The following is a 113635-nucleotide window of genomic DNA, read 5'->3' as shown; positions in this document are numbered from 1 at the left end:
CTTGCTGGTGGGCTCACCCTCCTTGGGGTGAGTCGCTTCGTAGCCCTCGATCTTCTCGAACCAGGGGCTCGCGTTGATCTGCTTGTTCGTGGAGACGGCGCCCCAGTTCCAGGCGTCCACGTAGGACTTCGCGGTGACCGGCTCGCCGTTGTGGAAGGTCCACCCGGACTTGATCTTCACCGTGTAGTTGATCGAGTCCGTGGACTCCACCGACTCCGCCATGGCCGGCACGGGCTGGCCGGTCTTGGAGTCGTACGTGTACAGACCGCGGAACATGAGCTGAAGCGGGTAGAAGCCGCCGTTCTCGTTCGAGTTCGCGGGCTGGAGAGGGTTCTGCGGCTCGGTGCTGTAGGCCGAGTAGTAGCCGGCGGGCAGGCCGTTGTTGCCACCGCCGCCGCCCTTGTCGTCCTTCTTGTCGTCGCTGCTGCTGCCACACGCAGTCGCGGCCAGGCCCAGAACGGCCACACCGACGACCCACTTCACGCGCGTTGTTCCGCGCATGGGTTGCCTCCTCATGGAATCACTACCGAAGTGAAGTGCAACGGGGCCACCCGAGCGGGAAGCATCCGTCACAGCTGCTCGTAGAGTCGGCGCCCCCGAGCGCGTGACCAGGTTCCGAGCACAAGCGGATCCACTATCCGTCACCGATTGGCCGCGACCAATCCCCTGCAGGTTTCAGTTTGATCACGTAAATCCGTGATCAATCTCGAAACCCAGACATATGAGACCAGTAACGAAGCCGTATCAAACGGACACCATGTACCGCTGCCCGGAGCATACAGTCCGATGAACGAACACCCATAAGACGCCCCTACCTCGTCTCACAAAGCGAGAAACGCTACGGAGCGTGACGGCACTCGCCCGGCCGAGGCGGCGCGGACCGACCGGTCACATCGGGTTCAACGCGCGTAGCTGACCTGCAGGAAAGCACGAAAAACGGGATGTCACCAAATCGGTGGCATCCCGTTCTCGGGTGCGGTATGAAGATTCGCCGTCACGGCGACGCGTCGTTACTCCGGGTCGGTCGTGATGCCGGCCTCCAGCGCCGCCTCGATCCGCTCCTCGGGCATCGTCTCCTCCGCCTTGGCGGTCGCCTCCAGCGGACCGGGGAAGTGGCACGCCACCCGGTGGCCCGCGAGCAGCGTGTCGATCCCGATCAGCGGGGGCTCCTCGTTCGCGCACACGTCCTGTGCCTTGGGGCAGCGGGTCCGGAAGCGGCAGCCGGACGGCGGGTTGATCGGACTGGGCATGTCGCCGAAGGCGTGCACCCGTGTCCGGTTTCCGCTCTTGTCCGGGTCCGTCTCCGGCACCGCGGCGAGCAGCGTGTGCGTGTACGGGTGGTGCGGGTTCGCGTACAGCGACGTGCGGTCGGCGATCTCGACGATCTTGCCGAGGTACATCACCGCCACCCGCTGGGAGAAGTGCCGGACCACCGCGAGGTCGTGCGCGATGAACACGAACGCGATGCCCATGTCCCGTTGCAGGCCCTGGAGCAGGTTGACCACCTGCGCCTGGATGGACACGTCGAGCGCGGAGACCGGCTCGTCGGCCACGATCAACCGGGGCTGGAGCGCGAGCGCGCGGGCGATTCCGATCCGCTGCCGCTGGCCGCCGGAGAACTCGTGCGGGAAACGGTTGTAGTGCTCGGGGTTGAGACCGACACGTTCCAACAGCTCCTGCACCCGCTTTTTCCGGCCACCCTCGGGATTGATCCCGTTGACCTCCATCGGCGAACTCACGATCGCGCCGACCGTCTGTCGCGGGTTCAGCGACGAGTACGGGTCCTGGAAGATCATCTGGATCTGGCTGCGGATCGGGGCGATCTGCTTGCGGGTCGCGTGCGTGATGTCGTTGCCGTCGTAGTGGATCGTGCCGCCGGTGGGTTCGAGCAGCCGGCTGATCAGCCGACCGGTGGTGGACTTGCCACACCCGGACTCGCCGACCAGGCCCACGCTCTCCCCCGCCGCGACGGACAGGTCGATCCCGTCCACCGCGCGCACGTTGAGCATCTTGCGACGGACCAGGCCGCCGCCCTTGACGGGGAAGTACTTGACCAGACCCCGTACGTCGAGCAGCGGTTCGCCGGGCGACTTCGGCGCGGGGTCCGGAGCCGGCGCCGGGGTCTCGCTGATCGTCTCGGTCATCGTCGTTCTCCTGCTTTCTGCCGTCGGCCGGGCCTCGGCGATCAACCGAGCAGCGGGCGGACGTCGTCGATGAAGATCCGCTGCTTGTCCTCGGCGCTCAGGTGACAGGCCGACCCGCGCCCCTCGGACAGCGCCAGGACCGGCGGCTCGGTCCGGCACCGCTCGCCGCCCACCACGTCGGCGTAGTCGCACCGCGGATGGAAGGGACAACCCGACGGCGGCGCCAGCAGGCTCGGCGGCGTACCGCGCACCGGCCGCAGCGGAATGTCGACGTCACCGGAGAGATTGGGCATCGAGGACAGCAGCCCCCACGTGTACGGGTGCCGCGGATTCTTCAGCACCTCGCGCACGGTGCCCTTCTCCACACTGCGTCCCGCGTACATCACCAGCACGTCGTGCGCCATCTGGGCGATCACGCCGAGGTCGTGGGTGATGAACAGGATCGCGGTGCCGAACTCGTCCTGGAGGTCGCGGAGCAGATCCAGGATCTGCGCCTGGACCGTCACGTCGAGCGCGGTCGTCGGCTCGTCGGCGATCAGCAGGTCCGGGTCGCACACCAGCGACATCGCGATCATCGCGCGCTGGCGCATGCCGCCGGAGAAGTGGTGCGGGTAGTCGTTCACCCGGGTCTTGGGATTCGGGATGCCGACGCGGTCCAGCATCTCGATCGCCCGCGCGTGCGCGTCGCTGCGATTGGCGCCCAGGTGCCGCCGATAGGACTCGGCGATCTGCTCGCCCACCGTGTAGAACGGCGACAGCGCGGTGAGCGGGTCCTGGAAGATCATCGAGATCCGCCGCCCGCGCAGGTCGCGCAGCTTGCGCTCGGGCATGGTGATCAGTTCGCGGCCGTCGAACCGGATCTCGCCCTCGATCCTCGTCTTCTCCCGGTTGTGCAGCCCCAGGATGGTCAACGAGGACACCGACTTGCCCGAGCCGGACTCGCCGACGATGCCGAGCGTGCGGCCCTTCTCGACGTCGAAGGACAACCCGTCCACGGCCTTGACCACGCCGTCGTCGGTGGAGAAGTGCACCCGCAGATCGCGCACCGACAAGAACGCGTCGGAGCCGTCGGCGCGGGCGGAAGCCCCCGCCTTCCCGGCGGCCTCGGCCTTGCCGGCCGGCTGATCGGCGGTGGTATCGGTACTCGCGGCCATGCCCTGCTCCTCGGCCCCTGCGGCTGGTGGACGGTGACGCTGACTCATCGGACGCCGCCCTCTCACGCGAGCCGGACCCGTGGATCGATGACGGCGTACAACAGGTCCACCACGAGATTCGCGAGCATCGTGAAGCTGGCCGCGATGACCACCACGCCCATCATCATCGGCAGGTCGGAGTCGGTCACCGAGGTGACCGCGAGCATGCCGATGCCGTGCAGACTGAAGGTGCTCTCGGTGATGATCGTGCCGCTCATCAGCACGCCGATGTCCACGCCGAGCACGGTGACGATCGGGCTGAGCGCGCCCCGGAAGGCGTGTTTGATGTACACGCTGCGTCCGGACAGGCCCTTGGCCTTGAGTGTTCGTACGTAGTCCTCGGACAACACGTCCACCATCGTGGATCTGGTGAGGCGGACGTACATGGCCATGTGGATGGTCATCAGACAGATCCACGGCAACAGCAGTCCCGACGCCCATTGGAACGGATCGTCGGTGAACTGGTGATACTGCGGTCGATCCATCCAGCCCAACTGCTGGACGAAGAGATAGATGAACAGGGGCCCGAGCACGTAGATCGGTGCCGAACCGCTGAGCAGCGCAAAGCCCGTGGCGACCTTGTCGGTCTTCTTGCCCCGCCGCATCGCGGCCAGGATGCCCAGGCCGATACCCAGCGTCATGAACAGCACGACCGCGCCGATGGCCAGCGACACCGTGGTCGGGAAGCGGTCCGCCACCGTGTGCGCGACGTTCTGGTTGTTGGCGAACGAGTAGCCCAGACACGGGAAGTTGCAGGTTTTCTCACCGATGTTACGGCCGGCGAAGATCCCGGATATGAAGATCCAATACTGCTCCAGGAGCGGTTTGGTCAGGCCGAGGTTGTGCCGGACCGTCTCGCGCATCTCGGGCGTGCAGTTCTTGCCACACGACAGGCGCACGACCGAGTCCTCGCCGGAGGCGGCGAAGAACAGGTAGAACGTGATGAGGCTGACGACAAGCAGGATCGCCGCTACGCCGAGCAGCCGCCGGACCAGGAATCGAAGCATGAGGCCGGTCTTCCTCCGCGATGTGCCCCCGGCGATCGATCCGGTCGGACCGGTCGGTCCCGGGAGTCGCGTGCGCGACTCCCGGGACCGACCGACCGACGGGCGGATCGACCGCCGACGGGCCTGACGGCTACTTGATGAAGATGTTGTTCAGGTCGATCGCGCCCTTGGAGTTGAGCGCGGCGCCGCCGATCTGCGGGCCGTACACCAGGCGGTGACGCTGGTAGATGTACGGGATGGACGGCACGTCCTGCATGATCTTCTCGTCGAGCTTCATCCACTCGACGGCCTGCGCGTTGGTGTCGGTGATCTTCAGGATGCGGTCGATCTCCGCGTCCACGGCCGGGTTCTTGTACTTGGCGTAGTTCTGGCCGTTGTCGAGCACCTGGCGGCTGTCGTACACCGGGGTGTAGACGGTCGAGCCGGTCGGCCAGTCCGCTCCCCAGCCCGCCCAGTAGAGGTCACACGGCGTGTCGAGCTTGCCGATGACGTCGTAGTACTCCTTGTCGGAGATCTCCTTGCGCTCCATCTGGAAGCCGGCCTTGCCGAGCATGTCCATGATCGGCAGCGCGCGCTCCTGCTGGACCTTGGTCGTGTTGATGCACAGCACGACCTTCTGGCCGACCTTGCCGGCGGCCTCCAGCATCTGCTTGGCCTTGGCCTGGTCGCCGTCCGGCGGCAGACCGTCGAACAGGCTCTTGTACGGCGCGTAGCCCAACTGGGTGGGCGAGGCGATGGTGGTGGAGAAGTCGCCCGCGGTCGGGCCGCCCTCGGCCAGTCGCGCGGACTGGCGCGGGAACGCGATCGCCATCGCCTTGCGGACGTTGACGTCGGTGATCCGCAGGTTGTTGATGTCGAACCGGTTCGCGTACGGGCCGATGCCGTCCGTGACCCGGTTCTTCAGCGCCGGGTCGGTGGCGATCTGCTGGGCGAAGTTGGCGTCGGGACGCTCGTTCAGGGTGAACGCGGCGGCGTCGCTGCCGGCCGCGGCGGTCAGCCGCTGGAACTGCGTCGCGCCCGGGATGCCCATCTCGAACTTGAACTGGTCCACGTACTGGTGGCGCACCGAGTCGCTGGCCGGGTCCCAGTTCGGGTTCTTGTCCAGGATCAGCTGCTTGTCCGGCTCGTGCGTGGTGATCTTGTACGGGCCGCTGGCGAACGGCTTGGTGTCGATCTGCTCCTTGGTGTCCTTCGCCTTGGGCATCGGGGCGGTGGTGCCCATCGCGGCGGCGAAGGGGAAGTCGCCCTGCGGCGCGGTCAGATGGAAGATGATCGTCTTCGCGTCCGGCACCTCGATCTTGTCGTTCGGCAGCTCGGCGCCGTCGTACGGACCGGGGTAGCTCTCCCAGTACTTTTCCGAGCCGGTCAGCCAGCCCTGGATCCAGACCGGGCCCTCGTTCCACGCCTTGTTGAACATGCGCTCGACGCCGTACTTGACGTCGGCGGCCACGATCGGCGTGCCGTCCTCGTACTTCAGGTTGTCCTTGAGCGTGTACTTCCAGGTCTTGCCACCGTCGGTGGTGGTGCCGGTGTCGGTCGCCAGGTCACCGACGAGGGTGGTCTTGTCACCCTCGCGCTTGTAGGTGGTCAGCCGGCGCGAGATCAGCTCGGACACCGTCATCAGGTTGCTGACGTAGGCGCGACCCGGGTCCAGGTGCGAGAAGCCGGTGCGGTTGAGGACGCCGGCCACGCCGCCCTTCTTGGCGCCCGGTACCTCGGCCGCCGGGCCCTTCGAGTCGGCTGCGGTGCCGATCACGACGGACGCCGTCTTGGCGGAGGGTTTCGCCGTGTTGTCCTTCTTGTCTCCGCCGCCGCTGCTGCACGCGGAGGCCGAGGCCGCGAGGGCCCCTACCGCGAACAGCGCGACGAATCGGCGCTTCCCCGTCGATGTCATGTGATCCCCTCATCAAGAAACCGTTCACCGGGCCCAGGTGCCGCGGCGGGTGGGACGTACGCAGGAGCGGTTGCGCAGGCTCCGGGGTCACGACGGGCACGATCGGCCCGCGCGTGGACCCCGGCCGGTCATCGGTTCGACTTGGGGTCGAGCGCGTCGCGTACCGAATCGCCGAGGAGGTTGAAGGCGAGCACGAAGATCACCATCGCGATGGCCGGGAAGGCCAGGTAGGTGACGTCGCTCTGCATGCCTTCGAAACCCTTGTTGATCATCCGACCCCAGTCCGGGGTGGGTTCGGTCATGCCGACTCCGAGGAAGGACAGCGCCGCCTCGGTGGTCACGTATGTCGGCAGGTCGAGCGTGGCGACGATCAGGATCGGGGTCCACAGGTTGGGCAGCAGCTCCTTGAAGATGATCCGCCCGGATCCCGCCCCGCTGACCTTCGCCGCCTCGATGTACTCGCGTTCGCGCATCGACAGGACCTGGCCCCGCAGGATGCGGGCGATCCGGGTCCAGCCGAACAACGACAGCACGATGATCAGGGCCGTCGCCCGCAGCATCGTCGGTGTCGTCTCGCGCTCGCTGACGAACAGCGCGAGCACGATCGGGGTGAACGCGATGAAGAACAACTGCGAGGGCATCGCCAGCAGGGTGTCGATCACCCGGCTGATCACGTAGTCCACCTTGCCGCCGAGGTATCCGGCGGTGATGCCCAGGACGGTGCCGACCACCGTCACGATGATCACCACGACCACGGCCAGCAGCAGCGAGGTACGGATCCCGTACACGAGCTGCATCAGCACGTCCCGGCCGACCGCGGGTTCGATGCCGAACCAGTGTTCGCCCGAGATGCCGCCGTTGGGCGCGATGGGCGCGCCGACCTCGTTGAGCAGGCCCGGGTGGATCTGCCCGTAACGTGTGTACGGGTCCTTTCCGTACAGCTTTTCGATCAATGGCGCAGCGAAAGCGATCAAGAAAAAGAAAATCACGATCGACGCGGATATGACGCCGCTGCGATCCTTGCGGAAACGCCGCCAGGCGAGCTGGCCGGGCGATCGCCCGACCACCTCTTGCGGTGCCGCCGCGACCCCCGCTTCGGAGAGCGGTGAGTCGGGCGTTCCCGGATTCGGGGATCCTCCCGCCTCCGGGACCAGCTGGGGTTGCATGGTCATGACTGCAAATACCCCCGAGTCGCGGTCGAGTGCGACCGGATTCCGTTTGGTTTGGTGGCCGCACGGACTCTCGCAACCCAATTACCGTGTCGTCAAGAGGACAGTCATACTAAACCCGAGAGCGAAAGATATTCGTCATTTATGTTTGTTAGAAGTTTCGCATCTGATCGATTTTTGCTTGAAAATGTTACTCGCATTGGAAACATAACGAATATAACCGGGCAAAGATATCGAGTTGGTCTCAGCATGCGAAAAGCCGGTGACCTGCGGGTTCGACCGCAGGTCACCGGCTCGTTTCGGGTCGCCGAACGGCGCCCTTCGCGTGATCAGCGCTTGGCACGCGAGGCCGAGCGGCCCCGCTCCTTCTGATCGAGGACGACCTTGCGGATGCGCACGGTCTCCGGGGTCACCTCGATGCACTCGTCCTCGCGGCAGAACTCGAGGGCCTGCTCCAGCGACAGCTTGCGCGGCGGGATCAGCTTCTCGGTCTCGTCGGAGGTCGACGAGCGCATGTTCGTGAGCTTCTTCTCCTTGGTGATGTTGACGTCCATGTCGTCGGCGCGCGAGTTCTCGCCGACGATCATGCCCTCGTACACCTCGGTGGTCGGCTCGACGAACATCTGGCCGCGTTCCTGCAGGTTCATCATCGCGAACGGCGTCGCGACACCGGCGCGGTCGGCCACCAGGGAGCCGTTGTTGCGGGTCCGGATCTCGCCGAACCAGGGCTCGTAGCCCTCGTGCACGCTGTGCGCGATGCCGGTGCCGCGGGTGTCCGTGAGGAACTCGGTGCGGAACCCGATCAGACCGCGGGCGGGCACCACGAACTCCATCCGGATCCAGCCGGTGCCGTGGTTGGTCATCGTCTCCATGCGGCCCTTGCGGGACGCCAGGAGCTGGGTGATCGCGCCGAGGTACTCCTCGGGCGAGTCGATGGTCAGCCGCTCCACCGGCTCGTGGATCTTGCCATTGACCTCACGGGTGACCACCTGCGGCTTGCCGACGGTGAGCTCGAAGCCCTCCCGGCGCATGGTCTCCACCAGGATCGCCAGCGCCAGCTCGCCGCGGCCCTGGACCTCCCACGTGTCGGGGCGCTCGGTGGGCAGCACGCGCAGCGACACGTTGCCGACCAGCTCGCGCTCCAGGCGGTCCTTGACCAGGCGGGCGGTGACCTTGTGGCCCTTGCCCCCCTTGCCGACCAGCGGCGAGGTGTTGGTGCCGATGGTCATCGAGATCGCGGGCTCGTCCACCGTGATCAGCGGCAGCGGACGCGGGTCCTCGGGGTCGGCGATGGTGTCGCCGATCATGATGTCCGGGATGCCGGCGATGGCGATGATGTCGCCGGGGCCGGCCTCCTCGGCGGGCTTGCGCTCGAGCTGGTCGGTCATCAGCAGCTCGGTGATCTTCACCCGCTCGATGGTGCCGTCGTGCCGGCACCACGCGGCCTGCTGACCCTTGCGGATGGTGCCCTGGTGCACGCGGCACAGCGCGATGCGGCCGAGGAAGTTGGACGCGTCCAGGTTGGTCACGTGGGCCTGGAGCGGCGCGCCCTCCTCGTACTCCGGGGCGGGGATGGAGTCGAGGATGGCCTGGAAGAACGGCTCCAGGCTGTCGCTGTCGGTCGGCACGGTGCCGTCGGCGGGGCGGACGAGCGTGGCCACACCGTCGCGCGCGCACGCGTAGACGATGGGGAACTCGATCTGCTCCTCGGTGGCGTCCAGGTCCATGAACAGCTCGTAGGTCTCGTCGACGACCTCGGAGATGCGCGAGTCGGGACGGTCGACCTTGTTGATGCACAGGATGACCGGCATCTTCGCCGCGAGCGCCTTGCGGAGCACGAAGCGGGTCTGCGGGAGCGGTCCCTCCGACGCGTCGACGAGCAGCACGACACCGTCCACCATCGACAGGCCGCGCTCCACCTCTCCGCCGAAGTCGGCGTGGCCGGGCGTGTCGATGATGTTGATGGTGACCGTGGGGCCACCGTCCTTGGGGTGATAGGCGACGGCGGTGTTCTTCGCGAGAATGGTGATGCCCTTCTCGCGCTCCAGGTCGTTGGAGTCCATCACCCGGTCGTCCATCTGGTGGTGGGCACTGAACGTGCCCGCCTGCTTCAGCATGGCGTCGACGAGGGTGGTCTTGCCGTGGTCGACGTGGGCGACGATGGCGACGTTGCGGATGTCATGGCGCGTGGGCACGGCTGCGTGTCTCTCGGCTTCGGTCGGGGATGCTACGGACGGCCGGCGACCGCGGGCCTCCTCGGTCGTGCGATGGGCATCGCGCGAACCGGCCTGCCTCCTCGGCGCCAAGGTCAATCGTACGGGGAGTAACGCGCGCCGCTCGGTGCCGGCGCCCGCGAGAAGCCGTTCGGGGGGCGTACAGGGCACAATCCGTAGGTGTGAGCGAGTCTGGCGAGTCCTTCAACGAACGCATCCGCAAGCGGTGGTCCCGGCGGGCCGCGGAACGGCGGGACGGAACCTTTGGGCCCGTTCCGACCGATATGGGGGCGGACGAAACGCCCGCCCCGTCGGATCAGGGCACCCCCGAGGGGCGGGCGCGGGTGCTGTACGAGCGCGCCACCGAGGCCTATCGCGACGGAGATGTCGCCCTGGTCGAACAATTGGCGGATCTGATCCCCGACGGGCCGGAAAGTGAGCCCTATCGCACTTTCGCGCGTGTCCAGTCCCTGGAGGCGCACGCCGACGACGCCGCGGCGGCCGCGGTCGCCCGGGCCTATCTGGACCGGATCGGCCCGAGCCATCCGGCCTGGGACACCGCCCGCGCGCTGTTCGGCGAGGTCATGGTGCAGGCGCTGATCATGGGCACGGTGCCGCTCGCGGACAACCTGGCCGCCGCCGAGGAGGCGCTGCGCAAGCCGGGCGATTCGTACCGGCACCCCTCGGGCGCGACGATCCGCTTCGAGGCCGAGGACGACGAGCCGCTGCTGATGGTGTTGCACGGAAACGCCGCGAAAGCGGTACGCGCCGCCAAACGCCTGGTGGACACCGAAAAGCGGGCATCCCGCGCCGGGCATGCCGACGCATTGTGCACATTCGCGCTGTGTGTATGCGCCGAGGGCGACATCGTCTCCGCCCGGGAGGCGCTGGCCGAGGCGGAGCGTATTCTTCCCGGCCGGCCCCGGATCGCCGCGACCCGCGCCCGGGTGGAATCCAGCCCGGCCGCCACGATGCGCCTCGACGATCGCTGAGTCCACCCGATCGCCGAACTCGGCAATCGGCGGACATCGACAAGATCGTTAAACCTCGAGCGGCCCGCCCGAGCGAAGATCTTTATCGCCCATCCCCCCTGATCACCGGAATTCGATCTTGTTTCCCGAAGATCGAATTCCGGTGATCTTTCCATTCCCGATCACGTTTTCCCGATCTGTGACCGACGAGATCCGCGAAACACTTTCCATCGATTGATCGTTCGCGCCAGACTGCCGACGTTCCCACCTCGGGAATCCATGGCAAGTCCGCAACACCATCCCCATCCCCCGGCCCCCGACGACGTGGCGCCGGAAAAGCAGGAGGTGAGCGCGATCTTGACGACTCGGGCGCACGAGGACCTGGCCCTTGCCCGGCGCAGGCTCGACGAACTGGCACGCGCGGTGCGCACTCTGCGCCGCACTCTCGGCGATACGTACGGCGTCCGTCGGCTCTGCGACGACGTGGAGCGGGCTCGGAGCAGTCTCGGCTTCGTGGGCGAGACGATCGCCGAGGCCGAACCCGTGGTCGTGCCCGTCCCCACGCCGAGCGAAGTGATGTCCGATCTGCCGTACGACCCGGTCATCTTCGCGGACGCGGACGACGAAGGCGTGGGCGGCATGCGACCGCAGCGCCGGACAGGAAGGTGACGTCTTGGCTACAGGGACGACGGGGCCGGCCGGCAGCACCGGCACCAACGCGCCGGGCCGCGCACAAATCCCGGCGCGACATCTGCGCACGGACCGCTGGTGGCTCTCGCCCGCGGTGACCGTGACCATCCTGTCCGCGTTCATCGTCTACTCGACGTGGCGGGCGTTCGCGAACGACGACTACTTCGCCGAGCCGTACGTGTCGCCGTTCTACTCGCCCTGTCTGGCGTCCAAGTGCGACAGCATGCCGATGAGCGCCAACGCGCCGCTGTTCGGCGACTGGTGGGGACTGTCCCCGGCGCTGCTGATCCTGATCTTCCCGCTCGGCTTCCGACTGACCTGCTACTACTACCGCAAGGCGTACTACCGGGGGTTCTGGGCGTCGCCGTCGGCGTGCGCGGTTCCCGAGCCGCGCGGCTCGTACTCGGGCGAGACCCGGTTCCCGCTGATCCTGCAGAACATCCACCGCTATTTCTTCTGGTTCGCGGCGGTGGTGGCGGTGATCCTGACCTGGGACGTGCTGATCGCGTTCCGCGACGAGCACGGCGCCTGGGGGCACATGGGGCTCGGCACGCTGGTGTTGCTCGCGAACGTGCTGCTGATCTGGGCGTACACGCTGTCGTGCCACTCGTGTCGGCACATCGTCGGCGGCAAGCTCAAGCACTTCTCCAAGCACCCCGTGCGCTATCGCCTCTGGGGCTTCGTCAGCCGGCTGAACGGCCGGCACATGGAACTGGCCTGGGCCTCGCTGTTCGGCGTCGCGCTCGCCGACCTGTACGTGTACCTGGTCGCGAGCGGGGCCTTCCACGATCCCCGCTTCTTCTGAGCGATCCCCCCGCACGGTTCTTCGCCCCCGGCACCAACGTCCCAGCCCAGTACAGGAGTGGCACTCGTGTCCGAAGTGGAACGTCATTCGTACGACGTGGTCGTGATCGGCGCGGGCGGCGCCGGATTGCGGGCCGCCATCGAGGCCCGCACGCGCGGCCTGCGCACCGCCGTGGTCTGCAAGTCGCTGTTCGGCAAGGCCCACACGGTGATGGCCGAGGGCGGCATCGCCGCCTCGATGGGCAACGTGAACTCGCAGGACGGCTGGAAGGTGCACTTCCGCGACACCATGCGCGGCGGCAAGTTCCTCAACCACTGGCGGATGGCCGAGCTGCACGCCAAGGAAGCCCCGGACCGCGTCTGGGAGTTGGAGTCCTGGGGTGCGCTGTTCGACCGCACCGCCGACGGCCGGATCAGCCAGCGCAACTTCGGCGGCCACGAGTATCCGCGCCTCGCGCACGTCGGCGACCGCACCGGACTGGAGCTGATCCGCACCCTCCAGCAGCGCATCGTCGCGCTCCAGCAGGAGGACGAACGCGAGTTCGGCGACGCCGAGGCGCGGCTGAAGGTCTTCCAGGAGTGCACGATCACCCGGCTGCTGACCGTGCCCGACGCCGGCTCCGAGGCGGGCAACCGGATCGCCGGCGCGTTCGGTTATTGGCGCGAGTCGGGCCGGTTCACCGTCTTCGACGCGCCGGCGGTGGTGCTGGCCACGGGCGGGATCGGCAAGGGTTTCAAGGTCACCTCGAACTCGTGGGAGTACACGGGCGACGGGCAGGCGCTCGCGTTGCTGGCGGGCGCGCCGTTGATCAACATGGAGTTCGTCCAGTTCCACCCGACGGGGATGGTCTGGCCACCGTCGGTGAAGGGGATCCTGGTCACCGAGTCGGTGCGCGGCGACGGCGGGGTGTTGCTCAACTCCGAGGGCAAACGCTTCATGTTCGACTACGTCCCGGACGTGTTCAAGGAGAAGTACGCCAAGTCCGAGGCCGAGGGCGACCGCTGGTACACCGACCAGGAGAACAACAGGCGTCCGCCCGAGCTGCTGCCCCGGGACGAGGTGGCGCGGGCGATCAACTCCGAGGTCAAGGCCGGTCGGGGCTCGCCGCACGGCGGGGTGTTCCTGACCGTGGTCGGCCGGATGGCCGGCGGCACCGAGGAGATCCGGCGCAAACTGCCGTCGATGTACCACCAGTTCAAGGAACTGGCCGACGTGGACATCACCGCCGAGGCGATGGAGGTGGGTCCGACCTGCCACTACGTGATGGGCGGGATCGCGGTGGACCCGGACACCGCGGCCACCCCGGGCGTGCTCGGCCTGTACGCGGCCGGCGAGGTCGCCGGCGGCATGCACGGGAGCAATCGGCTCGGCGGCAACTCGCTGTCCGATCTGCTGGTGTTCGGCCGCCGGGCGGGCGAACACGCGGCGCGCTACGCCGAGGAGATCGGCGAGGCGCGGCGCGAGGCCCCGCAGGAGCAGCTGGACGCGGCCGAGGCCGAGGCACTGGCACCGTTCGCCGTGGAGAGCGCGGAGAACCCGTACACGGTCCACCAGGAGCTCCAGCAGACCATGAACGACCTGGTCGGCATCATCCGCCGGGAGGGCGAGATGACCGAGGCGCTGACCCGCCTGGACGAGCTCAAGGCGCGGGCGGCCAAGGCGGGCGTGGAGGGCCACCGGCAGTACAACCCGGGCTGGCACCTGGCCCTGGACCTGCGCAACATGCTCCTGGTGTGCGAGTGCGTGGCGCGCTCGGCCCTGGAGCGGCAGGAGAGCCGCGGCGGGCACACCCGCGACGATTTCCCGGCGATGTCCGCCGAGTGGCGTCGGGTGGTGCTGGCGTGCTCGATCGTCGACCCCGACGCGGAAACCCTGTCCGTGCGGCTGACCAGGAGCGAGGCCGTGCCGATGCGCGCCGACCTGCTGGAGCTGTTCGAGCGGGACGAGCTGACGAAGTACCTGACCGACGCGGAGCTTCCCGGGAAGGACGGCTGATGACCCACAAGGCGGACTTCCGCATCTGGCGCGGCGACACCGACGGCGGCGAGCTGCGCGACTTCAAGGTCGAGGTGAACGAGGGCGAGGTGGTCCTCGACATCATCCACCGGCTCCAGGCCACCCAGGCCCCGGACCTCGCGGTGCGGTGGAACTGCAAGGCGGGCAAGTGCGGTTCGTGCAGCGCGGAGATCAACGGCCGGCCGCGGTTGTTGTGTATGACCCGGATGAGCACGTTCGCGCCGGACGAGGTGGTCACGGTCACCCCGATGCGCACGTTCCCGGTGATCCGCGACCTGGTCACCGACGTGTCGTTCAACTATGCGAAGGCCCGGCAGGTGCCCTCGTTCACGCCGCCGGAGGGACTGAAGCCGGGCGAGTACCGGATGCACCAGGTCGACGTGGAGCGCTCGCAGGAGTTCCGCAAGTGCATCGAGTGTTTCCTGTGCCAGAACACCTGCCACGTCATCCGCGACTTCGAGGACAACAAGGCGGCGTTCTCCGGTCCGCGCTTCCTGATGCGCATCGCCGAGTTGGACATGCATCCCCTGGACGTGGCCGACCGGCAAAAGGCCGCGCAGGAGGAGCACGGGCTCGGCCTGTGCAACATCACCAAGTGCTGCACGGACGTGTGTCCGGAGCACATCCACATCACGGACAACGCGCTGATCCCGATGAAGGAACGGGTCGCCGACCGCAAGTACGACCCGCTGGTCTGGCTGGGCAACAAGATCCGCCGGCGGGGGGCCGGGGACTGAGGCGGGACGGGGGCGGCCGGTCGCCGGGGCCACCGCCCCCGGCCCGGTCGGCCCGCCGGCCTCGCCGACCGCCACTACGCGAGCCGACCGGGTCGGCAACGGCACTCGCACCCGGTGTCGTTGTCGCCACACGATCCACGACGTACAATTTCTTGTACCCAATGGAGGAGTCGAGCTCATGAAGACGATGACCTACTCGGAATCCCGCGCTCGCTACGCCGAGGTGCTGAACGCGGTGGTGGACGACCGCGAGGAGATCGTGATCACTCGCGCGGGACACGAACCGGTGGTCATAGTCTCGCTGGAGGACTACGAGTCCCTCAAGGAAACCGCTTACCTGCTGCGCAGCCCCGCGAACGCCCGCCGGCTCCTGGCCTCCATCGAGGAACTGGAAAACGGCGGCGGGACGGTACGGGAGCTGGTGGACCCGGAGTGAAGATCGTCTTCGCCTCCCGAGCCTGGGAGGAATACCTGTGGTGGCAGGTCCAGGACCGCAGGATCCTCAAGCGGATCAACACCCTCGTCGCCGACATCACGCACAACGGCAACGAGGGCATCGGCAAGCCGGAGCCACTCAAGCACGGCTTCCACGGCTACTGGTCACGCCGGATCAATGACGAGCACCGCCTGATTTACAAGGTCACCGACGACTCGGTGCTGATTGCCCAGTGCCGCTACCACTACGAGAACTGAGCGGGCGGCACGAGGCGCCCACCGCGTAGGGGTCGGAGGCTATTCCGGCAAAGGGAGTTCGAACCAGACCGTCTTGCCGTGGCCGGATTTGCGGCTGCCCCAGCGTTCGGCGAGCTGGTTGACCAGTTGCAGGCCCCGGCCGCCCTCGTCGGTGTCGTCGGCCTCGCGCATGCGCGGCAGGGTGGTGCCCGCGTCGGCGACCTCGCACAACAGAGCGCGACCACGCAGCAGGCGCAGCCGGATCGGGCCCGCGCCGTAGCGCAGGGCGTTGGTGACGAGTTCGCTGACCAGCAGCTCGGTGATGTCGACCAGGGCGTCCAGACCCCACTCGGTGAGCGTCTTGCGGCTCAGCTCGCGGGCCCGGGAGACCACGGCGGGTTCGGCCGGCAACCACCACGAGGCGACCGAGTCCTCGGCGAGGGCGTCCAGGCGGGCCACCAGGAGGGCCACGTCGTCGAATCCGGGCTCCTCGTGCACGTCCGCGACGATCCGGTCGGCGGTGCGCTCCAGGGTCCCCGGCGGCCCCGCCAGGGCGTCGCACAGCAGGCCGATGCCGACATCGAGCGAGCGGTCCCGGGTCTCCACCAGGCCGTCGGTGTACAGCACCAGCGTGCTGCCCGACTCGACCGCGAAGTCGCCCTGCTCGAAGCCCAGTCCGCCCACGCCGAGCACGGTGCCCGGAGGGTTGTCGACCACCCTGGGCCGACCCGTCGGCGGCACCAGGATCGGCGGCATGTGGCCCGCGCTGGCGAACTCGCAGGTACGCGCGACGGGGTCGTAGACCACGTAGACACACGTCGCGTAGTGCAGTTCCCCGAGCCCCACCACGATATCGTCCAGATGCCCCAGCACCTCGGCGGGCGGCAGTTCCAGTCCCGCGAGGGTGCGCACGGCGGTACGCAGCTGGCCCATCACCGCCGCCGCGTGCACCCCGTGGCCCATCACGTCGCCGACCACGAGCCCGATCCGGCCGCCGGACAGCGGGATCACGTCGTACCAGTCGCCGCCGACCTCGGTGACCGAGCTGCCCGGCAGGTAGCGGTGCGCGACCGCGATGCCCGGCAGGTCCGGGAGGTTCTGCGGGAGCAGGCTGCGCTGCAGCATCACCGCGGTCTCGCGCTGGTGGTGGTACAGCCGCGCGTTGTCCACCGACACCGCCGCGCGCGAGCCCAGTTCGGTGGCCAGGGTCAGGTCGTCGGGGTCGAAGGCGGGGCGGCCCTCACCGCGCCCGAGCAACAGCGTGCCCAGCACCACGCCCCGGGCGCTGAGCGGAACCACGATCATCGTATGCAGCCCGAGGGCCCGCGCCGCCTCGGCCCGGGTCGGGTCGTGGATCAGCTCGTCGTACATCTCGTCCTGCACGTTGCGCATCAGGTACGAGCCGCCCGTGCGCAGACAGCGGCCGAACGTGGAGTCGGCCGCGTAGACCAACGTGCTGCCCTGGCGCAGCAGTTCGTCGGTGTACCGCCCCGGGCGCGCGCCGCGTGAGGCGACGCGCTGCAGGCGGGCCTTCTCGGCGTGCGCGCCGGGCGGGATCTCCTCGCCCTGCACGATCGCCTCCAGCAGGTCCACCGCGGCCAGGTCGGCGAATCCGGGCACCACCGACGCGGTCAGCTCCTCCGCGATCCGGGGGATGTCGAGGGTGGCGCCGAGCCGGGTGCCGGCCTCGTTCAGCAGCGCGAGCCGCTTGCGCGCGGCGTCGACCTTGACCATCGCGTAGTGCCGCTCGGTCACGTCGATCAGGGAGCAGCTGATGCCCAGGATCCGGCCGCCGGGCGCCTCCAGGCGGTTGTACGACATCGACCACACCGTGCGCGGGCTGCCGTCGACGGGGATCGGGCCGAAGATGCGCGAGTCGACCACGGGCTCGCCGGTCTCCAGGACGCGCTGCTGGATGGTGCGCACCCGCTCGGTGTCCATCCCGGGGCGGACCTCTTCGAGGCGGCGTCCGATATGCGCCTCGACCGGCATGCGGTTGATCGCGGCGAGCGCGTCGTTGACCGCGACGTAGCGCAGGTCGGCGTCGAAGATGCCCACCCCGATCGGCGACTGGTCGAACAGCGCCTCGCGGATCGCGAGGTCGGCCTCGACCTTGTGCACCACCGCCGAGTCCATCGAGGTGATCAGCACGAACCGGTTGCCGTCCAGGTCCTCGGCGAAGGCCGCCCGCGACTCGACCGTGCACAGCGTGCCGTCGCCGCGACGCATCGTGTACAGCCCGGCGAACACGTCGACGCCGGCCACCGCGTCGGTCGTCGCCGCCTGCTGCTCGGGGGTGAACGGCGGATGCACCAGGTCGACCGCGCGGGCGCCGAGGATGTCCTCGCGCCGGTAGCCGAACAGTTGCTCGGCGGCGGCGCTCCACATCACGATCCGGCCCTCGGCGTCGAGCACCCACGTGGCCGACGGGACCAGATCGAACAGGGATCCGGGCGCCGACGAGCGCCGGGCCGGGTCCCCCGGATTCCGGTCGACTTCTCGGCGCTGCTCCATGGACGGCGGATTCCTTTGTCGCTGCTACTCCGGACCGTTTTCCCGATTGATCACCATCTCAAGCCCGGCCCCCGGGCACGGCCACGTCGACCTTATCCAGGCATTGGCAGCGATTCGTCACCTATGACCTGCCTTCCCGTAGCCGACTCGGCCATGACCGCCGCGACCAGGTCCACCGCCGGTCGATCCGCCGCGAGCCAGTCCAGGTCCGCCACCGCGGTCGGGGCGAGCCAGCGCACTTCCGAGTGGTCCTGGAGCGGGCGCGGCTCACCCGAGACCAGATCGGCGAGCCATACGTGCAACACGTACCCTTTCCCGAGCGGCCACGCACCGGGCAACCGGCGCACCGGGCGCACGGTCACGCCCAGCTCCTCGCGGCATTCGCGCACCAGCGCGGCGGTCTCGTCCTCGCCCGGCTCGACCTTGCCGCCGGGGAACTCCCAACCGCCCGCCAACGCGGCGGGCGCGCTGCGGCAGGCGGCCAGCAGGCGTCCCCGGTGGAGGATCGCGGCGCCGACGACGATGCGGGTCCCGGTCATGGCGGACAACTCTACGTGCCGAGCGGGCGCCGCAGCAGGCAACCTTTGTCGGTTCGCGAGCGTCTGTCTTCGGGGGACATGCTTCCCGAACGGACCGGATCCGGACCCGGGTCGCCGAACGAGGTGGGGTGGGCTGTGGCGGGATCCCGGTACCCGGGCCTGCGAGGGGTGGGTCGCGCGCTCGCGGTGTTCGCCGCGGTCGCCGCCGTACTCGCCGTGTTCGCGCTGTCCCGGCTGACCGCGCACGCGAGCGATCCCGCCGCGCGGGCCCGCTCCGCCGCGGTGGACGTCGGCTGCGACGGGCGCGACCGGCAGGGGTGGGTGAGCGTTCCCGTGTCCTTCTCCGGCGAGACCTTTCGGGTCCAGGCGTACCTGCCGCAGAGCTACGACGGCACCGAACCCCGGCCGCTGGTGCTCAACCTGCACGGCAGCAACAGCACCGGCGCGGCGCAGATGGCGATCACCGGGATGGGTGCGTCGGCCGAGCGCCACGGCTTCGTCGTCGCGATCCCCGAGGGCGGGTTGAAGTATCCGGGCAGCGGTCCCGGGCGGGCCTGGAACATCCCCGGCGTGCCGCTGTACGGCGGGCATCCGGCCGCGGCGGGCGGTCGGGACGAGGTCGGCTTCGTGGGCGCCGCGCTGGACGCGCTGGACCGCTCGTTGTGCCTGGACGATCGGCGGGTGTACGCGACCGGGTTCTCCGGCGGTGCGCGGATGACGTCGCTGCTGGGGTGCACGCTCAGTCGGCGGATAGCGGCGATCGCCCCCGTGGCCGGTCTGCGCGCCGACGGCACGGACGGGGCCCGGCCGGCGCCGTGTCGGCCGATCCGGCCCGTCCCCGTGCTGACCTTCCACGGGCTGGCCGACCAGGCGAACCCCTACGACGGCGGGCCCGCCTCGCGCTGGACGTACGCGGTGCCCGAGGCGGCGCGGCGCTGGGCCGGGATCGACGGATGCCCGGGCAAGCCGGTGCGCACGCGCGTGTCCCGGCACGTCGAGCGCACGACGTACGGCGACTGTGCGGGCGGCACGACGGTGGTCCTGTACACCCAGTCCGACGCGGGGCACACCTGGCCGGGCGCGGCCGGCGTCGAGGTGCGCGGCTTCGGGCGGATCAACCAGGAGATCTCGGCGAACGACCTGATGTGGGCCTTCTTCGCCAAGTACTCGTTGTGAGGCGGCCACACGCGGTGAGACGGCGCGAGGCGGTCAGGTGGGGGACTGCGGGCGCAGCCGGTCGAAGCCGCGCATGATCGCCCGATGCGCGGGGCGCTCCACCAGCACCGTGAGCAGCCAGCCGAGGCCGATCGCGACCACGCCGAGCGCCAGGAGTTGGCCCCACGCGCCGACCCCGTGGTCCTGGAGGCGGCGCATCACCACGTAGCCGATCGACTGGTGCACCAGGTAGACCGCGTAGGTGATGCCGGCGGTCCATTCGAGCACGCGGCCGGCCCATCCGGGCAGGAAGCGGTTCCAGTCAGGGCCGAGCGCCGCCAGGCAGATCGCGGCGATGCCGACCGCCAGTCCGACGCTCCAGGACACCTGCCGGGTCTGGCACAGATGCGCGAACGTACAGGTGCCGAGCAGGAGTACCGCGTGTGCGCCGCGCACCCGCCGCCGCGACCACAGGTGCACCACGATGCCCGCCACGAACAGGTGCACGCGGTACAGGCCGAAGCCGTCGTAGAGGGTGCGGAACGCCTCCGATTGCAGGTGCAGCCGGATCGGCAGCAGGAACATCTCGATCAGCAGCACCGTCCACAACGCCCGGGCCGTCGCGTCGCCGTGCACCCGGCGCCAACGCCACAGCGCGAAGATCGCGGTGAACCAGAGGAGCTGTAGCGGAATCGTCCAATAGGCCGCGTCCACATAGGTGTAGGTCTGCGGTTTCCAGTTCCACAACATGGCCAGATTGGCCAGCACGTCGCGCAGGTCCGGCGCGTACCACCCCGGCGGCGCGGCCAACCGCAGGAACAGCGAGGTGCCCAGGACGCCGACCAGGAAGGCGGGCACCATCCGCGCCATCCGGCCGACCCACCAGCGGACCACGTCCCCCCGGCGCAGCGAGTGCGCCGCGAAGTAGCCGGAGACCACCAGGAGCAGGCTCGCGCCGAGCTGGTACGGGAACACGATCGGGCGGGCGACCAGTTCGGGATGCCACTGGCGGGCCAGGTAGGTGCCGTGGAAGAGCAGGACCAGCGATACGAACGCCACCCGCAGCAGATCCCAGCTGACCCGGCGCCGTTTCGCGGGTGCCCGATCGGCCGAGGTGTCGTTTTCGGGCCGTTCCGCTGAGCTGAAGGGCATCCGACGTCTTCCCGTGGACGGCGTGGGCGGGCACGGGTACGGCAGATCTTCGACCGGCCCCGACCAAAGGACCCTATTACGCGCGCTTTGCCGCTCGGACGCCGATGGATCACCGATCAGCGCCCGTACGATGGACCCATGTCGTCAACCAGCCGCGTCCTGCTCGCCGCCCCCCGGGGCTACTGCGCGGGCGTCGACCGAGCCGTCGAGACCGTCGAGAAGGCCCTCGATCTGTACGGTGCGCCGGTGTACGTGCGCAAGCAGATCGTGCACAACAAATACGTCGTCGAGACGCTGGAGAAGCGTGGGGCGATCTTCGTGGAGGAGACGGCGGAGGTGCCCGAGGGCGCCACGGTCGTCTTCTCCGCGCACGGGGTGGCCCCCGTGGTGCACGAGGAGGCGGCGGCCCGCTCGCTGCGCACGATCGACGCCACGTGTCCGCTCGTGACCAAGGTGCACAAGGAGGCCGTGCGCTTCGCCGAGGAGGGCTACGACATCCTCCTGATCGGCCACGAGGGCCACGAGGAGGTGATCGGCACCTCCGGCGAGGCGCCCGACCACATCCACCTGGTGGACGGGCCCGAGGGCGTCGCCAACGTCGAGGTGCGCGACCCGTCGAAGGTGGCCTGGTTGTCCCAGACCACGCTGTCCGTGGACGAGACCGTGGCCACCGTCAAGGAGCTGCGCAAGCGGCTGCCGCTGCTGGTCGACCCGCCCAGCGACGACATCTGCTACGCGACGCAGAACCGCCAGGTCGCGGTGAAGCAGATCGCCGCCGAGTCGGACCTGGTGATCGTGGTCGGCTCGACCAACTCGTCCAACTCGGTGCGGCTGGTCGAGGTCGCGTTGGAGGCGGGTGCGCGCGCGTCGTATCTGGTCGACTACGCGGAGGAGCTGAAGGAGGAGTGGCTGGAGGGGGTCGGCACGGTCGGCGTCACCTCCGGGGCCTCCGTGCCCGAGGTGCTGGTCGACGGCGTGCTGGCCTGGCTCGCCGAGCGCGGCTTCGGCGATGTGCACATCCACCGGTCGGTCGAGGAGCGGTTGCAGTTCGCGTTGCCGCAGGAGTTGCGGCGGGATCTGCGCAACTCCTGAGCGGTGGCGCGTGGGCGCGAGGTGTGGGGCCTGTCCGGGTGCGCTCGGGCGGGCCCTTTTGGGTGGCGGGCTCGGCGGGCGCGCGCGGGCGGGGCGCTCGGGTGCCGGTGCTCAGGTGCGGGCGGTCAGGCGGCGTTTGGCCAGGACCACGGCGGCGGCCAGGGCGGTGCCGCCCCACAGCAGGCCGGCCTTGAAGGACAGCGCGGTGAGCAGGTCCAGGCCGACCCGGGTGAGGTAGCTCTCGTGCGTGTCGCCGCCGAGGAGGGTGCTGACCAGCACGACGGTCACGGCGAAGGCGATCGGCGGCGCGATGATGGCCGCGATCCAGTCCTGCGCGCGTACCTTCCAGGCCACGAACACGGAGCTGATCAGGAACGCGAGGCCGAACACGACGCCGAGGCCGTCGGTCGCCAGGTGGTCGACGAGGCCGCCGAGCAGGGTGCCGCCGAGGCCGAACACGGCCGCGCCCGCGGCGGTGAGGCCGCCGGTGTGGGCCGGTCGGTACGCGCCGGGGGCACCGGGCGGGCGCCGGGACGGGCCGGGACGCGGCTGTGGGCGGGCGGCCCGCTGCGGATGGGCGCGTCGGGGCCGGGCGGCGCGCTCCACCGGCCCGCGCTCGGCCGGCGGTGGGCCCGCGGTGGGTGGGGGCGGTCCGGTCGGCGGTCGACGACGCACCGGCTCACCTCGTCCCGGCGCCGGCACGGGAGACCGCTTCGGTGGGTTCCGGGGCGGGACGGGACGCACTCCCGCTCGGCTGCGCTGTTCCATCCCCACAAGGTATTGCCGCATCACGGTCAAAACCGTCCAAGAACACGAAAAACCTCACCCCGCCCGTGTCGAACCGTGCACCCGGTCGCCGTTTCGTCCTCGATTGTCCGTCCTCGATCGTCGTGAATCATCGTGGATCGTTGTGCCTGTGCCCCCGATCCGGGCGGGCTCACCAGGGAGGACGCTCGCGGGGCGGGAATCGGTGGCGGAATCGGTCGACCAATTCGGCGGACGGGCGAAAATCGGGCGAGTGGCCCGTCACCCCCGGGCGCCGCTCTCCACGAGGTCGACGGCGCGGACCACCTCGTCGGTGCTCAGCACCCGAACCGCGATGCCACGCGGCGCGGCGTACCGGCGCAGGTCCACCGCCAGATACGCCAACGTGTCCTTGTCCAGGAAGTTGATCGTGTGCTGCTTCCGGGAGCCGTCGCGCATCGTGCAGCGCACCACCGCATAGCTGTGGGTATCCGCGGTGCCGACCTTGAGCTTCGCCTCGACCGCGCCGATCTCCTCCCAGCGCAACCCGCGGGTGCGGAACAGGCCGTGGAAGACCAGGCCGTTGGGGCCGATCGACAGCTTCCGGTACTGATAGAGCGCGTAGCCCAGCAGTACGAACAGGGTCAGCCCACCCCACAGCGCGACGCTCCAGAGGGTCGACAGGCCCAGATCGGCCAGGTCGAGCAGGCCGAGCGCGATCGGAACGAACGCGGTGACCAGCAGGACCCGCATGGGTTTGGCCTCCCACAGGACGCCGTCCATGAGCTGCCTGCGGTTGAGGTTGATGTTCGAGGTGCGGCTCATCGATGTCCCCGTCGTCGAGTGTCCGGCGTACGAAACCAGGGATGCTACTGGCCGCGGGCCACCGCCTACACTTCCCGGAGGCGCTTGTATGTCCGCAGCGCGCCACATCGATCGCCGAGAAGCCAGGGAATCCAGTTGTCGCTCACCATCGGAATCGTCGGCCTGCCCAATGTCGGCAAGTCGACCCTCTTCAACGCCCTGACCAAGAACGACGTGCTCGCGGCGAACTATCCCTTCGCGACCATCGAGCCGAACGTGGGCGTGGTGGGCGTACCGGACCCGCGACTGGACAAGCTGGCGGAGATCTTCGGGTCGGCCCGCAAGATCCCGGCCACGGTCGACTTCGTGGACATCGCGGGCATCGTGCGCGGCGCGTCCGAGGGTGAGGGCCTGGGCAACAAGTTCCTCGCCAACATCCGCGAGTCGGACGCGATCTGCCAGGTCATCCGGGTCTTCACCGACCCCGACGTGGTGCACGTCGACGGCAAGATCTCGCCGGCCGACGACAAGGAGATCATCGAGACCGAACTGATCCTGGCCGACCTGCAGACCATCGAGAAGGTGCTCCCGCGCCTGCAGAAGGACTCGCGGCTGCAGAAGGACAAGATCGCCGTCGCCGCCGCCGTGCAGCAGGCCAAGGAGGTCCTGGAGGCCGGCACCACGGTCTTCGCCGCGGGCCTGGACCCCGAGCCGCTGCGCGAGCTGCACCTGCTGACCGCCAAGCCGTTCCTGTACGTCTTCAACGTGGACGAGGAAGAGCTGGTCAACGAGACGCTCAAGGCCGAGCTGCGCGAGCTGGTCGCACCGGCCGAGGCGATCTTCCTCGACGCCAAGATCGAGTCCGAGCTGATCGAGCTGGACGAGGCCGAGGCCCTGGAGCTGCTGCAGAGCCTGGGCCAGGAGGAATCCGGCCTGTCGATCCTGGCCCGCGTCGGTTTCGACACCCTGGGCCTGCAGACCTACCTGACGGCCGGCCCCAAGGAGGCCCGCGCCTGGACGGTCGCCAAGGGCGCCACCGCCCCCGAGGCCGCCGGCGTCATCCACACCGACTTCCAACGCGGCTTCATCAAGGCCGAGGTGATCGGCTTCGCCGACCTGGTCGAAGCCGGCGGCCGCACCGAAGCCCGCACCAAGGGCAAGGCCCGCATGGAGGGCAAGGACTACATCATGCAGGACGGCGACGTAGTCGAATTCCGCTTCAACGTCTGACCACACTTCGCCGCCGCGCGTCGATCGCTTCGCCAAGTTCGCAGGTCAGCGGGCCGGCCTCTGTGGAGGCCGGCCTTTCGCGTGCCCACGAGCCATGAGTGGTACATTATTCGGTACCACTTGATGCTGGGAGTCAGCCGTGTCCATAACTGCGAGCGAGGCCCGTAAGGCGCTCTTTCCGCTGATCAAGAAGGTCAACGACGACCACGAGGCGATCGAGATCGTGTCCAAGCATGGCAACGCCGTGCTCGTATCGGCCGAGGACTATGCGGCGCTACGCGAGGGCTCGTACCTGTTGCGCTCACCGGCGAACGCCCGTCGACTGCTCAAGGCTTACGAGAACGCCCTGGCTCACGTCGATGTGTCGGAGCGAGAACTGCTCGACCCCGAGTCACCGGACACCGGCAAGAGCGCCGAGTGAGGCTCGTCTTCGAGGATCAGGGCTGGGACGACTACACCTCCTGGCTCAGGCACGACCGCAAGATGCTCGCCCGGATCAACAAGCTCATCGAGGACGTCAAGCGGAACCCGTTCACCGGCATCGGCAAGCCCGAGCCACTGAAGTATCACTTGCCCGGGGCCTGGTCACGCCGGATCGACGACGAACACCGCCTCGTCTACCTGGTCACGGACAAGGAGATCGTCGTCCTCGCGGCTCGGTACCACTACTGACCGCTTGGGCGGACGACGTGAGGCGTGGGGCGCGATCGCCGCCCGCCTGGGGCGGCGCAGCAATCGCTCCGACTTCGTCCAGCGCTTCTGGTGGGGCGAGCAGGCCGAGGCCAAGGGCAATGGCAAGCCGGGGCCGAGGCCGGACGCGGGCGAGGAACGACCGCCTCTGGGCCTGCAGAAGATGCTGCAGTTACAGAGCGAACATCTCCAGGGCTATCACCGCTCCCCGTTCACACCGAACGCTCCGGGCGCCCCGGACCCGAATCCCGAAGCCGACGCGGTGGCGCCACTGGGTCGGGAGACCTGGAAGCAGGCCGTCCGGCGCTTCACCCGGGCCCGCGAGCGGGTACAGGCGTTGGCCGCGGAGCGGCAGGCGATCGATCCGGCGGGAAGGTTCGTACTCCGACGAGGTGTACCCCGGTGACGCCGCGGAAGGCGATTTCGCCGCCGAGCGCAAGCGTCGCCTGAACGAGTCGGTCTTCGTCGTCAGTCCGTTCCGCGACGTCGTCCACGGCCTCGGCAAGGTGGTCGGCGGATCTCTCACCGGCAAGCGCTGCGGCACGGTGCACACCACCCAGGGCAAGGAAGCCGACATCGTGATCCTGGTGCTGGGCACCGGCGCCGGCCAAGTGGGATCCCGAAACCGGGCCACCCGAAGGCACAACCTCCTCAAGGTCGCCGTGACCCGCGCCCGTCGACGCCTCATCGTCATCGGCGACCTCGCCGCCTGGTCGCGCCACCGCTCCTTCGAGGACCTGGCCCGATACGAGCTGATCCACAAATGGACCCCGCAGCGCTGAGCGGGTGCCCGGGCGCCGATCGATCCCTTGGGTCGTGGCGGCTGTCGGGCGGTGGGGGTCGGGTGGATAACCTCTGGAGATGGCCCTTTCGACGTCTGTTGATGCGCCGCTGCCTGTGGCTGAGGTTTCTCGGTTGATCGGGGGGTGGATCGATCGGCTTGGGGCGGTGTGGGTCGAGGGGCAGATCACGCAGCTCAGTCGGCGGCCGGGGGCCGGGGTGGTGTTTTTGACGCTGCGGGATGCCGAGCAGGACGTGTCGATTTCGGTGACCTGCTATCGGAAGGTCTTCGACGCCGTCGGGGACATCGTGGCCGAGGGGTCGCGGGTGGTCGTGCACGCGAAGGCGGACTGGTATCGGGCGCGCGGGACGTTGTCGTTGCGGGCGGCGGAGATTCGGCCGGTGGGCATCGGGGAGTTGTTGGCCCGGCTGGAGCAGTTGAAGCGCTCGCTCACCGCGGAGGGGTTGTTCGATCCTCGGCACAAGCGGCCGCTGCCGTTCCTGCCGCACCGGGTCGGGCTGGTCTGCGGGCGGGCCTCGGCGGCCGAGCGGGACGTGTTGGAGAACGCGCGGCGGCGGTGGCCGGCGGTGCGGTTCGCGGTGCGTAACGTGGCGGTGCAGGGGGTCGGCGCGGTGCCGCAGGTGGTGGCGGCGGTCCGCGAGTTGGATGCGGATCCGGATGTGGATCTGATCGTGGTGGCTCGTGGGGGTGGCAGTGTCGAGGATTTGCTGCCGTTCTCCAGCGAGGAATTGGTGCGGGTGGTCTTCGCCTGTACGACGCCGGTGGTGAGTGCGATCGGGCATGAGCCGGACTCGCCGTTGCTGGATCTGGTGGCGGACTTTCGGGCTTCGACGCCCACGGATGCGGCGAAGCGGATCGTGCCGGACATCCGCGAGGAGTTGCACAAGGTGCACCAGGTGCGCGATCGGGGGCGGCTCGCGCTCCGGGCGCGGTTGGATCGGGAGTATCAGGGCCTGCGAGCCGCCCGTTCGCGGCCGGTGCTGGCCGACCCGCACCGGATGGTGGACCTGCGCGCGGAGGAGGTGGCCGCCCTGGTGGAGCGCTCGCGGCGTACCCTGCGGCACCTCCTGGACCGGGCCGAGAGCGACCTCGCGCACACCCGCGCGCGGGTGGTCGCGCTGTCCCCCGCGGCCACCCTGGAGCGCGGCTACGCGGTGCTGCAACGCGCGGACGGCCACGCGGTCCGGGACCCGGCCGAGGTGGCGGCGGGCGAGAAGCTGACCGCGCGGGTGTCCACGGGACGCTTCGACGTGGTCGTGGCGGACGACCCATCGGCGTCGGGCGACTGACGCGGGCTCGCGACATCCGGGCGGCGCTCATCCGATCTCGCTCATCCGAGTCCCGCTCGTTCGGGTGTCGCGGGGCGGTTCGGCTTGGCCCATTCGTAGGACAAGACGTCGTATCTCACCCGATCGGCGGGTGAAGCGGCTTATTTTGCGCATGTGTTGCGTCATCTGCTCGCCGCGTCCGCGTTGTTGCTCACCGGCGTCGCCACATCCTCCGTGGCCGCCGCCGACGACTCGCCCGCGCGGTGGAATCCGTCAGCCGCCGACTCCTACGTCAACTACGTCGCGCCGAGGGACCCGTTGCCGCCCGACGGACCACCCGGCGCGTCCCCCGAGGTCCGCGAACGCGCCCTGGCCGCCGATCGGCGGGCGCGGGAGTACGACCGCAAGTTCGCCGCCGGGAATCCCGTCGCCGCGCGCCGGCTTGCCCGAGCCGAGGCGGTCGCCGCTCGGACCGGGGTCAGTCCTCGAGCCCAGGAGGGGGCGCCGCACCGCGAGGCGCGGCTGCTGACCGTCCTGGTCGAGTTCGACGATCACGCCGACGACGACTTCTCCGGATTCCGCCGGCCCACGAGCGTGGCCGATCCGACCTGTGTGACCGAGCCGCCGGGCACCGTCAAGAACGGTCCCCGGCACAATCTGCTGCCGGATCCGGCGGTCGGCGGCGGGGACAACAACACGCTGTGGGTCGCGGACTTCGGCAAGGATCACTACGACCGGATGCTCTACTCCGATCAGGGCATCACCGAGCGCGTCCGCCCCGACCTGACCGGCCCCGACGGCCGACCGGGCATCGACCTCACCGGCCTGACCATGCGCTCGATGTACCGGGAGATGTCCCACGGCTCCTACTCGATCGGCGGCGAGGCGGCCGGCTGGGTGACCGTCCCGCACTCCGAGGCCTGGTACGCCGCCGGCCACTGCGGCGCGATCCGCCAGGACAACGGCGGCAGCCCGCAGAACCCGCGCGGGGTACGGCAGTTCGTCACCGACGCGGTGGACCAGTTGGCCAAGTCGCAGCCGAGTTTCCCGTGGGCGGACTACGACAAGGAAGACCCGGGCGACGCCGACCACGACGGCAACACCCAGGAGCCGGACGGCGTGGTGGACCACCTGGTCCTGGTCCACGCCGGCAAGGACAAGTCCGCCGGCGGCGGCGCCGAGGGCACCTACGCCATCTGGGCACACGCCTCCACCGTGCTCTTCGGACACCAGGTCCCCGGCAGCAACATCAAGATCGCCAACTACATCGTGCAGCCCGAGGACTCCGGAGTGGGCGTCTTCGCCCACGAATTCGGCCACGACCTCGGACTCCCCGACCTGTACGACAACTTCAGCGGCGGGGACACCGACGTCGACTTCTGGGACCTGATGTCCTCCGGATCGCACGCCGGCCCGCTGTTCCAGACCATGCCCGCGCACATGGGCGCGTGGTCGAAGTACGTGCTGGGCTGGATCGATCCCCCGGTCGTCCCGGTCGGCGGCGCACCCTCCACCGTGCTGCTCGGCGCCGCCGCCGCCCCGCCGCCCGGCACCCGCGACGCGGTCCGGGTGAACCTGCCCGACGAACGTGTCCGGATCGGCACCCCGCACAGCGGCACGCACATGTGGTATTCGGAGCGGGACCAGGAGTGGTCCGACGCCCGCCTCGTCCGCGACCTCACGATCCCCACCGGCGGCCCCGCGACCTTCTCCATGTGGAACGACTACACGATCGAACAGGACTGGGACTTCGGCTTCGTCGAAGCCTCCACCGACAACGGCGCCACCTGGACCCAGCTCGCGGTCAGCGACGAGGCCGGCAACCCGGTGAGCACCCCGCCCGACTATCCCGACCCGAACCACAACCTCGCCGAGCTGCGCAAGACCCACGGCCTGACCGGCACCACCAACGGCTGGCGGCACGACCACGTCGACCTGACCCCGTACGCGGGCCGAAACATCAAGCTGCGCCTGACCTACAACACCGACGCCGCCTTCATGGAGAAGGGCTGGTTCGCCGACGACTTCACGCTCACCGGCGGCGCCGACGGCGGCACGGTGTGGTCCGACGACGTGGAGCAGGGCGACAACGGCTGGACCGCGGCCAGGGGCAGCACCACGGTCACCCGCGGCGCGGGCTGGGGGCAGACCTCGGGCGAGGTCGAGCGCGAGCAGTACTACCTCCTGGAATGGCGCGCGCCCGTCGGCTTCGACCGCGGCCTGAGTCACGCCTACACCGCCGGGCACAGCGACGAACGGGGCGTACAGGTCCGCCGGTTGGGCTACAACGTGCCCGGCATGCTGGTCTGGCTGCGCGATGCCGAATACCAGAACAACGGCGTGAACTTCAATCTGGGCGCACCGCCCAGCTACGGCGCCAAGGGCCAGACCCTGCTGGTGGACGCCCACCCCGACCCGCGCCGCTGGACGGGCGAGGCGGCCGAGCACTACACGGTCAAGCGCAACCCGCGGAAGAACCTGGACAGCCGGGCCCAGTCCGCCGACGCCGCGTTCGGCTTCGCCCCCACCCCGACGTTCGTCGCGTGCCACTCCAACGGCGCGTGGTGCCAGGACTTCGCCGCCCGCGAACCGGTCCGCGCGTTCTCCGACGCGCGCGGCTGGGCGCCGGGCGTGGAGTACGTCGACGGCGCGCCCGTGGACCGTTTCACCGACGGGTCGACCGTGGTGCCCGCGCGCGGGCCGTACAGCACCCGGGTGGTCCTTCCGGACGGCTCGCCCGATCCCGAGCACTACGGCGTGCCGTACCAGGGCTCCGTGCTCGGCAGTGGCGATCCCGGCCCCGCCCTCGCCTACGGCGCCTCGGCCACGCTGGTGAGCCCGGCCGGGCGCGACCCCAACCGTGGCGCCGCCGTACGGGTCACCTCCGCCCGCCCGTGACGCCGACACCCACGAACTAGGCTGGCGCCATGAGCGAGCAGCAGACCGCATCCGTGCCGGAGGACGAGGCGCCGGCCTACGAGCAGGCCCGTGACGAGCTGATCGAGGTCGTGCGCCGCCTGGAGACCGGCGGCATCACCCTGGAGGAGTCGTTGGCCCTGTGGGAGCGCGGCGAGCGGCTCGCCGTGGTCTGCGAGCAGTGGCTCGACGGCGCCCGGGCCCGCCTGGACGCGGCGGTCCGCGCCGAGCGCGCGGGCGCGGGCAACGGCGCGCAGGACGAGCCGGCCGAGCGGAACGGCTGACCCGACACACCAACGGCACGGCAAAAGGGGCGCCCCCACTCGGGAGCGCCCCTTTCGTCCTACGAATCCCACGGATCCACCGGATCCAACGGATCCACCGGACCTACCGGTTCCACCGCCGCGCGACCGTCACGCGCGGAGGAACCTACTTCTGCGCGGGCAGGATCCAGACCACCGCACCGGAGCCGCCCGGAAGCGGGACCACCGGCAGCACGGTCACGCCGTAGCCCTTGTCGAAGCCCGGGTTGCCCGTGCCCAACTCGGAGCCGTGGAACAGCTTGCCGAACGCGTCCTTGTCCGGCGTGCCGTCCGCCTTGGTGACCTTGGTCGTGTACGGCGCCTTCGCCGGGACCACGGCCGAGCCGTAGCGGTCCTTGGGCAGCGCGCGACCCTTGTACATCTCGGTGCCCGGCGCCCAGCCGACCGTGTCGGTGAACAGCGTCACCGGCTTCTGCGCCTCGAACGAGGTGCAGTACTTGGTGCCGGGGATGCAGTCCGTGAACGGCGTGGTCTTGGTGAAGCCGAACGCCGCGTTGGCCGACTGCGACCGGGAGCCGAGGTTGCCGAACACGTTCTTCGACTCGATGCCCGGGGTGTTCGGGTCGGGCTTGGGGAACTGCGCCGCGGCGTCGCCGGAGAAGCGCAGCGGGTCCGGGTGCGAGTCGACGATCAACAGCTCACCCTTCGGACCCCACGAGGGCCCGTTGTTGATGTTGAAGTTGACGCCGTTGTTCTGGTACTCGTTGTCGCGCAACCACACCAGCATGCCCGGCGCGTTGTACGGCACCCGGTTGGTCTTGCCGTTCTCGCCGGCGGTGTACGCGTACTTCAGGCCCTCGTCGAAGCCGGACAGGTTGCGCCACTCCAGCAGGTAGTACTGCTCCCGCTCGAAGGTGCCGTTGGTCCGGCCCCAGCCCTCGCCCTTGGTGATCGCGTTGGTGCCCTTGATCGCGGTCCAGCCGTTGTCGCCCTGCTCCACGTCGTCGGACCACACCGTGGTGCCGCCGTTGGTGAGCGAGAAGTCGTCGGCGAACCAACCCTTCTCCATGAAGGCGGCGTCGGTGTTGTAGTCCAGCCGCAGCTTGATGTTCTGGCCCGCGTACGGGGTCAGGTCGACGTTGTCGTGCCGCCACCCGTTGCTGGAGCCGGTCAGACCACTGGTCTTGCGGAACGTGGCCAGGTTCTTCTGCGGGTCCGGGTAGTCCGCCGGCGTGCTGACCAGCGCGCCCGCCTCGTCCTTGACCGCGAGCTGCTTCCAGGTGGCGCCGTTGTCGGTGGACACCTCGACGAAGCCGAAGTCCCAGTCCTGCTCGATGACGTAGTCGTTCCACATCCAGAACTTCACGTCGGAGCCGGCCGGCACCGCGATGTTGCGCTCGATCCGGACGTCGGACCAGGCCTGGTCCTGACCGGAGTACCACATGCCGTTGCCGCCGTGCGGCTTGCCGACCGCGACCTGCTTGTTCGGCAGGTTGACCCGGATGCCCCGCGAGGTGCCCTTGGGCGTCTTCGCGGCCTGACCAAGGGTGGCGACCTTGGGCCGGTCACCGACCTTGACCAGGTCCGGGGTCAGCCAACCGAGCGCGTACTTGTCCCAGATGCCCATGTGCGCGGGCTGCGACTGGAACAGCGGGCCGGTGTGCGAACCGGCCGACATCAGGTCCCAGAAGTTCAGGTCCGTCTGCCCGCCGCTGAAGTTGTCGTACAGGTCGGGGAGTCCGAGGTCGTGGCCGAATTCGTGGGCGAAGACGCCCACTCCGGAGTCCTCGGGCTGCACGATGTAGTTGGCGATCTTGATGTTGCTGCCGGGGACCTGGTGTCCGAAGAGCACGGTGGAGGCGTGTGCCCAGATGGCGTAGGTGCCCTCGGCGCCGCCGCCGGCGGACTTGTCCTTGCCGGCGTGGACCAGGACCAGGTGGTCCACCACGCCGTCCGGCTCCTGGGTGTTGCCGTCGTGGTCGGCGTCGCCCGGGTCTTCCTTGTCGTAGTCCGCCCACGGGAAACTCGGCTGCGACTTGGCCAACTGGTCCACCGCGTCGATGGCGAGCTGCTGCGCGCCGAGCGGGTTCTGCGGGCTGCCGCTGTTGTCCTGCTGCGCGTTGCCGCAGGCGCCCGCGCCATACCAGGCCTCGGAGTGCGGCACCTTGATCCAGGAGGTGGCCTCGCCGGAGACGGAGTACTTTCCGGCCGACATCTCCTCGTACATGTTGCGCATGGTCTGGCCCGCGAGGCTGATGCCCGGCTTGCCGTCCGGCCCCTTGAGGTCGGTGCGCATGCGCTCGGTGATGCCCTCCTTGGAGTAGAGCATCTTGTTGTAGTGGGCCTGGTCGAAGTCCGGCACCCACTGCGTGTTGTTGTCGTTCGGGTTCAGCGCCGGGTTGGGCAGCCGGTTGTGCAGCGGCCCGTTCTTCACCGTGCCGGGGGGCTCGGTGACACAGGTCGGGTCCGACACGCTGGTCGGGCGCTTGTACCCGGAGAAGTCGTCGTTGGCCTGGTCGTTGAACTCGACCAGGACGGTGAGCAGCTTCGCGTTCTGCGTGGCGTCGGCGGGCTTGCCGCTGCGCTCGGCCTTGATCTCGGCCGGGCTCTTGCCCGTGCGACCCGCCTCGGCCTCGAGCTCCTTGAGCTGGGCGGCGGCGCGCGGGTTGCCGTCCGAATTCTTGCGCTTGGTCGCGGCGTTGCGCTCGTTCTGCGCCTTGAGCGCCGCCGCCTTGGCCGGATCGTCCGGCAGCGCGCTGGTGTCGATCGCCGCATCGACGGAGTTGACGTAGTGGTCCTCGGGGCCCGGGTTCCACACCGCCTTTGTGGTGTCCACGCGCGTAGGCGTGGCGGATGTCGAGGGCGCGGTCGTGGCCGCGAGGCCGGTGATCGCCAGCGCGGACACGGACAGCAGTGCCACGCGGCGCTTCACCCGCCGGACGCCTTGGGGCGGCGTCGCACCCCTCCCGGGTATCAATGGACTCAACGTGCTCCCCTTTCCGACCGGGGGGCCATCCCCCGGACGCAAAGCGACGCCGCGCGGGATCTGATCAAGCGCACACGGCGTCGGGCCGGCTCGGAAAGCCCGGCGGACCTGTGCCGGCAACCATCGGGTCACGACGGTGCCGACGCATGTTCGACCGGGCTTCCGGACCCTAGGGGCGGGAGCAACGAACGGGGCAGGGGAGGACGTTGGGTCTTTACAAAACCTTTACAAGCACCTGCGCAACATGTGCACTGGGCCGCCCGAATCGCCCCGATACGTCGGACGGATCTCGCGTATTTCGACTCAGGCGGCGGCCGGACGCAGGGATGCGGCGAGAACGGTCAAATCCTCGAAAGTCGCGTTGCCCGTGACCATCGTGGTGACGCCGTCGCGCACCCGGACCAGCGAGCGGTACTTGGGGCCGTCGTACGCCTTCCACTGCTCGCCGGCCACGTCCCGATCGCCGATCGGTTGGCCGCGCTTGCCCTTGTCCCGGACCAGTTCGTCGCTGAAGCCGTTGCTCTGCTCCACCGCGGCGTACTTCTCGGCGGGGTTGATGAACCCGATGTGCCACTTGGTCTGGTTGCGGTCGAGGCCCTGGTAGTCCACCGAGGTCGCCCGCCAGCGCTCGTCCAGGCCCTGCGGGGCGAGCAGCGGGTACGGGGCCACCCGGGCCGCCTGTCGGAACGACGTCTCGTAGGCGACCCGCCGCACGGGATCGCTCTCGTTGTGCGGAGCCACCAGGAACAGCGCACCGACCACAAGGCCGCACGCGCCCAGGGAAAGAACCATGTCTCGAACGGTCTCGCGACCCGACTTCCTCGCCACCCGAACATGGTCGCATTGCCCGCCGGCCGGTTCCGCACGGCCTACCCGCACCGATAACACCGCCCACCGATAACATCGGGGCAATCCCGTTGGAACCAGTCCGGACCCGGGCCGCGCGATCGCCGTGCCACCCGCACCCGATGGCGCACACGGCTCCGGGGGATCAGGGCACCCCTCGTGGTCACGGACCGGTTCCCCTACAGGAAGGCCCGCCGCATGACGGACCAATCTGTACCCCCGCAACTCGAAGTCGCTCCGGAAGCTCCGGACCGCAACCTCGCGCTGGAACTCGTCCGGGTCACCGAGGCCGCCGCGATGGCGGCCGGCCGGTGGGTCGGTCGGGGCGACAAGAACGGCGCGGACGGCGCCGCGGTGAAGGCGATGCGCAGCCTGATCCACACCGTGTCGATGAACGGCGTGGTGGTGATCGGCGAGGGCGAGAAGGACGACGCCCCGATGTTGTTCAACGGCGAGCGCGTCGGCGACGGCCACGGGCCCGAATGCGACGTCGCGGTCGACCCCGTGGACGGCACCACGCTGACCGCGAAGGGGATGAACAACGCGGTCGCGGTGATGGCGGTGTCCGAGCGCGGCAGCATGTACGACCCCTCGGCCGTGTTCTACATGGAGAAGCTGGTCACCGGCCCCGAGGCGGCCGACGTGGTGGACCTGACCGCGCCGATCGCGGAGAACATCCGCCGGGTGGCCAAGGCCAAGCACAGCGCCGTCGAGGACGTCACGGTCTGCATCCTGGACCGCCCCCGGCACGACTCGATGGTCAAGGAGATCCGCGAGGCGGGCGCCCGGATCAAGTTCATCACCGACGGCGACGTGGCCGGCGCGATCATGGCGGCCAAGGACGGCACCGGCGTCGACCTGCTGCTCGGCATCGGCGGCACGCCCGAGGGCATCATCGCCGCCGCCGCGATCAAGTGCATGGGCGGTGTGATCCAGGGTCGACTGTGGCCCAAGGACGCTGCGGAGCGGGCGAAGGCGATCGACGCGGGGCACGACCTCTCGCGCGTCCTGCTGACCGACGACCTGGTGCGCGGCGACAACGTCTTCTTCGTCGCCACGGGGATCACGGACGGCGAGCTCCTGCGCGGGGTGCGGTATCGGGCGAGCACGGCGCTGACCTCGTCGCTGGTGATGCGGTCGAAGTCCGGGACGATTCGGCAGATCGACAGCCAGCATCGGCTGGCGAAGCTGCGGGCGTACAGCGCGATCGACTTCGACCACGCGCGATAGGCCTTTGCGGCCGGTGAATTGACCCCGGCCTTCGGCCGAGGGTGGCCTCAAACGCCGGCCGGGCTGGATTTTGGCTCGGTCGGCGTTTGGCGCGGAGGCTTGCGTGATTGCGAGGCCGCGCGATTGCGAGGCCGCGGTCCGGCTTTCGGTCGGGCCTCGCCCCTTGTCCCACTAATAGGTGCGGATTTTGTACCGGTTTGTGGGGATCCTCCTTGAGCGTCGATCGAGGAGGCCACCGGATGAGCGCGCCGCAGCGCAGTCATGGCAGCAGTCCGGCCGGGGTGGAGGCCGCGCCCCGGCTCGGGTTGGTGTTGACCGGGCTGATGCTCGGGATGTTGGTGGCCGCGCTCGATCAGACCATCGTCTCGACCGCGCTGCCGACCATCGTCGGCGACCTCGGCGGGCTCAATCACCTGTCGTGGGTGGTCACCGCGTATCTGCTCGCGTCGACCGTGAGCACGCCGCTGTGGGGCAAGCTGGGCGACCTGTTCGGGCGCAAGAAGCTCTACCAGGCGTCGATCGTGATCTTCCTGATCGGCTCGGTGCTGTGCGGCATCGCCCAGGGCATGACCGAGTTGATCGCCTTCCGCGCGATCCAGGGACTCGGCGGCGGCGGGCTGATGGTGTTGTCCCAGGCGATCATCGGCGATGTGGTGCCGCCCCGCGAGCGCGGGCGCTACCAGGGCCTGTTCGGCGCGGTGTTCGGGGTGACCTCGGTGGCCGGGCCGCTGCTCGGCGGGTTCTTCGTGGACCACCTCACCTGGCGCTGGGTGTTCTACATCAACCTCCCGATCGGCGCGATCGCCCTCGCGGTGATCGCCGCCGCGCTGCACACCAAGGAGGTGCACACCCGGCCGAGCATCGACTACCTCGGCATCACCCTCCTGGCCGCCGGCACCACCTGCCTGGTCCTGCTCAGCACCTTCGGCGGCACCACGTACCCGTGGGGCTCCGCACAGATCGTCGGACTGGGCGTCGCGGCCGTGGTGTTGCTCGTCGCCTTCGTCGTGGTCGAGCGGCGCGCGGCCGAACCGGTGCTCCCGATGACCCTGTTCCGCAACCGGATCTTCTCGGTGACCGCGGGCATCGGCTTCATCGTCGGCTTCGCGATGATGGGCGGACTGAGCTTCCTGCCGCTGTTCATGCAGGTCGTCAACGGCGCCTCGCCGACCGAGTCGGGCCTGCGGCTGCTGCCGATGATGGGCGGACTCCTGGTCACCTCGATCGTCAGCGGTCGACTGATCAGCCGGACCGGCCGGTACAAGATCTACCCGATCCTGGGCACGGCCGTGATGGCGGTCGGCATGTTCCTGATGTCGCGGATGGACGAGTTCACCACCACCGCCGCCTCCTCGCTGTACATGCTCGTCTTCGGCGTCGGCCTGGGCCTGGTCATGCAGGTCATCGTGCTCGCCGTGCAAAACGCCGTGCCCTACGCCGAACTCGGCGTGGCCACCGCCGGCGCGACCTTCTTCCGCTCCATCGGCGGCTCGTTCGGCGCGGCCATCTTCGGCACCATCTTCAACAACCGCCTGGCGGTCCACCTGCGCGAGGCCGCCGCGCGCGGCGAGGGCCTGCCGCCCGGCACCGCGCCGGGATCCTCGTCCGCGATCAACCCGGCCGAGTTGAACCGGCTGCCGCCCGCGGCCAAGACCGGCTTCATCCACGCGTACGCGCAGTCGCTGCAAACCGTCTTCCTGGCCGCCTCCTGCATCGTGTTGGTCGCGTTCGTGCTGTCGTTCCTGCTCCGCGAGGTGCCGCTGCGCGAGGCCACCCGCGAGACCGAGCAGACCCCGTTGATGTCGCCCACCGCGCGCAGTTCGGTCGACGAGATCGAGCGGGCGATGGCACAGATGGTGCACCGGGAGAACGGCTGGTCGCGCTACGAGCGCATGATCGCCCGCTCGGGCGTGGAGTTGTCGGTGCCGTGCGCGTACGGGATGGTGCAACTCGGCCGGCTCGGGCCGATCTCGATCCCCGACCTCGCCGTCCGCATCCACGAGCCCGAGGCCAGGGTCCGCCGCTACGCCGACGAACTGACCTTCTCCGGGCACATCGAGCGGCTCGGCGAGGGCACGATGGTGCTCACCGCCAAGGGCCACGAAACGCTGGAGGCGCTGGTCGAGGCCCGTCGGCAGATGCTCACCGAGGTGATGGCGGACTGGTCACCCGAACAATCCGAGGAACTGAGCGCGCTGCTGCGCAAGTTGGCCCGGCTGACGACGGACACCCCGCACGACCACATCGTCGGCGAGGCGGACCGGCACCCGGGGTGACGGCGAGTCAGTGATAGGCGCGCCTGCGACGCACCGCCCCACGCTCGTTCGGCGTCAGGCCGCCGCGTACCCCGACCGGGTTGGTCTCGGCCAGGGCGCTCTCCCGGCATTCCAACAGGACCGAGCAGCGTGCGCAGACGCGTTTGGCGTCCTCCTCGCGGGCGAGCCGGGCGACCACGGGTTCCCCGGGGTAGCCGAGAAAGATCTGCCGGTCCACGCTCGCACACGCGCCGGACGGCGGCGGTGTCCAGGTCGCGCGGGCGCTGCGGATGATGTCGATCCGTTCTGTCACGCTGTGCTCCTCACGTCGGCTGGTGGGCTCGGTGGGTGTCGCCTACCCGACGAATTCCCAGGCATGCGTGCCGGCGTGACAAGGCGACGACAAGTAACCACAAGGAAACGTCAAGGAAACCGAGGGCCCACGGCCCCACTTTCCGACCCGCGGAAACAGCGTCCATGTATTTGGTAGCCATGTACTGTTTTCGCCATGAGCACGACGACCGAAGGGGCGACGCCCGGTTTTCTGGTGTGGCGTCTGTCGATGAAGTGGCGGGTGGCGGTGGACCGGGCCGTCGGGCCGATGGGGCTGACCCACGCGCAATACTCGCTGCTGGCCTCGCTGTACGGCATGGCGCGCTCCGGCCGGCAGCCCAGTCAGCGCGAACTCGCCGACCACACCGGCCTGGAGGCGCTCTACGTCTCGAAGCTGGCGCGCACCCTGGAGGGCTCGGGCCTGATCGAGCGCACCCGCGACGCGGCCGACAGCCGGGCGATACGGCTCTCCCTCACCGAGCACGGGCGTGAGGTCACCGGCCGCGCGATCGGCATCGTCCGAGAGCTGCACGAACGTTTCCTGGCCCCGCTCGGCGGCCCCGGCAGCCCTCGCACCGCGGCCTTCACCGCCGAGTTGGCCGCGCTCCTCCACACCCCGCTCGACCCGGACCCCGCCGAGGGGCCCGGGGCCTGACGGCCGCGGCCCGGGTGCCGAACCCGCTCGACACCCGGGCCGCGACGAAGCCGACCGGACTCACGACCGCCGGTTGATCTGGAACGTCGGCGTGGTGACGTCGGCGAAGAAGTCCTCGCCCTTGTCGTCGACCACGATGAAGGCGGGGAAGTCCTCGACCTCGATCTTCCAGACCGCCTCCATGCCCAGCTCCGGATACTCCAGGACCTCCACCTTCTTGATGCAGTCCTGGGCCAGGCGCGCGGCCGGGCCGCCGATCGAGCCGAGGTAGAAGCCGCCGTACGTCTTGCACGCGTCGGTGACCTGCTTGCTCCGGTTGCCCTTGGCCAGCATCACGAACGAGCCGCCCGCGGCCTGGAACTGCTCCACGTAGGAGTCCATCCGCCCGGCGGTGGTCGGGCCGAACGAGCCCGACGCGTAGCCCTCGGGAGTCTTCGCCGGACCCGCGTAGTAGACCGCGTGGTCGCGCAGGTATTGCGGCATCGGCTTGCCCGCGTCGAGCAGTTCCTTGATCTTGGCGTGCGCGATGTCGCGCGCGACCACGACCGGGCCGGTCAGCGACAGCCGGGTCTTGACCGGGTACTTGGACAGCTCGGCGCGGATCTCGCTCATCGGCCGGTTGAGGTCGATCTGTACGACGGCGTCGTCGAGGTCGTCGTGCGTGGTCTCCGGGAGGTACTTGGCCGGGTCGGTCTCCAACTCCTCCAGGAACACCCCCTCGGCGGTGATCTTGGCCAGCGCCTGCCGGTCGGCCGAGCAGGACACCGCGATCGCCACCGGACACGACGCGCCGTGCCGGGGCAGCCGGATCACCCGCACGTCGTGGCAGAAGTACTTGCCGCCGAACTGCGCGCCGATGCCCATCTGCTGGGTCAGCTTCAGCACCTCGGCCTCGAACTCCACGTCGCGGAAGCCGTGCCCCAGCGGCGAACCCTGACCGGGCAGCGTGTCCAGGTAGCGGGTGGAGGCGTACTTCGCGGTCTTGAGCGCGTGCTCCGCGCTGGTGCCGCCGACCACGATCGCCAGGTGGTACGGCGGGCAGGCGGCGGTGCCGAGCGAGCGGATCTTCTCGTCCAGGAAGCGCAGCATGCTCTGCGGGTTCAGGACCGCCTTGGTCTCCTGGTACAGGTACGACTTGTTGGCGCTGCCGCCGCCCTTGGCCATGAACAGGAACTTGTACGCCTCGCCCGGGGTCGCGTAGAGCTCGATCTGGGCGGGCAGGTTGTTGCCGGTGTTCTTCTCGTCCCACATGGTCAGCGGCGCCATCTGCGAGTAGCGCAGGTTCAGCTCGGTGTAGGCGTTGGCGATGCCGCGCGAGAGGTGCTCCTCGTCCCGGCCGTCGGTGAGCACGTGCTGCCCGCGCTTGCCCATCACGATCGCGGTGCCGGTGTCCTGGCACATCGGCAGCACGCCGCCGGCCGCGATGTTGGCGTTCTTGAGCAGGTCGAGCGCGACGAAGCGGTCGTTGGCCGACGCCTCGGGGTCGTCCAGGATCCGCGCGACCTGGGCCAGGTGCCCGGGGCGCAGCAGGTGCGAGATGTCGCGCATCGCGGTGCGCGCGAGCAGTCGCATCGCCTCGGGATCGACATTGAGGAACCGACGCCCGCCCGCCTCGAACGTGGACACGCCGTCGGCGGTCAGCAGCCGGTAGGGCGTGGCGTCCTCCCCGAGCGGCAGCAGATCCGTGTAGGCGCTGAAGGAGTTCAGAGGGGCGGACATCGTGATCCTCACTGGGGCGGTGACGGGGCCGTCGTCCAGAGTAGAACGCCTCCGGAGCGGTCACGGCTCCGAGGTCGCCCCGGGCGGTGGACCGGCGATCACGACGGGCGCCGAGGAACCGCCCACGCCCGGCTCGGCGACCCGATCGGGAGCCGGCTCACCCTCCTCCGCACGCAGTCCGAGGACCACGCCCACACCGACCAGGAGGGCGCCGGCGAATTGGCCGATCGTGGGTGTACCGGTGCCGAGCACCAGGCCGGACAGCGCGGCCGTCACCGGCACCAGGCCCATGAACAGCCCGGCCCGCTCCGGCTCGACCCGGGCCAGCGCCGAGTACCAGAGCAGGAACGCCCCGGCGGTGAGCGGCAACGCCAGGTAGAGCAGCGCGACCAGCTCGGTGCCCGACGGCGTCCGGATCAGGTCCGCGCCATCGGTGAACACCCCCACCACCGACATCTGCGGAATCGCCATCGCCGTCGCGTACGCCGCGATCCGCCAGGCGCCCAGCCGCGGCAGCAGCGGCACCGCGATCAGCGTGAAGCCCATCTCGCACAGCGCCACCCCACACGCGAACACCAACCCGACCGCCGTCCCGCCGCCCAGCCCCTGCACCACCGCCGCCCCCGCCACCACGAGCACCGCGGCGGCGAACACCGACCGACTCGGCCGGCGCCCGCCGAGCAGCGGCGCGACCAGCACGAGCAGCAGCGGCGTCGCGCCCAGGATGCTGCCCACCGTGGCCGGGTCGGCCCGGTCGAGCGCGGCGAACAGGCACAGGTTGAACACCGTCTGCCCGGACAGCGAGAGCAGCCCGAGCCGGACCAGCTCGCGCCGGGTCGGCCGCAGCAGCGGGATCCGACGCACCCGCAACACCCCGAACAACACGAGCGCGGCCAGCGTGTAGCGGAGCATCTGGCCGCCGGTCACCGGATAGTCGCGCAGCACCGCGGAGACGCCGGCGGCGGCGCCGATCAGCCCCTGCGCGGAGGCCGCGCACAGCAGACCGATCGAGCGGGGGGACATCGAGGAGAACGTCATGTGCCGTAACGTTAGGAAGCCGGTGGAGCCCTCGGCAGAGCCACTTCCACCCCGAAAAACCGGACCACTTCGGGACGGTGCGCCCCACCGTCCTCCCATCCGGGCGGGCGCACGACCCCGGCCGTTCCAGGGCAGGCACCCATGCGCGAACTCCTCGTCCACCTCGACCGATCCGCGGGCCGCCTCGGCGCCCAGGTCCAGTCGGGCCTGCGCGAGGCGATCCGCTCGGGCCGGCTGCCCGCCGGATTCCGGATGCCGTCCACCCGTGCGCTCGCGGAGAGCCTGGACGTCTCCCGGGGCATGGTCGTCGACGCCTACGAGCAGCTGGTCGCCGAGGGCTACCTGGTCTCGCGGCACGGGTCCGGCACCCAGGTCACCGCCGCCTGCACCGCGCCCCAGCCGGCCGCCGCGCCCGATCCCGGCACGGCGGTCCCGATCACCCACGACCTCAAGCCCGGGGTGCCCGACCTGTCCGCGTTCCCGCGCACCGCGTGGCTGGCCGCGACCCGGCACGTGCTGAACACCGCCCCGCACCGGGCGCTCGGCTACCCCGGCCCGTCCGGCGCGGGCGAGTTGCGCGCCGCGCTGGCCGACTACCTGGGCCGGGTCCGCGCCGCCCAGGCCCGGCCCGAGCACATCGTGGTGGTCAACGGCGTCGCCCAGGGCCTGTCCCTGGTCTCCCAGGCGCTGCGCCGACTCGGCCGGGACGTACTCGCGGTGGAAGACCCCTCCAGCGACCGGCAGCGCGGCATCTTCACCACCCACGGCCTGGCCGTCGCCTACGCCCCCACCGACGCCGAGGGACTCGACGTCGCGGCGCTGGCCCGCACCGGCGCCCGGGCGGTGCTGGTCACCCCGGCGCACCAGTACCCCACCGGCGTGGTCCTGTCCCCCCGCCGCCGCGCGGCCCTGGTCGCCTGGGCCCGCGCGCACGACGGATTGATCGTCGAGGACGACTACGACGCCGAGTTCCGCTACGACCGCGACCCGGTCGGCTGCCTCCAGGGCCTGGCGCCGGACCGGGTGGTGCACCTGGGCTCGACCAGCAAGGCACTCGCGCCCGGGATGCGACTGGGCTGGGCCGTACTGCCCGCACCGCTGATCGAGCAGATCCACGATCTGAAGACCAACGCCGACCTCGGCTCGGCCACCCTCCCCCAGCTGACCCTGGTCCGGATGCTGGCCACCGGCGCGTACGAGCGGCACCTGCGGGCGATGCGCGCGCACTACCGCGCCCGCCGCGACGCGGTGGTCGAGGCGCTGGCCGAACACCTGCCGGCCGCCCGGGTGCACGGCGTCGCCGCGGGCATCCACCTCTACGTCGAACTGCCGCCCGGCTCCGACGAGTCGGCCACGGTGCGCCGGGCCGCGGCGCTCGGCGTGCGGGTCGAGCCGATGGCCGACCTGCGCGCGTTCGCGACCGGCCCGCCGGCGGTGATCATCGGTTACGCCGGGTTGTCCCCGGACCGGCTGCGCGAGGCCGTCCGGCTGCTCGCGCGGTCCGTACTCCCGGCGAATGCACCCCCGGGCTAGATTTGACCCGTGGACACCAGCCCAGAGCGTCGATCCCAACCGCCCATACCCGAGTTGCGGGCGTCCGACGCGGACCGCGACCGCTACGTCAACGTATTGCGCGACGCGCTCGCGGAGGGCCGCCTGACCGCCGACGAACACGCCGAACGGGTGGACGCGGCGCTGGCCGCGAGGACGGTGAGCCAGCTCGAACCGCTGATCGCCGACCTGCCGGCCCCGGCCCCGATCGGCTACGAGTCGGCCGCGGCCACGTCGGTGCCGCCGACCCCGGCGCGGTCGAACATGTTCGCGTTCTGGAGCGGTTCCACCCGCAAGGGCCGCTGGCGCGCGGGCGGGAAGCTGAACGCCGTCGCGATCATGGGCGGGGTGGACATCGACCTCACCGACGCGGTGTTCGACGAACCCGAGCTGGTGATCCGGGTGTTCACCATCTGGGGCGGGATCGACATCAAGATCCCGGAGGGCGTCACCGTGCGCGACCACGGGTTCGGCTTCATGGGCAGCTTCGACGTGCACGAGCAGTACACCGACGACCCGCGCGCACCCGTCGTGGTGGTCAAGGGCCTCGCCGTGATGGGCGGCGTCTCGGTGCGGGTCAAGCGGCGCAAGGAACAACGCGAGCGCAAGCGCGAGATGGGCATGGAGCGCATCCGCGAAATGAAGGCGGACCGCTTCCGCGAGATGGAGGCGGACCGCGTCCGCGACCTGCCCCAGGAGACCGACCACCGCCCCGAACTCGACCGGGGCCGCGAACGCGACATGTTCCGCAAGGACGAGCCCGTCCGCCGCGAGGACCCCCTCCGCAAGGACCCCGACCGCGACTGAGCCGCGCCCCGGAACCGACCGCGGCCGCGGCCCCCGTCCCGGCATCCGGACGGGGGCCGCGTGGTGCGTGCGCGCTCAGTACGCGTCGTACAGAATCACCGAGTAGGGCAGAGCCACCGAGGCCCCCGCCGTCCACGTCTGCGCCGGCGACGCGCCCACCGGCTGCTGGGTGACCGCGCCGTTGCCCGCCGGTGCGGTCACCGCCAGGCCAAAGACCCGGCTGATCAGGCGGCCGGCCGCGTCCGTGTCGAAGCGCAGGTTGTTCAGGTACGCCCCGTGCGCGTCGTCACACCGCCAGATGCCCAGGCCCGCGCCCGCCGCCGTGGCGCCGCGGTTGTCCAGGCAGTACGCCGGGTCCTTCAGGCTGTGCACCTGGCCGGTGGCCGGGTTGCGCCACCACTTCTGGTTGGTGTTGCCGGTGCAGTCCCAGGCGAGTACGGCCCGCCCGGACGACATCGTGCCGCCGTCCACGTCCAGGCACTTGGCGCCGGAGACGAGTTCGGCGAACCGTACCGGCGCGGCGGGCTCCTTCACCCATCGCTGCCCCGCCGAGCCGTCACACCCGGCGAGCACCAGCTTCGCGCCGAGCGTCGCGTCGGCCGCCGGCGCCGCCACGCACAGGGTCTGTGTGTCGGCCGGCCGCAGGGTGCCCGCGACCTCGACGAAGCGCTGGTTGGTACCGCCGTTGCAGTTCCACAACACCAGCGCGGTGCCCGAGGCGCGCCCACCGCCGAGCGGATCCACACACCGGTCCTCGCTGAGTTCGGTGTGCAGCGACTGGTTCGTGGCGTCGTACCGGAAGCCCTGGTTGCGCCCGCCGTGGCAGGGCCACAGGTCCACCGGGGTCTGGTTGCGCGAGGAGAAGCCGTACGCGTCGGCGCACAACCCGGTTCCCTCGTTGCGCAGTTGCCGGAAGTCGGCACTGAGCACACCCTGATACAGCTTGGCCTGTCCGGTGCTTGCCGAGTCCGCGCAGCCGGCCTGGTTCCAGCCCGAGGTGTACAGCTGGGTCAGGCAGGACGCGAACGCCAGGTGGCCGCGCGCGTTGGGGTGGAAGCTCTGCCGGGTCGTGTTCGGGTCGAACACGTTCGGGTTGGCGAACCACAGGCCGCGCGCCCACGTGTTGTCGGTACAGACTTCGTGGCCGTGGAACAGCCGCGAGTTGTCCAGGTAGGTGACACCGGTGTTCGCCGCGGCCTGGCGCTCGGCCCGCTCGAAGATCGGCACCGCCTCGTTGCGCCCCCACGCCGCGTCGCGCAGATAGCCCACGCAGCCGCCGGCGTACCAGCCGGGGAAGTCGGGGTTGTCCTCCACGTCCGGCGCGATCGGCGACGGGTAGCCCATCAACACGAGTTTGTAGTCGCCGCTCGCGTAGCCCGCGTCGGCCATGACGGTCTTCAGATCGCGCACGGTCTGCTCGACCTTGGGCCGCATCGCGTCCGCGCGCGCCTGCCAGCCGGGCTGGTACGTGCCGTAGCACTCGCCCTGGAAGAACACCCGCCTGGTCACACAGTCGGTCATGGTCGGGCCGAACTGGATGTCGTCGTTGGCCCCGGCAACCAGCAGGATCAGCTGTACGCGGGTATTGCGCGCCTTGATCGCCAGGCTGTCCGACTGCACCAACTCGTCGGCGTACTGCTTGCTGCCGCCGATCCTGATGTTGACCGTGGACGCCCCGGAGCAGGCCACGTTGTAGGTCAGGTCGGTCGGGATCCCGGTCTTGTGGATCGCCGCCTCGGGCGACCGGTGGCACCAGTTGTCCGGGCCGTCGGTGCCGGGTTCGTACACGCCGACGCCCTCGCCGGCGATCTCGCTGTCGCCGAGCGAGATCAGCGACGTCTTGCGCTCGGTGATCGGCTTGATCCCGGTACTCCCGTAGAGCGCCTGGGCCTCGGTCTGCCGGATCGCCTCCAGTTGGGGGGACAGTGCGGTGGCCGCGGCCGGGGCCGCACCGGCCGACCCGGTCGTGGTCAGGCCGCCGGTGAGACCCATCAGGGTCGCCATCAGCGCCACCGGCAACACCTTGCCGCGCACCCGTCCCAGCGTCCGCACCCGCTCGAATCTGGACATGCACCCTCGCCTTCGTGGCATGGAAGGAACACGCACGAGCCGCCCAAAGGGGACTTGGGCACAGTGGAGCGAGAGCAAGCTACCGGTGGGTACACCGGAAGAGAAGTGACTTGCGGCACAAAGGGTCGGCCGGCACCCGACCGAACCGCCGGGCCGCGTGCGCGGGGCGGGGCCGGTCCGGACGGTTGCCCTATCGTGGAGGAGCCGGGGGATCGGCCGCCCACACGCACCCGACAGGTGGTTCCCATCAGTACTCGCACGCCGACGTTGTCGCAGCTCAGGGCCTTCGCCGCGGTGGCCGACTACCTGCACTTCCGGGACGCGGCGGCGGCGGTGGGCACCAGTCAGCCCGCGCTGTCCGGGGCGATCGCCGCCCTGGAGGACGCCCTGGGCACCCAGCTGGTGGAGCGCACCACGCGGCGGGTCCTGCTCACCCCGGCCGGCGAGCGGGTCGCGCGGCACACCCGCCGCGTGCTCGACGCGCTCGCCGACCTGGTGGACGAGGCCGAATCGGCCCGGCGCCCGTTCACCGGGCCGCTGCACCTGGGGGTGATCCCGACGGTGGCGCCGTATGTGCTGCCGGCGCTGCTGCGACTGGCCCGGGAGGAGTACCCGGACCTCCAGCTCTACGTTCACGAGGAGCAGACCGGCTCGCTGATGGACGGCCTCACCGGCGGCCGGCTGGACCTGCTCCTGCTCGCGCTGCCCTCCCCCGGGCTCGGCGGGGTCGAGGAGATCCCGCTGTACGAGGAGGACTTCACCCTGATCGTGCCCGAGGGCCACGAGCTGGCGGGCCGCCGGAACCTTCCCCGCGACGCGCTGCGCGGCCTCGACGTACTGCTCCTGGACGAGGGCCACTGCCTGCGCGACCAGGCGCTGGACGTGTGCCGCGAGGTCGGCGCGTCCGAGGCGGGCGCGACCCGTGCGGCGAGCCTGCCCACCCTGGTCCAGCTGGTCGCCGGCGGCCTGGGCGTGACCCTGCTCCCGCAGACCGCGATCGACGTGGAGACCCGCCCCGGCTCACAACTGGCGGTGTCCCGCTTCGCCGCGCCCGCCCCGTACCGACGCATCGGCCTGGTGATGCGCTCCAGCACGGGGCGAGGCGCGGAGTTCGCCGACTTGGCGGTCGCGCTGCGGCGCGCGGTGGGCGATCTGCCGGTGCGGGTGGTGCGGTGAGGGCCGGCGCCGGGTCGTGACGGCGCCGTTCGGATCGGCCCTCAGCGGCCGATCCGGTTGTCCCGCCAGAAGTCGACCAGTTCCAGGAACGTCGGGTCGGTGACCACCTTGGCCAGTTGTTCGTTGCCGACCGCCGGCGCCGTGTTGGTCTTCACGTCGGCGAACAGCGCGAGCATGACGTCGGCCCCGCGGTAGCTGAACGCGGCCATCGGCACGGGCGGGCTCATCACCGTGCCCGCGCGCGCCGCGGGCCGGCTCGTGATCGAGATCGCCGTGCCGTCGGGCAGCTTGGCGTCGGTGCAGGAGACCTCCGTGGTCTTGCTCTGACGCAACACGGCCGTCTCGGCGCACGTCCCGTTCACCGACGAGGGCGGCGCCGCCCCGCCTGCGTCGGCCCCGCCGGCCGGGGTGGGCGCGATGCTCGCGGGGCCGCCGCCGGACACATCGACGCGGAACGTGATGTCGTACGTCTTGTCGCCCGACACCAGTCGATAGCTCTGCGCGCCGTTGTCCGGAATCCGCATCTCCCCCACGTCGGGCGGCAGCAGTCTGGTCAGCACGTCGGCGGCCTTCTGCTTGAACGCGTACCGGAGTTCGGTCTGCTCCCTGGTCAGTGGCGACTTCGGCCCGGACCCGCCCGTCTCCTCGACGTGCACCGTCGGATAGGCCTTGGTCGGCACGGCGAGCGGCTGGCCCGTCGGCCAGTTCGCCGGGGCCAACGGCAGTTCCCCGCCGCTTCGCGAGGCGCCCGCCCCGGTGGTGTCCTTCCCGGCCGGCGGCCCGAGTAGCAGGGTCGGCGCGGCGACGGCCGCCACCGCGCCGACCACCACCGCGCTCAGCACCGCCCGCGAACGCACCCGGCGGCGGCGCCCGTCCCGGATCGCGTCGGCCACCAGGTCCGGCAGCGGGGGCAGTTCGACCGTGGCCCGGTCCATCACCATGCGCAGATCCCGACCCGCGTGCTCTTCGTACCCGTCGTCGTGCATGACACCGCCTCAGCTTTCCGTCGCGTACAGGTGGAGGTCTCCGAGTTCGGCCCGGAGCTTGGCCATCGAACGGGCGCACTGGCTCTTCACGTTGCCGGTGCTACAGCACAGAAGGGTGGCGACGTTCTCCACGCTCAGGTCCTCCCAGTAGCGCAGGATGACCATCACGCGCGGCTTGGGCGGCAGCGTCGCCAGCGCGGCGAGCAGGGTCAGCCGCAGGTCCGGGTGCCGCGCGGACGGCGGTCCCGCGGACCGGAGTTCATGCGCCGCGTACTCGCGTCGGCGACCGCGCTGCTCGCTCAGGAACGTGCGGCTGAGCACGGTCTTCGCGTACGCGTCCAGGTTCTCCGCCCGGCTCGCCCGCTTCCAGTGCTGGAACAGCTTGGCCAGCGTGGTCTGGGCCAAGTCCTGCGCCCGATCCGCGTCGCCGCACAGCAGGTACGCGGTGCGGTAGAGCTGATGTTGGCGCGCCCGCGCGTACTCCTCGAAATCTCGCCGTCCGGCTGTCGGCATCTCGGCCCCCTTCGGTTCACCCCGTTCAGAGCGGCCGAGGGGCGAAAGGGTTGCACCGGAGGACGAACCGATCCGCACACGCGTCGGGCCCGACCGAAGTCGGGCCCGGAAACGGAGACTTGCCGAGGCGGCGGTCAGGCGATGCGGGCGTTGTCCGCCCAGTCGTCGGGGAGTTGCGGCAGCGGCCAGGCCGGGTCGGGACGCCAGTTCTCCCATCCCTGGTCGAACGGCGCGCCCCACGCCTCGATCGCCGCGACGGCGGCCCGGCCCTCGGCCTCGATCGCCTCGACCTGGCGATCGGTGAGCCGGCCCGCCTCGCGGGAGGCGGCGAGTTCGTCCTCGTCCTTGTACTCCCAGCGGCGATCCGGGGTGACCCACACGTCCAACACGTGGTCCTCGGTGTCCACGCCGCCCGCCCAACGGGTGCGCGGGCGTTCGAGGTTGACGTACCAGCCGGAGAACCGCCAGCCGGGCTGCCAGAACAGCCAGACCGACCACGGCTCGCCCGGCCGGGCCAGCATCAACACACCCGTCCCGTGCCACTCGACGACCGAGGGGATCCGGCCGAGCCTGAATCTGCGTTCGATCGGCGCGGTCCGGATGTCCGATCCGTCCGGCAACATCGGCTTGACCCGTGAGGTGCCGCCGGCGAGCCAGACCGCGAGTTGGTCAGGGTCGTCGCGAACCACGGTCACCGGCCGACAGTCCAGGACCTGGCCGCCGCGCAGATAACGCCAGAGCACCTGGTCGCCGGAAGACCAGGTGCCGGCCGCGGAACGGGGATCCTCGAAGTGCTCGTGCATGCGCAGGATGTTAGACATGAGCTTGGTGTACCCAGCGCCCGTGACACCTGACCGTGAGTCATATTACGGGTGGGTCATCATGCGAAGAACATCCGGGTACGGGCGCCACCCCATGGCCGCCGCCACCGCCCCGCTCCCGAAGCCGCCAAATCAGCCCTCCACCACCCGCAATTCGTCATCGGACTCCCGGCAGGCCGCCGTCTATGCCGGGTGGGTCAATGCCCGCTACCCCGAGACGGTCCCGACCTTCATACGCGCCGCCCACGGCCTGGCGGACACCCTCAACCGGCACTTCGACACCGTCCTGATGGGGCTCGGCACCTACGGCCCCGGCCTGCGAGCAGGCTTCCCCAGCCCCTACGCCCACCTGCGCCAGTACGTCGTGTCCAGCACCCTCACCTCGACCCCCGACCCGGCGGTCACTGTGGTCGAGGACGACCCGCTCGCCGGGGTCCGCGACCTCAAGCAGCAGGACTGCCTGGACATCTGGCTCTGCGGCGGCGGCCTCCTCGCCGGCACCCTGCTGCCGGAAATCGACCCGTGGTCGCCGGATCCGGAATCCCGGCATTCAACGGAAAGTTCACCCCGACTCCCTTCACATCAACCACCCGCACCACCTTCCCCAACGACGTCACAATCACCACCTTCACCCGCCGCTGACGGCCAACACCGCGCATCAATCACCCGCCCGCGTCCGAACCCGCCGGTACAACCGAGGCGGCGGCAGCCGCAGCACCACCAACGCCGGCAGCCGACATGTGAACTCGCCCCCATCCGCCTCACGCAGATACACCCGGCGTCCACTCACCTCCACGAGCCCTCCTTCCCGCCCGCTCCGCCCATCCCGACACCAGGCACCCCGGTACCGCTCGACAAACCCGGCGGCCCGGTTGGCCTCCTCCCCGGTGACCCACCCGGCCGCCCGTCGACCCGGTCCCACCTCCCGAGCCACCACCACAAGCCGCCTTGGCCCCCGATCGAGTGGCACGGACGAACCAAGCCGCACGAAGGCGCCCGAGGACCCGAACACCCGCCAAGCCCTCTGCCTCTCAGGTGACTTGGCCTCACTCCCATCCGCCTTCGGAATCGGCAACCGCATAACCTCATCCGGCACCCGCTCAAGTGCCCGGCCATCGGCCCACCTGCCGCGAACCTCACCGCGATCTTCTGTCATCGTGGATTCGCTTCCTTCCCTCAGGGCGCACACGGCGTTGAACGGCTGTCGAAGTGACCAGCGCCGCCTACGGCCGCCCCGTGTCTGATGGATGCAAAGCGCAATCACCCTCGTAGCGACGCGCGATCGTGAGCGCGAACCAGACGTCTTTGCCGGTTGCGTGGAGCGCGAATCCGTTGGTCGAAGAGTGCGCTTCCACGAGCAACAGCCCGCGTCCGCCTTCGGCGTCGAGGGAGGGATCGGCGCAACGCAGAGGCGGCGCCGAACACTTGTCCCCGACTGCAACGAATAGTTGATCCACGATCCGCAGCCACCAGACCCGCACCCGAGTCACCCCGCCGGCGTGTCGGACCGCGTTTCCGTGCAGTTCGACGAGACACAACCGAAGCTTGAAAGCGGTGTCGTTGTCGCCTCCGACGAAGCCCACGACGGCATCCACGATCTCCCGCACCAACTCGCCATCGATTTGCCTGGTCAGGCAAGCGATCAACGTCGCATCGGATCCGAGTTCGATATCCGAGTCGAGCAGGGCATCCGAAAGTCCGGGAACCGCCGCCGATGAGGCCATACGTCGCTCCAAACGGGAGGAGGTACAGCCGACCGGGAATTTGGGCGATATGCCCTGTGGTGCGTAGGTGGCTGCCGTTCGTGACGATAGATGGCGCGCACTAGTGCGCGCCACTGGATCTCGCGAGTTCACTCGATGGCCGGAGAGATCGTGAAAGGCTGCGCTGGCAGCCATGTCGTGAGGGACAATGCCGGCGCAAACCAGGACCTGGGGGTAACCATGGCTGTCCAGCCGAGTCATGCACGACGTCGGCTCGGCATCGAGTTGCGACGGCTGCGTACCGAGGCCACCTTGACGGTGGATCAGGTCGTGCAGCGCCTCGAATGGAGCCGGACCAAACTGATCCGTATCGAGTCGGCGAAGGTTTCGCTCACGCGCCACGACCTGCTGAAGATCTGCCACTTGTACGGTGCCGACGAAGGGGAAGTCCGGCGTGTCGAGGGATGGTTGGAGGAGACGAACAGCTTCAGGTGGTGGCAGGCCTACAACCACGTGATGACGCCCACGCTCGAAGAGTTCGTCGCGCTGGAGTCCCAGGCGGCCAGGATTCACACGGTGGCTGGGGGTGTTCTCCCGGGCCTCCTGCAATCGCGCGAGTATGCCCGTTCGGTGTTCGACGCCGGACCCTACGTACCCGACCCGGATGTCGCCGATGCTCTCGTCGAACTTCGTGTCCGGCGTCAGAAAATCCTCGACGACGAACGTGTCGAGGTGGTGGCCACGGTCGGGGCGGGGCTGTTGCACGCGCAACTCGGCGGCCCCGACGTCCTGCGCGAACAGCTGCGACACCTGATCGCTGTCATGGATCGGCCGAACGTCGAGATTGGGGTAATTCCGTTCAGTGCTCGGCGCGCGGTTGTGACCAGCGGAATCGTCCTGTTCGATTTCCCCGAAGGTATCGACCCGAGCGTTGTGTACACCGAGTATGAAGCCGGAATGGAAGCGAAGGACTCGGACCTCGACGTCCGCCGGTTCCGGCGCCTCTTGGACCACCTGCGAAACAGCGCGTTGTCACCCGAGGACACGAGAAAATACATCGCTACGAGGTTGGAAGATCTGTGAACGCTCAACAGTCAACGGCGACATGGCGTACGTCCACCCACTCGGGAGGTTCCGCCAGCAGCGACTGCGTAGAGGTCGCGCCACTGGCTTTCGCAGCCGCCGGGGTCCGGGACACCAAGAGTCGTGAACGCGGTCACATCACGATCACCGCCACGGCTTGGACCGCCTTCCTATCGGCCACCAGGTAACCCGAATCGCTCCTGCCGACCGGTGGGGGAAGTGTTCGCCGTCCGAACCGCTCGGCCTTCTGGCGGCCTCCTGTGGGCGCCATGCTGGTGCAGGGATGGTGTGTATTCCGTCCGAGCCCGGTGAGGGAATCGAGAAACTGAGATGTCCATGGCAAACGCCGGTGTCATCGCAGTCGGCTGGCGGAAGTCCGCCCACAGCGGCGGCGCAGAGAAGTCCTGCGTCGAGAGCGTGCTCATCGACCGGCACGTGGGCGTGCGGAACTCCAGGATTCCGGTCGGGCCGGCCCACCTGTTCTCGCCCGGCGCCTGGGCTTCGCTCGTGGACGCCGTCAAGAAGCCCGCTCCGCACGAAGGGCCCACCCGCCGGGGGCCCTTCGTCATTCCTGCTCAAGGTCGCGGATCGGCTTGATGCAACTCGCGGACCACAGAAGCCCGCTTGTGACATGGTGTCCATAAATGCAGACTTTCCGTAAGCATGTGTCGATCGCGGAGAGTCGGTCAACGCATCCGAATACGCGACGGCGCCTGTAGGCGCGCGGCAACCGAAGCGGTGCCCGCTCGCAACGGGCTGACGGCGAAGTAGTCGGTACCAGGCCTATCTCATTGGAGGGCATGTCACCCATGACAGTCACCGTGGAGAGTCCGGCCGTGGGTACGGCAACGCCGCTTACTGCCATCGCGCTGGAGATCACAGGGTCATGCCAGCTCGCGTGCACGCACTGCTTCGCGGAGTCGGGTCCGCAGGGTACTCACGGCGCGATGACGGTCTGCGACTGGCAGCGCGTGATCGCGGATGCGGCGGCCTTGGGGGCACGAGAGGTACAACTGATCGGCGGCGAGCCGACCGCCCACCCGGCCTGGATCGAATTGGTCGACCATGCATTGAGCCTTGAGCTGGAAGTCGAGGTCTACAGCAACTTGTTCCACGTCAAAAGCAGTTGGTGGGGCACTCTTACCCGCAACGGCGTGAAACTGGCGACCAATTACTACAGCGACTGCGCTGCGGAGCACGACCGCATCACCACCCGTCCGGGCAGTTACGAACGCACTCGAGCGAACCTCGTCGAGGCCGTACGACGCGGTATCCCACTACGTGTCGGCATCGTACGGGTGCTCGATGGTCAGCGTGTGGTCGCGGCGCGCCGGGAACTCGAGACGCTCGGAGTCACGAGAATCCGCGTGGACCGGACTCGACGCATCGGGCGCGCCACGCTGCCTACAGGCAGCAAGGATCCAACGGAGCTGTGCGGACGTTGCGGACATGGACAAGCGGCCGTGCTGCCCTCCGGCGAGGTGACGCCCTGCGTCATGTCGCGATGGTTGACGACGGGGAATGTCCACACCGGTGACTTGCGCACGATCTTGGGTGGCGCGGCGTGGGCCGAGGCAATGTGCGTTATTCCGGCTCGTGCGGGCGACGACCCGTGTGACCCTGATTGCAAGCCCGCGTCGGACGGCGGTGACTGCTCGCCCGCGGAACGGAATGCGTGCGACCCGAAGTACGACGAGTGAGGCTGCTCATGGACTGGAAGCCCTACGCCGAACGACTCGCGGTCGAAGTGACCCCACCTACGTCCCGTTGGCGGTCCGCACTCACGTACACCCCAAGGCACCTCTTTGTACCCACATGGTGGGAACGGACAAAAGACCATACCTGGCGACTGCGCGACGGACAGGTCGATGAGGAGGCGTGGCTGCGTGTGGCCTACTCGAATACGTCTCTTGTTACGCGGGTCGGGCCGAGGCATGCCGATGACGCGTGCCTCGGGGAACGGGCGACCGGGGTGCCCACCTCGTCGAGCACGATGCCGGGGCTGGTCGTGCGGATGTTGCGGCATGGGTTGCTCTACGACGGGGCCGATCTCGCGTTGATCGGCACGGGGACGGGGGCCAGTACCGCCCTCGCGGCGCACAGGCTCGGCGACGCGCGCGTGACGTCCTTCGACGTCGACCCCTACCTGACCGAGGCGGCCAAGGCGCGGCTCGCCTCGATCGGCTCGGCGCCCCGTGTGATCACCTGCGATGCGACGGGGCCGCTGCCCGGGGACTTCGACCGCATCGTGTCCATGGTCGCCTTGGGCAACCTGGCCGGCCCGCTTGCCGCGCTGCGTCCCGGAGGCCGTCTCGTGACGACCCTCCGGCGCATGCAAGTGATCGTCACGGCCGACAAAGACGCCGACGGTACGGCGCGGGGGGTGGTCGAGTGGGACCGCGCCGGGTTCATGGGCACTCGCACCGGCGCCGACTACGAGCCCGGGGCGGGCAAGCTTTTCGCGGATGTCCGTGACCGTGAGGGCGAGCAGGTCACGCAGGGGCGTTACCCGGTGCTCGACGTCACCGAGGCGTGGGCGTTGCGCTCCATGCTCGAACTCGCCGTGCCGGGCGTCGAGGCCCATTACGAGGAGCGAGGCGAGCAGCGCACGGCCTGGCTCGTGCACGTCGACGGCTCCTGGGCGCGCGCCTCGGCGACGTGGATCGACCCACCCACGGTGCACCAGGGCGGCCCGCGCCGGCTGTGGACCACGTTGGAGCGCATCCGACACCGCCTGAATGCCGAGGGAGAGCTGCCGCTCTACGGCAGCCGCGTGCACATCACCCCCGACGGCGTCTGCCATTTCACCCGTGGGAAGTGGACTGCGGCGTACGGCTGATCGGGCCGGGGTCGGCGAACGCGGTCCATGGGGTCCTACGTGCTCACCTGGATCAGGGCGTGGGTGCCGGTGGTGCGCCAAGGGGTCGTGCCTGCTTCGAGGGTGGTCAGGGTCGGCGTGGTGAGGCCGATCACCACGTCGGACTTGAGGGTGCGCAGCGCGGCCACCGGGCTCGGGAAGTGGGTGACGCGGTCGGTGAAGGCGGTGGTGGGGGGCCAGTGGTGGTCGCCCACCAGACGGCGGTAGTTGAGGTCGCCCTTGAGGATCGTCAGCGTCGCCGTCGACAGGTCCCGGCGCAGGTCGTCGGGCATCGCCTCATACGGCGAGGGGGCGCAGAAGAACGGGTGGGCGCCCACCCCCAGCCGGCCCGCGGACAACGCCGACCACAGCCGGGCGCCGACGGCGGCGGCCCGCCCCGGCGCGGCACGCAGCCGGTCCAGCGCGGCCAGGAAGTCGGCCGTGACGGCGTCCGAGACGAAGTACGGGTACGGCTTGAGGTGGAGCACGGCCCGCGCGGCCCGGCCCGCGTGCAACAGGTGGTCGAGCAGGACCAGATCCGGGATCAATTCGCGCCCGGCGTTGTCCGCGATCAGGTGCACCTCGGCCGCGCCGCCGACCGGGAGCCGCGACCACAGCCGGGCGCTGTCGTCCGCGACCAGGTGCGAAGCCGCCGGGTCGCCCCCCGACGCGGACATCCGAAAGCCCAGGTCCGCCCGATTGCCCCACAGCGCGCCCCGCAGGAGCGCCTCACCCGACGATGCCCCGACCGCGTCGAGCGCCGCCAACTCCTCGTCCACCACCGCGCCGCGCAACTCGTCCCGCTTGAACGGCCCGAAGGGGTCGACCCCCCGCCACGGACCGGGCTCGAAATAGCCGGTGGCCGCGAGCAGCCGACGGTAGAAGTAGCTCTCCGCCCACAAGAACGGCACCTCGAACCACGAACGCCCCACATGGGCGCCCCACCCACCGGCATCGGGCGCATCCGCCGGCAGCGGAGCGATCACCCCGCCGGAGACCTCGCCGAGCAGGTCGTCCAGCGCCCGCCGGCGCTCCGGCGGCCACGGAAATGCCGCCGACACCCGCCCCAGCAGCGCCGGATGCCGCTCCGCGAGCACCGACCGCGCGAACGACCCCGGCTCGGCACCCGTGACCACCGGAGCCTCGTCGGCGCTCACGACACGATGTCCTTGCGGCCGAAGTGGCGGAACGCCAGGGCCAGGAAGACCACCGCGTACGAGACCGACACCGCCGAGCCCTTGATCATGCCGTCCCACTGCGGGTCGGTCTGGAGGACGTCGACCCACGCGAACTGCCAGTGCGTGGGCAGGTAGTCCCGCCACGACCCGAGCGCCGTCACCGCGTCCACGATGTTGGAGACCACCACCAGGCCGACCGCGCCGCCCACCGCGCCCAGCGGGGCGTCGGTGACCGTGGACAGCCAGAACGCGATGCCCATCACCACCAGTTGCGCCACCACGCCGTACGCGACCACCACCGACATCCGCCCCAGCGCCTCGCCCGTGGGCAGCGACGCCCCCACCGGCAGGTCCAACGGCCCCCATCCGAAGGCGATCGCGCCCGCGATCATCGCCATCAGCGGGAGCAACACCAAGGCCAGCACGCTGTAGCCGAGCGCCACCACGAGCTTGACCCGCAACAACCGGGCACGCGGCACCGGAGCGGCCAGCAGATACCGCAGCGAGGACCAACTCGCCTCACTGGCAACGGTGTCGCCGCAGAACAGCGCGACCGCCACCACCAGCAGGAACCCGGTCGAGACGAACAGGGTGAACGCGGTGAAGTTCAGCGCGCTCCTGGTCGCCACGTCCACCAGCGTCGGCACCGAGTCCGCCGACGGATCACCGCCGATCTTGAACGCGGCGACCAGGATCCACGGCAGCGCGAGCAGCAGCCCGATCATGAACAGCGTGCGCCGGCGCCGGAATTGGCGCACCGTCTCGACCCAGATCGGCAGGGTGTGCCGGGGGCGATAGCCGTGCGCGTGGGCCGCGCCCGGGATCGGGTGCGCGCCCTCCTCGGTCGGCAACTCGGGGAGCGTACGGGTCATCAGGACTCCCCAATCAGCGTCAGGAACGCGTCTTCCAACCGGCGGCGCGCGGTCACCCGGTCCACCGCGACGCCGGCGCCGACGAGTTCGGCCACCAGGGCGGAGGTCCGCGCGCCCGCCAGGTGCACGAGTACGCCGCCCTCCTCGGGCTCCACCGAGCCGACGCCCGGCAGGTCCTTCAGGGTCGCGATCGCCAGGTCCGGTACGGGTGTTCCGATCACCAGCGTGTTGCCGTTGCCGACGATCTCGCCGACCGGACCGGAGGCGATCAGCCGGCCCCGGTGCATCACCACGACGTGCGTACAGGTCTGTTCGACCTCGGCCAGCAGGTGGCTGGAGACCACCACGGTGCGGCCGGTGGCCGCGTAGCCGATCAGCACGTCGCGCATCGCCCGGATCTGCGGCGGGTCGAGCCCGTTGGTCGGCTCGTCCAACACCAGCAGGTCCGGCAGGCCGAGCATGGCCTGGGCGATGGCCAGCCGCTGGCGCATGCCCTGCGAGTAGGTGCGTACGTTCCGGTCCAGCGCCTCGCCGAGCCCGGCGATCTCCAGCGCCTCGTCGAAGTGCGCGTCCTCGTGCGGCCGGCCGGTGGCGCGCCAGTACAGCGACAGGTTCTCCCGCCCGGACAGGTGCGGCAGGAAACCCGGGCCCTCGACGAACGAGCCGAGCCGGGACAACACCGGCGCGCCGGGCCCGACCACCCGGCCGAAGATCCTTATCTCGCCGTCGTCCGGCAGGATCAGGCCCATCAACATCCGCAGCGTGGTGGTCTTGCCCGCGCCGTTGGGGCCGAGCAGACCGAGCACCTGGCCCGCCTCGACCCCGAAGGACAGGTCGTCGACGGCGAGCTTGCCGCCCTTGTACCGCTTGGTCAGGCCGCGGATCTGCAACGGGACGTCGGCCAGGTCCGGATCCGGCGCGGTCGCCGCCGCCCGGCGCCGCCCGGTGAGCAGCAGGGCCGCCGCGGCCACGACCGCGATCAGCGGCAGGCCCCACGTCCACCAGGGGTAGCCGGTCGAGCCCACGTGCAACCCCGGCACCGACGGCAGCGTCAGCGGCCCGGCGAGCGCGACCCGGTAGCTCGCGGGCGTGTTCGGCGACGCGAAGCCCAGGTCGGTCGCGGTCAACACGAGCCGCAGCCGGTGACCCGAGTCCACCTCGCGGTCGATCGCCGGCAGCCGGATCTCCACGTCCCGCCCGCCCTGCGCCCCGCTCACCCGGATCGGCGCGGCCAACTGATGCGGCAGCACGCTCGCCCCACCCGGCGCGATGTCGTACAACTTCGCGAACAACACGATGTCGTCGGCGCCCGAGACCCGCACCCGCGCGGTCGGCGAACCGGTGATGTGCACACTGCGATCGATCCGGTCGCTCTGGAAGAACGCGCTCTGCCCGGGGAGGTCGAAGGCGATCCCACCGAGATCGCCCGCACCGGCGGCCAGCGCGGCCGGCCCACCCGAGCCGGCCAACAGGCCGAGCCCTGGCAGCCCGGACACCGACGTCGGCGCGCCCCCCGGCGGATTGGTCACGGTCTGCTCCGGCCCCGCGAGCGTCACCTCACGCTGCCGGGTCCCGTCCAGGCCCGGGTAGTGGTCGGTGCCGGCGATCCGCAGCCGCTGCTCCCGGGTCGCACTGTCCACCCCGCCGGAGCGGGTCACCCGGAACGACCCGGCGGCGGCCGGCGCACCCGCCTTGGGCGCGGGCCCGCTCGGCTTGAGCCACCGGTCGAACCACCCCGTGACCCGGTCGCGCACCATCGCGCTCTGCGGCCGCCCGCCGTCGTGCCCGCCCGCCGTCCACACCATCTCCACCGGCGCGCCGTTGCGGGCGATCGCCGCCGCGTTGCGGTCCGCCTGGTCGAGCGGGAACAGCGAGTCGTTCTGACCCTGGATCAGCAGCGTCGGCACCGCGATCCGGTCCGCCACCGAGACCGGACTGGCCCGCCGCAGCAGGTCGACCGCCTGCGGCGTGGACTTGCCCGACACCGCCACCTCGCGGTAGATCGCGCAGACCCGGTCGTCGAACCGACCGCATCCGGTCTTCGCGTCTATCGGCGCGAGGCCGCCCAGCGGACTGGTCCCGGAGGAGAAGAACAACCCGGCCCACATCTTCTTGAACACACCCTCGGCCGGCCCGCCGCCCGCCGCGTTCGGCAGCAGCGCGTCGGCGAAGTCGTGCCAGGTGATCTGCGGTGCGATGGCGTCCACGCGCGGGTCGTAGGCGGCGGTCAGCAGCGAGAGCGCGCCGCCGTACGAGGCACCCGCCACGCCCACGCGCGGATCGCCGGGACCGTCCAGGCGCACCTCGGGCCGCGCGGCCAGCCAGTCGATCAGCGCCCGCGCGTCGGCCACCTCGTAGTCGGGCTGGTCCAGCATGATCTGCCCCGCCGAGCCGCCGAAGCCGCGCGCCGAATAGGTCAGCACCACATACCCCGAACGGGCCAGCGCCTCCGCGTCCCGGCGCAACTCGGCCTTGCTGCCGCCGAATCCGTGCGCGAGCAGCACCGCGGGCGCGGGTCCCCGCACGCCGGGCGGTACGAACAGCGTGGTGTCGATGCCGATCCGGGCCGGATCGCCCGGCCCCGCGGCCACATCCACACGCTGTTCGGTGGCGCGTACCGGCGTCGCGGCGTCGTCCCCGACGAGCACGCCGACCCCGAGGACCGCGATCACGACCACCACGAGGGCGAGGACACCGGCCACGACCCGTGACCGACGCGTGGTCAGTCGCGTGCGCACGGCGGCGAAGGGGCGGCCGAATGCCGTCCGGAGGCTCATGCGCAGACCCTACGTGGCAACCACGCAGGTCGGAGACCGGCCCCGATCCCGACGCCCCGCCGCGCCCCCCCCGTCACACGACCGGACGCGCCCGGCGGGTCTGGCCGGGCGTGCGCCACGGGACGTCCGTACAGTCGATCGCGGAGGTAAATCGTGCGTCTTGCCCTTTTCATCACGTGCTTCAACGACACGCTCTTCCCGCAGACCGGCGCGTCCGTGGTCCGGGTACTGCGGCGCCTCGGACACGAGGTGGAGTTCCCGTACGGCCAGGTGTGCTGCGGCCAGATGCACTTCAACTCCGGCTACCGGCGCGACGCCGTACCGCTGGTCCGGTCCTTCGTCGAGGCGTTCGAGGGCTACGACGCGGTGATCGTGCCGTCCGGGTCGTGCACCGCGATGGTGCGCGAGTATCACGCCACGGTGGCCCGCTCGGCCGGTGGCACGCTTCCGGAGGCCGTCGCGCGGGTCGCGCCGAAGGTGTACGAACTCAGCGAGTTCCTGGTCGACGTGCTCGGGGTGACCGACGTGGGCGCCTACTTCCCGCACAGCGTCGCCTACCACCCCACCTGCCACTCGCTGCGCATGTTGCGGGTGGGCGATCGGCCGACCCGGCTGCTGCGCGCGGTGCGCGGGCTGACCCTGGTCGACCTGCCGCGTGCCGACGAATGTTGCGGCTTCGGCGGCACGTTCGCGGTCAAGAACGCGCCGACGTCGGTGGCGATGGGCGGCGACAAGGTGACCGCCGTGCTGGAGTCCGGTGCGCAGGTGTTGTGCGCCGGGGACAACTCGTGCCTGACCCACATCGGCGGACTGATCTCCCGACAACACGCGGGCATCCGGGTACTGCACCTGGCGGACATCCTGGCCCGCACCGACGCGCTGCCGGACGTACCCGTGTACCGGCCGGGCCTGCCCGACGCGTCGGGCCTCGTCGTCGGGCATGCCCCGGGACCGGAGGCGACACGATGACCGCGGCGGTACACAGGGAACCCACCTTCGTCGGCATGCCGCCCTTCCCCGAGGCGGCCGAGGCCGAGCTGGCGAACCCCGTCCAGCGGGCCAATCTGCGCGCCGCCACGCACACCATCCGGGCCAAGCGCGACTCGGTGGTCGCGGAGCTGCCCGACTGGGAGCTGCTGCGCCGGGCCGGCGAGGCGATCAAGGACGACGTGCTGGCCCGGCTGCCCGGCCTCCTGGAACACCTGGAGGCGGCGGTGCGCGCGGCCGGGGGCGTGGTGCACTGGGCCCGGGACGCGGCCGAGGCGAACTCGATCGTGGTCGACATCGCCCGGGCCAAGGGCGTGGACGAGGTGGTCAAGGTCAAGTCCATGGCCACCGAGGAGATCGAGCTGAACAACGCGCTGGCCGCGGCCGGGATCCACGCGTGGGAGACCGACCTCGCGCAGCTGATCGTGCAGCTCGGCGACGACCTGCCGTCGCACATCGTGGTACCCGCGATCCACCGCAACCGCGCGGAGATCCGGGAGATCTTCATCCGCGAGATGGGCCGCGTGGGCCGGCCGGCGCCCGAACGGCTCAGCGACGAGCCGGCCGCGCTCGCCGCCGCCGCGCGGCTGCACCTGCGGCAGAAGTTCCTGCGCGCGAAGGTCGCGGTCTCCGGCGCCAACTTCGCCATCGCCGACACCGGCACGGTGTGCGTGGTCGAGTCGGAGGGCAACGGGCGCATGTGTCTGACCCTGCCCGAGACGCTGATCACCGTCCTGGGCGTGGAGAAGCTGTTGCCCACGTGGGGCGACCTGGAGGTGTTCCTGCAACTGCTCCCGCGCAGCGCCACCGGGGAGCGGATGAACCCCTACACGTCGACGTGGACGGGGGTCACCCCCGGGGACGGGCCGCAGGAGTTCCATCTGATCCTGCTCGACAACGGCCGCTCCGACGTGTTGTCCGACCCGGTGGGCCGCCAGGCGCTGCGCTGTATCCGGTGCGCGGCCTGTCTGAACGTGTGCCCGGTGTACGAGCGCACCGGCGGCCATGCGTACGGGTCGGTGTACCCCGGGCCGATCGGCGCGATCCTGACGCCGCAACTGCGCGGCATCGCCCGGCATCCGGTGGACGCGCAGACCGCGTCGTTGCCGTTCGCGTCGACGCTGTGCGGGGCGTGCTTCGACGCGTGCCCGGTGCGGATCGACATCCCCGAGGTGCTGGTGCATCTTCGTGCACAGGTTGTGGACGGCGGGCGCGGGCCGCACGACCGGGCCGAGGACGCCGGGATGAAGACGCTGCGGTGGACCTTCGAGAAGCCGTGGCGGATCGGCTTCGCCCAACATGTGGCCGGGGTCGGCGCGCACTTCGTGCGCCACGGCGTGATCGGTCGGGTCCCGCTGCCGAAGCGCATCTCCGGGCCGGTCGGCGCGTGGTTCGCCGACCGGGACGCGCCGGCGCCCCCGGCGGAGTCGTTCCGGTCCTGGTACAAGCGCACCGAAGGGGGTCGGGAGCTGTGACGGTGGAGCGCCACGAGGCGGACCGCGAGGCGCGGACGGTGGTCCTGGACCGGCTCCGCGCCGCCCTCGACGACCGGCCCAAGCCGCCCCCGGTACGCCGGACGTATCGGCGCGAGCGCCCGGCGGGCCTCGACCCGGTCGCCCGGTTCGCCGCGCGGCTGGCCGACTACGACGCGACCGTGCTGCGCGTACACGACACCCGGGACCTGCTGCTCGGCGCGAGCGACCTGCTGCGCCAGGCCGGGGTCACCCGACTGGTGGTGCCGCGCGGGAACAAGCTGGCCTGGCTGAGTCGGCTCGGCGCGGAGCTGGTGGTGGACACGCCCGAGCTGAGCCGGGACGAGATCGGCGCGATCGACGCGGTGGTCACCGGGTGCGCGCTCGCCGTCGCCGAGACCGGCACGATCGTCCTGGACACCGGCCTCGACCAGGGCCGCCGGGTGCTCACGCTGCTGCCGGACTACCACCTGTGCGTGGTGCGCGCCGATCAGGTCGTGGGCACCGTGCCGGAGGCGGTGGCCCGGCTCGACCCGCGCCGCCCGCAGACCTGGATCTCCGGCCCGTCGGCGACCAGTGACATCGAACTGGAGCGGGTGGCGGGGGTGCACGGGCCGCGGACGCTGCACGTGTTGCTGATCGGGTAGCCGGTTCGGGACCGCCCGGGACCACTCCCCAGCGCCCGGGCCGCCCCCGATCGTCCGGCCCAGCCCCGACCGCCCGGCGCCGGCCCGCAGGAACAGGCCGGGCCGAGAAGCCGTTGTCGCCAGGGAACGCTTTCTAGGAGGCCACAGCGATGTCCGAGGCAGCAGCGAGCGCGGAGCCCACCGCGGAGCCCACCGCCGGTCCGGGGGCGGACCCGTCCGGCGAGTTCCGCGTCGAGCACGACTCGATGGGCGAGGTCCGGGTGCCGGCCGCCGCCAAGTGGCGGGCGCAGACCCAGCGCGCGGTGGCGAACTTCCCGATCTCCGGGCAGCACCTGGAGCCGGCGCACGTGGAGGCCCTGGCCCGGATCAAGGGCGCGGCGGCCCGGGTGAACGCCGAACTGGGCGTGCTGGACAAGGAGACGGCGGAGGCGATCGAGCAGGCCGCGGTCGAGGTGGTCGGGGGCCGCTGGGCGGACCAGTTCCCAGTGGACGTGTTCCAGACCGGGTCCGGCACCTCGTCGAACATGAACATGAACGAGGTCCTGGCCACGTTGGCGACGGAGCGACTGGGCCGGGACGTACATCCCAACGACCACGTCAACGCGTCCCAGTCGTCCAACGACGTCTTCCCCTCCTCGATCCACATCGCGGCGGCGCTCGCGGTCACCCACCGGCTGATCCCCTCGCTCGACCACCTCGCCTCCTCCCTGGAGTCGAAGGCGACCGAGTTCGCCGACGTGGTCAAGTCCGGCCGCACCCACCTGATGGACGCCACGCCCGTGACCCTGGGGCAGGAGTTCGGCGGCTACGCGGCGCAGGTGCGCTACGGCGTGGAACGACTGCACGCGACGCTGCCGCGCGTGGTCGAACTGCCGCTGGGCGGCACCGCGGTGGGCACCGGGATCAACACCCCGCCCGGCTTCTCGGCCCGGGTGATCGCGGAGATCGCGGCGGCCACCGGGCTGCCGTTCGTCGAGGCGCGCGACCACTTCGAGGCGCAGGGCGCGCGGGACGGACTGGTCGAGTTGTCCGGCCAATTGCGCACCGTCGCGGTCGGCCTGAACAAGATCGTCAACGACCTGCGCTGGATGGGCTCGGGGCCGCGCACGGGTCTGGCCGAGATCCGGCTGCCGGACCTGCAGCCGGGCAGCTCGATCATGCCGGGCAAGGTCAACCCGGTGATCCCGGAGGCGGTCGGCCAAGTCGTCGCGCAGGTGATCGGCAACGACGCGGCGGTGGCCTTCGGCGGCGCGGCGGGCAACTTCGAACTCAACGTGATGTTGCCGGTGATCGCCCGCAACCTGCTCGAATCGATCCGCCTCCTGGCCAATGTCACGCGGGTGCTGGCGGATCGTACGGTGGCCGGCATCGAGGCCGACGTCGAGCGGATGCGCGAATACGCCGAGTCCTCCCCGTCGGTGGTCACGCCGCTGAACCGCTTCCTGGGCTACGAGGAGGCAGCGAAGATCGCCAAGCAGTCGCTGGCCGAACGCAAGACGATCCGCCAGGTGGTCATCGAACGCGGCCACATCGAGGCCGGCCGCCTCACCGAGGCCGAACTCGACACGGCGCTGGACGTGTTGGGGATGACTCGGCCGTAACCAACGGCCCCCATACGGCGCCGGCCCTCACGCGAGCCGCGCGGCCTGGCCCGTGGCGCTCCCCGGCGCCCGAAACGCCCGGCGGTACGCGCCCGGGGTGGTGCCCACCCTGGTGCGGAAGCGGCGGCGGAGGTTGACCGCGGAGGTGAGGCCGACTCGGGTGGCGATGGCCTCGATCGGCAGGTCCGTCTCCTCCAGCAGGGTGCGGGCCGCGGCCACGCGCCGGGACAGGAGCCAGGCGCCGGGGCTGGTGCCGAGGCGGTCGGCGAAGCGCCTGGCCAGCGTGCGGGGCGAGACGCCGAGGCGGGCGGCCAGGTCGTGCACGGTCAGCGGGGTGCCGACGCGCTCGTCGGCCCACGCGAACAGGTCGTCGAGGCCGTCCTCGGGCGCCGGCGCCGGCCGCACCCGGCCGTCCTCGCGATGCGGTGGCAGCACCATGTCCCGCGCGAGGAGGGCGGCGTGCGCGGCCCCGTGGTCGCGCCGGACCAGGTGCAGGCACAGATCGAGGCCCGCGCCCGCGCCGGCGCTGGTGGCGACGTCGCCGTGGTCCACGTACAGCCGGTCCGGCTCCACCCGCACCCGGGGGAACTCCCGGCGCAACTGCTCGGCGCGCGCCCGGTGCGTGGTGGCCGAGCGGCCGTCCAGGAGGCCGGTGCGGGCCAGCGCGAACACCCCCGAGCAGATGCTCACCAGCCGCGCCCCACGCGCGTGCGCTCGCAACAACGCGCGGCGCACGTCGGCGGAGAGCGGCGTCTCCACCGGCAACCACCCCGGGACGATGACGGTGTCGGCGCGGTCGAGCGCCGCCAGGTCCTGCGGCACGTGCATCGTGTATCCGCCGGTGGTCGGCACCGGCCCCGGCGTCTCGGTGCACGTTTCGAACGTGTAGTGCTGCGGCACCCCGGCCCGCTCGGTGCCGAAGACCTCGACCGCGCAGCCGAGTTCGAACGTCGACTGCACCGGCCGCACCAGGGCCACCACACGATGCATGGCACGAACGTACCCCATGGTGTCCGTCCGGACCCTGTCCCGCCGCGGCCCACCCACGGCACCGTGGAGGGCATGCATCCCGAGATCCTCGCCCAGCCGGGCTATGTGTCCGCGTCCGTCGACGAAGCCCCGATCCGCACGCTCTTCCCCGGGGTTCGGTTCCGCCCGTTATGGAAGGCGCCGACCGGTGCGCACGCCGGCGTGCTGGAGATGGACCCGAACTCCGCCTGGCCCCGCCGCGACGTACACGAGCCCGGCCCCGAGGAGGTCTACGTGGTCGCCGGCACCTTCAACGACGGCGCACGCGACTACCCGGCCGGCACCTTCCTGCACGCCCCCGCCGGGTCGTGGCACCTCCCGTCGACCACCACCGGCTGCACGTTGTTCCTCTTCTACCCGGCGGGCTAGCCAGGTCGGGTCGGCCACATTCCGTGACCGACCCGACCCATCCATCCATTCGGTCGCGAGGTGCTCCGATCGCCCACGACCACCCCCGCCCACCCACTCGGCACCCGGGCCGGACACCCTCCGAAATAGGCCGATTCGGCACTCGCGAGAGTGACGCGTATGCTCCTTCCGGCCCCCTCCACCGACCGTCGAACATCCGCGCGCATGGATTGAGCTGGTCGTTCGCCACCTCCCCCGCACTGATAAGTGATCACGATCAATAGATGAAGCGTTGCTTATTTCATCTATCAATTTGGCTGTGACATCGTGATCAACGTACGTCCGACCGGGGTGGTGAACCTGCCTCCCCGGCCCCCCTGCGGAGGAGATCCAGTGCTTACTGTCGGTAACCAGTTCCCCGAGTACGACCTCACCGGCGTCGTGTCGCTGGAGGCGGACAAGGCCTTCGAGCAGATCACCAACAAGTCGTACGACGGCAAGTGGCGCGTCGTGTTCTTCTGGCCCAAGGACTTCACCTTCGTGTGTCCGACCGAGATCGCCGCGTTCGGCCGCCTCAACGAGGACTTCCAGGACCGTGACGCGCAGCTGCTCGGCGTGTCCGTGGACTCCGAGTTCGTGCACCTGGCCTGGCGCAAGGACCACCCGGACCTGACCGACCTGCCGTTCCCGATGTTGTCCGACCTCAAGCGCGAGCTGTCCTCGGCCGCCGGCGTGCTCAACGCCGACGGTGTCGCCGACCGCGCGGTCTTCATCATCGACCCGAACAACGAGATCCAGTTCGTGATGGTCACCGCCGGCTCGGTGGGCCGCAACCCCGACGAGGTCCTGCGGGTCCTCGACGCGCTGCAGACCGATGAGCTGTGCCCGTGCAACTGGCAGAAGGGCGGCGAGACCCTCGACGCCGCCAAGCTGATGGACGCCTGATCCATGGGTCTCGACGTCCTGAAGGCCGCACTGCCCGAATACGCCAAGGACCTCAAGCTCAACCTGGGCTCGGTCGTCGGCAACTCCAAGCTCCAAGAGCAGACGCTCTGGGGCACGGTGCTGGTGTCGGCCATCGCCACGCGCAGCCCGAAGGTGCTCGCCGAGTTGGAGCCCGAGGCCAAGAGCCGGCTGTCCGAGGAGGCGTACAACGCCGCCAAGGCCGCCGCCGCGGTGATGGCGATGAACAACATCTACTACCGGTCGATGCACCTCATCGGCGACCCGGAGTACAGCAACCTGCGGGCCGGGCTGCGGATGAACATCATGGCCAACCCGGGTGCCCCGAAGGCCGACTTCGAACTGTGGTCGCTCGCCGTCTCGGCGATCAACGGCTGCGGTCGGTGCCTGGAGTCGCACGAGCAGGTCCTGCGCAAGGAGAACATGCCGCGCGAGACGATCCAGGAGGCGATCAAGATCGCCGCCGTGATCCACGCGGTCGGCGTGACGCTGGAGTCCGAGCAGGGCTGACCCGCCGGAGTCCGGACCGGGGCCGAGAGCACGCCCCAAGCCCGAACACCCGCGCACAGCACGCGAGAACGACCCGAGAGAGCCCGTCCCCACCCGGGGGCGGGCTCTCCCGCGTCACGCCGCTCATCCCCCCGAGCACCCCTCACCGCCCCGCGCGCGACCACCCCACCGGCCGGGACCGAATCGTCCACCGCACCCGAACCGCCCCGCGCACCCAGGTCGCCCGCCACCACCGGGCCGTCCACCGCAGCCGCGCCGACACCGGCCGCGCACCCGCCCCGATCCCCGCCCTCACGACGCCGCCATCCCCGCCAACGCGACCTCCCGATACAGCCCGACCGCGTCCCGCACGCCCATCCCCCGATAGATCCGGCTCCCGGTCGAGATCGCCGTGCGCAGCACCCGCTGGGTGAACACCGGGTCCAGGTCCGGGTGGAAGTCGCCCGAGCGGATGCCGGCGACCAGCGCCCGGGTCCACGTCTCGGAGACCTTGGCGCGCTGCGCGGCCAGTCGGCACGCGGGCAGCTCGTCGCCGCGCACCTCGTTTATCGCCAGCACCGTCGACACGCCGTGGCACGCGTGCGCCTCCACCGTGTGGCCGATCAGACCGGCCAGTCGCTGGACCGGCTCCGGCCGATCCGCGGCGTCCTTGTCGAAGGCGGTGCGCAGATCGCCGAGGAATTCGCCGAGGAGTTCGCCGAGCAACTGCTCCTTGGAGCCGATGTGATGGGCGAGGCTGCCGACCGGGACACCGGCCAGATCGGCGATCCGGCGCACCGTGGTACCGGCGTACCCGTCCTGTTCGAAGAGCAGGTTGGAGGCGATCCGGATCCGGGTGCGCGCGTCGGTGCGGCGCGGTACCCGGGCCATGCGCCGCTCGGCCTCGACCCGCACGTCGTCGCCGGAGCCGTTGCGGCGCAGCGTGGGCATCGTGTGGCGGGCCGGTCCGAGCAGGGTGCAGATGCGCTGCGACGCGTAGCGTCCGGGCCGGACGATGCCGCGCACGAACAGGTCGACGAGCCGACCGGCGGCGGCGTCGGGGTCGTAGCGCCCGCTCGGCCGATACCACTGGGCCATCCCCCACACCGCCGACTGGAGCATCAGCGACAGCAGTACGGGATGCAGGTCGCGGCGCAGGCTGCCCTCCTCGACGCCGCGCCGCAACACCCGCCCCCACAACGCGGATGCCTCGACGGTGCGATCGGACAGCCACACGAAACTGTCACTCCCGGAGAGCCGACGCGACTCGCCGACGACCACGATCGCCGCGTCGGGGCTGTTGCCGATCACTTCGAGGCTGTCCCGCAGCAACCCGCGCAGGGTCTCGACGGGGGCGTCACCGCGCTCGACGGTGGCGCGCTGCCGGCTCATGATGTCGGCGAAGAAGGAGTCGAGCACCTCGAGCAACATCGCTTCCTTGGACGGGAAGTGGTGGTACAGGCTGCCCGAGAGCATGTCGGCGGACTCGGCGATCTGACGAACCGTCGTGGCGCCGTAGCCGCGCTTGGCGAACAGCGCGCAGGCGTGTCTGATGATCTCCGCGCGTCGATCCGCTCGCGGCTTGATGTGACGCTCCGCACCCGCTCGATCGCTCAACACGAGGCAAGCGTAGTACGCCTGGGATTCCCATGCGGAGTCTCACGTTCCGGTAGTCCCTGCCCGCCCCATCCGCCCCGTCATCGACCACTTCGGCACCCCCGCCGAACTCGTCGGACACCCCCATATCCTTGACTTAGTCATACACCTGGTGCAGGGTGAGATCGGGCTGGTCGGCTCGGGCCGGCAACCCGTCGCCACCGTGGCCCGGCCCCCGGGACCGGCCACTCAGGACTCGCTAGGAGCGACCCATGGGCAATCCCGTCATCGTCGAAGCCGTGCGCACCCCGATCGGCAAGCGCAACGGCCGGCTCGCCGGGCTGCACCCGGTGCAGCTGCTCTCGGCCGTACAGCGCGGGCTGATCGAGCGGGCCGGGATCGACCCCGAGCTGATCGACCAGGTGATCGGCGGCTGCGTCACCCAGGCCGGCGAGCAGTCCGGCGACATCGTCAAGCACGCCTGGCTCTACGCCGGACTGCCGCACCGCACCGGCGGCACCACGATCGACTGCCAGTGCGGATCGGCCCAGCAGTCGGTACACCTGATCGCCGGGCTGATCGCGACCGGCGCCATCGATGCGGGAGTTGCATGCGGCATCGAGTCGATGAGCCGCAACCCGCTCGGCCACACCGCCAAGCCAGGCCAGAAGTCGAAGCCGGAGGACTGGGCGATCGACCTGCCCGACCAGTTCACCGCCGCCGAGCGGATCGCCCGCAACCGGGGCATCACCCGCGCCGACGTGGACGCGCTCGGCGTGCGCTCGCAGGCCAACGCCAAACGTGCCTGGGACGAGGGCCGCTTCACCTCGCAGGTGATCCCGGTCGAGGCCCCGATCCTGGACGCCGAGGGCAACCCCACCGGTGAGACCGCCGTGGTCGACCGCGACCAGGGCCTGCGCGACACCACGATCGAGAGCCTGACCCGGCTCAAGCCCGTCCTGCCCGACGGCATCCACACCGCGGGCAACTCGTCGCAGATCTCCGACGGCGCCGCGGCGCTGCTGATCATGGACGAGGACCGGGCCCGCGCGCTGGGCCTGCGCCCGCGCGCGCGGATCGTCGCGCAGGCGATGGTCGGCGCCGACCCGCACTACCACCTCGACGGCCCGAACGACGCGACCGAGCGGCTGTTCGCCCGCTCGGGGATGACCATGTCCGACATCGACCTGTTCGAGGTCAACGAGGCGTTCGCGTCCGTCGTGCTGTCCTGGGCCCAGGTGCAGAAGGCCGACCTGGACAAGGTCAACGTCAACGGCGGCGCGATCGCGCTCGGCCACCCGGTCGGCTCCACCGGCGGCCGACTGCTGACCACCGCGCTGTACGAACTCGAGCGCACCGACAAGCAGTTCGCGCTGGTGACGATGTGCGCCGGCGGCGCCAACGCGTCGGGCACCATCATCGAACGCATCTGAGACGCCCGCCGCATACGACCGAGCCCCGCGCGCCGAAAGGCGGGCGGGGCTCGGTCGTATGCGGCGGGGCGGGTCGAAAGACCCGCGGGCGGCTCAGTACCAGTTGTGGTTCTGCCAGAACGTCCACGCCTGGCACGGGCTGCCGTAGCGCTCGTTCATGTAGCTCAGGCCCCACTTGATCTGCGTCGCGGGGTTGGTCCGCCAGTCGGCGCCGGCGGAGGCGTACTTGCTCGCGGGCAGCGCCTGCATCAGACCGTACGCGCCGGAGGAGGAGTTGGTGGCGTTGACCCGCCAGCCGCTCTCGCGCTCGACGATGTTGCTGAAGCACGTGTACGAGCTCGCGCTCATCATCGACTTGGCGATCGCCTGGGCGTCGGCGGCGGACGCGGACACCTTCTCCACCGCGCCGCGGTTGTCGGATCGTGCCGCGCGCTCGGCGGCCGCCTTGCGGTCGGCCTCCTTCTGGGCGGCTTCCTTTTCGGCGGCGGCCTTCTCGGCAGCCGCCTTGTCGGCCGCTGCCTTCTCCGCGGCGGCCTTGTCGGCCGCGTCGCGCTCGGCCTTGACCCGGGCGGCCTCTTCGGCCTGCACCCGCTGTGCCTCGTCGTAGGCGGCGGTCTGCGCGTCGGCCTGGTGGGTGATACCGGTGCTCAACTGCTGCGCCGCGGGGGCCGAGGGAACCTCGAGAAGCTTCGTGGTGCTCGCTTCGTCTGCCGTCTGGGCGTCGGCGGACGCGGAAACGCCCGTGCCACTGAATCCGACCACGGCGCCAACGGCCGTGACAGCGGTGGCTGACGCCACGGCTATCCCCCGAACCGAGATCCGGCTCACACACGTTCCTTCCGGCAGGCGTGCACCGCGATCCAAGCGGCGAACGGGTCCAACCTCCGGTCTCCCCCGCCCCCTCGGGGGGCGTTTCGGCCTGCGCGCCTGATCGTTCGCCGGGCGCGTGCCGTGGGTGGCGTACAGCAGGTCATGTGTTGAGTTTTCGGGCCGAGCTGTACGCGGAGGTCTTACAAGTCCAGCAGCCTGCCTCAGCCAAACATCGGGAAGCAAATTTCCCGAGACGTGGCGAACATCACAACTCCGGGAATCGCCAAGCCTTTTCCATTTCGCCGCAGACCGTTTCCACCCGGAATATGCGGACACGTCGAAGCCCCGCCGCCGACGTCTCGAAGCAGTCGAGACGTCGCCGACGGGGCCGGTCGAAGCACTCCCGCGGGGCGTTCACCAGGCATCCGTCAGCCCGGCAGGTCCTCCAGCATCTCGGTCACCAGGGCCGCGATCGGCGAGCGCTCCGATCGGGTCAGCGTCACGTGCGCGAACAGCGGATGCCCCTTCAGCTTCTCCACCACCGCGACCACTCCGTCGTGCCGACCCACCCGCAGGTTGTCCCGCTGGGCGACGTCGTGGGTGAGCACCACCCGCGAATTGCTGCCGATCCGCGACAGCACGGTCAGCAGCACATTGCGCTCCAGGGACTGCGCCTCGTCGACGATCACGAACGCGTCGTGCAGCGAACGCCCGCGGATGTGGGTGAGCGGCAGGACCTCCAACATCCCGCGCGCGACGACCTCCTCGATCACATCCGAGGTGGTCACCGCCGACAACGTGTCGAAGACCGCCTGGGCCCAGGGGCTCATCTTCTCGTTCTCGGTGCCCGGCAGATAGCCGAGTTCCTGACCACCCACCGCGTACAGCGGCCGGAAGACCATCACCTTCCGGTGCTGATTGCGCTCCAGGACCGCCTCCAGGCCCGCGCACATCGCCAGCGCCGACTTGCCGGTGCCGGCCCGGCCGCCCATGGACACGATGCCGATGTCGGGGTCGAGCAACAGATCCAGCGCTATCCGCTGCTCGGCACTGCGCCCGTGCAGACCGAACACGTCGCGATCGCCGCGCACCAGTCGAACCTGCTTGTCGGCGGTGACCCGGCCGAGCGCCTTGCCGCGCTCGGAGACCAGCACGAGACCGGTGTGACAGGGCAGGTCGGCGGCCTGTTCGATGTGTGTGCGGTCGTGCTCGAACAGGGCGTCGATGTCGGCGGAGTCGACCTGGAGTTCGGCCATCCCCGTCCAGCCCGAGGTGTTCACCAGTTCGGCGCGGTACTCCTCCGCGCTCAGCCCCACGGCGGAGGCCTTGACCCGCATCGGGACGTCCTTGGACACCAGCGTCACATCGTGCCCCTCGGCCATGAGGTGCCTGGCCACCGCCAGGATCCGCGAGTCGTTGTCACCCAGCCGGAAGCCGGGCGGCAATACCGTCGCGTCGATGTGATTGAGCTCCACCCGCAGGGTGCCGCCGGACTCGCCGATCGGCACCGGCGCGTCGAGCCGCCCGTACTGCGTACGGAGCTCGTCGAGCATCCGCAGCGCGTGCCGGGCGAAGTAGCCCAGCTCCGGGTGGTGCCGCTTGGCCTCCAACTCGGTGATCACGACGACGGGCAGAACCACCTCGTGCTCGTCGAACTTCAAGAGCGCCGACGGATCGGCAAGGAGCACGCTGGTGTCGAGGACATACGTCCGGTGCTGCGGAGCACGGCGTTGGATCGTGGCCACGGAGTGCCTCGCCCCCTCTCAGGGCACGCGCACCGTGCGCCCTGATCGCTCGGAGTCCGGGCCCCGGCCCGAAGGCCGGGTGCCCGACCCTCCTGTCGCCGTGAACAGTGGAGCTTGAAGTGCACGGAAGGGCCTCCCGGGCAGGTGACGGGGTGTCACCCACATATCGCACCGGCCCACATGATGTGCGCCGGCCCGACGGGGTTATGCCCGGCCGCGGGGGGTCCAACACAAACCGGATGATCACACACCGGTGGAACCCCTGGCTCCGACAAGCCCGGTGACGAGGCGTCAGGCCCCGTAGCGGCGATGGCGGGCGGAGTAGTCGCGCAACGCCCGGAGAAAGTCGACTTTTCGGAAGTCCGGCCAGAAGGCCTCGCAGAAGTAGAACTCCGAATGCGCACTCTGCCACAACAGGAAGCCGGACAACCGCTGTTCACCCGAGGTTCGGATGACCAGGTCCGGATCGGGCTGCCCGCGCGTGTACAGGTGCTCCGCGATGTGCTCGACGTCGAGCACCTCGGCCAACTCCTCGATCGAGGTGCCCTTGCCGGCGTGCTCGACCAGCAGCGAGCGCACCGCGTCGGCGATCTCGTGCCGACCGCCGTAGCCGACCGCGACGTTGACGAAGACGCCGGTCAGGTCGGCGGTCTCGGCCTCGGATCGCTTGAGTACCTCGCGCGTGTGTTCGGGCAGCAGGTCGAGCGCGCCCACCGGGTGCACCCGCCAGCGCCGCGCGGCGGCCAGGTCGGTGACCGCGTTCTCGATGATCACCATCAGGTCGGCCAGCTCGTCGGGCGGCCGGTTGAGGTTGTCGGTGGACAGCAGCCACAGGGTGACCACCTCGACACCGACCTCTTCACACCAGGTGAGCAGCTCGTGGATCTTGTCGGCGCCCTTGCGGTGCCCCTCGGCGACCTGCTCGCCGTACGCCTTCGCCCAACGGCGGTTGCCGTCGAGGATGACGCCGACGTGACGCGGTATCACCGTACGGTCGAGCGACGCCTCGATGCGCTTGCCGTACGCGCCGTATGCGAGGTCCCGCAGGCCCATGTCCACCTGCTCCTCCGTCCGTGATCACCCGCGCCGAAAACCCTACTCCCGTCCGACGCCCGCTCGATCTCACGCGGCGGAGGAGGGGCGTGAAGATGCGGTGAAGGTCGGCCCGCGCACGGCGTGTCGCGCCACGACACGCGCTTCGGGGCCGGCCGGGTCCCGGCCAGGGAAGGAACCGGTCGAAACGCCGAGGGCCCGGCGGGAGGAGATCCCGCCGGGCCCGGAGCGTACCGGTATTTTGACGTCGAGTCAGCTCACCCCTCGGCGTACCGTCCGCTCGATGTCGGCGCGGGGCCGGCTCAGCCGTCGAGTCGCGCGACCAGCTTGTTGTACTCGTCCCACAGGCCCTGCGGGGTGTGGGTGCCGAACTTCTCCAGGTGCTCGGGGACCAGTGCGGCCTCCTGCTTCCAGATCTCCCGGTCCACGCTCAGCAGCAGGTCCAGGTCCGCGTCGCTCAGGTCCAGGCCCTTGAGGTCCAGCGATTCGCGCGTGGGCAGTACGCCGATCGGGGTGTCCACGCCGTCGGCGAGCCCTTCCAGGCGCTCGACGATCCACTTGAGCACCCGGCTGTTCTCGCCGAAGCCCGGCCACACGAACTTGCCGTCCGCGTCCTTGCGGAACCAGTTCACGTAGTAGATCTTCGGCAGCTTGTCGGCCGAGGTCGCCCGGCCGATGTCCAGCCAGTGCGCCATGTAGTCGCCCATGTTGTAGCCGCAGAACGGCAACATCGCGAACGGGTCGCGGCGCAGCTCGCCGACCGTGCCCTCGGCGGCGGCGGTCTTCTCCGAGGCGACGTTCGCGCCGAGGAAGACACCGTGCTGCCAGTCGAAGGACTCGGTCACCAGCGGCACCGCGCTGGCCCGGCGGCCACCGAAGAGGATCGCCGAGATCGGCACGCCCTTCGGGTCCTCCCACTCCGGCGCGATCGTCGGGCACTGGGCGGCCGGGACGGTGAAGCGCGCGTTGGGGTGGGCGGCGGGGGTCTCCGACTCGGGCGTCCAGTCGTTGCCCTTCCAGTCGATCAGGTGGGCCGGCGGCTCCTCCGTCATGCCCTCCCACCAGACGTCGTTGTCGTCGGTGAGCGCGACGTTGGTGAAGACCGAGTTGCCCCACATGGTCTTCATCGCGTTGGCGTTGGTGTGCTCGCCGGTGCCCGGCGCGACCCCGAAGAAGCCCGCCTCGGGGTTGATCGCGTAGAGCCGGCCGTCCTCGCCGAACCGCATCCACGCGATGTCGTCGCCGACGGTCTCCACGGTCCAGCCCGGAATGGTCGGCTGGAGCATCGCGAGGTTGGTCTTGCCACACGCGGAGGGGAAGGCGGCGGCGATGAACTTCGGCTCGGCGCCCGAGGGAGGCGTGAGCTTCAGGATCAGCATGTGCTCGGCCATCCAGCCCTCGTCGCGCGCCATGACCGACGCGATCCGGAGCGCGTAGCACTTCTTGCCGAGCAGGGCGTTGCCGCCGTAGCCCGAGCCGAAGGACCAGATCTCCCGGTCCTCGGGGAAGTGCGTGATGTACTTCTCCGTGTTGCACGGCCACGGCACATCCGCCTCGCCCTCGGCGAGCGGTGCCCCGACGGTGTGCACGGCCTTGACGAACTCGCCGTCGGTACCCAGGTAGTCCAGGACCGCCTGCCCCATGCGGGTCATCGTGCGCATCGACACCGCGACGTAGGCGGAGTCGGTGATCTCGACGCCGTAGGCGGCCAGCGGCGAGCCGACCGGACCCATGCAGAACGGCACCACGTACATCGTGCGACCACGCATCGAACCGGCGAACAGCCCGTCGAGCTTGGTGCGCATCTCGGCCGGGGCTATCCAGTTGTTGGTCGGACCCGCGTCCTCCTCCTTTTCGGAGCAGATGAAGGTCCGGTCCTCGACACGCGCGACGTCCCGAGGGTCGGACGTCGCGTAGTAGCTGTTGGGGCGCTTGTTCTCGTCGAGCTTGCGGAAGGTGCCCTTCTCGACGAGGAGGTCGGCGAGGCGCTGGTACTCCTCTTCCGAACCGTCACACCATTCGATTCGGTCGGGCTGGGTCAGCCGGGCGATCTCGCTCACCCAGTCGAGCAGCTGCCTGTGTTTCGTCGGGACCTCGTTGGCCACGATCGCTCCATTTCGCGCCCGGGACGGCGAGTCCCCGGCGTCGGGTTGAGGGTTGCGGGGATTTTATCCGGTCGGTCGAACACGGAACCGCCCGGGATCGGGCCCCCACCTGGAAGTTGTGCCCCGTCCCGGACCGAAAACCCCAAAGACGTGCGCTTTCGCGCCCCCCCGGGACAAGATCTCCCGTGATGCGTCTCACTACGTACTTGCCGGTAACCTACGTCTGCGTAAGTACACTCGGGCCCATGAGTGTGGACGCGCATGGCTTCACGGCGCCCTTGTCGCCCATCAAACCCAGGCTCCGCGGATGGATCCACGCGGGCACCTTTCCGCTGGCGGTGGCCGCGGGCATAGTCCTGGTCGCGCTGTCCGACGACACCAAATCCCGCGTCGCGTGCGGCGTGTTCGCACTGACCGCGGCGATGCTCTTCGGCACGTCGGGGGTATACCACCGCGGCAACTGGGGGCCGCGCGGCGAGGCGGTGTTGCGACGCCTCGACCACGCCAACATCTTCCTGATCATCGCGGGCACCTACACCCCGTTGACCATCCTATTGTTGGGCAAAAGCGACCAAATACTGCTGTGGGCGGTGTGGATCGGGGCCCTCGCCGGCATCGGATTCCGGGTCTTCTGGATCGGTGCGCCCCGCTGGCTCTACACCCCGATCTATGTCGTGCTCGGCTGGGCGGCGGTGTTCTACCTGCCCGAGTTCATGCGCGAGGGCGGCGTCGCGGTGGTGGTCCTGGTGATCGTCGGCGGCGTGCTCTACAGCCTCGGCGCGGTGGTCTACGGGATCAAGCGGCCCAACCCGTCGCCGCAGTGGTTCGGCTTCCACGAGGTCTTCCACGCCTTCACGCTGCTCGCGTTCGCGAGCCACTTCATCGCCGTCGCGCTGGTCGCGCTGCGCTGACCCGACCCACACTCTTCGGCCCGAAGGCCCGCCGCTCCCACGGGAGTTGCGGGCCTTCGGGCTTTTCCGGATTTTCCCCCGAGCTTGGGCTGCCCTTTGCCGAAAAAAGTGACTGCCACTGACTTTTGAAAGCTACTGTCATAAAGTAGTAGCACTCAATAGGAGGTGGCTGTCATGGACGCGACGACGGGCAAGCCGACCCGCACGACCGAGGCCGAGGGGCCGCCGGACCCCAGGCGATGGTGGGCGTTGGGGGCGCTGGTGATCGGCCTCCTGGTGGTCGGCCTGGACACCACGATCATCAACGTGGCGATGCCGACGATGAGCGATCGATTGGGCGCGAGCACGGGCGATCTCCAGTGGATCGCCGACTCCTACATCGTGGTGTTCGCGGCGCTGATGCTCCCGGCCGGACTGATCGGCGACCGCTACGGCCGGCGGCGCTTCCTGCTGGTCGGGCTCACCGTGTTCGGCGTCGGCTCGGTGGTCGGCGCGCTCGTCGGCTCGGTCGAGGGGGTGATCGCGGCCCGCGCGCTGATGGGCGTCGGTGGCGCGTTCATCATGCCGCTGTCGTTGTCCATCCTGCCCTCGCTCTTCCCCGCCGCCGAGCGTGGCCGGGCGATCTCGATCTGGGCCTCGAGCACGGCGCTGGGCATCCCGCTCGGACCGATCCTGGGCGGGCTGCTCCTGGAGCACTTCTGGTGGGGCTCGGTGTTCCTGATCAACATCCCGATGGTCGGGCTCGCCCTGCTGGTCTGCGGGTTCCTGCTGCCGGTCTCCCGCTCCGCCGACGCGCCCCGGGTGGACGTCGCGGTCACGGTCCTGGTGACCGCCGCGCTGACCACGCTGATCTTCGCGGTGATCCAGGCGCCCGAGTGGGGCTGGGGCGACACGCGGGTGCTCACCCTGTTCGGCGCGGCGGCACTGCTCGCGGCGAGCGTGGCGGTACGCGAGAGCCGGGCCCGGCAGCCGATGATCGACTTCGGGCTCTTCCGCGACCGCAACTTCCTGTGGGCCACGATCTCCGCGCTGGTGCCGTCCTTCGCCATGTCGGGCGTGCTGTTCCTGGTCCCGCAGCGGTTCCAGGGCGTCGACGGAAGCAGTGCGCTGGGCACCGGGCTGCGGCTGTTGCCGCTGCTCGGCGGGCTGTTCGTGACCGCGCCGGCCGGCGACAGGGTCACGCCGCGCTTGGGCTACAAGGTGGTCATCCCCGGCGGGATGTTCCTGCTCGGCTGCGGACTGCTCCTGGGCGCGACCGGCTCGGCCGACGACGGCTACGGGTGGACGGCCTGCTGGCTGGTGTTGACGGGGATGGGCCTGGGGTTGTCCCTGGTGCCCGCGATGGACGCGGTGATGGCGGGCGTCGCGCCGGAGCGGGCCGGGATGGGGTCGGCCCTGGTGCAGACGCTGCGCCAGGTCGCGGGCGCGCTCGGGGTGGCCATCCTGGGCAGCGTGCTCGCGTCGGCCTACGTGGACCGGATCGACACGGGCGGGCGTCCCGGCCCGGTCGCCGACACCGCGCGCGAGTCGATCGGCGGCGCGGCGAAGGTGGCCGGCCACGGCGCCGACCCCGCGCTGCTCGACTCGGCCCGCGACGCGTTCGTGCACGGCATGGACCTGAGCCTGCTGATCTGCGGCGTCACCGCGCTTGTGCTGGCCGCCGCGGTGGCGGTCTTCCTGCCTCGCCGCGCCGCGACGACCCCGGCTCCGACGGACGGCGCGAGTGGACCGGGAGCAGTCGGTGCGGCCGGACCGGGAGAATCGGAGCATGACCGCGAAGGAGTCCTCCATCCCTGACCTGCCCGTCGCCCCCGCGGGGCTGCGCGAGCGCAAGAAGATCAAGACCCGGCGGGCGATCCGCCGCGAGGCCTATCGGCTCTTTCGCGAGCACGGCTACGACGCGACCACCGTGGACCAGATCGCCGAGGCCGCGGAGATCTCGCCGAGCACCTTCTTCCGCTACTTCCCGAGCAAGGAGGACGTCGTGCTCACCGACGAGTACGACCCGATGCTCGTGGAGATCCTGCGCAGCGCCCCCGAGGGCACCAGCCTGATCCGGATCGTGCGCAGCGGCGTGGTGGACGCGCTGCGGCGGATCATGCGCGAGGAGGGCGAGGAGATGATCACCCGGATGTCGCTCGTGGTCGGCGTGCCGGCGCTGCGGCGGCGCAGCTACGAACAGCAGATCGAGACGTGGCGGCTGATGGCCGAGACGTACGCCGCCCGGACCGGACGCTCGGCGCAGGACTTCGACCTCCGGGTGGCCGTCTCCTCGATCAACGCGGCGATGGCGGACGCGATCTTGACCTGGGCGGAGGGCGGCTGCGTCGGGGATCCGGCGGTGCTGGTGGACCGGGCGCTGGGGATCCTGGAGGCGGGGTTGCGGGAGGGGCCGTGACGGGGTCGGGGCGGGCTCGGGCCGGGTGGGCCCGGGCCCGGTGGTCGGGCCCTGGCGGGTGGGTTCAGGCGGGTGGGTTCAGGCTCGGGCGACCGCCTTGGCCAGGACCTGGTCGGCCAGTTGCTCGGGGTCGGTCACCGGCGCGTCGCAGGTGAAGTGCCGGCACACGTACGCCGCCGGCCTGCCGCCCACCGGCGTGCGGTCGCGCAGCAGCGGCACCGGCGGGTCCTCGGCCGGGTCGCCCATCGCGACCACGGCGCCGGGCGCGGTGGTCATCAGCGCGGTCAGGTAGAGCGCCCAGGTCGCGTCGTCGTCGCGCGGGCCGACCACGGCGATCTCGCGCGGGCCGTCCAGCCACGCCTCGGCGACCGCCAGGCCCCAGCCGATCCCGCGCGGCGCCTGGGCCGCCAGCACCCGGACCACGCCGAGCGCGCGTCCGGCGGCCTCGCGGTGTTCGGCCGAGCCCAGATACGCCGCGTAGCCGAGCAGGGCGCCGGCCGCGCCCGTCCAGCCCGAGGGGGTGACCCCGTCGGTGGGGTCCTGCGGTCGGCGGAACAGCTCCTCCGCGTCGTCGGCGGTGTCGTACAGCGCGCCGTCCTCGTCCACGAAGTGGCCCAGGATCACGTCCACGAGCACCCCGGCGAAGGTCAGCCACGCGTCGTCGGCGGTCACCGCGTACAGCGCCAGGAACCCCTCGGCCACGTCCGCGTAGTCCTCCAGGACCCCGGCGTTCGGCCCGGGCAGGCCGTCGCGCGAGGTGCGCACCAGGCGGTCGCCCAGCTCGTCGTCCTCGTCGCCGCCCAGGTGCACCGCGATCAGCAGGTCGGCCGCCGCGAGCGCGGCGTCGAGCAGGTCCGGGCGGGAGAACAGGGTGCCGGCCTCGGCCAGCGCGGCGATGGTGAGCCCGTTCCACGCGGCCACGACCTTGTCGTCGCGCCCCGGCCGCGCCCGCTTCCCGCGCGCGGCCGACAACCTCGCCCGTACGTCGGTCAGGCGTTCGAAGTCCTCGGGGTCGTCAGCCAGTTGCAGCACCGACCGGCCGTGCTCGAAGGTGCCCTCCTCGGTCACCCCGAACACCTCGGCGGCCCACGCGCCGTCCTCGGCGCCCAGCACCTCGACCAGCTCGGCCGGGGTCCACACGTAGAACGCGCCCTCCACGGAGTGGCCCTCGGCGTCCGCGCTGTCCGCGTCCAGCGCGGAGGCGAACGCACCCTCGGGAGTGCGCAGTTCGCGCACCACGAAGTCGGCGGTCTGCAACGCGATCCGGCGGGCGAACTCGCTGCCCGTGGCCCGCCACAGGTGGGTGTAGACCCGGATCAGCTGGGCGTTGTCGTAGAGCATCTTCTCGAAGTGCGGCACCACCCACGCCTCGTCCACCGAGTAGCGCGCGAACCCGCCGCCGAGCTGGTCGTAGAGGCCGCCGCGGGCCATCGCCTCGCAGGTCTCCTGGACGATGCCCAGGGCCGCCTCGGACTCGGTCCTGGCGTGGTGGCGCAGCAGGAATTCGAGCACCATCGACGGCGGGAACTTGGGCGCGTGGCCGAAGCCGCCGTGCGCGGTGTCGTAGTCGTGCGCGAGCAGGGTCAGCGCCGCGTCCAGCTCCTCGGCGGTCGGCGCCGCGCCGTCGGTGTACAACGCGCGGGGGGCGGCCAGGGAGGTGGCGATCTGGGTGCCGGTGCGGCGCACCTCGTCGTTGCGGTCCTTCCAGGCGACCTTGACCGCGTGCAGCAGTTGGCGGAACGAGGGCATGCCCTGGCGGGCCTCGTTCGGGTAGTAGGTGCCGCAGTGGAACGGCTCGCCGTCGGGGGTGGCGAACACGGTCATCGGCCAGCCGCCCTGGCCGCCGTTCAGCGCGACCGTGGCCTCCATGTAGACCGCGTCCACGTCCGGACGTTCCTCGCGGTCGACCTTGATCGCCACGAAGTCGGCGTTGACGATCGCGGCGGTGGCCTCGTCCTCGAAGGACTCGTGGGCCATCACGTGACACCAGTGGCAGGCGCTGTACCCCACGCTGAGCAGGATCGGCACATCCCGCCGACGCGCCTCCGCGAACGCCTCCTCACCCCAAGGCCACCACTCGACGGGATTGTCGGCGTGCTGCAACAGGTAGGGCGACGTGGACCCGACGAGACGATTCGGCATGGCGCCATCCTCGCAGGGCCGCCGCGCGCGGGAGTGCTCAGGCGACGGGCGCGCCGTTGTCTTCCTTCTTCTGCGCCGCGTCGGTCGGCGCCGCGTCGGTCTCGGCGGGCTTGCCGCTCTCGGCGGGCTTGCCGCTCTCGTCGAAGTCCACTCGCTTGAGCCGCGTGTTCATCGACTTCAGCAGCAGCCACGTGGCGACCGCCAGGAACGCGACCACCACGAATCCGAGCAGGCCGGGCGTGACCTTGCTTTCCTCGACCGCGAGCTGGACCGCGAGCGACATGACGAACTACCTCCTGGATCGGAACCCCTCGGTGTCAAGAGTGACATCCGATCGCCGGAACGTATGCACCGAGGGCCCGGAAAGTCGCTCCCGGGCCCTCGCGCGTATCGATCGCCGCCGCCTACCGGCGCACGCCCACCCGCACACCCGCGAACAGGTCGTCCTCGGGCAGGTCGGTGTCCACCAGCGACCGCACCAGCTCGTAGTCCTCGGTCGGCCACACCTCGCGCTGTACCGAGATCGGCACGCGGAACCAGAAGCCGTCCGGGTCCACCTGGGTGGCGTGCGCGATCAACGCCCGGTCCCGGGTCTCGAACCAGTCGGCGCACGGCACACGCGTGGTGATGTCGCGCTCGTCCCGGTCGCCCCAGCGCTCCAGCCATTCGCCGTAGGGGGACTCCAGGCCGCGCTTTTGCATGCCCTCGTGCAGCGCCTCGATCCGCGCCCGGGAGATGCCCTGGTTGTAGTACAGCTTCAGCGGCTGCCACGGCTCGCCGGCGCCCGGGTAGGCGTCCGGGTCGCCCGCGGCGTCGAACGCCACCATGGTGATCTTGTGCGTCTGGATGTGGTCCGGGTGCGGGTAGCCGCCGTTCTCGTCGTACGTGGTGATCACGTGCGGACGGAACTCGCGGATCAGCCGGACCAGCGGCTCGGCCGCCTTGTCCACGTCGAGGAGCGCGAAGCAGCCCTCGGGGAGCGGCGGCAGCGGGTCTCCCTCGGGCAGTCCCGAGTCCTCCCAGCCCAGCCAGGCCTGCTCCACGCCCAGGATCTCGCGGGCCGCGTCCATCTCCTTGCGGCGCACCTCGTGGATGTTCGCCTCGATCTCCGGGTCGCCCTGGAGGGCGGGGTTCAGTACCGAGCCGCGTTCGCCGCCGGTACAGGTCGCGACGAGGACCTCGGCCCCCTCGGCGACATAGCGGGCCATCGTGGCCGCGCCCTTGCTCGACTCGTCGTCGGGGTGCGCGTGCACCGCCATCAGCCTCAGTCGATCGTCACTCACCGGAACGTCGCTCCTCATCCGTGCCCCGTGTCCCAGCCGCCGGGTGAACCGCCGGAACCTGTAGAGGGCCGCTCTTGCACCCGACATATAGTGGCCGATAGATCTCGCCCGGGCGCAAACCCGGGCCCGTCCCGCAGGAGACCCGGTGAGCGCAACGCCCGTCACCCGCTACGGCAAGGGCGCCACCCGAAGCGATCGCAAACTGCGGATCGCGTTCGCGGTCTTCATGGTCGTGCTCGTGGCCGGGACGGTGTGGATCGGCCTCGATGTGGCGAACCCCGGCGTGCGCGGGTCTATTCCGAGCTTTCGGGTGACCTCGGATTCCTCGGTGGAGGCCCGGGTCGAGATCCGCAAGGACGCCGACAAGGAAGCCGTCTGCGTACTGCGCTCGCGCGATCGCGACGGCGCCGAGGTCGGTCGCCGCGAACTGCGGTTCGCCAAGGGCGAGAAGCACATCGAGCGCACCGAGACGTTGCAGACGGCGGGCAAGCCGAACACCGCCGAGCTGGAGAACTGTCACACCGTCGGTTGATTGACGCGGCTCCCGCCGCACCGACCGATGTCCTCCGCCGCGCCCGCGGGCGTCCCGTACCGCAACCGACGGCATCCCCGCCGCACCCGCCGGTGTCGCATGTCACCCGGGCTCGGGTGACTGCCCCGGACGGCGGGAGATTGTTACTCTCGAAGCTTCGTCCCCTCACGACCCGAGGTGTTCACACCGCGGACGGTGAGGGGGCGCTGGTATATGTGACCCCCTCCGCCGCCGGGGCCCGCCCGGGCGGCGCGGGGGTCGCGTGTACCTCTTTCGTACGCATCGTGTATTTCGTACGCACCGTGTACGCACCCCCGTCGCAAACCTACGAGGAGCACCCCGTGACCCAGACCAGCGAAAGCGTCACCTGGCTCACCCAGGAGGCGTACGACCGGCTGAAGGCCGAGCTGGAAGACCTGTCGGGTCCCGGCCGTGCCGAGATCGCCGTGAAGATCGAAGAGGCCCGCCAGGAAGGCGACCTCAAGGAGAACGCGGGCTACCACGCGGCCAAGGAGGAGCAGGGCAAGCAGGAGTTGCGCATTCGCCAGCTCATCGGCCTGCTCCAGAACGCCAAGGTCGGCGAGGCGCCCGCGGACGACGGCGTCGTCGAGCCCGGCATGGTCGTGACCGTCGTCTTCGACGGTGACAAGGACGACCCCACCACCTTCCTGCTCGGCTCGCGCGAGGACGCCGTGACCGACATCGAGGTGTACTCGCCCCAGTCCCCGCTGGGCAAGGCGATCAACGGCAAGACCATCGGCCACCAGGCCACCTTCGCGCTGCCGAACGGCAAGACCACCAGTGTCGAGGTCGTGGACGCCAAGCCCTACCGGGGCTGAGCACCGACGCGACACGGCCCGGCCCCCCGCGCGGGGGGCCGGGCCGGCCGTGTTTTCGAGGGTGTGCGGCGCTCGGCCCCGGGGTCAGGAGACCGCGGACCGGTACTTGCGCACCGCCAGCGTGCGGAACAGCGCGACGATCACCACGGACCACAGCAGCGAGGCCCACACCGGGTGCTGCATCGGCCAGGCGTCGGACTGCACGACGCCCGGCGAGCCGAACAACACGCGCGCGGCCTGCACCGTGGCGCTGAACGGGTTCCAGTCGGCGATGTGTCGCACCCAGGGCGTCATCTGCGACGAGTCCACGAAGGCGTTCGAGATGAACGTGACCGGGAACAGCCAGATGATCCCGCCCGAGGTCGCCGCCTCCGGGGTACGCACCGACAGACCGATCAGCGCGCCGATCCAGGTGAACGCGTAGCCCAGAAGGAGCAGCAGGCCGAAGCCCGCCAGGATGCGCGCGGCGTTGGTCGGCTCGGCCGAGCCGGTCCGCCACCCCACGAGCAGTGCGACGGCCGCGAGGATGACCAGCGTCAGGGCCGTCTGCACGAGGTCGGCGACGGTGCGGCCGGTCAGTACGGCACCACGCGCCATCGGCAACGACCGGAACCGGTCCATCAGCCCCTTCTGCGCGTCGTCCGCGATGCCGGCCGCCGAGCCCGCCGTGGCGAAGGTGACGGTCTGCGCGAAGATGCCCGGCATCAGGAAGTCCTTGTAGACGTCCGGGTCGGTGGTATCGCCGATCTTCATCGAGCCACCGAAGACGTACGTGAACAGCACCACGAACATCACCGGTTGGATGATCCCGAACAGGACCATCTCGGGGATCCGGGTCATCCGGATCAGGTTCCTGCGCGCGATGACCCAGGAATCGGCCACCATGCTCATGCGACGCACCCCTCTCCGAACGCCTTGGTCGGCCCGGCCATCAGCTCTTCACCGCCTTGCCGCGACCGCGCTGCGGACCGGCCTCGTTCTCGTCCGTGTCGGCTTCGCCGTCGGCGTCGTCGGTGTTGCCGTCCTCGGTTTCCAGCGCGTGTCCCGTGAGGGTGATGAACACGTCGTCGAGGGTGGGTCGACGCAGCCCGATGTCGTCGATCTCGATGCCGCGTGCGTCCAGTTCGCGGATGACCTCGGCGAGCAGTTTGGCGCCGCCTATGACCGGGACGGTGATCCGGCGCTGGAGCTTGACCACGCCCAGCTCGCCCTTGCCGAACCCGGCCAGCATCTCGGTGGCTTCGGTCAGTCGTTCCTCGTCGTGCACGACCACCTCGACCCGCTCGCCGCCGACCCTGGCCTTGAGCTCGTCGGCCGTGCCGCGCGCGATCACCTTGCCGTGGTCGACCACCGCGATGTCGTGCGCGAGGTGGTCGGCCTCCTCCAGGTACTGCGTGGTCAGCAGCAGCGTGGTGCCATCGGAGACCAGGTTCTCGATCACCCGCCACAGCGCCATGCGGTTGCGCGGGTCGAGGCCGGTGGTCGGCTCGTCCATGAACATCACCGGCGGGCTGACCACCAGGGCCGCCGCCAGGTCGAGCCTGCGGCGCATCCCGCCGGAGTAGGTCTTGGCGGGCCGATCGCCCGCGTCGGCCAAGTCGAACTGGGCCAGCAACTCGTCGGCGCGACGCTTGGCGTCGCGCCCGCTCAGCTGGTACAACTCGCCGACCATCCGCAGGTTCTCCCGGCCGGTCAGGTATTCGTCCACGGCGGCGAACTGCCCGGACAGACCGATCGAGCGGCGGACCTCGTTGGGGTTCTTGAGCACGTCGTGACCGGCCACCACGGCTCGCCCCGAGTCGGGTTTGAGCAGTGTGGTCAGTACGCGTACGCATGTCGTCTTGCCTGCGCCGTTCGGGCCGAGCAGACCGAGGACGGTGCCGGTGGGCACACTCACGTCCACGCCGTCGAGTGCTCGGACCGAGCCGAAGGTCTTGACGAGACCTTCGGCGACGATCGCTTCCTGCATGTCGGTGGATCACTCCTCGTGCGGGTGGGGCAGGGGGTGGGGCCGCGGTCGGATGGATCGATTCGGATCTCCACCATGCGCCCGGACGCGGTGAGTGTGCGACCGCATTTCACCGGCGGCGCGACTCCGGGTGACCGACCGACGGCGCTCGCGTCATCGGTCGGTCGCATCGATCGCGCCGACCCGGTCCCGGTCCCGCACGGCCGCGTCCTCCGTGGGCGGGCATGGCTCGTGCGTCGAGCCAAGCACATGGCACCGACAATCGACGCGCCCGCACGCCGAGAGGGGGCGCGGGCATGCCTGTTCGGCGGTCGGGGCGTCGTGCCCGGAGGCGGCTTCGGCCCGTCCCTGCCTCGCGGTCAGCTCTTGCTGACCGTATAGCCCGCGCCGTACAGCGCCTCCACCACGGCCGCGCAGTGGCTGCGGCCCTTGGTCTCCAGTTGCAGGTCCACGTCCGCTTCGCCGACGCGCAGCGTGGCGTCGGTGCGTACGTGCGACACCGCCGCGATGTTGGCGTCGGTCTCGGCCAACCGACCGAGCAGGGTGGCCAACGCGCCCGGGCTGTCGGGGATCCGCACGCGCAGTGAGAGGTAGCGGCCGGCCGAGGCCAGGCCGTGCCGCAGTACCCGCAACATCAGCAGTGGGTCCACATTGCCCCCGGACAACACCGCGACCACCGGGCCCTCGATCGGCTCGCCGACCTCGAGCAGCGCCGCCACCGACGCGGCGCCGGCCGGTTCGACCACCAGCTTGGCCCGCTCCATGCACAGCAGCAGCGCCTGGGACAGGGACTCCTCGCCGACGGTCCGGATCGCGTCGGTGTACTCGCGGATCAGCGCGAAGGGCACCTCGCCGGGGCGGCCGACCGCGATCCCGTCGGCCATCGTGCCGAACGAGGGCAGCGACACGGGGGCGCCGGCGGCGAGCGAGGGCGGGTAGGCGGCGGCGGACGCGGCCTGTACGCCGATCACCTTGACATCGGGGCGAAGTGCCTTGACGGCCACAGAGATTCCGGCCAGCAGGCCGCCGCCGCCGGTGCCCACGAGGATGGTCTTGACATCGGGGCACTGCTCCAGGATCTCCAGGCCCACGGTGCCCTGGCCGGCCACCACGTCGCGGTGGTCGAACGGGTGGATGAACACCGCGCCGGTCTCGTCCGCGTGGGCGCGCGCGGCGGCGAGCGCGTGTTCGACGTTGTCCCCGCCGAGGATCACCTCGGCGCCGTAGGAGCGGGTCGCGGCGACCTTGGGCAGCGGCGCGCCGGCCGGCATGAACACGGTGGACGCGACACCGAGGGTACGGGCCGCGAGCGCGACGCCCTGCGCGTGGTTGCCGGCGCTGGCGGCGACCACGCCCCGGGCCCGCTCGGCCTCGGACAGTCCCGCGATCCGCACGTAGGCGCCGCGAATCTTGAACGACCCGGTGCGCTGGAGGTTCTCGCACTTGAGATGGACGGGTGTGCCGACCCGATCGGTCAGCGCCCGACAGGACCGCATCGGCGTCTCGCGGACGACACTTTCCAACATCTTCCGCGCGAGGCGGATGTCATGGAGATTCACCACGTCCGAGGCAGGGCTGCTCATACGCCGAGTGTCGCACCAACCGACCCTGCCCCCGCGCCGGGTGCCGTGTTGCCCGAAGGGCGCGGGGGCCACCTGCGGCCCCCTACTGTTCTGTGCTCCCGAGGCGCCCTCCTTCGGGAAGGCCCGGTCCCGACTCCGCCCGCCGCCGGGCCGATGGCCGGCTCGGTCGACGTGGCTGCCGGTCCGCTCTCGGCCGGCGTGTCCCGCGTCACGATGGCACGGTCATCGCGTGGAGGGCGCGGTCACGACTCCGATGTGGTGCGGCTTTGGCGGCGTTCCATGGAGGCGTTGAATCTGGTGAGGAGGGTGGTGAAGCGTTCGCGGTCGTCCAGGCTCCAGCCTTCGCAGATTTCGGCCATCAGGCGTTGGCGGGCGTTGCGGACCTGGTGGAGGCGGTCGCGGCCCTCGGTGGAGAGTTCGAGGAGGACCGCGCGGCCGTCGTCCGGGTTGGGGACCCGGTCGACCAGGCCCTGTTCGACCAGCGGGGTGACCTGGCGGGTCACCGTGGACGAGTCGATCGTCATCGCCTGCGCGAGGGCCTTGACGCCCATCGGGCCGCCCGCCTCCAACCGGCCGAGCAGCAGATAGGCCGCGCGGTCCATCGAGTTGCGCAGTTCGCCGACGGCGCCGAGGCGGGTCTGCTCGGCGCGCCGCGCGAAGAGGGCCACCTCGTGCTGCAGGCGGTCGTAGAGCGGGTCCGCAGAGCCGGTGGGGTCGATCGGGTCCTGTTCCGGTGTCATCGCCGCTCGTTCGTCGATCCGATGTGATTCTCCGAGGATATTGCGCGGACCGGGATCACCGGGCCCCGACCGGACGATTCCACCCCGCAATGCCGCCGAGGGTTTTACCGTGGCCACAACGGGGTGTTTTGCCGTCGTTGCCGGAGTGCGGGCCCGGTGACGGGGATGCGGTGTCGAGGGGCGATATGTCGCGGCCCGCGACTACCCGGACAGGTGTGGGGCAGCAGCACAGACAGAGCGGCGACGGCACCGAGCCGGGCCCGAGGGCATCCGCTCGGCAGACCTGCGGGAGGCACCGTGCACAAGCGCGACGCTCGCGAGTTCGAGGTTTTCGTCCATACGGTCGGCACGCAGTTGCTGCACGCCGCGGATCTGCTCACCGGTGACCGACAACGCGCGGAACGCCGGGTCGAGCGGGCGCTGGCGCATACCTGTCTGAAGTGGAGCCGACTGCCGAGCCAGGATCCGGTACGCACCGCGTGGCGGGCGCTGATGGCCGGCTACCTGGATCCGTGGCGTCCGGGGCCGCGCGGGCACGACCACGAACTCCCGGACGCGGGCGAGCCGTTCACGACGCTGGACCGGCTCGGCCGGCTGGAGCGGGCCGCGGTGGTGTTGCGGCTTTACGCGCGGTTGGACGAGTACGACGCGGCCGAGGCGATGGGGCTGCCGGTGGAGACGGTGTCCGAGGCGTGGCGGCGCGGGATGGCGCAGGTCCTGGCCGGCGGCGGGCTGGTCCGCGCGGCGCCGGTCGGGGTGCGGGAGGCGACGGATCTCGCCGCGGGCGCGGAGGCGTACCGATGAGCGTGACCGTGTCGCCGCCGGGTGCGGCGGACGCGGAGGAGGTGCCCGAGGCGCCGGAGTTCCCGTATCGGCCGCTGCCGCCGAACCTGGCCCGGCGGGTGCGGCGGCGGGCGGCGCTGCGCAGGATGCGCCACGTGTTCGGCTCGGTCGTAGTGGCCGGCGCGGCGGCCGGCGGCCTGTGGCTGGCCGTCCCGGGCAGCGGCGGCGGGGGCGGCCTGCCGCCGGCGCCGCCGGATCCCACGCCGCTGTGGCCGGTGGACCGGAGCCAGTCGTCGGATCTGCGTACCGACGTCGGCTTCGGCGCTTCGGCGTGGATCGGCGACAGCGGCCCCGAGGGCGAGTCGTCCTGGTGCCTGGGCGGCGCGGCCGAGCCGGACGAGGCGCGGTGTCGCTTCCTGCCCGCCCCGGGGCGGCTGGACACGGCGATCATGCCTTCGGGCCGGTACGCGCCCGCCGGACAGCGGTTGGTGGTCACCGTCCTGATCGGGCGCGGTACGACCGCCCCGGCGCTGCGGGGCGAACTCCACGACGCCGCGGGCAGCCGACGGATGCGTCTGGACCGCCCGGCGGACCTGCCCGGGGTGGCCTACCTGTGGGCCTTCACCGGCGGGACCCCGGTCTCGATCACCGTCTACGACGAGGCGGGCAACCTGGTCGCGGCCTGCGCGGGTTGTACGGACGAGGCGCGATAGGGCCGGTGCCGGCCGGGGGTCGGCGGGGCCGCGAGCGCCGGGTGGGCCGACCGGCCCCCCGGCGCTCGGGACGCGGCAGCGACGCCAGGGACCCGATGCCCGGCGCCCGGCGCCCGGCCCTGGGTATCGCGCCTCAGCCGAGGGCGCGTTCCAGGTCGGCCAGCAGGTCGTCGGCGGATTCGATGCCCACCGACAACCGCACCAGGTCGCCCGGGACCTCCAGCGGCGAGCCCGCCGCCGAGGCGTGCGTCATCCGGCCCGGGTGCTCGATCAGCGACTCGACACCGCCGAGGGACTCGCCCAGGATGAAGAGTTCGGTCCGGTTGCACACCTTGACCGCGGCCTCCTCGCCGCCGTTCACCCGGAACGACACCATGCCGCCGAACGCCTTCATCTGCTTGACCGCGACATCGTGGCCCGGGTGTCCCGGCAGCCCGGGATACATCACCTCGGCCACGCGCGGGTGCCGGGAGAGCAGGTCCACGACCCGCTCCGCGTTGGCGCAGTGCCGGTCCATCCGCACGCCCAGCGTCTTGAGCCCGCGCAGCGTCAGCCACGCGTCGAACGGCGCGGGCACGGCGCCCATCGCGTTCTGGTGGAACGCCAACTCGGCGGCCAGACCGGCGTCCTTGACCACGAGCGCGCCGCCGATCACGTCGGAGTGGCCGCCCATGTACTTCGTCGTGGAGTGCACCACGATGTCCGCGCCCAGGGTCAGCGGCTGCTGGAGGTAGGGCGAGGCGAAGGTGTTGTCGACCACCAACAGCGCGCCCGCGTCGTGCGCGACGGCCGCGAGGGCGGCGATGTCGGCGACGCCGAGCAGCGGGTTGCTCGGCGTCTCGCACCACACGATCCGGGTGACGCCGGGCCGGATGGCGGCCCGTACCGCGTCGAGGTCGCCGGCGTGCGCGGGGGTGTACTCGATCCCCCAGCGCGAGGCCACCTTCGCGAACAGTCGGAAGGTGCCGCCGTAGGCGTCGTCCGGGATCACCGCGTGGTTGCCCGGCGCGCACAGGGCGCGCAGCAGGCAGTCCTCGGCCGCGAGTCCGGAGGCGAAGGTCAGCGCCCTGGTGCCGTCCTCCAGGGCCGCGACGCACTCTTCGAGCGCGGTGCGGGTCGGGTTGCCGGAGCGGCTGTACTCGTAGCCGCCGCGCAGCCCGCCGACGCCGTCCTGCTTGTAGGTGGACACCTGGTAGATCGGCGGAACCACGGCCCCGGTCAGCGGGTCGGGTTCCTGCCCGGCATGGATCGCCAGGGTCTCAAAGCCGTGCGATTGGGTCATGACCGGAAACGTTAGTCGCCCCGACGCGCTCCGGCGCGCATCCGGTCGATCCGACGGACAGGGGCTAGGAGCGCAGCAGGCGGTCGAGCATCAGCCGGGCGGCCTGGGTCGCGCGGGTGCGCACGTCGGCCATGTGCTCGGGGCCGGGGGCGCTGAAGTAGGCGGACATCGCCACGGTGTCCTTCCGCAGGGTCACCACGACGTACGCGTACGGACTGCCGCCCGACTTCAGGTACATCAGGCCCTCCTCGGCGAACACCTCGTCGGCCTCGGCGAAGGTGGGCTGCGGGGCGCCGGGGGTGTCCTTGGCCTGGGTGCCGTCGGTGTAGGTGCGGGTCGGGCAGCGGTCCTTGACCTGTCGCGCGTTCTGGACCTGATCGCGCGCGCCGCGCACGTCCTTGTGCACGATCGCGCTGGTGCTGCCGCTGGAGAGCGTGTTCGGCTGCGCGGCGTCGGCCTGTTGGACCTGGCGCACCCACTGGCCGATGATGCTCGACGGCAGCGGCACGGTCTGCTGCGTACAGTCGGCGGCGTAGTCGGTCCAGGTCTCGCCGGCGAACTCGTAGGTGCTCTGCTTGACGAAGCCGCCGCCCCAGTCCTCGGGGGTCAGCGCCAGCGAGCGGGCGAGCGTCTGCGCCTGCTCGGGGCTGCGGCTCGGCGGCGCGGTGGTGGCGGACGGCCGGGAGGTCGCGGTGGTGGACGCGGTCGTGCCCGGGGTCGCGCCCGGGCCCTTGGCCGCGGGGCTCGCGTCGGTGGACGTCGCGTTCGGGACGACCGCGAACGGCCCGTCGCCGCTGTCGGCGCAACCCGCGAGCAGCAAGGCGCCCAGGAGCGGGCCGATCGCGCGGAGCATCGTTGATCTCGTGCCGGATCCCGCGCGGATCGTGCCGGATCCTGCGCGGATTCTCGTGCCGTTCATCCGATGACTCCCCCGTGAGCGTGAATCGACATGATATTCACCGTGCTCGCGCGAGGTCGGCGCGGTCGCGTCGGGTCAGCGCAGGTACACGGTGGTGCGGGCGACCATCTTGGCCAGCGCGTCGATCGCCTGGTTCTTGGCCGACTCGTAGGTCTTGTCGCCCCGGTCGACGACCGCCGCGGTGAGCACCATCTGGCCCTGCCGAGCCGTCACCCACACGTACTGGAACGGCGCGCCGCCGTGGCCGGAGACCCACTGGGCGCGGGCGACGTGGACCTCGTCGATGCCCTCCACGGTCAGGTCCAGGACCTGGATGCCGTTCAGCTTCTCGTCGCCGCCGAGCACCTGGTTCGGGCAGCGCCGGGCGTCGGCGAGGCCGGTCTGCATGTCGGTACGGGCCGCGAGGGCGGTGGAGTAGACGGTCGCGGAGGACGTGGCGAGCGTCTTGCTGAGGTTGTCCACGCTCGGCTTGCCGTCGGGGATGTACACGTAGCGATCCATGGTCGCGAGCGCCCCCGGGGTGGTGCCCTGGAGCGCCTGCTTGCAGTCGGTGCCGGTGATCACCCGGTCCAGCGCGGTGTGTTCGTAGTTCTGCTCCTGCGGGACGTAGGCGTCACCCCAGTCCTTGGGGACGAGCGCGACGGCGGAGACCACGGTCTTCGCCCGCTCGGTGGTCAGCGTCACATCGGCGCGAGCGGTCGTGGTCGGGCGCGGCGTGGCACTCGTGGCGACCGGCTCCGGCGTGACCGGATCCGGCGAGGGCGGCGGTGGCGGTTCCGGGTTCTGCGTCGAACTCTGGCTCACGGTGGGCGAATCGCTCACCCCGAGGCCGAACGGCCCGCCCTTGGACGACCCACCGGAACACCCCGCCACAAGCACCCCGCTCACGAGCAGGGCCGCCGCCATCCCCACCTTGCGCACCATGAAACGCCCCCGCCTCCCGAAACCCCAGCGTCGAAAACCATTCAAGCGGGTGGCGCGAACTCCCGTGGCACAACTGCGGGGACTGCACGAAACAGCCTTGAATCCTGCGGGAGTTCCCCCGAAGGCGCAACCCGATCACCCGTATCCGCCGCAGCCCGCAACCGCCGACCGCCCTGCGGCGCACCGACGGATGGCGATCGACCGGTTGCGACCCATAAGCGCGTCTTTGTCTGCGGACCCGCGTCGATAGCGGTCCTCGGAGCGGTGAGATGCTTCGATGCCCGACGCAGTCGACTCCACCGCAGGGACTTCATGAGTATTCTCGACAGCACCACGAAGCCGGCGTCGCAGCCGAATCCGAACGTGCGGGCCCCTCGCTCCGGTCCAGGTCGAGGTGCCGGAGTCGACGGTCACTCGCGTTTGGCGGTCCTGGACGGCCTGCGCTTCGTCGCTGCCTTGAGCGTGGTGCTCTTCCACTTCGGCGGTCAGGCCGCGAACACGTCGGAAAAGATCTGGGGGCAGGCGAACGCCGTCATGTTCCCCAGGGCACAGGGCGTCTTCGCCTTCGGCCTGCTCGGCGTCGAGCTGTTCTTCCTGATCAGCGGCTTCGTCATCTGCATGAGCGCCTGGGGGCGCAGTCCGCGCCAATTCTTCGTCTCGCGCGTCGCCCGGCTCTACCCCATGTATTGGGTCGCGGTACTGCTCACATCGGCTGTCCTGGTCTCGGTCACCACCCCGCTGGCTGCTCCGAGTTTCGACACGGTGCTCACCAACCTGACGATGCTCCAAACCCCGCTCGGGGTGTCGAACGTGGACTCCGTTTACTGGTCTCTGTGGCCGGAGTTGGCCTTCTACCTGAGCTTCTCGACCGTCGTGTGGCGCGGCGTCACGTACGGCCGCGTCGTCGTCTTCGGCGGCGTGTGGATCGTGGCCGCAGCGCTCGCCCCCGCGGTCGACAACCAGGCATACACGCTGCTCGTCAATCCCATGTCCGCGCCGTATTTCGTCGCGGGCATGGTGTTCTATCTGATGCACCGATTCCGCCCGACGCCCCTGCTGTGGGGAATCGTCGGCATGTCGTGGCTCCTGGGGTTGCACTACCTCCTGGCCCGAACCGACGGTCGGCTGGACTGGGAAATGTGGTCTCCCCGACAGGCGTCGCTGATCCTGCTCATCACGACGTTCTACCTGCTCATCGCGGCGGTGGCGCTCGGTTGGACGGCCCGGATCCGGTGGCACTGGCTGAGCGTGGCGGGTTCGATCACCTTTCCGCTCTACGTGATCCACTACTCGATCGGGGTCACGATCATCCACGCACTGCGCGATCGGGTCGCGCCGTGGCCGCTCTTCACCGGCGTGGTGGTGGGCATGGTGATCACCGCGTACGTGCTGCACCGAGTCGTCGAGCGGCCGCTCGGCCGATGGATGCGTCGAGCCCTCACCTCGGACTCGTTCACCCTGCGGGAGCCGGCGGGCCGGTAGGCCGACAACCGCTGCGTCTCGCCCCACTTCGCGGCGTTTGACCCCACGCCGGCGTACCGGAACGTCATGAGCGTGGCGGTCGGCTCTTGTTGCCGAGCCGAACGCTGTGTCATATATGTCTAGACCAATTGCTCCTCGGTGGTGATCGGTGGAGAGAGGCGTTGTGGCGCGACGGGTGGCACGGATCGGCTTGGCCGGCTTGGTCGTTGCGCTGGCGGTGAGCGGGTGTTCGGACGACGGGCGGGATACCACGCCGCCGCCGGTGCCGGTCGAGGTGAGCGCGCTCGCGTCGAGTTCGGTGTCGGTGCACGTGATGTGGCGGGCCGATCCGAGCGTGGCGGTGTTCGAGGTGTATCGCGGCGACGCCAAGGTGTTGGACGTCACCGGCGGGCGGCACATGGTGGACGTGGGCGGGCTGACGCCGGGGACCGCGTACACGTTCTCCGTGCGGGCCCGGGACCGGGCCGGGAACGTGTCGGCGGCGAGCCCGCAGGTGCCGGCCACCACGCCGTCCGTGGTCCAGGGCGAGCGCGTGCCGCCGACCGCGCCCGGGAATCTGCGCGGCCAGGCCCGGGGCAAGGACGGGGTGACGCTGACGTGGGAGGCGGCCACGGACGACGTGGGGGTGACCGCGTACGACGTGTGGCAGGCCGGCGTACGCGTGCACAGCGTGGCCGCGGATCGCACCACGGCGGTGGTCACCGGGTTGCGCCCGGGCACCGAGTACGTGTTCACCGTCACCGCGCGCGACGCCGCCGACAACAAGTCGCCGGCGAGCAGCCCCGTCACGGTGGTCACCGAACAGGGCGCCGGCAACGGTCGCAACACCGCGCCGACCGACCTGCGCGCGATCCCCCGCACCGCGGCGGACGGCACCTACGTGGACCTGACCTGGACCCCGCCGGACGTGGACGGGGTGGTCGCGAGCTACGAGGTGTACCTGGACGGGCGGTTCCTGACCACGGTCCAGTGGGGCGCGGCGCCGCCGACCGAGACGGCGCGGTACAGCCTGCCGCTGGGCGATCGGCCGGCGGTGGGACACGTGCTGAAGATCCGGGGGCAGCTGCCCGACGGGACGTGGGGCGAGTTCTCGGCCGACCTGACCGTCACCGACGCGCCGCCCGGCGCCGCGACGCCGGGCGGGCCGTGAGCGCCGGGCGGGCCGGGCATCGGCGCGTGCGGCGCGGCGGGTGCTCGGCTCAGCGGGACTTGGACGCCCGCAGACCGCGACCCGTCCTCGGCGCACCCGTCGGGTTCTCCGGGACGGCCGGCATCGCCGAGCGCGGCGGGCGATTCGCGCGGGTCTTCGCGACCGGGCCGATCTCCCGGGTCAGCCAGCCGCACACGAGGTTGACCGCGTAGTTGAGCTCGGCCTTGTCGAGCGGGCGGCCCTGGGGGATGCCGTGCACTTCCTCCAGGCAGCCGCGGCAGCAGGTGGCCGTGGCATGCTGCGCGACGAACACCGGGTGGCCCCGGTACGGGGTCTGTCGGCCGTCCTTGCTCGGCTTGGCGGGGCCGAGGCGCCGGGCGATCACGTCGTACGCGTACCAGCGCACGCCGGACTCGCCCAGGGTCACGGCGACGGTGCGTTCCCGGCCGGGAAGGTGGAACCGGGAGCGGGAGGGAAGTTTGCCGATCGCGTCCAGGCGGGCATCGAGCGGCTCGGGCCTGGCGCCCTTGGAGGTCTTGGTCGTCATATCGCCTCCAACGGTAACCCGTTTGGCCGGGGCCGGGTGCGCGTCCGGCTCAGGCCAGGTGCTTGTGGAAGATCGTGGTGGAGCGCAGCACACCCGAGGCGTCCGCCGCGTAGGACGGAATGGCGCCCGACTCGATCCAGCCGGCGCGCTTGTACAGCCGCTCCGCGCCGCTGCCGGTCTGGGTGTCCAGGGTGAGCAGACTGCGGCCGGACGCGGCGGCGAACTGCTCCGCGGTGGACAGGAGTTCACGGGCGATGCCGTGGCCTCTGGCGCGTCGGTGCACCAGCAGCTTGGAGATCGCGGCGCGGTGCCGGCTGTTCGGCATGCCGGCGAAGCGGAGCTGGATGGTCCCGGTGACGCCCTCGTGGTCCGAGGTCGCCCACACGATGATCCGGTTGTTGCGTATCTCGGCGGCCTGCGTCGCCCACCACTCGGCGGCCGCGTCGATCGGCAGCGGGGCGAGGAAACCGACCCCGGCCCCGTCGTCCACCGCGTCCACGAGCAGCGCGGCCAGACCGGGGGTGTACGTGACGAGATCGATCGCGGAGAGCCGGACGGGCGTTGTCATACAACCATTCTCCCGCGCCGTTCGATCAGCCCCCGACCAACCCCGCGCCCGATCGCCGGCGGCCGGCGGGGAGGTGTGGTGGGGGGCCTGGGCGGCGCGGGTGGCCGGTGCGGTCAGCGGGCCCGGTCGTACGTCTCCCGGTTGACGAGCACCTCGTCCACGTGCGCCTCGGCCCAGTCCTGGACCGCCCGGTAGGTGTCGATCAGGCTTTCGCCGAGGCGGGTGAGCGTGTATTCGGTGCGCGGCGGGACCTCGGCGAAGACCTCGCGGCGGATCAGCCCGTCGCGTTCGAGGTCGCGCAGGTTGGTGGTGAGCACCTTCGGGGTGATGCCCCGGACCCGAAGGCGCAGCTCGGTGAAGCGCAGCGTGCCGGCGGCCAGGTTGAGGATGATCAGCACGCTCCAGCGCGAGCCGAGGCGGTCCAGGACGTGCCGGCTGCGGCAGTCCGGCGAGTCGGTGAGCAGCCTCGCCGCGAGACCGGCCGCGCCATTGGTATCCACAAGGAAACAATAGCACTTCAAGGTGCTCGATATCCGTCGGTAACAAATGGCTTGAACTGCGGTGTTGGATGGTGTCGTAGCTCTTCCACTTCCCGAGAACACGAGGACTTCATCATGGCCAGGATCGCCCTGTTCGGCGCCAACGGCGGTATCGGTGTGCACATCCTTCGCGAGGCCCTGGGCCGCGGTCACCACGTCACCGCGGTGGTGCGCGATCCGGCCCGACTCGCCGGCGAGGAGCACGAGCGGCTGACGGTCGTCACCGGCGACGCGACCGACCCGGCGTCCGCGGCCTCGGTCGCGGCCGGGCACGACGCGCTGGTGAGCGCGATCGGCGGCGGGTACGTGGACGGCGCCGCGCACGCCGCGCTCGTGGTGACCGCGGCGAAGGCGCTGACCGAGGGGCTGCGCTCGCTCGGCGACGCGGCGCCCTCGCGCGGCCTGTTCGTGGTCGGCGGCGCCGGCTCGCTGCGCACGCCCGGCGGCGACCGGGTGTGGGACGCGCAGGGCATCCCCGAGTTGGCGGTACAGATCATGCGCGGGCAGGGAGCGGCCCTGGACCACTACCGCACGGTGACCGACGTGACCTGGACCTACCTCTCCCCCGCCGCCGACATCGGCCCCGGCGAGCGCACCGGCGCCTACCGCACCGGCCGCGACGACCTGGTCGTGGACGCGGACGGGGTGAGCCGCATCTCGGTCGCCGACTACGCGGTCGCCCTCCTCGACGAGATCGAGACCCCGAAGCACACGGGCGAACGCTTCACGGTGGCGTACTGACCCCACGGCGCGGGCGGGGCCATCGGTCGACCGACGGCCCCGCCGTCCCGAGGCCTGTCCCGAGGCCCGCCCGCCCCCGTGTCAGCCGTTCGGTGGACAGCCGGTGTACGTCGGTCGGTCGTCCTGTCCACCGGCCCCCGACCGGCAGGCTGATGCATGTCAGCGAACGGGCCGTAACGGGCCGAAATCGGGGAGCCGGGAACCATGAGCATCGCCACCATCGCCTTCACGAAGGACACCACCGCCACGGCCCGCACCTCCGCCGCCCCCGCCCCGCTCGTCGAGGCTCCCCGGGGCCTGCCCGCCTGGTACTTCGCGATGGTGGGCGTGTCGGTCGGCGGCTGCGACGTGGCGCAGGGCTACCCGTCGCTGTGGGCGTACCTGATCCCGCTCGTGGTGGTGAACATCGTGGTCTCGTTCACCGTGATGCGGGCGCGGATGAAGTTCTTCAAGGCGATGATGCGCAACAGCCACACCCGGATGCTCGCCCTGGCCCTGGTCGCCATCCGCTTCGGCCTGCGCCTGCTGATCCACCTGGTCGGCTTCGAACTCGCCGCGCAGACCGGCCACCTGGTCGTCGGCGTCGTGATGGGCCTGTTCGCCACGTTCGGCGCGATGATCGACCAGTGGCTGATCATCCGCGCCCTGAACCGCGCGAACACGAAGGCCGCCACGCGGGTCGAGGGCTGACCTCGGTCCCGCTCCAGAAACCGCAACACCGCCAACGCCCGCCGATGATGACTCCGCTCGTCCGGAAATGGTGCGGCTGGGCGAGATCGTCGAGCGTCTGGGGCGCCTGATCGGCGCGGTGGCGGTCGATCCCACGCCGGTACTGGAGCCGGTGCCGGACTGGCCGGCCGAGCGGTTGATCCACACCGTGGGCCTGGCCCCCGCAGAGGTCGCGGCGCTGGAACTGCCGGAAGCCGTGGATCGGTGGACCGAGTTCTGTACCCGACTCCGCGAAGCGTGATCGCGGAGGACATGCCGCCGCCCGGCGCGGGCTCCCTTTCGGGGCTCGGGCCGGGCGGGGGGTGGGGAATGGGCCTCAGACCAGGGCCGGTTCGCGGGTTTCGGTGGGGGTTTTCGGGGTGGGGTCGGGGAGCTGGTTTTCCCTGGCGCGCTTCGGGAGGAGGAAGCCCAGGGCGAAGGCGACCGCGGTCAGGGCGAGGGCCAGGAGGGTGGTGCGGCGGATCGCGTCGAGCGAGGAGCGGATGTGGGTGTCCGCGCTCGCCTCGGCGACCGCGGCGGTCGCGGCCGGCGGCACCTGGAGGGTGCGGCAGCTCGTCGGGACGGTGTCCGGGTCGGTGGCGTTCTCCCGGTCGTCCAGGCAGGCCCGCAGGCCCGCCACGATCGAGTCCTGCGTCCCGGTCGGCACGCCCGCCGCGCTCATCTCCGCGCGCAGCCTCGGCGCCGCCGACGTGTCGAAGTTGTGCGTGGCCTGGGCGCCGATCACCCCGAAGAACACCGTGCCCAGGACCGCGATGCCCAGCGAGGCGCCGAGCTGTTGCAGGGATTCCAGCGCACCGGACGCCGAGCCGACCTCGTGGTCCTCGACCTCGCCCATGATGATGTCGAAGACCGGGACGAAGATCATGCCCATCCCGAGGCCGAACACCGCCAGCGGGCCGAGCAGGTCGCCGCTGCCCAGGTCCGTCTCGGCCTGCCTGAAGACCAGGTAGAGCCAGCCCGTCCCCGCCGCCATCACGGTCAGCCCGATGTGCAGGATGCGCCGACCCAGCCTGCCCATCACCGCACCGCTGAACCCGGACCCGAAGAACGCGCCGAGCGCCCACGCGCCCATGGTCAGGCTCGCCCGGGTCGGCGTGTACCCGAGGCTCATCTGCAGGAACAGCCCGATCGCCATCGAGATGCCGACGATCGCGCCGAAGAACACCATCACGAACCCGACGCCCGAGGCGTACGACCGGCGCCGGAACACCCCGAGCCGAATCAGCGGCACCCGACCGGCCGCCTGCCGCCGCAGCTGGTACACCGCGAACCCGGCGAGCACCGGCAACGACGCGCCGCACTCGATCAACGACCAGAGCGGCCAGCCCAGTTCGCGACCCTGCACCAGCGGGTGCACCAGCATGAAGGTGCCGACCCCGGCGAGCACCATGCCGAGCACGTCCAGCCGCCCGCCGGTCTCGCTCGGCGCCACCTTCGGCAACATCCGCCCGCCGACGAGCAGCACGAAGGCGCCCAGCGGGAGGTTGATCAGGAAGATCATCCGCCACCCGGTGCCGAGCACGTCGCCGTCCACGAGCACACCCGCGACGATCGGCCCGAGCACCGTGGACAACCCGATCGCCGGGCCGAACACCGCGAACGCCCTGCCGAGTTCGGCCGGCGGGAACAGGTCCCGGAGCAGCCCGAACGTCTGCGGAATCATCAGCGCCCCGAACAACCCCTGGAGCACCCGCGCCACGATCAGCGTCTCCGGCGACCATGCGGCGGCGCAGGCCACCGACAGGGCGATGAAGCCGACCACGCCGACCATCAGCATGAACTTGCGGCCGTACATGTCGCCGAGCCGCGCGCCGGTGAGCAGGCCCACCGCGAGGGCCAGCGTGTAGCCGGCCGCGATCCACTGGAGGCTGGAGTAGCCGCCGCCAAGGTCCCGGCGGATCGCCGGTGCCGCGACGCCCACCACGCTGGAGTCGAGCAGGTTCATCAAGGTGGCGGCCAACACCGCCAGCAGTCCGAGCCAACGCTGCCGGGTGCCGACGACGGGCCGGGAGGACGGGGACGACGGGGTGGCGAGGGTCTGCTCGCCGCTGATTTCCGGGCTCTTTTCCACGCCTCCGACACTAGGGGTCAAACAGGCAAGGTCCGTTCCTGTTTATCCCGGGCGGAGCCGGCAGACTTCGGCTCATGTTGGAAACCTCCGCGCGCCTGTTGCGCATGCTCTCGCTGATGCAGACGCGGCCCGACTGGACCGGACCCGAACTCGCCGAACGGCTCGGCGTGAGCGGCCGGACGGTCCGCTACGACATCGAGCGTCTGCGCAGTCTGGGCTATCCGGTCGACGCACGTCGAGGGGTGGTCGGCGGCTACCGGCTCGGCGCGGGCAAGGCGCTGCCGCCCCTGTTGCTCGACGACGAGGAGGCGGTCAGCGTCGTGGTCGGTCTGCGAATCGCCGCAGGCAGCGTGGTGGACGGCATGGACGAGGCGATGCTGCGCGCGCTCGGCAAGCTCGACCAGGTGCTCCCGTCCCGGCTGCATCGCCGGGTCAAGGCGCTGCAGAAGTACACCGTGCCGGTGCGCGCGACCGGCCCGGCGGTGGACATGGACGTGATGACCGTACTCGCCGGCGCCTGCCGCGACCACGAGCAACTGCGCTTCCGCTACAGCTCGCACGACGGCAAGGAGTCCTCGCGCCGGGTCGAGCCCTATCGCCTCGTGCACCGGATGGGCCGCTGGTACCTGGTCGCGTGGGACCTGGAGCGCGCGGACTGGCGCACCTTCCGGCTGGACCGGATCACCCCGCGCCCACCGCACGGACCGCGCTTCACCCCACGCGAGTTGCCCGCCGACGGGGACGTGGCCGCCTTCGTCAACCAGGGCGTGCAGAACGCGCGCGGGCAGTACCGGGCCCGGGTCCTGGTACGTGCCCCGATCGGCACGGTGGCCGACCGGGTGCCGCCCGCCTTCGGCTCGTTCGCGGTGATCGACGACGAGACCTGCGTCTTCGAGACCAGCGCCCCCAGCATCGAGAGCCTGGCCGTCTACATCGGCCTGCTCGACGCCGACTTCGAGATCGAGGACCCGCCCGAGCTGGTCGACCACATCCGAACCCTGGCCCGCCGCTACACGGCGGCCACCCCGACCCCGACCCCGGCCGCCGAGCCCGAACCGGCCGAGGAAGCGCCCCGGGGCTGACACGACAACGCCCCCGACCCCTTCGGCACGAGGGGATCGGGGGCGTCGGTTCGGGGTGCGTCAGACGGAGACCGGTTCGCGGTCCGGCGTCTTCTGGAGCGGGACGTGCGGCTTGGCCGGCTCGTCGGGGGCTTCCAGGTCACGCGGGTTGTTGTACATCTCCAGGTCGAGCGTCTTTTCCCGGGCGGAGACCAGAATCGGCACGACCACCTGCCCGGCGACGTTCGTCGCGGTGCGCATCATGTCCAGGATCGGGTCGATCGCCAGGAGGAGGGCGACGCCGGCCAGCGGCAGGTTCACCGTGCTGAGCGTGAGGGTCAGCATGATGATCGCGCCGGTGAGACCGGCGGTGGCCGCCGAGCCGATCACCGAGACGAACGCGATCAGCAGGTATTCCTTGATGCCCAGGTTCACGCCGTAGACCTCGGCCACGAAGATCGCGGCGATCGCCGGGTAGATCGCGGCGCAACCGTCCATCTTGGTGGTGGCGCCGAACGGCACCGCGAAGGACGCGTAGTCCTTCGGCACGCCCAGGCGCTCGGTGACCTTCTGGGTGACCGGCATGGTGCCGACCGAGGAGCGGGAGACGAAGGCGAGCTGGATGGCCGGCCACGCGCCCTTGAAGTAGTTGAGCGGGTTGACCTTGCCGACCAGCCACAGCAGCAGCGGGTACACCACGAACATCACCAGCGCGCAACCGATGTAGATGTCGGCGGTGAACGTGCCCAGCGGCTTGATCAGGTCCCAGCCGTAGGTGGCGACCGAGGTGCCGATCAGGCCGAGCGTGCCCAGCGGGGACAGCTTGATGACCCACCACAGCGCCTTCTGGATGATCTCCAGGACCAGTTCGGCGCCCTTGACCAGCGGCTCGGCCTTCGCGCCGACCGACAGGATCGCGGAACCGAGCACGACCGCGAGGAACACGATCTGCAGGACCTTGACCTCGGAGAACGCGGTGACGATGTTGGTCGGGATGATGCCGGTGAGGAAGTCGAGCCAGTCGCCGTTGGTCTTCGGCGCCTTGCCCGGGTCGGCCGGCAGCTTGAAGCCGTCACCCGGGTTGGTGATCAGGCCGATGGTCAGGCCGATGGCGACCGCGATCAGCGACGTGATCAGGAACCACATCAGCGTGCGGGCGGCGAGCCGGGCCGCGTTGTTCACGTTGCGCAGGTTCACCACGCTGACCAGGATCGCGGTGAACACCAGCGGCGGTACGGCCAGCTTGAGCAGCTGGACGAAGATCGTGCCGATCTGGTCGAGCGTCTCGGTCAACCACGAGACGCTGTACTCCTTGGCGATGAAGCCGAGGACCACACCGAGCACGAGGCCGGCGGCTATCTGCGCCCAAAAGGGCGTTCGCTTCAATGTCTTGAGGGAATCGACTGCTGATGACAAGGCAGGGCTCCTGAACGGGCACCGTGGGGGACGGAGGGTGGCGGTACGGAGCGGCCGTGAACCTGCGCATCAAAAGGCACCCGAGTGCCCGCAGGAAGAACTACGAGGAAGCGTTACTTCGCGCAGAACGGCCGCAAAAGGCCGACGTGCGGGCGGTCGGGACGACGAGCGTGAAGGCGTCGGCCCGACAGGGGCACGGCAGCGGTCAGCCGCAACACAGCGCGGTGGCGCAACGGCCCAGGTCGACATGACGACGTGACACGAGCGGGAAACCCACCGCACCGTGCGTCATCTGCGTGTCGCCTGCACCGATCATGTGGCGAGGATAGCGACAGCAAACCGATAAACGCAAAGAATTACGGAACGGACACCGCCGGACACCGAGGGACACCGCCGGCCACACCTCGCTTACCCGACGTCCCAGGGCACGACGCGCACCCGTCCCGCCTCGGGGCCAGGCGCCCCGGACAGGGCCTAGGAGGCCTCCCGGGCACGCGGGGAGATCGCGCCCGTCGCCTCGTCCTCGGCGCGGTTGTCCTCGGCGATCCTGGCCTTGGCCGCCTGCACCCGGTTGTACAGGGCCTCGGACATGGCCTCGCGCTGCGCATCGAGGAAGCGGTAGCTGATCACCGCGGACAGCCCCGCGGCGATGGCGATCGCGATGAAGACGTTGCCGCCGCCTTCCATGTCGAACAGGCTGAACACGCCCATGGCCGCCGCGAACAGCGCGGCGAAGATGCCGAGCCGGAAGAGCGAGTAACGCAGCGCGGGATTCGACATGGTCACCTTCGGTTCCACTGGCGGACGCGGTACGAGAGGCCGCGGGCGCGAGCCCGGGCCGCCACTACCAGTCAAGCATCCCCCATTTCGGACCCGGATCCCGACCCCGAATCGGCGATCCACTCCGGCTCAGGGACCCAGTCCGTTGATGCCGTCCAGGATCATGCCCTCCCAATAGCTGCCCGGCTCGGCCCAGGCGAGCGGGTCCACCGACGACAACAGGTCGACCGCGATCGACTCCCACACGTCGTGGATGCCGATCCCGAACCGCTCGCCCTGCCGGTGCATCCGGCCGATCACCCACATCGTGAAGGCGAGCGTGGACAGGTCGGTGTCGAGCGTGTCCAGGAACGGCTCGTCGCCGCCGGTGTTCCAGCGCCGGACCACGCCGGTACGGCCGTCCACGAGCAGATCGCCGTCCTCGCTGACATAACCCAGCACCACCAGATGCTCCGCGTCGGCCGGCGGCTCCGGCTCGTCGTCCCAGTCCGCCCGGCGCTCGGCGGCCAGCTCCGCGAGGGTCGGCAGCGGCTTGCCGTCGCTGCGCATGTCCAGATACGCCCACGCGTCGATCAGCCCGACGTCGAGCAGGAACCGTCGGGTCGGCTCGTGCGTGATCGCGGCCGGCAGCTGCCGCTCCTCGTAGCCGGAGAACTCGTTCTCGTAGACCAGGTCGAGCATCGCGGGCGTGATCCGCACCGCCAGGCCCTCGCCGGGCAGCGCCGCGCGGCGCAGTTGCCACAGCGCGAAGGAGGTGTGCCAGAACGAGTGCCCCGGGTTCAGCTCGGGTTCGGTCTCGCCGAGCAGGTCGATCAGTTCCTCGGCGGTGCGCACCGGGCCGCGGCCGGGACGGATCGCCTCGACCAGGGCGCAGTTGCGCACCAGCGTGGACACGTCGACGGACATCAGCGCCGGATCGCCGTAGCGCTCCTCGGCGAACACCCGGCCGGTCGCGCCGTCGAGCAGCACCGCCTGGTCGGCCGTGCGCAGCGAGCCGTAGGCGCCGAGCATGATGCGCCCCTCCCGACCGGGGTCCGGCGCGGCGTCGGGCGCGAAGGTGATCAGCGCCGCCCGGCGGGGCAGGCCGACCTCGGCCAGGAAGCGCCGGGTGGGCTCGTGGGCGATCCCGGGCAGGTCGTACCGGAGAACCTCGTCGGGCCCGAACCACTCCTCGACGTCGCGCCGGGTGAGCGCGATCCGCAACGCCTCAGCCATACAGCAGTCCTCCCGCCTCTCGTCGAACCGCCTCGGCGACGGGGCCGAACCCGCGCGCGGATGCCGCCGGGTCCGCGCGCACCGTCCCGCATCGCCCCGCTCCCCCGTCGCCGATCGTCCTCGACCGCGTCGGCTCAGAGCTTCATCGGCTGCGGCGTGTCGCGCCGGGCCGGGTCCGGGCCCTCGTACTCGCGCAGCGTCTCGTAGCGCGTGTTGCGCTCCACCGGACGAAAGCCCGCGTCCCGGATCAGTTCGAGCAGGTCGTCGCGGGTCATCTTGTTCGGCGTGCCGAAGTCGTCGGCGTCGTGGGTGATCTTGTACTCCACCACCGAGCCGTCGAGGTCGTCCGCGCCGTGGTTGAGCGCGAGTTGCGCGGTGGCCAGGCCGTGCATCACCCAGAAGCACTTCACGTGCGGGACGTTGTCGAACATCAGCCGGGAGACCGCGAACACCTTCAGCGCCTCGGCGCCGGTGGCCATCGTGGTCCGGGCCTGGAGCCGGTTGCGGACGATGCCGTCCTTGCTGTCGTGGAAGTCGTGCTGGTAGCGCAGCGGGATGAAGACCTGGAACCCGCCGGTCTCGTCCTGGAGTTCGCGCAGCCGGATCACGTGGTCGACCCGGTGCCTCGGCTCCTCGATGTGGCCGTAGAGCATCGTGCAGGGGGTCTTGAGGCCCTTCGAGTGGGCGAGCCGGTGGATCCGCGACCAGTCTTCCCAGTGGGTGTCGTGGTCGACGATGTGCTGCCGGACCTCCCAGTCGAAGATCTCCGCGCCGCCGCCGGTCAGCGACTCCAGGCCCGCGTCCATCAGCTCGTCGAGGATGTCCGAGGCGGACAGGCCGGAGATCTTTTCGAACCAGTGGATCTCGGTCGCGGTGAACGCCTTGAGCGCGACGTTCGGCAGCACCTCCTTGAGCGCGCTGAGCGACCTCGGGTAGTAGCGCCACGGCAGGGTCGGGTGCAGGCCGTTGACGATGTGCAGCTCGGTGATCCCGTCCGGCTCCATCTCCTTCGCGAGCCGCACGGCCTCCTCGATGCGCATCGTGTACGCGTCCTTCTCGCCCGGCTTGCGCTGGAACGAGCAGTAGGCGCACGACGCGTTGCACACGTTGGTCATGTTGAGGTGGCGGTTGACGTTGAAGTGCACCTTGTCGGCGTTCTTCACCGTCCGCACGTGGTGCGCGAGCCCGCCGAGCCACGCCAGGTCGTCGCTCGCGTAGAGCGCGATGCCGTCCTCACGGCTCAGGCGCTCCCCGGCGAAAACCTTGTCCTCGATCTCCCTGCGCAGGCCCGCGTCCATGCGTGAGTACTCCCTCTTGGTCTTCTTGTCCGCCGCTGCGCGGCTTGTACGAGGTTACGCCCGGCGCGGGACGCGCCCGCTCAGGCCATCACCTCGGCGTAGAGCGCGGGGTCGACGTTGCCGCCGCTGACCACGGCGACGTGTTCGCGTCCGGCCGGGAGCGCGTCCTTGCGGAAGAGGTACGCCGCGGTGGCCACCGCGCCGGCGGGTTCGGCGACCAGGCGGGCGCGCAGGCCCAGGAAGCGCATCGCCTCACGGATCTGGTCCTCGGTGACGGTGACGATGTCGTCCACGTACGCCTGGATGTGCACGAACGGCAGCACGCCCACGGACGTGGTGCGCAGGCCGTCGGCGATGGTGCGGTAGGTCTGCGTGGTGGACCACGTGGTGCGCACACCGGTACGGAAGGACTCGGCGGCGTCGGCGGCCAGTTCGGGCTCGACGCCGATCACCTTGGTGTGCGGGCTGGTCAGCTTGACCGCGGCGGCGATGCCGGAGATCAGGCCGCCGCCGCTGACCGGGACGAGCACGGTGTCGACGGTGGGCAGGTCCTCGGTGATCTCCAGGCCGGTGGTGCCCTGGCCGGCGATGATCCGCGCGTCGTCGTAGGGCGGTACGAACGCGTAGCCGTGCTCCTCGGCCAGCTCCCCGGCGGCGGTGTCGCGCCGCTCCGGGGTGACGATCACCACGTCGGCGCCCAGCGCGTGGGTGGCGTCGATCTTGACCTGCGGGGTGGTGTCCGGCATCACGATCACCGCCTTGGCGCCGAACAGGCGGGCCGCGTAGGCCACCGCCTGCGCGTGGTTGCCGCTGGAGTGTGCGACGACCCCGCGCGAGCGTTCGGCGTCGGTCAGCGCCGCGATCGCGTTGTACGCGCCGCGGATCTTGAACGCGCCGATCGGCTGCAGGCTCTCCGGCTTGAGCCACAGCGGCCGGTCGGCGTCGCCGTGCAGGGACGGCAGCAGGGGGGTGCGTACGGCCGTGCCCGCGATGCGCTTCCGTGCGGCCCGGAGGTCTTCGAGTGTCACCGGATTCGTCATGTCCGCCACCCTACGAGGGCGCGTCGACGACCACTCGGATGCCGGTCGGGGTGCGGCTATTCGGTGGGTTCGGGCAGTTCGGCCGCGCGGTACTCCCATTTGGTGGAGAGCACCACGGTGGTTCGGGTACGGGCCACGCCGCGCGTGCCGGACAGGCGCCGGACCACGTTCTCCAGGCCCTCCATGTCCGAGACCCGGACCTTGAGCATGAAGGAGTCGTCGCCGGCGATGAACCAGCAGTCCTCGATCTCGTCCAGGTCGCGCAGTCGGCGGCTGACGTCGTCGTGGTCGGCCGCGTCGGAGAGTTGGATCCCGATCAGCGCGGTCACGCCCAGGCCGAGCGAGACCGGGTCGACCGAGGCGCGGTAGCCGGTGATCACGCCCGCCTGTTCGAGGCGGTTGATGCGATCGGTGACGCTCGGTCCGGACAGGCCCACCAGTCGGCCCAGTTCGGCGTACGAGGCCCGTCCGTTGCCGCGCAGCGCCTGGATCAGCTTGCGGTCGACGGCATCCATGTCCGTTTCCTCCAGGTATTCGATGGTGTCCACCGGGGGTCCGCCAGGGGACTACAACATGACGCAGGCACAAACCCCAGTCATGCCTGTAATTCATTGGACGGTTTCGATTCTAACCCTTAGAATCAAAGGCATCGGAAGCCACAAGCCTCTGATGACGATTCGTTGGGAGACGACACCGTGTACACCCTGGAGATGGCCCGCGCCCACATGCAGGAACTGCATGAGATCGCGGAACGCTCACGAGCCGCCCAGCCGTCGAGCACGCTCAAGCGTGTGAAGCGTCTGGTCGGCCGCCGCAAGACCGGTCGCTGATCACCTCGGCAGATCCGGCACGACCCGCCAAGGCTCCCGTTCTCACGGGGGCCTTTTTGGTTGTGAGGAGGGCTGTGGTTGTCGGAAGGGCTGTGGTTGTGGGGTCGGGCTCATTCGGTCGCCTCGCGTCGGGCGCCGCCGAGTTCGCCGTCCCAGCGCCGGTACAGGTCGTGGTGGACGCCGAGCACGTCCAGCACCTTGCCGGCGACGAAGTCGACCAGGCGCTGTACATCCTGCGCACCCGCGTAGAAGGCCGGCGAGGCCGGCAGGATCACCGCGCCGGCGTCGTCGAGGCGGACCAGGTGGCGCAGCGTGGTCCCGGTCAGCGGGGTCTCGCGCGGCACCACCACGAGCGGACGGCGCTCCTTGAGCGTGACGTCGGCGGCGCGCTGGAGCAGGTCCTTGGACAGGCCGATGGCGATGCCCGCGACCGAGGCGGTGCTGGCCGGGACCACGACCATGCCCTTGGCGGGGTAGGAACCGCTCGCCGGTCCCGCGCCCAGGTCGCCGGCCGACCAGTAGCGGACCCGGTCGAGCGCGGCCTCGTCGAGCTTGGTCCACGCGGTGAGGTCGTCGCGCCAGTGCGCGTCCCGGAACGCGATGCCGGTCTCGTCGAGCAGGGTCAGCCGGGCGGCCCGGCTGACCACGAGGTCCACGGCCTCCCCGGCGTCGAGCAGCGCGCGCAGCACCGCGCCGGCGTACGGCGTACCCGAGGCTCCCGACACACCGACGAGCCACGGACGTCGTTCTCCTCTATTGCTGTGCTCGGCGTCCATGCCCCCATTGTCGCGTCGCGGGGTCGGCGACTCCCGCAGGGGAGGGGTGTGGCCCGCGCCGTTCGGCCCCCACCCGCCACCCGTGGCGCAATCGAGTGGACAAGGCTGCCTACCATGCGGGTAAGCGTCCTTCGTGATGCCATCGATCGTTCCTCGACCGGGAGTTCAACTGTGCGTCCGATCCGGATATCCGCCGCGGCCCTGACCGTTCCGCTGGTCCTGCTCGCCGCCGGTTGCGGCGAGTCGTCCTCGGGGGACCCCTTCGAGTCCGTTGCCGCCGGCGGCAACGCCCTCGATCCGAAGGGCCCCTCGAACGAGGGCCTGAGCGTGGAAGCGCTGTCCAAGCAGGCCGAGAACGGCTACAAGGACCTCACGAACCTGCACATCGAAGGAACCGGCAAGATCTACGACGCGCCGGTCGGCGTGGACCTGCGCATCGGTACCGAGAACCGGGCCGAGGGCAAGGTGACCATCCAGGGCAAGGCGCTCGACCTGATCGCGGTCGACAAGGCGTTCTACGTCCGGCTCGCGCCCGGCACCATCCAGACCCTCGTCGACCTGGGCAAGCGGGCCGAGGCGGCCTCCCCGTCCGGCAAGTCGGATTCCTCCTCCCGCGGCGACAAGGACCTGGGGGGCCAATTCGACACGATGTTCACCGAGGCCGCCAAGCTCGTCGAGGGCAAATATGTCAAGTTCGGCGACACCGACGCGAGCAAGTTCGGGCAGGACCTGCTCAAGGGCGGCGGTACTCCCTCGCTCGACAACCTCTTCGGCTCGAAGCCGGGCTCGGGTTCGCTGTTCGGCTCGGACTCCGACTCGGATTCCGACTCGTCCGACCCGACCGACAAGCCGAAGCTGACCAAGGGTCCGATCACCGACATCAACGGGGTCAAGACGATCCCGCTGATCGAGAAGGACGCGGACGGCGCGGTCACCACGATCTACGTGGCGGCCAACGGCACACCGTTCCCGGTGCGGGTGACCGCCGACGACAAGGGCGACGGCACCAATGAGGTGACCGTCGACCTCAAGTACTCCAAGCTCTCCGGCGGCGTCTCGCCCAAGGCGCCCCCGGCCGGTGAGACGATCGACCTGAACGGCCTGCTGAAGTCCTTCGGCGGTGGCCTGTTCGGCGACGACAAGGCCGCCTGAACCCCGACCCGTTCGATCCCGCGCCATCGCGGCGCGAACGCGCTTCCTCGGCCGTCCCGCATCGTGCGGGGCGGCCGAGTGGCGTTCGGGGTCGGGAGTCGTACGCCGGCGCCCGTATGCCGGGCGCGGACACACGGGAATCGGCCGGATCGAAGGTCCACGATTCGATGGACCGGCGGCCGATATTTGATCTCCATTCGCGATCTTGGCCGTCGGTCCATTTTGCCTTCACCCGGTCGGGTGCTAATCGCCCGTCCCTCTCGCATGATCTTGCCGGAGTGGTTGACATTCGCCCTCCGACCTCACCATGCTGACAAGCGCGGCCGAATGTTCATGGGTCGGACGCAGGGGCGAGCCGCTCGAGTCGAGCCGCGAAATGTCCGGCAAAATCGAGGAAAGAAGAATCGCCGGTGCCGAATACGAACGTCGAAGAGACCGTTTTCGACCGCCTGGGGGATCTGCCGCAGGTGGCCGCTCTCGTCGACTGGACGCTGCTCGAACTCGACAAGAAATCGGATTCGATCCACCTTTCCTTCACCGCACTGCCCGAGTTCACCAATCCGGCCGGCAACGTGCACGGCGGATTCATTGTCGCCATGCTCGACGAGTGCATGGGTTCGGCCATCGTCGGTGTCACCGACGCGGAGTTCATGCCGGTTACCGTCTCCATGTCCACCGACTTCGTGAAACCGATTTCCGTGGGCCGAATCCTGGGTACGGGACGGATCACCTCGCGGGGCAACAGCTCGGCCTTTCTGGAGGCGAGGCTGACCGATACGGAGGGCCGGATCCTGGCCCGGGCAATCGGCACCTACCGGCTGCTCCCCTTCCCGAAGCCGCCGACGAAGACCCGTTAGTTCCCGTTCCCGTTCCCGTTTTTCCTTCCCGCTCCCGGTTCCGCCTTTCGTCATCGCTCTCGCACCGCGGTCGAAACCCACCTCGACCGGATTGTCGCCACCACCGTCCGTCAGCACGCCGGAACGAATGGAGCACCGATCATGAGCAACTTCGACGACCTGCTCGCCGCGACGGAAGAGGACTACAAGGCCTCGATCGAAAAGAACGGGCTGATCGAGCTCGTGCTCGGTGGCGGGATGAAACGCGAGCATTACGTGAGCTACCTGCGCGAGACGTACCACATGGTGCGACACACCTCGCGGATGTTGTCGCTGGCCGGCGCGCGGCTCGGCGACGACTACCGGGGCTTGCGCGACTGGTTCTTCGAGCAGGTCCAGGAAGAGAACAATCATGACCAATTCTGTATGAACGACCTGCGGAACCTCGGCGAGGACGTGGCGCAGGTGCTCGCCGTGCCGCCGAAACCCGGGTCCTGGGGACTGGTCTCGCAGAACTACTACATGGCGACGTACGGCAACCCCGTGGGCATCCTCGGCGTGGCCAGTCTGACCGAGGGCCTCGGCGCGGAACTGGGCAAGGCCATGGCACAGGTGCTCCGGGACCGGTACGGCCTCGAACGTAATCAGGTGACATTCATCAAGAGCCACGGCGGATTCGACGCCAAACACATCGAAGACGTGAAGCGCGCGGTGAACGAGTTGTTGGTGAAGGATTCCGACATGGCCGACGTCATCCAGGGAAGGAGGATGACGATCCACTACTACAGTCGGATGTTCGACGATGTGCTGACCACTCCCCTCGCGTCCTAGGGTCGAGGATTCGACGGGATGAGGAGCATACGGGAAGAGCGACGGCCCGACGACGACGGCATTCCCACCGACCATGCGATGGCGGCCTCACCGGTGGCGTTCGTGGCCGCGCCGAAGGACGAATCCGTCCTGGCCGAGGTCCGGAAGTACCAGACGTGCATGATCACCGAGACCCAGGAACGCGAAGAATACCGCGAATTCCTGGAGAAGGCGCTCAAGCCGCTCGGCATCTATCGCGATAAATTCCTTCCCGGAGTGACGTCGAGTTGCTACAAGGTCACCTTCGACGGCCGCATGGCGGCCATCTTCAGATTGACCCCGGCGGCGCCCGACTCGATCTATCACGAGGTGATACCGGGAGCCGCGGGCCGGCGGATCATCGAGGTCAACAATGTCGCGATAGAACAGTCCTTCAAGGGCGACCTCCTGCTCGGCATCATCATGCGCAACTGCGCGCTGCTTTCCCATGCCAAAGGCTTCGACTACGTCGCCGGGCTGATTCGGCACGAAATCCTGCCCATGTTCGTGGACTTCGGGACGATTCCGGTGCGTCACACGCCCCTGCATCTCCTGGGTGACAAGACCATCTGCGACTACGTCACCTACTTCATGACCGACCGGAAAGAACACGTCGATTATGCGGTCTCCCGGAGCTACCACTATTTCCATCGGAAGGTCACCATGAAGAGAATCGCCGCCGACGTGGCCGAATCGACGTTGTGCCCGACCGATGCGCTCGGCGGCTGACGCCGTGCGCGAAGGCGGGCGGAAACCGCCGCCCTCGGCCCGGCTCACCGCGATGATCGTGCAGGTGCTGGCCGGCAAGACGGTCTACGCGGCGGCCGAGTTGGGCATCCCCGACCTGCTCGCCGGGGGGCCGCGGAGCAGCGCCGAGTTGGCCGAACGGATCGGCGCGCACGGCCCGTCCCTGCACCGCCTGCTGCTGGCCCTGGCCGGAATGGGGGTGCTGGCCCCGGTCGGCCCGGACCGCTTCGAGCTGGCCGAGCTGGGGCAACCGCTGCGCACCGACGCGCCGGACTCGATCCGCGGGCTGATGCGGATGATGTGCGGCCCCGAAGTCTGGCGCAGCTGGGGCGAGTTGGTCGCCGGCGTGCGTACCGGCGAGCCGCCGTGGGAGCTG

General features: G+C 70.2%; 107 protein-coding genes (2 of these 107 cut by a window edge). 55 read left to right on the top strand and 52 right to left on the bottom strand.

All coding sequences use genetic code 11. The features are described 5' to 3' along the window. The 7 genes from ACH4XV_RS27925 to typA form a co-directional block, all read right to left on the bottom strand. Positions 1-501 carry the 5' portion of an ABC transporter substrate-binding protein gene (locus tag ACH4XV_RS27925; protein WP_395794388.1) on the bottom strand. It extends 1158 nt beyond the left edge of the window, so the window shows 501 of its 1659 coding nt (coding positions 1-501); it begins with the start codon at positions 499-501; its stop codon lies off the left edge, out of view. 509 nt (positions 502-1010) lie between these two features. Beyond that, on the bottom strand, positions 1011-2144 hold the full coding sequence (locus tag ACH4XV_RS27920; protein ID WP_379999724.1) for an ABC transporter ATP-binding protein: 1134 nt from the start codon (positions 2142-2144) through the stop codon (positions 1011-1013). A 41-nt stretch (positions 2145-2185) separates the two neighbouring features. Then, positions 2186-3298 (bottom strand): ABC transporter ATP-binding protein, encoded by a 1113-nt coding sequence (locus tag ACH4XV_RS27915; RefSeq protein ID WP_395794386.1) that lies wholly within the window; start codon positions 3296-3298, stop codon positions 2186-2188. A gap of 62 nt (positions 3299-3360) precedes the next feature. Further along, entirely contained in the window at positions 3361-4344 is a 984-nt protein-coding gene (locus tag ACH4XV_RS27910) for an ABC transporter permease (RefSeq protein ID WP_395794384.1), read from the bottom strand. Between the two features lie 130 nt (positions 4345-4474). Continuing rightward, positions 4475-6238 (bottom strand): ABC transporter substrate-binding protein, encoded by a 1764-nt coding sequence (locus ACH4XV_RS27905; RefSeq protein ID WP_395794382.1) that lies wholly within the window; start codon positions 6236-6238, stop codon positions 4475-4477. A gap of 128 nt (positions 6239-6366) precedes the next feature. Then, positions 6367-7410 (bottom strand): ABC transporter permease, encoded by a 1044-nt coding sequence (locus ACH4XV_RS27900; RefSeq protein WP_379999716.1) that lies wholly within the window; start codon positions 7408-7410, stop codon positions 6367-6369. A gap of 326 nt (positions 7411-7736) precedes the next feature. Further along, positions 7737-9602 carry a translational GTPase TypA gene (typA, locus tag ACH4XV_RS27895; protein ID WP_078976865.1) on the bottom strand — a complete coding sequence of 622 codons (1866 nt, stop codon included), beginning with the start codon at positions 9600-9602 and terminating at the stop codon, positions 7737-7739. Positions 9603-9802: 200 nt separating this feature from the next. Between typA and ACH4XV_RS27890 the strand changes: the two genes are divergently transcribed. From ACH4XV_RS27890 to ACH4XV_RS27860, 7 genes are all read left to right on the top strand, one after another. After that, positions 9803-10612, top strand: coding sequence for a hypothetical protein (locus tag ACH4XV_RS27890; protein WP_395794379.1), 810 nt, complete (start codon positions 9803-9805; stop codon positions 10610-10612). A 336-nt stretch (positions 10613-10948) separates the two neighbouring features. Beyond that, positions 10949-11260 carry a hypothetical protein gene (locus ACH4XV_RS27885; RefSeq protein ID WP_395794378.1) on the top strand — a complete coding sequence of 104 codons (312 nt, stop codon included), beginning with the start codon at positions 10949-10951 and terminating at the stop codon, positions 11258-11260. A gap of 4 nt (positions 11261-11264) precedes the next feature. Further along, entirely contained in the window at positions 11265-12086 is an 822-nt protein-coding gene (locus ACH4XV_RS27880) for a hypothetical protein (protein ID WP_395794376.1), read from the top strand. A gap of 66 nt (positions 12087-12152) precedes the next feature. Then, positions 12153-14081 (top strand): fumarate reductase/succinate dehydrogenase flavoprotein subunit, encoded by a 1929-nt coding sequence (locus ACH4XV_RS27875; protein WP_395794374.1) that lies wholly within the window; start codon positions 12153-12155, stop codon positions 14079-14081. Continuing rightward, complete coding sequence (locus ACH4XV_RS27870) at positions 14081-14839, top strand: succinate dehydrogenase/fumarate reductase iron-sulfur subunit (protein WP_395794372.1); 759 nt, start codon at positions 14081-14083, stop codon at positions 14837-14839. Before ACH4XV_RS27875 ends, ACH4XV_RS27870 begins: the two co-directional genes overlap by 1 nt. A 178-nt stretch (positions 14840-15017) precedes the next feature. Then, positions 15018-15275, top strand: coding sequence for a type II toxin-antitoxin system Phd/YefM family antitoxin (locus tag ACH4XV_RS27865; RefSeq protein ID WP_395794370.1), 258 nt, complete (start codon positions 15018-15020; stop codon positions 15273-15275). Then, the gene (locus ACH4XV_RS27860; RefSeq protein ID WP_395794368.1) at positions 15272-15532 is read left to right on the top strand and encodes a Txe/YoeB family addiction module toxin; all 261 of its coding nucleotides are present in this window, start codon (positions 15272-15274) and stop codon (positions 15530-15532) included. Before ACH4XV_RS27865 ends, ACH4XV_RS27860 begins: the two co-directional genes overlap by 4 nt. A gap of 39 nt (positions 15533-15571) precedes the next feature. Here ACH4XV_RS27860 and ACH4XV_RS27855 read toward each other — a convergent pair whose 3' ends face one another. Together ACH4XV_RS27855 and ACH4XV_RS27850 are read right to left on the bottom strand one after the other, a co-directional pair. Next, complete coding sequence (locus ACH4XV_RS27855) at positions 15572-18025, bottom strand: SpoIIE family protein phosphatase (protein WP_395794366.1); 2454 nt, start codon at positions 18023-18025, stop codon at positions 15572-15574. A 92-nt stretch (positions 18026-18117) separates the two neighbouring features. Continuing rightward, the gene (locus ACH4XV_RS27850) at positions 18118-18564 is read right to left on the bottom strand and encodes a (deoxy)nucleoside triphosphate pyrophosphohydrolase (RefSeq protein WP_395794364.1); all 447 of its coding nucleotides are present in this window, start codon (positions 18562-18564) and stop codon (positions 18118-18120) included. Between the two features lie 135 nt (positions 18565-18699). On the opposite strand from ACH4XV_RS27850, the gene ACH4XV_RS27845 reads away from it, so the two are divergent. Further along, positions 18700-19740: an alpha/beta hydrolase family esterase gene (locus ACH4XV_RS27845; protein ID WP_395794363.1), complete on the top strand. Its 1041-nt coding sequence runs from the start codon at positions 18700-18702 to the stop codon at positions 19738-19740. 33 nt (positions 19741-19773) lie between these two features. Here ACH4XV_RS27845 and ACH4XV_RS27840 read toward each other — a convergent pair whose 3' ends face one another. Continuing rightward, on the bottom strand, positions 19774-20871 hold the full coding sequence (locus tag ACH4XV_RS27840; RefSeq protein ID WP_395794361.1) for an acyltransferase: 1098 nt from the start codon (positions 20869-20871) through the stop codon (positions 19774-19776). Positions 20872-21009: 138 nt separating this feature from the next. Here ACH4XV_RS27840 and ACH4XV_RS27835 point away from each other — a divergent pair, with 138 nt between their 5' ends. Further along, on the top strand, positions 21010-21963 hold the full coding sequence (locus ACH4XV_RS27835; RefSeq protein ID WP_395794359.1) for a 4-hydroxy-3-methylbut-2-enyl diphosphate reductase: 954 nt from the start codon (positions 21010-21012) through the stop codon (positions 21961-21963). Between the two features lie 111 nt (positions 21964-22074). On the opposite strand, the gene ACH4XV_RS27830 is transcribed toward ACH4XV_RS27835, so the two are convergent. Beyond that, positions 22075-22638 carry a DUF6542 domain-containing protein gene (locus tag ACH4XV_RS27830; protein WP_395794357.1) on the bottom strand — a complete coding sequence of 188 codons (564 nt, stop codon included), beginning with the start codon at positions 22636-22638 and terminating at the stop codon, positions 22075-22077. A 351-nt stretch (positions 22639-22989) separates the two neighbouring features. Then, on the bottom strand, positions 22990-23532 hold the full coding sequence (locus tag ACH4XV_RS27825) for a hypothetical protein (RefSeq protein ID WP_395794355.1): 543 nt from the start codon (positions 23530-23532) through the stop codon (positions 22990-22992). Positions 23533-23667: 135 nt separating this feature from the next. Between ACH4XV_RS27825 and ychF the strand changes: the two genes are divergently transcribed. The 8 genes from ychF to ACH4XV_RS27785 all read left to right on the top strand — a co-directional run bounded on the left by ychF (position 23668) and on the right by ACH4XV_RS27785 (position 30701). Then, on the top strand, positions 23668-24741 hold the full coding sequence (gene ychF, locus ACH4XV_RS27820) for a redox-regulated ATPase YchF (RefSeq protein ID WP_395794353.1): 1074 nt from the start codon (positions 23668-23670) through the stop codon (positions 24739-24741). Positions 24742-24880: 139 nt separating this feature from the next. Then, complete coding sequence (locus ACH4XV_RS27815; protein WP_395794351.1) at positions 24881-25162, top strand: type II toxin-antitoxin system Phd/YefM family antitoxin; 282 nt, start codon at positions 24881-24883, stop codon at positions 25160-25162. Beyond that, on the top strand, positions 25159-25413 hold the full coding sequence (locus ACH4XV_RS27810; protein ID WP_395794349.1) for a Txe/YoeB family addiction module toxin: 255 nt from the start codon (positions 25159-25161) through the stop codon (positions 25411-25413). The genes ACH4XV_RS27815 and ACH4XV_RS27810 overlap by 4 nt, the downstream gene beginning before the upstream one ends. A gap of 4 nt (positions 25414-25417) precedes the next feature. Then, positions 25418-25837, top strand: coding sequence for a hypothetical protein (locus ACH4XV_RS27805; protein ID WP_395794348.1), 420 nt, complete (start codon positions 25418-25420; stop codon positions 25835-25837). Then, on the top strand, positions 25824-26213 hold the full coding sequence (locus ACH4XV_RS27800; RefSeq protein WP_395794346.1) for an AAA domain-containing protein: 390 nt from the start codon (positions 25824-25826) through the stop codon (positions 26211-26213). The genes ACH4XV_RS27805 and ACH4XV_RS27800 overlap by 14 nt, the downstream gene beginning before the upstream one ends. 79 nt (positions 26214-26292) lie before the next feature. Next, on the top strand, positions 26293-27522 hold the full coding sequence (gene xseA / locus ACH4XV_RS27795) for an exodeoxyribonuclease VII large subunit (RefSeq protein WP_395794344.1): 1230 nt from the start codon (positions 26293-26295) through the stop codon (positions 27520-27522). Between the two features lie 153 nt (positions 27523-27675). Then, positions 27676-30399: an immune inhibitor A domain-containing protein gene (locus ACH4XV_RS27790; protein ID WP_395794342.1), complete on the top strand. Its 2724-nt coding sequence runs from the start codon at positions 27676-27678 to the stop codon at positions 30397-30399. Between the two features lie 29 nt (positions 30400-30428). After that, on the top strand, positions 30429-30701 hold the full coding sequence (locus tag ACH4XV_RS27785; protein ID WP_395794340.1) for an exodeoxyribonuclease VII small subunit: 273 nt from the start codon (positions 30429-30431) through the stop codon (positions 30699-30701). Positions 30702-30846: 145 nt separating this feature from the next. On the opposite strand, the gene ACH4XV_RS27780 is transcribed toward ACH4XV_RS27785, so the two are convergent. Together ACH4XV_RS27780 and ACH4XV_RS27775 are read right to left on the bottom strand one after the other, a co-directional pair. After that, entirely contained in the window at positions 30847-33612 is a 2766-nt protein-coding gene (locus tag ACH4XV_RS27780; protein WP_395794338.1) for an immune inhibitor A domain-containing protein, read from the bottom strand. A gap of 357 nt (positions 33613-33969) precedes the next feature. Further along, positions 33970-34494 carry a DUF4245 domain-containing protein gene (locus ACH4XV_RS27775; RefSeq protein ID WP_395794336.1) on the bottom strand — a complete coding sequence of 175 codons (525 nt, stop codon included), beginning with the start codon at positions 34492-34494 and terminating at the stop codon, positions 33970-33972. 216 nt (positions 34495-34710) lie between these two features. Between ACH4XV_RS27775 and glpX the strand changes: the two genes are divergently transcribed. Continuing rightward, positions 34711-35742, top strand: coding sequence for a class II fructose-bisphosphatase (glpX, locus tag ACH4XV_RS27770; protein ID WP_379999669.1), 1032 nt, complete (start codon positions 34711-34713; stop codon positions 35740-35742). Positions 35743-35981: 239 nt separating this feature from the next. Further along, on the top strand, positions 35982-38018 hold the full coding sequence (locus ACH4XV_RS27765) for an MFS transporter (protein ID WP_395794334.1): 2037 nt from the start codon (positions 35982-35984) through the stop codon (positions 38016-38018). Between the two features lie 7 nt (positions 38019-38025). On the opposite strand, the gene ACH4XV_RS27760 is transcribed toward ACH4XV_RS27765, so the two are convergent. Beyond that, positions 38026-38310, bottom strand: a complete 285-nt coding sequence (locus ACH4XV_RS27760) for a WhiB family transcriptional regulator (RefSeq protein ID WP_380034410.1) — start codon at positions 38308-38310, stop codon at positions 38026-38028. A gap of 195 nt (positions 38311-38505) precedes the next feature. Between ACH4XV_RS27760 and ACH4XV_RS27755 the strand changes: the two genes are divergently transcribed. Further along, positions 38506-38985 (top strand): MarR family winged helix-turn-helix transcriptional regulator, encoded by a 480-nt coding sequence (locus ACH4XV_RS27755; protein WP_395794332.1) that lies wholly within the window; start codon positions 38506-38508, stop codon positions 38983-38985. Between the two features lie 60 nt (positions 38986-39045). Here ACH4XV_RS27755 and ACH4XV_RS27750 read toward each other — a convergent pair whose 3' ends face one another. Then, positions 39046-40704 (bottom strand): fumarate hydratase, encoded by a 1659-nt coding sequence (locus tag ACH4XV_RS27750; RefSeq protein ID WP_395794330.1) that lies wholly within the window; start codon positions 40702-40704, stop codon positions 39046-39048. Between the two features lie 60 nt (positions 40705-40764). Then, entirely contained in the window at positions 40765-41742 is a 978-nt protein-coding gene (locus ACH4XV_RS27745) for a DMT family transporter (RefSeq protein WP_395794328.1), read from the bottom strand. Positions 41743-41883: 141 nt separating this feature from the next. Between ACH4XV_RS27745 and ACH4XV_RS27740 the strand changes: the two genes are divergently transcribed. Both ACH4XV_RS27740 and ACH4XV_RS27735 read left to right on the top strand, forming a co-directional pair. After that, on the top strand, positions 41884-43275 hold the full coding sequence (locus ACH4XV_RS27740) for a PLP-dependent aminotransferase family protein (RefSeq protein ID WP_395794326.1): 1392 nt from the start codon (positions 41884-41886) through the stop codon (positions 43273-43275). A 9-nt stretch (positions 43276-43284) separates the two neighbouring features. Next, a complete protein-coding gene (locus ACH4XV_RS27735; RefSeq protein WP_395794324.1) occupies positions 43285-44100 on the top strand; it encodes a DUF1707 domain-containing protein in 816 nt (271 codons plus the stop codon). Between the two features lie 75 nt (positions 44101-44175). Here the strand turns inward: ACH4XV_RS27735 and ACH4XV_RS27730 are convergent, their stop codons facing one another. Next, positions 44176-46170, bottom strand: coding sequence for a ricin-type beta-trefoil lectin domain protein (locus tag ACH4XV_RS27730; RefSeq protein ID WP_395794322.1), 1995 nt, complete (start codon positions 46168-46170; stop codon positions 44176-44178). A gap of 267 nt (positions 46171-46437) precedes the next feature. Here ACH4XV_RS27730 and ACH4XV_RS27725 point away from each other — a divergent pair, with 267 nt between their 5' ends. Beyond that, the gene (locus tag ACH4XV_RS27725) at positions 46438-47346 is read left to right on the top strand and encodes a LysR substrate-binding domain-containing protein (protein ID WP_379999649.1); all 909 of its coding nucleotides are present in this window, start codon (positions 46438-46440) and stop codon (positions 47344-47346) included. Positions 47347-47387: 41 nt separating this feature from the next. On the opposite strand, the gene ACH4XV_RS27720 is transcribed toward ACH4XV_RS27725, so the two are convergent. The 4 genes from ACH4XV_RS27720 to ACH4XV_RS27705 form a co-directional block, all read right to left on the bottom strand. Continuing rightward, positions 47388-48332 (bottom strand): hypothetical protein, encoded by a 945-nt coding sequence (locus tag ACH4XV_RS27720; protein WP_395794320.1) that lies wholly within the window; start codon positions 48330-48332, stop codon positions 47388-47390. Positions 48333-48341: 9 nt separating this feature from the next. Continuing rightward, positions 48342-48845, bottom strand: a complete 504-nt coding sequence (locus ACH4XV_RS27715) for a SigE family RNA polymerase sigma factor (RefSeq protein ID WP_395794318.1) — start codon at positions 48843-48845, stop codon at positions 48342-48344. Positions 48846-48979: 134 nt separating this feature from the next. After that, positions 48980-49666, bottom strand: coding sequence for a DUF402 domain-containing protein (locus ACH4XV_RS27710; protein ID WP_395794316.1), 687 nt, complete (start codon positions 49664-49666; stop codon positions 48980-48982). Between the two features lie 1223 nt (positions 49667-50889). Further along, complete coding sequence (locus tag ACH4XV_RS27705) at positions 50890-51390, bottom strand: ATP-binding protein (RefSeq protein WP_395794314.1); 501 nt, start codon at positions 51388-51390, stop codon at positions 50890-50892. 135 nt (positions 51391-51525) lie between these two features. On the opposite strand from ACH4XV_RS27705, the gene ACH4XV_RS27700 reads away from it, so the two are divergent. The 5 genes from ACH4XV_RS27700 to ACH4XV_RS27680 all read left to right on the top strand — a co-directional run bounded on the left by ACH4XV_RS27700 (position 51526) and on the right by ACH4XV_RS27680 (position 55291). Continuing rightward, entirely contained in the window at positions 51526-52452 is a 927-nt protein-coding gene (locus ACH4XV_RS27700) for a helix-turn-helix domain-containing protein (protein ID WP_395794312.1), read from the top strand. After that, complete coding sequence (locus ACH4XV_RS27695) at positions 52449-52640, top strand: DUF397 domain-containing protein (protein ID WP_395794310.1); 192 nt, start codon at positions 52449-52451, stop codon at positions 52638-52640. The genes ACH4XV_RS27700 and ACH4XV_RS27695 overlap by 4 nt, the downstream gene beginning before the upstream one ends. A 148-nt stretch (positions 52641-52788) precedes the next feature. Then, positions 52789-53049 carry a DUF397 domain-containing protein gene (locus ACH4XV_RS27690; RefSeq protein WP_395794308.1) on the top strand — a complete coding sequence of 87 codons (261 nt, stop codon included), beginning with the start codon at positions 52789-52791 and terminating at the stop codon, positions 53047-53049. Positions 53050-53261: 212 nt separating this feature from the next. Then, positions 53262-54152, top strand: coding sequence for a radical SAM protein (locus ACH4XV_RS27685; RefSeq protein ID WP_395794306.1), 891 nt, complete (start codon positions 53262-53264; stop codon positions 54150-54152). A 272-nt stretch (positions 54153-54424) separates the two neighbouring features. Beyond that, positions 54425-55291, top strand: a complete 867-nt coding sequence (locus ACH4XV_RS27680) for a methyltransferase domain-containing protein (RefSeq protein WP_395794304.1) — start codon at positions 54425-54427, stop codon at positions 55289-55291. A gap of 35 nt (positions 55292-55326) precedes the next feature. On the opposite strand, the gene ACH4XV_RS27675 is transcribed toward ACH4XV_RS27680, so the two are convergent. The 3 genes from ACH4XV_RS27675 to ACH4XV_RS27665 are packed head-to-tail and all read right to left on the bottom strand — an operon-like array spanning position 55327 to position 60136. Further along, positions 55327-56466, bottom strand: coding sequence for a damage-control phosphatase ARMT1 family protein (locus ACH4XV_RS27675; RefSeq protein WP_395794302.1), 1140 nt, complete (start codon positions 56464-56466; stop codon positions 55327-55329). Continuing rightward, positions 56463-57359: an ABC transporter permease gene (locus ACH4XV_RS27670; protein ID WP_395794300.1), complete on the bottom strand. Its 897-nt coding sequence runs from the start codon at positions 57357-57359 to the stop codon at positions 56463-56465. The genes ACH4XV_RS27675 and ACH4XV_RS27670 overlap by 4 nt, the downstream gene beginning before the upstream one ends. After that, positions 57359-60136, bottom strand: a complete 2778-nt coding sequence (locus ACH4XV_RS27665; RefSeq protein ID WP_395794298.1) for a CocE/NonD family hydrolase — start codon at positions 60134-60136, stop codon at positions 57359-57361. The genes ACH4XV_RS27670 and ACH4XV_RS27665 overlap by 1 nt, the downstream gene beginning before the upstream one ends. A gap of 153 nt (positions 60137-60289) precedes the next feature. On the opposite strand from ACH4XV_RS27665, the gene ACH4XV_RS27660 reads away from it, so the two are divergent. From ACH4XV_RS27660 to ACH4XV_RS27645, 4 genes are all read left to right on the top strand, one after another. After that, positions 60290-61105 carry a (Fe-S)-binding protein gene (locus tag ACH4XV_RS27660; protein WP_395794296.1) on the top strand — a complete coding sequence of 272 codons (816 nt, stop codon included), beginning with the start codon at positions 60290-60292 and terminating at the stop codon, positions 61103-61105. Next, on the top strand, positions 61102-62598 hold the full coding sequence (locus ACH4XV_RS27655; protein WP_395794294.1) for a lactate utilization protein B: 1497 nt from the start codon (positions 61102-61104) through the stop codon (positions 62596-62598). The genes ACH4XV_RS27660 and ACH4XV_RS27655 overlap by 4 nt, the downstream gene beginning before the upstream one ends. Further along, positions 62595-63242 carry a lactate utilization protein C gene (locus ACH4XV_RS27650; protein WP_395794292.1) on the top strand — a complete coding sequence of 216 codons (648 nt, stop codon included), beginning with the start codon at positions 62595-62597 and terminating at the stop codon, positions 63240-63242. Before ACH4XV_RS27655 ends, ACH4XV_RS27650 begins: the two co-directional genes overlap by 4 nt. A gap of 149 nt (positions 63243-63391) precedes the next feature. Further along, positions 63392-64843: a class II fumarate hydratase gene (locus tag ACH4XV_RS27645; protein WP_395794290.1), complete on the top strand. Its 1452-nt coding sequence runs from the start codon at positions 63392-63394 to the stop codon at positions 64841-64843. Positions 64844-64870: 27 nt separating this feature from the next. On the opposite strand, the gene ACH4XV_RS27640 is transcribed toward ACH4XV_RS27645, so the two are convergent. Then, complete coding sequence (locus tag ACH4XV_RS27640) at positions 64871-65833, bottom strand: GlxA family transcriptional regulator (protein WP_395794288.1); 963 nt, start codon at positions 65831-65833, stop codon at positions 64871-64873. 72 nt (positions 65834-65905) lie between these two features. Here ACH4XV_RS27640 and ACH4XV_RS27635 point away from each other — a divergent pair, with 72 nt between their 5' ends. The 3 genes from ACH4XV_RS27635 to ACH4XV_RS27625 all read left to right on the top strand — a co-directional run bounded on the left by ACH4XV_RS27635 (position 65906) and on the right by ACH4XV_RS27625 (position 67693). After that, the gene (locus ACH4XV_RS27635) at positions 65906-66241 is read left to right on the top strand and encodes a cupin domain-containing protein (protein WP_379999606.1); all 336 of its coding nucleotides are present in this window, start codon (positions 65906-65908) and stop codon (positions 66239-66241) included. A gap of 372 nt (positions 66242-66613) precedes the next feature. Then, entirely contained in the window at positions 66614-67165 is a 552-nt protein-coding gene (locus ACH4XV_RS27630; RefSeq protein WP_078976832.1) for a peroxiredoxin, read from the top strand. 3 nt (positions 67166-67168) lie between these two features. Beyond that, a complete protein-coding gene (locus ACH4XV_RS27625) occupies positions 67169-67693 on the top strand; it encodes a carboxymuconolactone decarboxylase family protein (protein WP_379999604.1) in 525 nt (174 codons plus the stop codon). Between the two features lie 291 nt (positions 67694-67984). Here ACH4XV_RS27625 and ACH4XV_RS27620 read toward each other — a convergent pair whose 3' ends face one another. Next, positions 67985-69292, bottom strand: a complete 1308-nt coding sequence (locus ACH4XV_RS27620; protein ID WP_395794286.1) for a TetR/AcrR family transcriptional regulator — start codon at positions 69290-69292, stop codon at positions 67985-67987. Positions 69293-69540: 248 nt separating this feature from the next. Here ACH4XV_RS27620 and ACH4XV_RS27615 point away from each other — a divergent pair, with 248 nt between their 5' ends. Next, positions 69541-70701 (top strand): steroid 3-ketoacyl-CoA thiolase, encoded by a 1161-nt coding sequence (locus ACH4XV_RS27615; protein WP_395794284.1) that lies wholly within the window; start codon positions 69541-69543, stop codon positions 70699-70701. Between the two features lie 93 nt (positions 70702-70794). On the opposite strand, the gene ACH4XV_RS27610 is transcribed toward ACH4XV_RS27615, so the two are convergent. The 4 genes from ACH4XV_RS27610 to ACH4XV_RS27595 form a co-directional block, all read right to left on the bottom strand. Further along, positions 70795-71352, bottom strand: a complete 558-nt coding sequence (locus tag ACH4XV_RS27610) for a lytic transglycosylase domain-containing protein (protein ID WP_395794282.1) — start codon at positions 71350-71352, stop codon at positions 70795-70797. Between the two features lie 587 nt (positions 71353-71939). After that, a complete protein-coding gene (locus ACH4XV_RS27605; RefSeq protein ID WP_379999596.1) occupies positions 71940-73256 on the bottom strand; it encodes a PhoH family protein in 1317 nt (438 codons plus the stop codon). 291 nt (positions 73257-73547) lie between these two features. Beyond that, complete coding sequence (locus ACH4XV_RS27600; protein WP_078976826.1) at positions 73548-74309, bottom strand: isoprenyl transferase; 762 nt, start codon at positions 74307-74309, stop codon at positions 73548-73550. Positions 74310-74611: 302 nt separating this feature from the next. Continuing rightward, on the bottom strand, positions 74612-76414 hold the full coding sequence (locus tag ACH4XV_RS27595) for a phosphoenolpyruvate carboxykinase (GTP) (RefSeq protein WP_395794279.1): 1803 nt from the start codon (positions 76412-76414) through the stop codon (positions 74612-74614). Between the two features lie 245 nt (positions 76415-76659). Between ACH4XV_RS27595 and ACH4XV_RS27590 the strand changes: the two genes are divergently transcribed. The 3 genes from ACH4XV_RS27590 to ACH4XV_RS27580 all read left to right on the top strand — a co-directional run bounded on the left by ACH4XV_RS27590 (position 76660) and on the right by ACH4XV_RS27580 (position 79723). Beyond that, entirely contained in the window at positions 76660-77325 is a 666-nt protein-coding gene (locus ACH4XV_RS27590) for a hemolysin III family protein (RefSeq protein WP_395794277.1), read from the top strand. A 174-nt stretch (positions 77326-77499) separates the two neighbouring features. Then, positions 77500-79122, top strand: coding sequence for an MFS transporter (locus ACH4XV_RS27585; protein WP_395794275.1), 1623 nt, complete (start codon positions 77500-77502; stop codon positions 79120-79122). Then, positions 79094-79723 carry a TetR family transcriptional regulator gene (locus tag ACH4XV_RS27580; protein ID WP_395794273.1) on the top strand — a complete coding sequence of 210 codons (630 nt, stop codon included), beginning with the start codon at positions 79094-79096 and terminating at the stop codon, positions 79721-79723. Before ACH4XV_RS27585 ends, ACH4XV_RS27580 begins: the two co-directional genes overlap by 29 nt. A 78-nt stretch (positions 79724-79801) precedes the next feature. On the opposite strand, the gene ACH4XV_RS27575 is transcribed toward ACH4XV_RS27580, so the two are convergent. The 3 genes from ACH4XV_RS27575 to mca form a co-directional block, all read right to left on the bottom strand. After that, positions 79802-81865, bottom strand: coding sequence for a thioredoxin domain-containing protein (locus ACH4XV_RS27575; protein ID WP_395794271.1), 2064 nt, complete (start codon positions 81863-81865; stop codon positions 79802-79804). 37 nt (positions 81866-81902) lie between these two features. After that, complete coding sequence (locus ACH4XV_RS27570; RefSeq protein ID WP_395794269.1) at positions 81903-82148, bottom strand: hypothetical protein; 246 nt, start codon at positions 82146-82148, stop codon at positions 81903-81905. Between the two features lie 121 nt (positions 82149-82269). Then, positions 82270-83124, bottom strand: coding sequence for a mycothiol conjugate amidase Mca (mca, locus tag ACH4XV_RS27565; protein WP_078976819.1), 855 nt, complete (start codon positions 83122-83124; stop codon positions 82270-82272). A gap of 169 nt (positions 83125-83293) precedes the next feature. On the opposite strand from mca, the gene ACH4XV_RS27560 reads away from it, so the two are divergent. Together ACH4XV_RS27560 and greA are read left to right on the top strand one after the other, a co-directional pair. Beyond that, a complete protein-coding gene (locus ACH4XV_RS27560) occupies positions 83294-83680 on the top strand; it encodes a DUF4307 domain-containing protein (protein ID WP_379999581.1) in 387 nt (128 codons plus the stop codon). Between the two features lie 341 nt (positions 83681-84021). Further along, complete coding sequence (greA, locus tag ACH4XV_RS27555) at positions 84022-84519, top strand: transcription elongation factor GreA (protein ID WP_078979433.1); 498 nt, start codon at positions 84022-84024, stop codon at positions 84517-84519. Positions 84520-84603: 84 nt separating this feature from the next. On the opposite strand, the gene ACH4XV_RS27550 is transcribed toward greA, so the two are convergent. From ACH4XV_RS27550 to ACH4XV_RS27535, 4 genes are all read right to left on the bottom strand, one after another. After that, on the bottom strand, positions 84604-85410 hold the full coding sequence (locus ACH4XV_RS27550) for an ABC transporter permease (protein ID WP_395794266.1): 807 nt from the start codon (positions 85408-85410) through the stop codon (positions 84604-84606). Positions 85411-85450: 40 nt separating this feature from the next. Further along, complete coding sequence (locus tag ACH4XV_RS27545; protein WP_395794264.1) at positions 85451-86488, bottom strand: ATP-binding cassette domain-containing protein; 1038 nt, start codon at positions 86486-86488, stop codon at positions 85451-85453. 359 nt (positions 86489-86847) lie between these two features. Then, on the bottom strand, positions 86848-88071 hold the full coding sequence (gene ilvA, locus ACH4XV_RS27540) for a threonine ammonia-lyase (protein ID WP_395794262.1): 1224 nt from the start codon (positions 88069-88071) through the stop codon (positions 86848-86850). A gap of 242 nt (positions 88072-88313) precedes the next feature. After that, positions 88314-88811, bottom strand: coding sequence for a MarR family winged helix-turn-helix transcriptional regulator (locus tag ACH4XV_RS27535; protein WP_379999573.1), 498 nt, complete (start codon positions 88809-88811; stop codon positions 88314-88316). 297 nt (positions 88812-89108) lie between these two features. Here ACH4XV_RS27535 and ACH4XV_RS27530 point away from each other — a divergent pair, with 297 nt between their 5' ends. Both ACH4XV_RS27530 and ACH4XV_RS27525 read left to right on the top strand, forming a co-directional pair. Continuing rightward, the gene (locus ACH4XV_RS27530) at positions 89109-89615 is read left to right on the top strand and encodes a hypothetical protein (protein WP_395794260.1); all 507 of its coding nucleotides are present in this window, start codon (positions 89109-89111) and stop codon (positions 89613-89615) included. Next, positions 89612-90307 (top strand): hypothetical protein, encoded by a 696-nt coding sequence (locus ACH4XV_RS27525; protein WP_395794258.1) that lies wholly within the window; start codon positions 89612-89614, stop codon positions 90305-90307. Before ACH4XV_RS27530 ends, ACH4XV_RS27525 begins: the two co-directional genes overlap by 4 nt. Positions 90308-90440: 133 nt before the next feature. Here the strand turns inward: ACH4XV_RS27525 and ACH4XV_RS27520 are convergent, their stop codons facing one another. The 3 genes from ACH4XV_RS27520 to ACH4XV_RS27510 all read right to left on the bottom strand — a co-directional run bounded on the left by ACH4XV_RS27520 (position 90441) and on the right by ACH4XV_RS27510 (position 93432). Continuing rightward, entirely contained in the window at positions 90441-91589 is a 1149-nt protein-coding gene (locus ACH4XV_RS27520; protein WP_395794256.1) for a cystathionine gamma-synthase, read from the bottom strand. A gap of 64 nt (positions 91590-91653) precedes the next feature. Beyond that, positions 91654-92442 (bottom strand): hypothetical protein, encoded by a 789-nt coding sequence (locus ACH4XV_RS27515; protein WP_395794254.1) that lies wholly within the window; start codon positions 92440-92442, stop codon positions 91654-91656. 141 nt (positions 92443-92583) lie between these two features. After that, the gene (locus ACH4XV_RS27510; RefSeq protein ID WP_395794252.1) at positions 92584-93432 is read right to left on the bottom strand and encodes a hypothetical protein; all 849 of its coding nucleotides are present in this window, start codon (positions 93430-93432) and stop codon (positions 92584-92586) included. A gap of 420 nt (positions 93433-93852) precedes the next feature. Between ACH4XV_RS27510 and ACH4XV_RS27505 the strand changes: the two genes are divergently transcribed. Both ACH4XV_RS27505 and ACH4XV_RS27500 read left to right on the top strand, forming a co-directional pair. Then, positions 93853-94914, top strand: coding sequence for an acyltransferase family protein (locus tag ACH4XV_RS27505; protein ID WP_395794250.1), 1062 nt, complete (start codon positions 93853-93855; stop codon positions 94912-94914). Positions 94915-95089: 175 nt separating this feature from the next. Continuing rightward, entirely contained in the window at positions 95090-96064 is a 975-nt protein-coding gene (locus tag ACH4XV_RS27500; RefSeq protein ID WP_395794248.1) for a fibronectin type III domain-containing protein, read from the top strand. 49 nt (positions 96065-96113) lie between these two features. Here the strand turns inward: ACH4XV_RS27500 and ACH4XV_RS27495 are convergent, their stop codons facing one another. From ACH4XV_RS27495 to ACH4XV_RS27485, 3 genes are all read right to left on the bottom strand, one after another. Continuing rightward, entirely contained in the window at positions 96114-96611 is a 498-nt protein-coding gene (locus ACH4XV_RS27495; protein ID WP_379999559.1) for a DUF4186 domain-containing protein, read from the bottom strand. Between the two features lie 49 nt (positions 96612-96660). Further along, positions 96661-97179: a GNAT family N-acetyltransferase gene (locus ACH4XV_RS27490; RefSeq protein ID WP_395794246.1), complete on the bottom strand. Its 519-nt coding sequence runs from the start codon at positions 97177-97179 to the stop codon at positions 96661-96663. Between the two features lie 113 nt (positions 97180-97292). Beyond that, complete coding sequence (locus tag ACH4XV_RS27485) at positions 97293-97679, bottom strand: winged helix-turn-helix transcriptional regulator (RefSeq protein WP_395794244.1); 387 nt, start codon at positions 97677-97679, stop codon at positions 97293-97295. Positions 97680-97793: 114 nt separating this feature from the next. On the opposite strand from ACH4XV_RS27485, the gene ACH4XV_RS27480 reads away from it, so the two are divergent. The 3 genes from ACH4XV_RS27480 (at position 97794) to ACH4XV_RS27470 (ending at position 99429) form a co-directional block, all read left to right on the top strand. Further along, a complete protein-coding gene (locus ACH4XV_RS27480) occupies positions 97794-98459 on the top strand; it encodes an NAD(P)-dependent oxidoreductase (protein ID WP_395794242.1) in 666 nt (221 codons plus the stop codon). Between the two features lie 204 nt (positions 98460-98663). After that, entirely contained in the window at positions 98664-99149 is a 486-nt protein-coding gene (locus ACH4XV_RS27475) for a hypothetical protein (protein WP_395794240.1), read from the top strand. A 67-nt stretch (positions 99150-99216) separates the two neighbouring features. Next, positions 99217-99429 (top strand): hypothetical protein, encoded by a 213-nt coding sequence (locus ACH4XV_RS27470; protein WP_395794238.1) that lies wholly within the window; start codon positions 99217-99219, stop codon positions 99427-99429. 75 nt (positions 99430-99504) lie between these two features. Here the strand turns inward: ACH4XV_RS27470 and ACH4XV_RS27465 are convergent, their stop codons facing one another. Continuing rightward, on the bottom strand, positions 99505-101259 hold the full coding sequence (locus ACH4XV_RS27465; protein WP_395794236.1) for an MFS transporter: 1755 nt from the start codon (positions 101257-101259) through the stop codon (positions 99505-99507). Between the two features lie 74 nt (positions 101260-101333). On the opposite strand from ACH4XV_RS27465, the gene ACH4XV_RS27460 reads away from it, so the two are divergent. Then, positions 101334-102341 (top strand): helix-turn-helix transcriptional regulator, encoded by a 1008-nt coding sequence (locus ACH4XV_RS27460; RefSeq protein WP_395794234.1) that lies wholly within the window; start codon positions 101334-101336, stop codon positions 102339-102341. Positions 102342-102401: 60 nt separating this feature from the next. On the opposite strand, the gene ACH4XV_RS27455 is transcribed toward ACH4XV_RS27460, so the two are convergent. The 6 genes from ACH4XV_RS27455 to ACH4XV_RS27430 form a co-directional block, all read right to left on the bottom strand. After that, a complete protein-coding gene (locus tag ACH4XV_RS27455) occupies positions 102402-103706 on the bottom strand; it encodes a dicarboxylate/amino acid:cation symporter (RefSeq protein WP_380034311.1) in 1305 nt (434 codons plus the stop codon). Positions 103707-104210: 504 nt separating this feature from the next. Continuing rightward, positions 104211-104516 carry a DUF4229 domain-containing protein gene (locus ACH4XV_RS27450; protein ID WP_395794462.1) on the bottom strand — a complete coding sequence of 102 codons (306 nt, stop codon included), beginning with the start codon at positions 104514-104516 and terminating at the stop codon, positions 104211-104213. Between the two features lie 129 nt (positions 104517-104645). Next, the gene (locus ACH4XV_RS27445; RefSeq protein WP_395794232.1) at positions 104646-105731 is read right to left on the bottom strand and encodes an SUKH-4 family immunity protein; all 1086 of its coding nucleotides are present in this window, start codon (positions 105729-105731) and stop codon (positions 104646-104648) included. Positions 105732-105865: 134 nt separating this feature from the next. Next, positions 105866-107029: an aminofutalosine synthase MqnE gene (gene mqnE, locus ACH4XV_RS27440; protein WP_379999536.1), complete on the bottom strand. Its 1164-nt coding sequence runs from the start codon at positions 107027-107029 to the stop codon at positions 105866-105868. 80 nt (positions 107030-107109) lie between these two features. Continuing rightward, the gene (locus tag ACH4XV_RS27435) at positions 107110-108069 is read right to left on the bottom strand and encodes a threonine/serine dehydratase (RefSeq protein ID WP_395794230.1); all 960 of its coding nucleotides are present in this window, start codon (positions 108067-108069) and stop codon (positions 107110-107112) included. Positions 108070-108125: 56 nt separating this feature from the next. After that, the gene (locus ACH4XV_RS27430) at positions 108126-108584 is read right to left on the bottom strand and encodes an Lrp/AsnC family transcriptional regulator (protein ID WP_026219445.1); all 459 of its coding nucleotides are present in this window, start codon (positions 108582-108584) and stop codon (positions 108126-108128) included. 165 nt (positions 108585-108749) lie between these two features. On the opposite strand from ACH4XV_RS27430, the gene ACH4XV_RS27425 reads away from it, so the two are divergent. Further along, positions 108750-108899, top strand: coding sequence for a hypothetical protein (locus ACH4XV_RS27425; protein ID WP_395794229.1), 150 nt, complete (start codon positions 108750-108752; stop codon positions 108897-108899). A gap of 110 nt (positions 108900-109009) precedes the next feature. Here the strand turns inward: ACH4XV_RS27425 and ACH4XV_RS27420 are convergent, their stop codons facing one another. Continuing rightward, on the bottom strand, positions 109010-109675 hold the full coding sequence (locus ACH4XV_RS27420) for a UbiX family flavin prenyltransferase (RefSeq protein ID WP_395794227.1): 666 nt from the start codon (positions 109673-109675) through the stop codon (positions 109010-109012). Positions 109676-109846: 171 nt separating this feature from the next. Between ACH4XV_RS27420 and ACH4XV_RS27415 the strand changes: the two genes are divergently transcribed. The 5 genes from ACH4XV_RS27415 to ACH4XV_RS27395 form a co-directional block, all read left to right on the top strand. Further along, positions 109847-110827: a hypothetical protein gene (locus ACH4XV_RS27415; protein WP_395794225.1), complete on the top strand. Its 981-nt coding sequence runs from the start codon at positions 109847-109849 to the stop codon at positions 110825-110827. Positions 110828-111237: 410 nt separating this feature from the next. Beyond that, complete coding sequence (locus tag ACH4XV_RS27410) at positions 111238-111684, top strand: PaaI family thioesterase (RefSeq protein WP_395794223.1); 447 nt, start codon at positions 111238-111240, stop codon at positions 111682-111684. 141 nt (positions 111685-111825) lie between these two features. Next, positions 111826-112494: an iron-containing redox enzyme family protein gene (locus ACH4XV_RS27405; RefSeq protein WP_395794221.1), complete on the top strand. Its 669-nt coding sequence runs from the start codon at positions 111826-111828 to the stop codon at positions 112492-112494. 18 nt (positions 112495-112512) lie between these two features. After that, positions 112513-113241 carry a hypothetical protein gene (locus ACH4XV_RS27400; protein WP_395794220.1) on the top strand — a complete coding sequence of 243 codons (729 nt, stop codon included), beginning with the start codon at positions 112513-112515 and terminating at the stop codon, positions 113239-113241. A 52-nt stretch (positions 113242-113293) separates the two neighbouring features. Continuing rightward, positions 113294-113635, top strand: the 5' portion of a protein-coding gene (locus ACH4XV_RS27395) for a methyltransferase (RefSeq protein ID WP_395794218.1). 651 nt of this gene lie beyond the right edge of the window; the window shows 342 of its 993 coding nt (coding positions 1-342); its start codon is at positions 113294-113296; its stop codon lies off the right edge, out of view.

This window comes from Embleya sp. NPDC020630 (assembly GCF_044334985.1).
Lineage (GTDB): Bacteria > Actinomycetota > Actinomycetes > Streptomycetales > Streptomycetaceae > Embleya.
The sequence above is the reverse complement of the archived record's forward strand: the minus strand, read 5'-3'. Positions and strand labels throughout refer to the sequence as shown.

What these genes read in the sequence shown, in the direction of transcription:
- ACH4XV_RS27920 (WP_379999724.1), bottom strand. Translation starts at nt 2,144, where the DNA reads ATGACCGAGACGATCAGCGAGACCCCGGCGCCGGCTCCGGACCCCGCG.
- ACH4XV_RS27915 (WP_395794386.1), bottom strand. Translation starts at nt 3,298, where the DNA reads ATGGCCGCGAGTACCGATACCACCGCCGATCAGCCGGCCGGCAAGGCC.
- ACH4XV_RS27910 (WP_395794384.1), bottom strand. Translation starts at nt 4,344, where the DNA reads ATGCTTCGATTCCTGGTCCGGCGGCTGCTCGGCGTAGCGGCGATCCTG.
- ACH4XV_RS27905 (WP_395794382.1), bottom strand. Translation starts at nt 6,238, where the DNA reads ATGACATCGACGGGGAAGCGCCGATTCGTCGCGCTGTTCGCGGTAGGG.
- ACH4XV_RS27900 (WP_379999716.1), bottom strand. Translation starts at nt 7,410, where the DNA reads ATGACCATGCAACCCCAGCTGGTCCCGGAGGCGGGAGGATCCCCGAAT.
- ACH4XV_RS27870 (WP_395794372.1), top strand. Translation starts at nt 14,081, where the DNA reads ATGACCCACAAGGCGGACTTCCGCATCTGGCGCGGCGACACCGACGGC.
- ACH4XV_RS27865 (WP_395794370.1), top strand. Translation starts at nt 15,018, where the DNA reads ATGAAGACGATGACCTACTCGGAATCCCGCGCTCGCTACGCCGAGGTG.
- ACH4XV_RS27855 (WP_395794366.1), bottom strand. Translation starts at nt 18,025, where the DNA reads ATGGAGCAGCGCCGAGAAGTCGACCGGAATCCGGGGGACCCGGCCCGG.
- ACH4XV_RS27850 (WP_395794364.1), bottom strand. Translation starts at nt 18,564, where the DNA reads ATGACCGGGACCCGCATCGTCGTCGGCGCCGCGATCCTCCACCGGGGA.
- ACH4XV_RS27840 (WP_395794361.1), bottom strand. Translation starts at nt 20,871, where the DNA reads ATGCCCTTCAGCTCAGCGGAACGGCCCGAAAACGACACCTCGGCCGAT.
- ACH4XV_RS27835 (WP_395794359.1), top strand. Translation starts at nt 21,010, where the DNA reads ATGTCGTCAACCAGCCGCGTCCTGCTCGCCGCCCCCCGGGGCTACTGC.
- ACH4XV_RS27825 (WP_395794355.1), bottom strand. Translation starts at nt 23,532, where the DNA reads ATGAGCCGCACCTCGAACATCAACCTCAACCGCAGGCAGCTCATGGAC.
- xseA (WP_395794344.1), top strand. Translation starts at nt 26,293, where the DNA reads ATGGCCCTTTCGACGTCTGTTGATGCGCCGCTGCCTGTGGCTGAGGTT.
- ACH4XV_RS27785 (WP_395794340.1), top strand. Translation starts at nt 30,429, where the DNA reads ATGAGCGAGCAGCAGACCGCATCCGTGCCGGAGGACGAGGCGCCGGCC.
- glpX (WP_379999669.1), top strand. Translation starts at nt 34,711, where the DNA reads ATGACGGACCAATCTGTACCCCCGCAACTCGAAGTCGCTCCGGAAGCT.
- ACH4XV_RS27765 (WP_395794334.1), top strand. Translation starts at nt 35,982, where the DNA reads ATGAGCGCGCCGCAGCGCAGTCATGGCAGCAGTCCGGCCGGGGTGGAG.
- ACH4XV_RS27755 (WP_395794332.1), top strand. Translation starts at nt 38,506, where the DNA reads ATGAGCACGACGACCGAAGGGGCGACGCCCGGTTTTCTGGTGTGGCGT.
- ACH4XV_RS27750 (WP_395794330.1), bottom strand. Translation starts at nt 40,704, where the DNA reads ATGTCCGCCCCTCTGAACTCCTTCAGCGCCTACACGGATCTGCTGCCG.
- ACH4XV_RS27745 (WP_395794328.1), bottom strand. Translation starts at nt 41,742, where the DNA reads ATGACGTTCTCCTCGATGTCCCCCCGCTCGATCGGTCTGCTGTGCGCG.
- ACH4XV_RS27740 (WP_395794326.1), top strand. Translation starts at nt 41,884, where the DNA reads ATGCGCGAACTCCTCGTCCACCTCGACCGATCCGCGGGCCGCCTCGGC.
- ACH4XV_RS27730 (WP_395794322.1), bottom strand. Translation starts at nt 46,170, where the DNA reads ATGTCCAGATTCGAGCGGGTGCGGACGCTGGGACGGGTGCGCGGCAAG.
- ACH4XV_RS27720 (WP_395794320.1), bottom strand. Translation starts at nt 48,332, where the DNA reads ATGCACGACGACGGGTACGAAGAGCACGCGGGTCGGGATCTGCGCATG.
- ACH4XV_RS27715 (WP_395794318.1), bottom strand. Translation starts at nt 48,845, where the DNA reads ATGCCGACAGCCGGACGGCGAGATTTCGAGGAGTACGCGCGGGCGCGC.
- ACH4XV_RS27710 (WP_395794316.1), bottom strand. Translation starts at nt 49,666, where the DNA reads ATGTCTAACATCCTGCGCATGCACGAGCACTTCGAGGATCCCCGTTCC.
- ACH4XV_RS27705 (WP_395794314.1), bottom strand. Translation starts at nt 51,390, where the DNA reads ATGGCCTCATCGGCGGCGGTTCCCGGACTTTCGGATGCCCTGCTCGAC.
- ACH4XV_RS27700 (WP_395794312.1), top strand. Translation starts at nt 51,526, where the DNA reads ATGGCCGGAGAGATCGTGAAAGGCTGCGCTGGCAGCCATGTCGTGAGG.
- ACH4XV_RS27690 (WP_395794308.1), top strand. Translation starts at nt 52,789, where the DNA reads ATGGCAAACGCCGGTGTCATCGCAGTCGGCTGGCGGAAGTCCGCCCAC.
- ACH4XV_RS27685 (WP_395794306.1), top strand. Translation starts at nt 53,262, where the DNA reads ATGACAGTCACCGTGGAGAGTCCGGCCGTGGGTACGGCAACGCCGCTT.
- ACH4XV_RS27670 (WP_395794300.1), bottom strand. Translation starts at nt 57,359, where the DNA reads ATGACCCGTACGCTCCCCGAGTTGCCGACCGAGGAGGGCGCGCACCCG.
- ACH4XV_RS27665 (WP_395794298.1), bottom strand. Translation starts at nt 60,136, where the DNA reads ATGAGCCTCCGGACGGCATTCGGCCGCCCCTTCGCCGCCGTGCGCACG.
- ACH4XV_RS27655 (WP_395794294.1), top strand. Translation starts at nt 61,102, where the DNA reads ATGACCGCGGCGGTACACAGGGAACCCACCTTCGTCGGCATGCCGCCC.
- ACH4XV_RS27645 (WP_395794290.1), top strand. Translation starts at nt 63,392, where the DNA reads ATGTCCGAGGCAGCAGCGAGCGCGGAGCCCACCGCGGAGCCCACCGCC.
- ACH4XV_RS27640 (WP_395794288.1), bottom strand. Translation starts at nt 65,833, where the DNA reads ATGCATCGTGTGGTGGCCCTGGTGCGGCCGGTGCAGTCGACGTTCGAA.
- ACH4XV_RS27635 (WP_379999606.1), top strand. Translation starts at nt 65,906, where the DNA reads ATGCATCCCGAGATCCTCGCCCAGCCGGGCTATGTGTCCGCGTCCGTC.
- ACH4XV_RS27625 (WP_379999604.1), top strand. Translation starts at nt 67,169, where the DNA reads ATGGGTCTCGACGTCCTGAAGGCCGCACTGCCCGAATACGCCAAGGAC.
- ACH4XV_RS27615 (WP_395794284.1), top strand. Translation starts at nt 69,541, where the DNA reads ATGGGCAATCCCGTCATCGTCGAAGCCGTGCGCACCCCGATCGGCAAG.
- ACH4XV_RS27600 (WP_078976826.1), bottom strand. Translation starts at nt 74,309, where the DNA reads ATGGGCCTGCGGGACCTCGCATACGGCGCGTACGGCAAGCGCATCGAG.
- ACH4XV_RS27590 (WP_395794277.1), top strand. Translation starts at nt 76,660, where the DNA reads ATGAGTGTGGACGCGCATGGCTTCACGGCGCCCTTGTCGCCCATCAAA.
- ACH4XV_RS27585 (WP_395794275.1), top strand. Translation starts at nt 77,500, where the DNA reads ATGGACGCGACGACGGGCAAGCCGACCCGCACGACCGAGGCCGAGGGG.
- ACH4XV_RS27580 (WP_395794273.1), top strand. Translation starts at nt 79,094, where the DNA reads ATGACCGCGAAGGAGTCCTCCATCCCTGACCTGCCCGTCGCCCCCGCG.
- ACH4XV_RS27575 (WP_395794271.1), bottom strand. Translation starts at nt 81,865, where the DNA reads ATGCCGAATCGTCTCGTCGGGTCCACGTCGCCCTACCTGTTGCAGCAC.
- ACH4XV_RS27570 (WP_395794269.1), bottom strand. Translation starts at nt 82,148, where the DNA reads ATGTCGCTCGCGGTCCAGCTCGCGGTCGAGGAAAGCAAGGTCACGCCC.
- mca (WP_078976819.1), bottom strand. Translation starts at nt 83,124, where the DNA reads ATGGCGGTGCACGCGCACCCCGACGACGAGTCGAGCAAGGGCGCGGCC.
- ACH4XV_RS27550 (WP_395794266.1), bottom strand. Translation starts at nt 85,410, where the DNA reads ATGAGCATGGTGGCCGATTCCTGGGTCATCGCGCGCAGGAACCTGATC.
- ACH4XV_RS27545 (WP_395794264.1), bottom strand. Translation starts at nt 86,488, where the DNA reads ATGCAGGAAGCGATCGTCGCCGAAGGTCTCGTCAAGACCTTCGGCTCG.
- ilvA (WP_395794262.1), bottom strand. Translation starts at nt 88,071, where the DNA reads ATGAGCAGCCCTGCCTCGGACGTGGTGAATCTCCATGACATCCGCCTC.
- ACH4XV_RS27535 (WP_379999573.1), bottom strand. Translation starts at nt 88,811, where the DNA reads ATGACACCGGAACAGGACCCGATCGACCCCACCGGCTCTGCGGACCCG.
- ACH4XV_RS27525 (WP_395794258.1), top strand. Translation starts at nt 89,612, where the DNA reads ATGAGCGTGACCGTGTCGCCGCCGGGTGCGGCGGACGCGGAGGAGGTG.
- ACH4XV_RS27520 (WP_395794256.1), bottom strand. Translation starts at nt 91,589, where the DNA reads ATGACCCAATCGCACGGCTTTGAGACCCTGGCGATCCATGCCGGGCAG.
- ACH4XV_RS27515 (WP_395794254.1), bottom strand. Translation starts at nt 92,442, where the DNA reads ATGCTCCGCGCGATCGGCCCGCTCCTGGGCGCCTTGCTGCTCGCGGGT.
- ACH4XV_RS27510 (WP_395794252.1), bottom strand. Translation starts at nt 93,432, where the DNA reads ATGGTGCGCAAGGTGGGGATGGCGGCGGCCCTGCTCGTGAGCGGGGTG.
- ACH4XV_RS27495 (WP_379999559.1), bottom strand. Translation starts at nt 96,611, where the DNA reads ATGACGACCAAGACCTCCAAGGGCGCCAGGCCCGAGCCGCTCGATGCC.
- ACH4XV_RS27490 (WP_395794246.1), bottom strand. Translation starts at nt 97,179, where the DNA reads ATGACAACGCCCGTCCGGCTCTCCGCGATCGATCTCGTCACGTACACC.
- ACH4XV_RS27480 (WP_395794242.1), top strand. Translation starts at nt 97,794, where the DNA reads ATGGCCAGGATCGCCCTGTTCGGCGCCAACGGCGGTATCGGTGTGCAC.
- ACH4XV_RS27475 (WP_395794240.1), top strand. Translation starts at nt 98,664, where the DNA reads ATGAGCATCGCCACCATCGCCTTCACGAAGGACACCACCGCCACGGCC.
- ACH4XV_RS27470 (WP_395794238.1), top strand. Translation starts at nt 99,217, where the DNA reads ATGGTGCGGCTGGGCGAGATCGTCGAGCGTCTGGGGCGCCTGATCGGC.
- ACH4XV_RS27460 (WP_395794234.1), top strand. Translation starts at nt 101,334, where the DNA reads ATGTTGGAAACCTCCGCGCGCCTGTTGCGCATGCTCTCGCTGATGCAG.
- ACH4XV_RS27450 (WP_395794462.1), bottom strand. Translation starts at nt 104,516, where the DNA reads ATGTCGAATCCCGCGCTGCGTTACTCGCTCTTCCGGCTCGGCATCTTC.
- ACH4XV_RS27445 (WP_395794232.1), bottom strand. Translation starts at nt 105,731, where the DNA reads ATGGCTGAGGCGTTGCGGATCGCGCTCACCCGGCGCGACGTCGAGGAG.
- mqnE (WP_379999536.1), bottom strand. Translation starts at nt 107,029, where the DNA reads ATGGACGCGGGCCTGCGCAGGGAGATCGAGGACAAGGTTTTCGCCGGG.
- ACH4XV_RS27435 (WP_395794230.1), bottom strand. Translation starts at nt 108,069, where the DNA reads ATGACGAATCCGGTGACACTCGAAGACCTCCGGGCCGCACGGAAGCGC.
- ACH4XV_RS27430 (WP_026219445.1), bottom strand. Translation starts at nt 108,584, where the DNA reads ATGGATGCCGTCGACCGCAAGCTGATCCAGGCGCTGCGCGGCAACGGA.
- ACH4XV_RS27420 (WP_395794227.1), bottom strand. Translation starts at nt 109,675, where the DNA reads ATGGACGCCGAGCACAGCAATAGAGGAGAACGACGTCCGTGGCTCGTC.
- ACH4XV_RS27405 (WP_395794221.1), top strand. Translation starts at nt 111,826, where the DNA reads ATGAGCAACTTCGACGACCTGCTCGCCGCGACGGAAGAGGACTACAAG.
- ACH4XV_RS27400 (WP_395794220.1), top strand. Translation starts at nt 112,513, where the DNA reads ATGAGGAGCATACGGGAAGAGCGACGGCCCGACGACGACGGCATTCCC.